The following is an 87,392-nucleotide window of genomic DNA, read 5'->3' on the forward strand; positions in this document are numbered from 1 at the left end:
GGCGTATTAAAATGACGGAATCCCGGCGTTGCCGGGGTTTGTTATTTGGATATGTCTTCCAAATTGTGGGTAAATTAAACGGCTCTGTCTACCCAAAGTGGTGTTGAGATAATAATTAATAATCCTAGATGGCAGGTTCCGTCTAGGATTTAATGTTATGGTGTAAGAATGGTATGGGTGTTAGTGTTGTGTGCTTGGATGAAAATCATATCCAACCCGTACTCGGCAACCTCTTTGTGCTCAAACTTAATGCAGTAGTTACCCTTGTCCCAAGACCATCCAGACTTTAATCTTTCCACCCAGCAAGCCTGAGTCTTGGACCCGGAGTCAGGATTACCAAGGTTGCGATATACCTCGCTACGAGTCAACCCAATATGAATGGGACCTGTATTGATTACGTAACCACTAAATAGAATACATACACTTTCTATAGCGATTAGTCGTCTCATATAACTCCTTGGTGATTGAAATATAGCAAGGCTCGTATAAACTACCGATGATATTAGCTGCGAGTTATACCGCATTTGAGGTACATCTATGGAATATACGTCAGAATTTCATCAGTTCTTGGATAAGTTGGCAGCGGAAACAGGTCATCATAACCTGATCGAAGCCATCCGTGAAGGATATAAAGTAACACATCCGTTATGTGAAGGTAAAGTTACCGATTGGGCGAAGAAAAGTATTGCATCAGCTGCATTAGCGGGATCCTTAGCAACATCATCTGTTGCTGCACCTATAGATGATGACCAATCTCAGTTGGATAACAGCGATAATTCAGCATTTGTATGCGAACAAGACTTTGAGAAAATTGATGATTTGAATGATGAACTATCTTACTGGAATAAAAAATATGAAAAAGCCCAACATGATTTAGTGTACTGGTTAGAAATGGCAAAACTTGCGCACGAATATACCTACAAGGGATGTGGTGATTATTGCCATTCCGAGTTTAAAGCAGCTCAGAAAAAATTTTATGAAGCTAAAGACCGCAGGGATGCATGTGCATTGGAAATTGAACGACTTGAACGAAAAAAAGCAAGAGTGAAGCAGCGCTCAAAATGCCCATATATCTACATAAAAAACTAAGAAACCATAGGTAGGGAATAGCTGGGTGATCCATATAAGACCACTTGGAATCATCATAGACCGTTTCAGCATTGTGCTTGCACCATACACTTTCATTGAAACCCTTATCACCCTCCGCATAATTGCGGAGGGTATTTTATACTAGGTAATTGTGTCAATACTTGGCAGATACCCCGTTGAAGATACACATAAAGTTCTAATTGGCTGCTCAGCAATTTACTGATTTGGGCCAGAGTTTTTCTATAATTATAAACTGTAGTTACATGAACCGTGGTATTAGTATGATTGATTATCTTGATTCACAGACCGTAGATGAATTCAATGCAGTGATGGAGGCCGGCTTTATCCCGCCTTGGGTTAAAGAAAAGATTCAGCACATGACAGAAGAAGAAATTGAAAAGGTTGCCAAGTATACTGAGCCACGAATGCAGTATAGCAACATGACGCCGAAGGAGCTGCGTGATTCGATCAGAAAGTTCCCGGGACGCTATGCCAATATGATTGCCGGCGCACTGTCGTTCAGCGCCCAGAGAGCTGCTCAGAACAATGTGGCGTTCAACCCTGCCGCCGAGACGACGCCACAGCATACTATCCGAGAAGGTTATTATCGAGCGGTCTTTACTTACATCAAGAAGTACATGTCTAGCAAGAAGTTCACCGTTTGCGATGAACATGGTAATGCCATGACTAATCTCAACGGCGATACAATTACCCAGAATCTGGACTATGACGCCGCCCGAGCCGTACGCACATGTATGGATGACGACCATAGCCGTGTCAATGAGCTTGGCCGTACTGCATACAAGAAAATATATACACTGGCGCCTAATTTTGTAAATTTCGCATCTATCGACAGTAATCCTGTTGTTAGACAGTTGCGACATGATACCCCTGTGTTCAATGACCTGATCACTAAGTGGTATGCGGGATTCTATAGTAAGGATGTTAAGCTCAAGCAGGCGGGTGACATGGCTGAACTGCAGCTTTTCTACGATACATATGGAAACCGTGGCGAAAACATGAAGAAGTTTAGGTCGGACCTCCTAATGAAGCAGCGTGAGGGTAATATCACCAGTGCTATCAACAATCGAAACGTTCGCCCGAACCCTTATACGGCCGGCGACGAAAAGATTCCGGACGCTGAACATAAGCAATGGAATGATCCGTTCCGTGAACCTGAAGAGGATGCCCCGATCGTATTTGATTACGAAATGGAAGATGATATCAAGAAACGCCTGCTTGATGAACTGGAATCCAAGTATGACCTCAATAATATGACTGATGGTCAGCGTAAGAAATTCTTTGAACAGTTGCGTGATGTTGATGCGAAGGCGAAGCGGATGGCTGCCGAATCATATGCGGATTCCAATGCACGATATATGGAATCCGAGGCAAACAGGACGCATGTTAATGATATCGCAGCAGATGCTTCCATCGGAGAAATTTTTGACCGTCGTTATGGCCTGTACCTGCCGCATGTAACCCCGCTATCAAGGGATATGATGTACAAGAAGCTGTATGACGAATATGTTAATGCCCCGGGTGTTGATGCAGCTGCGGCACCACGTCCGCTTGAACAGTACAGATCATATCTGGGCCGTACCTTCCGGAAGAATGGTGAATCTTGGCATGATTTTGCGCAGCGTCTGCGCTTTGATGTCGAGGCGGCATTCCCACCAAAGTATGTTGAAGGTGGCCTGCATAAGAAGGCCAAGTGGTTTAATACGTTGTTCGCTGAAGGGGATATAATCAAGAAATGCAATATTGACCCGACTGCGCAGGATGTATTCGGCGACTGGTGCATTGTCCATAATGACCTGTTCGGGGAGAAGTGTTCACCTGAACCACATCCAGATCACGTCTCCGGATTCAATTTCCAGAACTACGCAACGATCCAGAAAATGGAACGTGAGCGTGACGCCGGATATCAAGCTGATGCGGAAATATATAAAAAATACATACCGACCAACATTTACGCTTAACGGAAAGCCCACGGCTTCAGCCGTGGGATGATGAAAACAGTTGCCAACTGGGAAAAGTTTTTGTAGATTGTTATAAACTTATTTATGATAAGAGTTCTTGGCAGTCCTCCTATCAAGGTTAGATTTTAGAATGTCCTCGGAACGCTGACTGCCAATTTTAAGTGTTTCGGGGACATTTGCTTATCTATGGTTGAATTGAAGACATACAAGTACAAGTTGTATAATAGGGATGCATTGAAGTATCTCGACGACATACTTGTTATTGCAGGTCGGATATACAACCACTGTATAGCTTTGCATCGTAGGTACTACAGCCTCTACCATAAGATGTTGAACAAGTATCAGTTGCAGAAGCACTTAACCAAGTTGAAACGACAGTATCCAGAGTGGAATGAGGTTCCTTCGCAAGCCGTACAAGATATAACGGATAGAATAGACCGAGCATATAGGTTGTTCTTCTCCAATCTAAAAGCTGGGAAGAAGACTAATCCACCGCATTTCCAGAAAACTGCGAAGTATAGGTCGTTCACGACCAAGCAAGCTGGATATAAGTTTCATGATTTTAATCGTGTTAAGATAGGCAAAAAAGATTTTCCCTATTGGAATAGTAGGGATTTAAATGGCAAGGTCAAGACCTTGACCGTCAAACGCAAGAGCAACGGATTCTACATATACATTGTCGTAGAGCAAGAAGTAGCATACGAAGAGTGGACTAAATCGGGTGAAATCGTTGGTTTCGACTTCAGTCTGCATGACTTCTTGGTTTCCTCTAACGGTGATGATTGCAGTATGCCTAAAATTTTGCGGAAGAACCTCAATTCTTTAAGGAACTTATCGGAGAAATACCGTAGGTCTAAAGGTAAACGAGGTTCGCTGCGTACATTGCAGAAGCTACATGAGAAGGTGGCTAATCAGCGTTCGGATATGCACTGGAAGCTGGCACGGCAGATGTGTCGGGACTACGATGTGATGGTATTCGAAACGCTAGACCTAGCTAACTTATCCAAGAAGTACAAGAAGTCCATGTACGACTTTGGATTCAACACCTTCTTGAATATCCTTGAATATGTAGCACATAAGACTGGTAAGACGGTTATGTATGCAGACAAGTGGTATCCATCCAGTCAGCTATGCTCCGAATGTGGATTTCAACACCACGACTTGAAGGATGTATCCATACGACATTGGATATGTCCTAGCTGTGGTGCGGAGCACGACCGAGATAGGAACGCCGCAATTAACTTATGTAAGGTAGGGGCATCTACCTTTGGGACATGTTGCTCGCAGTAGCAACTCCCAGAATCCCACGACTTTAGTCGTGGGAGTATGTCAACGGAAAGAGTTATGCATTTGATTGTGTATTTACAGTTGGCATTGAGGTTGCCACTGGGAATGCGGCAGTGATTGTTAACGACATGTATGCAGGCAATCCGGCTGAATTGGACGCAGCCCTTAACATGATGAGGAGTAGGCTTTAATGTTTGATCGTGCTCGTTTTGATGCTGATTACCTGAATGGGCGTACTGAATACGATATTGAATACAACGGCGTCGTATACAGCAGCGCAACATTCGCTGGCTATCATCCAAACAAATCCATCGAAGGTTTCTATAATTATGATGGATCGCTGATCTGTACTTTGAAGGATAACGTGCGTGTAATCGGATATGAGCGTCGAGAAATCAAGGTGCATCATGTCTATAAGCATTTTAAAAACAAATTCTACTATGTAGTGGATGTGGCAACCCATTCAGAAACAAAAGAGCAGTATGTCGTATATCGTCGTATGTATGGCGATGGATCGCTGTGGATCAGACCGTTGGATATGTTCCTGTCAGAGGTCGATCACGATAAATATCCGGACGTTACACAGAAATATCGTTTTGAGGAAGTGGACTCAATCCCTGATCCCCAATAAGTCCGTATACACGCCAGTAAATTGCTTTCATTATCGGCATCCGTGACGAATATTTCGCCACGGTGTTTTTCATATGGCTGCGATAGTATTGTTCTAGCGAGCCATTTGGATAAAAATATTCATAAAAACCTAAGTAGTATTGACAATTTGGATTTAAAGAGTTATATTTGGTGAAGTAAAAATGCCTAACCATACTTATTCAAGGAGATAACCATGGCATATTTGAATAAAGTCCTGCTGATTGGTCGCCTTGGCCGTGACCCCGAAATCACTTTCGTTGGTGACACTAACAAGAAGATGGCCCGTTTCAGTATCGCATGTTCGTGTAAGCGTAGGAATGATCGTGGCGAGACCGTCGAACATACTGATTGGAATACGATCGTATGCTGGGGGAATATCCCGACAATCCTCGAACGTATCAAGCTCGGCAAGGGTGACATGGTGTATGTCGAAGGCAGTGTCGGGTCACGTCGATGGGTGGACAATGACGGTAACCCGCACAATATCACGGAAATCACCGCATCTACTGTACAGCTTCTTTCCAGTCGTAACGGCAAGAATGACGCTAATGGCGAATCTGACGGCGCACCTGCCAATGATGGCCTGATGACTCCTGCTGAAGTTGATGACCTTCCGTTCTAGGGGGACGCATGATTACAGTGTGCATAATTGCCATGGTATATGTAGCCGGTATGCTGCTATATATCTTGCTTAACCGGCATAGGATTGGCCGAATAGAACAACGTGAAGGCAGTGAGTTTTCCGACGGTTATCATGTCCGTGTTAATTTGCTTGGGTTGATCTGTGAATCGTTCTTGTGGCCACTGTTATTGATTGAATTTGTAATCGAATATGTGTACGATCATGCAAATATCATTGTTGATGACACCGAATTACTAGACGTTTCAAAACCAGAACCGGCCAAGAAGATTGAAGTAACGGTGGGCAAAATCGGCGAGACTATCTATATAGGCGATAGTGATACCAACACAAATAAGTGACAAATAGGCGGTCGCAAGCTCACACCCTTTAGGGTGTGGGTAAGACCCGCCGAAAATATTTCAAAAAAAAAACTCTTACCAAGCATGAGATTATAAATTATATTTGTATTGTTAAGCAATGAAAATGCTTTTTAGAGAACCGAAGTCAGTCCCAACTGAAATAATGATTGGATGAACTGCTTCAATATGAGATGAGTAATTGCTTGATAGACAAAAACTTATGTGGTCTGGCTGGAACCCGTAATCTAGCTGTGTGGTTGGAACAACCCACCGCTGAGGTAACTGCCGCTATGCAAGGCTGGCTATATGCTTGTTTCGCACAAGCAGTTCCGTTGAAGCGAAGACAAGAAGCTCACAGCCTTTAGGCGGTGGGTAGTTCACTACTGGAGAAAAGTTGGCTATGACTAAGATCACTGACATAGAAACACCTGAATTACGACAGGCGTGTGCAAAAGGTTTAGCGTATATCGCAACAATGGGCCGTGCAAATACGGATATTGCAAATCTGGTAGGCAGATGCAACATGCTGTTCCATGATACAAGTAAGGTTTTTGTGCTAGGTATATGCAAAGACAAGGACTTGATGAATAAGTTCGATAAATTCTATACTAGGACAGCGAAAATCAGAACTGCGAATATTGGCGAAAGACTCAAGGGATTTAAGATTCTAGCGGAATATGCTAAAATCATGGTTGAATTTTCTAAATGGATTGAATCCCATGAATTCACTGAAGGTGAAATGGAGGCCATCCAGAAGAAAGTCGAAGATTTAGCAAAGAATGAAAATTGCTTGTAGACTATCCAAGCATGCCTAAATTGCCGGGTCTAAACTAAAAGAAGCTGTATCACTACAGCTTCTTTTTTATTTGCCAATCAAGGACAGTTTGGTGGCGTTCTGATCGAAATGATATATGTCTTGGTCGGACATATCTACGTGGAATTCCGATACAGTCTTAATACTGTTCAGAATTAGACTTATTTCTGTAGTGACCGCATTTAGAATAGCTTCGGTGCATCGTATTTCGTAATATGGTATTGAATTGGCTGACAGCATAGTTCTGATGCGGCCGTCGATCTCGATAGCCTCTTCATGGGTTTGGTTCCTGCCGGACGTCTCATAGGACGGCGGTCGCTGAATAAATAGGTTTAGCGAATAAGGCTCATATTTCTTGCCTTCCTTGATGCATAGTTGCTGCAGTAGGGTGTCATCTGTATAGATTGATCCCAATGCAAGTGGCGAATCGGTGATAACTACGTCTACCTTGCCGCATACACGGAAAATACGGTATGCCTGTTTTCCGGTGATATAGATCTGGCAGCGTAATTTTTCCATGGCACCTTCCCATGTAGCATCCTTTGCGTATTCGGTGACATATTCCGCATTTACCCCTATCATCTTCAGCTTTGCGAATAGATACGATGCTGCAGTGCTTTTACCTGCCCCGGGCCCTGCATATAGATTAACGATGAGTGTCTTTTTCATTGCTGTTTCCTGTAGTTATACCATAGTCGGTGTTCTTGGCTTGTGACAAACCCGTGCATCATGCAAATATGCACTGCGGGTTCTGGGTCTTTCCTCATGATCTGAAATATAGTATATCAGAACCGGATATCCAAACCGGCCCCCAGTTCGCCTGTGATGTCTCCGTCATATTTTATACCGGCACGGGCATATATTGGTCCTGCTATAAAATATTTTGCCCCAGCCATGGCTCCGCTTTGGAATCCGCCGGTTCCATAGCCGATATGGCCATCTGCGTATACACCCCACTTGGACTGGTTGTCCTTCTTGACCACCTTGTCTTCATTGACGAATACACTGTCCGTTGTATGTGATACTTGAACAATGGTGTCGTGCACAATTCGTTCGACGTACTGTACGTCAGTCTCGACCTTTCTCGCCTGCAGGTCAAGTATTGAATCCCTTAGGGTAGAAATGGTTTTCTCGTATGTGGAATAGGCTTCGGTATTTTCGACGTAGATTTCCTTGATGGAATCCTTGTATACAGTCCTGATCAGCTGTTTGCTTGTCTTAGTGGCTGAAATGGCATATTCCTTTAGCGAATCTCGCTGTGAGGTCGCCACCTGTGCCTGCAGTGTCAGGTCTGATATTTTTTGCTCGTACATTGTTTCACGTTCGCTGTAGTATGTCGCCAGTGAATCTGATGCACGGGACAGTTCCAGTTTCTGATTTGATATTTCCTTCTCGGTGTATTTGAGTGCGCCGACAATGGTACAAACTACGATAGTTAATGCTATAGTAATGACTGTAAAGAATTTTAGGTTATCCTGCATGCAAGCCTCCGGGATCGCAATAAGTTTATGCGATGAACTAATTTAAGCATGTACAAGGAGTATGTATGTACGATTTTGGGGTTAAGATTCTCAGCTTTGTTTACAATTAAGTTTGGGCTGGATACAGGCTGTTGACAGTATCGAATATAGTTGCTATATTTATGCAACTAAGGAGATACTATGCCTAGAGAAATTCCGTTTGTTCCATTTCAGTCCGATCAGGAAATATTGGACTTTGTACATGCGTTGACCGGGGACCGTAAGGCGGATACTGCTGTCGGTAAGGCCCGTGGGTTGAGTGATTTTCAGATATCCGTACTGCGGCAAGTATTTGGGAAATCAGGCCCGGCTAACACGAAATTCGTATCTGATGATGTTCGTGAGCAGATTATCGAACAGTATAAGGCTGGTGTTAATGTCCAAGAGATATCCAAGAATTTCGATGTATCGGTTTCCCGGATATATGATTTTCTGGCAAAAGCCAAGTGTGACAGGAACCGGCGTGATTTCTGGACCCCGATCAAGGAACGTGGCCTGATGCAGATGAGGGACAAGAAACATATGATGTGGAAAGACATCGCAAGGTTCTTTGGAAAGACGATCAACTGTGTCGAACGTAAATATAAGTACATGAAGATGGTCGAGGCCAGAACGGCGGAACTCGCCAATGTTAAGTCACAATCTACGTTTGAAACTGAAAATTCTGTTGAAATGGAAAAGACCGACGATTAGTCGGTCTTTTTGTTTATCCACGGCGGCGTCGACGTGGCGATGATTGTTTTCCATCGGAGTTGGAATCGTATGGCCATTCGGTTGGCACTTTCCATGTGAGTATGATTACATTGTCATACGGGTTAGGTTTTACCGAGTATCCTAGCATGAGCAGTTTTGTTTCTAGGATCTTCCATGGAATGCCGTTCGGGATTGGGATGGCGCATTGGTTTGCACCACCGAAAGCGGCCATCTGTATCATGCCGTTAGCCACATGTTCAAACCACTCAAGCGTGTGGTCCTTCCATGATTCAACTGTCATTTTTGCAGCTGCCTCTGCGGTAAATGGCTGCGGTACAGGCTCAAACCACTCATGTGCGTGGTCCTTCCATGCACCAGCTGCCAATTTTGCAGCGTCATCTGCGGGCAATGGCTGTTGTGCAGGTGTTTTATCCGTATTTATTTCGGCCATAATTGAACCTCTTAGGTTGATGTGTTGTTTAGGTAATCGCATATATCGTCATATGACGGTATTACGCCATGAAGTACACGCTCGTATGTCCAGTTGAGCGTCTTGGATACTGCTGCGCCGAATTCAGGACCGGGCTTGATGGATGATGCCATGACAGCTCGTGTTATGGTTGTACGTGGCACCATATCCTGTACTTTGCAGTATGTTTCGACCATATCGGCAAATGGGATGTCTTTTTCCATAATGCTATGATATACGGCCCTGAGACGGGTTATATTCGGGTTACTTGCCATCTCTACACGAGTTATCAGGTCCATGTCGCCGGACTTGATCTTTTCAATGCTGGATGCAATCCATTTAGTTGTCCGTATCATGTCTACCGTACAACGGAAGTCGTGCATTGCCTTGTCAATGCATTCCGAATCGATAAATAGAAGTGCCATTGCCGTAATGTCGTCGTAGTGCAGTTCCGGGAACATTCCGGCGTGATCTGCAATCGCACGGTTTCGTATACGGATAAGAGTAGAACGTGATATCATGGCGCATTGCGATACATGCAGGTGAGCGTCGCATGAATGGAATAGTGAAACGAAATCGGCAAAAGCGGTTGCACCATATTTTGCACATTTCTGGAATTCGGCATATATTCGGTCAATGGAGATTTTTTCAAGCATTGACACATTCTTGATGATGCTGTCTTTGGTATCGTCATCAATGCCCATGGTAAATCGTGCGGCGAAGCGCATTGCACGAATTATGCGGAGGCCATCTTCAGAGAACCGGTCATCCGGGTTGCCTACAGTACGGATATATCCGACCATAAGGTCATGGATGCCGTCGTGGTAGTCGATGATGTTACCATCCCGGTCTATTCCCATTGCATTGATTGTAAAGTCTCGACGATCAGTATCTTCCTTGAATGAATTGGTGAGACTGATATGGTCTGGATGGCGGCCATCGGTATATCCTTGTTCGGTACGGAATTGTGTTACCTCGAACCAGTCGTTCTTATGCTGAACTAAAATCGTCCCATGGGCTTCTCCGTTATTGCTTTCGCAGCGGAAAGCCTTCTGCAGTTCGCTGATCGGCATGTTTGTAGCTATGTCGATGTCGTGTATTTTGGATGGCTTATTCAATAAAGCTTCAAGAATCAAGTCTCGTACTGAACCACCTACAATATACGCCTCATATGGCACACCTTCCGAATTCGTATGGCTTGTGATAAGTCGCATCAGCTCGATTCCGGACCGTAATGTTTTGCCCTTGTACATGGACAGGTCGATACGCATGGCATCGTAATTGAACGCCTTTTTGATCATTAGTCGTTTCCTTTCCAGTAGCCTTCCTCGGATTCTTCCCAGCAGCCGTTCCAGTATGGATTGTCGTTGCTGGAGCATGCCAGCAAGGACGTAGTGAAATCGAATTCGATTACCTTCATGGAAGGTGGTGTATATGGTTTCTTTTGTTGTGTACTCATGTTATATCCTTGAACAATGGTCGTCTGACCTTTGAACCGTACATCAAGAAGTAGCCGATGTATCGGGTAAGTCGGCAGAACATGTGTGGGTCACGTCTGCGGGCGCTTTTCCTGATGCAGTGAATTGTTCGGTTATGGTAATGCATTGTCTTGTTAAGCTCATGGATGCATTCACCGATATCTTCAGGGTGTTTCTTGTGTTTACGGTTCAACTCCATGATATTAGAGTTTATTTTGGTTAATGCTCTATGATACGAATGAAGAGTAAAGACCATGAGGTTATGCTGATTGACCATGGTTTCTACTATACGGAGCAATGCTTCACGGTCTCGGTACAGGCTGCGTTCGTCTGTCGGCTGTCTTGTAGTATTGGTCATTTGAAAATGATCTCCGTAATGTTGTGGTAGGTGATATGGATACCGGCTGCATCAATCGTATGTACGATCAAATGCTTGTTTTTGCCAATCTGGATATCTGCTATGCGGACGTCTTTTTGAAGGGTCGCTGCGTTGGTGAACGTGTCATCGACAAGAAAGATGCTTTCATAATCGTTGCAGTCAGGATCATCTGACTGGTTGAACCGGATTGCAATGATTTGACCCATTGTTTTGACGATATTTGCCGCCTGCATGACGACTGACATCTTGATCAGACCTCTGAACGGCATGATGCGGTCAATAAGCTTGTCGTTGGTCAACGGGTGTTGCCTCGAAATTTTCACAATGTTGCTTGATACGAACTTAACGTCGATACTGCTGTAATTATGCTGCATAGAATTCCTCTGATGCCAATATAATAAAATGGCAGGGTTACGTCAATACCCTGCCTGTGCATAATATTAAAACTCTGACCCGTTTACGCTTAACGGAAAGCCCACGGCTGAAGCCGTTGGATGATGAAAACAGTTGCCAACTGGGAAAAGTTTTTGTAGATTGTTATAAACTTATTTATGATAAGAGTTCTTGGCAGTCCTCCTATCAAGGTTAGATTTTAGAATGTCCTCGGAACGCTGACTGCCAATTTTAAGTGTTTCGGGGACATTTGCTTATCTATGGTTGAATTGAAGACGTACAAGTACAAGCTGTATGATCGGGATGCGTTAAAGTATCTCGACGGCATACTTGTTATTGCTGGTCGGATATACAACCACTGTATAGCTTTGCACCGTAGGTACTACGGCATATACAATAAGATGCTGAACAAGTATCAGTTGCAGAAGCACTTAACCAAATTGAAACGACAGTATCCAGAGTGGAATGAGGTTCCTTCGCAAGCCATACAAGATATAACGGATAGAATAGACCGAGCATATCGGCTGTTCTTCTCGAACTTGAAATCTGGGAAGAAGACTAATCCTCCTCACTTTCAGAAGACAGATAAATACCGTTCATTCACGACGAAGCAAGCTGGATATAAGTTCCATGGTTTAAATCGTGTTAAGATAGGCAAGAAAGACTTCCCCTACTGGAATAGTAGAAATTTCGATGGCAATGTCAAAACATTGACCGTCAAACGCAAGAGTAACGGCTTCTATATATACATTGTCGTAGAGCAAGAATGTACACAGACAGAGTGGACTAAATCGGGTGAAATCGTTGGTTTCGACTTCAGTCTGCATGACTTCTTGGTTTCCTCTAACGGTGATGATTGCAGTATGCCTAAAATTTTGCGGAAGAACCTCAATTCTTTAAGGAACTTATCGGAGAAATACCGTAGGTCTAAAGGTAAACGAGGTTCGCTGCGTACATTGCAGAAGCTACATGAGAAGGTGGCTAATCAGCGTTTGGACATGCACTGGAAGCTGGCACGGCAAATGTGCCGTGACTACGATGTGATGGTGTTCGAGACGCTAGACTTAGCTAATATGTCCAAGAAATACAAGAAATCGATGTATGACTTCGGGTTCAACACTTTCTTGAACATACTGGAGTATGTGGCACACAAGACTGGCAAGACCGTTATGTATGCGGACAAGTGGTATCCATCTAGTCAGCTATGCTCCAAATGTGGATTTCAAAACCACGAATTGAAGGATGTATCTATACGACATTGGATATGTCCTAGCTGTGGTGCAGAACATGATAGGGATAGGAACGCCGCAATTAACTTATGTAAGGTAGGGGCATCTACCTTTGGGACATGTTGCTCGCAGTAGCAACTCCCAGAATCCCACAACTTTAGTCGTGGGAGTATGTCAACTAGAATATGCTGAAAACTTTCCATTGAAAAATGTCCTTTGGATGGTACAGCTTAAATATAACATATCCCAGAATGCATGTCAATACTTTTATAATAGCATCTTTTTTGCGTATTTATTGATTACATCCGATACATAGCGTACAAAAAATACCTCTGACCTGTTTGGAATTTTATAGGGGGTTGTGGCGTGCGGAATCTCGTATGTGCTATATTTTAATGGATTTAAGTTAATGTCGTCGATTGTCGCTAAATCTTCCACACCACTATGTATGCAGATTCCGATCAGGCGGGTTATCATGCCGGTTGTTGGCCCAGAAATATATTCATCATGATATTGTCTATATTTTTTGATAATTTTCTTTGCGGTTTGCAAATCGCAGCTAAACAGAATGCCTGTAACTAGTTGGCTATACTCAAATTGGCACTGGCTAAGTAGATCTACTAAGAACCCATATTCGACAAAATCCGTTCCTCTTGTTAATACGATGAAGATGTCATTCGTTTCATTAACACGGGGATTGCCGATTCGCATGGTTAGCGCAGGAAATTGTTCCTGCGGGTGGCTGATTCGTATTCCATAGGTACCGCCGTGTTCATCTGAGTATGAGACCAATGAGATTAAATTTAATGTGGCGATGTAATCCACTAAAGCTGTCAGAGTTGTCTTGAAATCGGTCATATAAGAAGGCTCTTAGCATACATGGATGCCATTTTTAGAATGTCATTACAATACATATCATACACATTGTATGAATTGCCGCCGCATGTTGCTGGGTTGATGTATGCTAATGGATTGCATGCAATTTCGTCTGCACTGTCAGGAATTCCAAGTTTATGCAACGGTGTACCATCAGCAGCATCCCGGCAGTTTGATATCATCCGGTTGATCATGTCATGTATGCTGAATGTGCTAACATATTCCTTGAATTTTGCAAAGCAGTCGTCCTCTTCTTGCTCGGGTATTACATTGTATGTTTGCTTGAGTAAGATAGATAATGGGCGGTCCATTTTATAGTTTAAAAAGTCTATTCCATATCGTGAAGATGCTGACGAAGTTATGCTTACACCGCATGGAAAACGGGTTTCCCATATTGGATCCATATTGTCGTCCGACCGACGGCCGTATATATCTATATTGTTGAATGGAAATTGTAGAACTTTCTGTATTACTATGTCACCAAACTTGAACAGCTTGCCCCCGGCGTTCAGCGACAAGAAATATGTCGACATCGATGGAAATGCTTTCACATCGACTACGAGAATGTCATTGTGTTGTAGTTTGTCAATGAAGGCATGGATCGCTTGATCAGTGACCTTGTCATGCGGATTTTGATTGGTTCCAAGTTCAGTCATCGTGATAGTAGCCCCGTCGCATACTGTTTTGCAATCAGGAACAGCGTATGCTCGTAACGGTCCTTGGTCAATTCCATGATTGTAGTGATAGATGGCTGCCCGTCGGCCATGGCGTACTTTACCGGATTGGTCACGATGTCGTCAAATGACTCGATTCGTGAAAAACAGCCGGTCTGTTTGCACATCTGGATACCATTTGTAAAGAATTTTTTCAGGGTGAATGCTTTCATGTACCGCCTGATAAGCTCGAACTCCTCGGCTGTGTTGACTATCTGGAACATATTGTCGACAAAGAAACAATTGTTGGTACGCATTGAGTATAGATAATCGATTCCTAGAACACCCGAGATTGTATGCTTATTGCAAGACACGTACATCCTGTCGATCGCCTGATCGAATAACGGGACCGAATCCGGGTTACAGAGGTTATCTGCCGTTGCGCCTATTTTACATTCGACCAATATGCGTAAAAATGGATCTTCATCGCCTTTGTTTGGGTTCGGCCAAATGTCGATTGCGAGTTTCTTGCTGTATTTTCCATGAGTTAGATCGTGACCGATCTTAGGATATAGTCCGGTAGCCTCTATAGCCCGCATCAAGTTGGCTATAGGTGACGTTGTGTCTGAATTTAAAAAATTGAATGGTCTAACCATGGCACGTAATATACTATTTTGATTAAACCATGTCAAGAGTCTGGTTTATAAACTACTTGCATGACGAATATAATCATAAGTAATTGTTGCGCAGGTGCCGACATATACAACTTTGCCCATAAGGAATTTGACAACCCGTTCATGTGGTGCCGGATTTCAGGAAAGAATATGCTTGCATTGATAAGCAGATGGGGTGATATAGATTGGGAACGGGTCATACCTACGGCTAATTTCGATGGGCTCCATACTGGATTGAACGTTGACGGTATTGACATAGATTATCCGCACTATAAATATGATGTGCTGCCAACATATAAATCTGGCGTAGACGTGCGTTCTAAGGATATTTTGAACTATACCATGGACAAGTACCGTGCTAGGGTTAAACGAATGCTCAGCGGGCCTGTAAACCCGGTTTTTGTAGTAATTACTTATCCAGAAAACCATATGGGCCTAGATGACATAGTGACGATGCGGAATATGTGCGCCGATCGGCATTACCGGTCTTTCATAGTCACATGCGATGCGGTGGATAGCTTAGGTTGTGTCACCGTGTACAGGGACCCGGCCGTAAATACCGTACCTAAGAAGAATCCGGGCTATTTTCTGCGTAAGCATAATATTTATGCCGCCGCAAGTAAACTTATCACGGGAGACGTACTGTGATTGACCTGAAAGACATATCCGTTGTAACGTGTAACTATAACACGCCTGAGTTTACCCGCAGGATGGCCGAATCGTTGTTCTATCATCTGAACCAGCGCATCACAATGATTATCATGGATAATGGGAAAGACCATCCGTTGAATTTTTCCGATTATCATACCTATAATGTGTACAACAATACTTGTCACAGCATCATCCCGGACCACCGTCAGGGAAGCCATGACCATTGTCATGCGGTGGATTACGCCATAAAAAACTTGGTGTCGACTAAGTGGGTGGTCATCAGTGACAACGACGTGGTTTACAAGCCTACTGTAAAGGGGTTTCTGGAAAATCTAGATGAGAGTGTGGATTGCTATGGCGAGATTGGATGGGACCATACCCCGCCTGACCGGATTTTTCCGTATTTTTGCGTGATTAACCGTGACAAGTTCATTGCCGATAATATGGACTATTATGATCCGGACAGACTGCTTAAATATCATATGGACGGGATGTATATACAGCAAGAATATAATTTTATGGATACTGGATATTCGTTCTACGAGGACGCCAAGGCTAAAAACTGGTTGATTAGGGAAATCAAGATGGACGACTATATCATGCATCTAGGCCAAGCGTCTTTGTACAGAAAGCATTTTCGTGACTGGGTGGAAGCAACCCGGCACCTGTATAACGAGGAGACATGATGAAACAATATCAAGGAGAGAAGGCCATTATCAGCCTAACTAGCTGGAAGGCCAGAATAAAAACCGTCGGGCTGACTATTTATAGTCTTTTGAAGAATTGTCCGGGGTTTCATATCGTATTATGTCTAAGCGAGGAGGAATTTCCGGCGAAGGAAGCTGAGTTGCCTGATGATATCAATTTATTGGCTAATTGCAACAAGATTGAAATTCTTTGGGTCCGCAAGAATTATAAGGCGTTTAAAAAAATCTTGTTTACGATGGATAAATATCGTGATGTGCCGATCATAAGTGCTGATGATGATTGCTTGTATATATGCAATTATGCTGACGATTTATATGCGCATTATGTGAACGATCCAAAATGTATTTACACGATTAACGCACACCGAACAACCGGGTTTCAGCATGGTCCGGCAACAATATACCCACCATATGCATTCATTCATTTAGGGTTAGAATTATTGCAATATGATGATATCGTTAACACAAATCATGACGATGTTTATTATGGGTGTTTGGCATATTTTAACAGCATTAAAATTATTTGTATACATGATACGGTACCCTATGTGTTTCATGATACAATCATTCCTTTAAGCAAACAAAATCGTTGCGCTTCAATCAATTATTCAATAAGGAAAATGTATGAGATTTTACAACGACATTTCACTGATAACCGCTAATTTTAATAACCCAGATTTAACACGATTTATGATTAAATCATTCCTAAATAAGGGGGTGGGGAATATACCAATTACGATTATTGATAATAGCAATGCGGGTGCGTTTAATTTGATGCCGGTTGAACGTGACTGTGAAATTAGCGTTGTAAATAACAATAATTACAAATTAACAAAAAATTGGGGCGTTGGTGAATTATCTAAGAACCATGCGCATTCGTTAGATTATGCGATTAAGCATGCATCATCTAAATGGGTGATAATTTGTGATAACGATATTTTGTTTAAACCTGCTATTATTGATCTCTTGAATGAAATCAAAGATTCTCAATATGCTGTCATTGGTGAAATTGGGCATGATTCGGTACCACCAAGCCGCTTATTTCCATATTTATGCATTATTAACAAATCGCTTATTGATAAGTATCGAATTAACTTTTTTGATCCTAAAAGGTGCATGATTAAATTCACTGACCCGCAAACAGGAATGTTATCCAATCATTATGATACTGGGTATTCGTTTTTGGAAGATGTGCTTGCGAACCATCTACCTATTAAAAAAATTAATCTTGATACATATTGCACGCATTTTTTGCATGCTAGTCAAAATGCTAAAGGAGTTAATAAAGAAGATCGTATTCTCCAATGGATTGTTTCTAACAAACACTTAATTGTTTGAGGTTGATTATATGATTCCGGCACCATATTACATTACTTTTCCATGTGCAAAAAATGCTACTCGACAGCCACTGCCAATGAACTTTTTAAATAAGTTTTTTAAAAACCGTCTAGATATTGGCCTAGCAGAAAATATGTTTTATGATGGATATGAGCTAAATCAGCATCATATCAAAACTAAAGTGTATTGGGATGTAATTATACCTCAAATATTTGATTTTGTTGACATGCATTTTTCCCCGGATGAGTATAAATTGATTCCTTATTATGACGAATCGGGACAGTTTGATTTATCATACCATAACCCAATTAGCTCAGGTAAGTTTACATGGTATGATATTGATTTTAAACGTCATACTGGTGATTTTAGCACATTACGTGATATTGCTAATAAAAAATCGATTACTCGGTATCATTCACTTTCAAGTGCATCGCATTCATGCGCATATATTGTTAACCATAATTTTAAATATGATTTAAATGTCTTATTACTTTGTGATAGCATGTTTATCCCAATTATACCAATATTGGCAAATTGCTGCCATCGTCTAACCGTGTGCGATAATCGCCGTCATACTAGGTGGTTTTGCAAAACGCCACCGTTAACGTATGACCGGTTTATCGTATCTCGAATATTATGTGATTTCACACCTCGTGATATTGCATATCGATTTTTATAGGTGCAATAATTCGCCAAACATATAATCAATGGAATCGTTTGTAAATGAAAAATATGCAGCGCATGGGATAAATGTTAACTCGCCAAAATATAACTGTCCGTTGATTTCATAAAAATCAACTCTAACGAATTTAAATGGTTTCGACAATATTTTAGCATATTCAACCATTAAGTCAAATGTTTGCGGGCATGTATCATGAATTCTGTAGTTTGCACGGGTAGTGGAACAATCGATATTGACGCATGGTTTCCAATTCATGTCATAATAATTCATATATTTGTTTGTTCCATTACGATCTCCGATTACTTGGCAATATACTGGAACACCATTAAAACAACCAAATTTATAATCTATTAAATCTTGGTGGCGATTATCCGACATTAGCGGTTCCACCAAAATTTTTCTAGGAATGGGTAAATAATGCATTTCATACCCATACCATGTCCAATCTTTTTTTAGCCATGCAGTCAGTAACTTACCTGCATTAGATTGTATATGCCCATTTCGCATAAATATATTAGTATGCGACCCATGATTTGTTTTTATGACACAATTTGATGGCAACTTATTAATCGATTTCATGAGTTGATCGACGTTGTCAAATGTGCGAAGTGTTGGGATTGTGATATCGGTGTGCAGAATACGTGTTACATATTCCTTTGCAGTTATTTTATCAGTACAATAGGTTTTTAAAAATGTTGAGTCATAAATCTTCAAATATTCAAGTTTTTCCGAAAAACGTTTAGGCGTTTCAAGATTGATACGGCGATGCATGACGGATTCATGCTTTTTTTGTATGATCGGTGCTAAACTTGCACAATATGATTTAAAATCCATATTTAAACTCCTGTCCATAAATATGTTTTAATTGGGGGAAATGCGATATTACTGCATAAAGCCAATTATCTCGCTTTTCATATCCGTTGGCATCCTTTTGGTGTGTCCATGATACCAATCCGCTAGTTTTTCCATTTTTCGGGTCTAAATCAGTACCCCAATCAAGCCCCATGAAATATACTGGGATATGATTCAATACAATCCATGGCTGGACCCAACACTCATCGGAAATTGGCGATAATTGATCACGGCACGCCAATATTTTTTCGTTGAGCAGCTGTTTTGGGTATGCGCTGACTGGAATCATGCTTTGCCCGCACCACCGTACTTTGTTGACATGGGGGCCCGGTCCTAATTTTGATTCAATGTATTTTATATGTCTTCCACTGTAAGCGTGGATTGAATAATTATTATAACATATAATTGCATTAGGGTGCTGTTTGTGAATTGCCATTACCCGTTCAATTAAATGATTGTCATACATCACATCGTCATCGATTAAAAACACGCAATCGTCTTTATTTGCAATTTTAAAAATTTCATGCCGCTTATGAACATAGGTATTTTTGCTTAGCCAATGCAGCTGTACTTTTTTCTGGGAGCATAGCAGTTGTAGGTCGGCTGGAAGGTCTTTTTCCAAATTCGCAAATTCTTGCATTGATAGCCACAAATGAATTTCATCAGGTGGTAATGTTTGCTTGTATAATAAAAGCCATATTGCGAACCCAATATTGCCTATTCTCTTTGGGTAACTAGTCATAGTTACAATTATTTTTTGCATATCGTCTCCTATGATCAAAACAACGTTTTGTAAAATTTTTGTTTACTCTGTCCTGCATTTAATGGGCATTTTACATCGTGAAAAATAAACGGAGGGGTTTTCTTATTTCCGCAGCCGAACGTTAATTTTGATTTTGCTATTACTTTACTGGCTATAGTGTCGTCTTGCGATTCTGCGATTATAGCGTCATTTATATATGGTAACAATGAATCGATATAATGCGACTTGTTGTTTGGTGCATATAGCGTACACGGGCCTTGCGGAATCAATTCATTCCGTACAGTATATCGAATGATATCTTTGTGCGTAGATTTGTATAGCTGATACAATTCTTCTGCATAGTTGTTCTTGTAGATGCAGTCGTCATCGGCACTAATTACCGGAACGTCTGGGTATTTCAGCATGGTAAATAAATATTTTTTGAATGCCTTGTAATTCTTCTTCACCCACAGGATCTCGATCTTGTCGAATCTGGAAAGCAGTTGCAGATCTTCTGGCAGTTCGTCTATCATTCTAGGAAATTCGTTGGAGCTGAGGCACAGGACTATATGGAATCCCGGGCAGATCGTAAGAAGGTTGTAAATGGTCAGCCCGACCGTCTTGATCCTCGCCTTCCAGCTAGTCAGACTTATGATGGCCTTCTCTCCTTGGTATTGCTTCATGTGGTCTCCCTGTTTGCATAATAGTTTATAACCGCCTTGACATATAATTGTCAAAATTGTATATTGGTACCATGCGGTACAATGTAATATGCGTAGATCTTTTGTATGATTGTAAGGTGGTCAAGGTAACGACTGTCGCCACAGGGCTTGATTATGACGGCATGTGTGATGTCGTTGCGTCTGAATATGCTGCACACAGCGAAACAAGAACAGTCCGCACGCCGGATAACCGCAGGTGGAAGGGCAAGTATGAATTTGCGAAAAAGTGGATCAGGAAGCATGAATCCCTATTTGGACGTCGTTGGTTTAATTATGAACCTGTTACATATGCGTATTATGACAAAAACCTGCATAAGATATCCACTAAAGTGATGGTTGAAGGAGTAAAAGAATGCCTGTAGACGAATACGATTTTATTGATGAAATCAAACCACTTGCTGATGCAAAACAACCTACAGATTCTGCACGGGTGTCTGATCTTGATTCGCTTATTTATTTCATGCAGGCTAAATACCCTGCACTGTTGACTGACCCAATACCGTCGGAAATCCTTAATGCCAAATGCATCATGAGTTTGAACCGGATGCAAGAATGCATGCGATACCTGAAGGAGTTGCAATGTTTGCGAAAGAATGACGCAAAACCTAAGTATGTTGACGGAAAATGGTACAAGTGCACGACGCCAGATGGTGTCATGCGTGTGCTAAAATGCACAGTGAATAAAGAAAACGGCCGGGTCGAATTTATTGGAAATACGGCGACACTGATGTATGGATATTATGGGTTTGACGAATCTGATTTTGTAAAGATCGAGGAATACAGCGGAGAAGTCGCTACAACACGCCCGATGACAAACCGTGAATTGGCTGATTGGCTTAATTGCGGGTTCGGCCAATATAAGATTGGGGTTGGCGGATCAATCAGATCCGAGTGGGTGTATTGCGACGGCGATGACGATGAACCGGTATCTGTGCAGAATGTGAAGATCCGCAGTAAAGGGGAAGCCGAATGGCGTGAACCTCGTGTACTGGTGTCAAAGGAATAGTTGCGCATGAAAGAATTTACTGGCGAAAAATTGACTAGAGCCGCCAAGGCGGTGTCTGCGTTGAAAAATACGCTTTATGATATCAATGAATACCGGAAATTTATTAACGGAAAGACGTTGGTCAAGTTTATCGTAGACGACGCCAATTACAAGTTGGTTTACGAAGGATCCGTTGACAATGCCAAATACACCATGACGGTTGTCGAGGACAAAGGTTACCGTGTACAGACGTATATTGCTGAATTTGAGGATGGCCGTCGGATAGAGTGTCCATCGGACAAGCGCTGTATTGACATTGACTATGAATGGTTTGAGCTGAGCAACTCGCCATATGAAGATGTTCTCTTGTGGATCAATTCTGTTACCAAGGATTTTAAGGGAGTTCCCGTACGCATTGCTGACTGGAAACAGCATAATCAGGACACTTACGATGAATTCACTCGGTACTGCAGGAAATACGATACATTCAATACAGAGTTGTTTGACCCGGAAAAGTGCACCGTAAAATTTTACCGGTTTACCCCTACCATTATGCACTTTACGCATCATTCCTATGACGACATAACATTCAACATACGTGCCGGGCTTCAAGACGGTAGAGTTCCGTTCATGCTTATTAGGCCATACTATATCCCGGATAGTGGTGATGACCAATTTTTTGACAAAATCATCATGAACGGTGAAAAACTGACCGAGATTCGCAATAAATTCGGAAAGAAAGTCTCTTCCATCCAAGAAGCCGACGACTTTGTAGAAGGGGTGCGTAAACGTGTAGAGGCATACCTCGATAGTATGGCTGAGAAGCATAATATTAAGTGGCGTGGTATCGAGATTACTGAGTCTGGTCCGGTCGGCGAACCGACGAATAAGCCTGAATATGAACGCAAGGCGCTTAACGTTGTCCTTGACTATATCGCCGATGCGACGTTCGATTTCCGAAAGATATTTACCGAGGATGAACGTACAAAGGTGAACTTGGGGTCAATTAACTATGGCGCCGAGTACTCAAAGACCATTACTGTCATGAAGAAAAAGGGTAAGAAGCTTATTCCGCATACAGTGTCCCTGTCTATGGTCGCCACTACTGGTTTCCGTAACCTTGAACAAGTCGTGATGTACAATGAACGACCGGATGCATATGACACCAATGTTCAAATCACGTTCCCGTTCATGTACCGTACAATCAACGGCAAATACATGACATTTGATAGTGCACTGGAAAATTCCGATGGCGGGCCGGTTGATATACACTGGCGACCTACAACGTTTTGGTATAAATCGCTTGAGTCAAATTATGACGTTGAGTTCCCTAGAGACATTGAACTCGAAACACAGATGTTGCGTCTTGCATTTTCCGACAATAAGGCTGAATTTGAAAAATTCAAAACGGAGCACTATGACTATTTTCATCGGGCAGAACTGCATTTTACCAAGATTTTCAAGGGTATTTCTGAACAGTACGAAAAGTATCTGAAATACGCCGGGTTGGTATAGGAGCATACTATGGCAAATCAGGAAAAAACTACTAAGGTGTCGTACTATGCCGAAATACCGGCGGAAAAGTCAACCACCGGAAAGGTCATGGGATTTGTGTACAGCCGTACATCACGACGGGGCATTCCGTCCGATTATCGCTGGGAGGAAAATAGTGCGACCTATACGGATTCGCTTGATGACCTTATGTACGTTCTGCACAATGTACTCGCACTTGAAATCGATAGGGGCTTTAACGTAAACGTCGAAAGCGTGGAAATCCATAAGGTGACCAAGGAAATAGTCACTGCGACGACGGATGAATTGATGGGGAAACACCCGGATATGGATGCGATTACCGACATCGGCGAGTCGAAATACGGATGGAATGATCAGCCTATATACGAACGATGTCCTGAATGCGGCGAGGATGGCTGGACTGGTGACGTGTGCCCTAATTGTGGGCATAATCTATAGTTGACTGATGTATGTTTACCGGATATTTTGATAGAATACATGATTATGAGGCCGCCGGATGCACCGTATTGGCTATTTGCGGTAAGGTGCCTGACGAGTATAGGGGTCCGCAGTACAAGAAGCTGGCCCCGAAGCTCGGCTTCTTCAATGAATGGAAATACGGGGCACATAAAGGCGACAACGCATTTTATGTCGAACGGTTCGGATCAGAGGTCCTCGACAATTTGGTATTCGAAGATGTGGTTAACGACCTAAAGCAAATCTCCGGCGACTTGTCGAAACTGGTGCTCCTGTGCTATGAAGCGCCCGGAAAGTTCTGCCATCGTCATCTAGTATCGGCGTGGTTCACTGAGCGTGGGTTGCCTTGTACCGAATTTTCTGATCAGGACATGTCCGAGAATCTGATTGAGTGGTAGTCTATGAATCAATATCTAATCGTATATTCGTATGACGGTACGGACGGATATGGCGAACCGGCTAGACTATACCGAGGCGTGGTCGTTGGCGCCACATGTAAATATGCTGCATTGATCACGTTCTATGGCTCGTTCATCATGAGCGATAAAATCGTAGAATCCGTTCGACGCATTTCAACTGAGGAACAGTATGAAACCTAATTTGTCAAATACTGCAAAGATTGCACTAGCCGATTATCTGCTGGATAGGCTAGACAAGCATGTATCCTATGTGGATGACGATGGCAAGCATTACTATCACATGGACCTTGAAAATCTTGAAGAATCATGCGAGGCATGTGGTACCATTGCTGAGGCGTTGACTGCCGCATTTGATGCAGAAAATAGCGAGGTGAAATTCTATTATGATTAGCTATGGCGATGTAATTAACAAGATCAACGCAAAAATATCATCCAGTCTTCCTATGGATAGCATCGTATATTACGGTGTAGTCGTGATGAAAACCTGCGTTGGTAATTGGTCATACAAGTATACTGCGCAGATAGCGTATGACGGTTATGTAATCGTTCTCATATTCGATTCCGCTAATTGCGTAGATGTATATGTGATGAAACATCGTAAGTATGAAGATATCACTAAACCGAGCATGGATGATGTCGTCATCGAACAAGGTACAATAGGCGATGAAGACTTGTTTAACAAGTACGCCGAAAAGACCAGTGAATATCTTCCGGATAATAGAGGCATTGGCCGGGATGCGTATAATGCACTGTTTACCAAATATGGTAGGATGAAATGAAAACATTAAACGTAGTTGTAAGTGGCAGAAAACATGTGGTCACCGAAGAAATCGCACAAGCCATGGTCGATCTAATCGACCGTATTGATTATGCATATGGTCAATGCGGCTCAGATAACCCATATGGTGATATGAAAAATGGCGGTCTGGCATATCCGGTTGCCGATAAAGTCGTTTACATCAAGCGTTTGCTTAATGACGCTAATGTCAGGTCGTTGTAATTAATTGTATCTGTGGCTAATTGACCACGGAACTATATAAAGGAATTTGCTAAAATTGAGTTAATCTGGCATCGTATACAATGGCATAAGAATATGGAACATATAAACTTATCTTGTCTAAGCAAGGATCCATATATGTATAATGACGCTTTTGTTGGGATGCTAAATCAATTGGAATCGGTGGACCCGGTAATTATTGGGGCCATCCGTGAAGCATATGCTATCTGTGAAGGTTCTCACCGTGATAGAACAACCGGCCATAATCTGTTTGGCAAGTCTAGAAATACGCAGAAAGCGTTCGATCGGAATCATCATGACCTGTCAAATTCTTCATTTGACACCGATTCTATGGTTCTTCGAAGTGGTAACCGAGGCTCTGGTATTTATGGAAAAGTTGGCGATAAGAATACAACCTATGAATTACTGAAGCATAGTTCACCTCGGGCAGCTCGATATCTACGTGATCGTGGATTGCTGCCAGATAACGTCGGTGTTCATGAGTATCTGGAATACTTATATCAGAACAAATATGGTACCCCTGAGTATAAAGAATTTGTCGCAGCGCTTGACCATTGCCGAAACGAACGCATTGATCGCCCGTCAACGGGTCGTGCCCGAACAACGAGTGCATATAATAGGAGCAGGACCAACAAGGCCGTTTTCGATATGGAGACCGATGATTTAGATGGTGTCACTGCATATGCGGCAAATCACTCGCACCTCTTTGCTGACAAGCCTAATCATGAAGTGGAGGACCTAGTTATGGATGACATGCCTGTTCATGAAGTGGATGATGCTAATCATGAAGTGGTTGATGATGCTAATAATGAAGTTGAGATGGGGTACCTAGTCATGGATGATCCGCATATTGTTGATGATTCGGATCTCCATAAAGACGAAAACATACAGTTTAACACTATTGTAGACGATATTCCGTATGAAGCTATCGTTTCTGACGCCGACGATCTGGCTGATGCGTTAGATACGCTGCATCAGTTATTTGTCGCATATGGCCGTCCAACAAATACATTTGAACATAAGTTGGCTTATAAGCGTACAGTAGATGCGTGGGGTGACGAGGCATTACGTCGCTGGGAATCGGCATATGGCCGAGCACCCCGACAAGATTGATCCCATAAATAACCATTATGAATTCGGTGAATCCCCGCCAGTCTTTTATGGCGGGGATTTTGTTGCTTGACAGTGCGGTAGGTATTATGTATATTATTCACATGAAATTCGAAGAATTTGTTGAAGTTTGCCGCAGGTATTTTCCGGAATGCACAATCGAGACCGAGACTAATTATTTTCATACGTTTAAATATGCCCATATATTTGGCATTACAGGGAAAAAGCTGCCGCTGGAGTATTGCTATGATTTGCAAACGCTCACTATCTGGTTGAACCCTCCTTACGACGGAAAATATTACGCCGAACACACATCTGATATCGATGTCATGGTTTCGTGGATGACCAAATACAGATCGTATTTTGCCCCTGCCGTGAGCGAGGATTGCATGACAGTCAAGCAGCTTTGCGATATATTGAACACGGTTGTGAATGACGGTCATGGCGACGCATTTGTAATTGCCCGGAACGGTGATGAAACACCGTCCAAATCAATTACAGGTGGCAAGTATAAGGCTGGCAATATGCTTGCTGGCAATGCTGTCCCGAATTATTTCATTCTGGACATCGATAAATAACCATTTTTTGAAGAGGTCAATATGATCAAATATGTAGTGTTATCAGTCATTATCTTTGCTCTTACTGTTATGTGCACGTATGATGTTCTTGACCCTGTATGTGGGTTGGTTGGGGGTGCATTGTGTCTTGGGTGGATCGGAGCCTTAGTTTCCATTGATGAAGAAAAACAACATGACAAATCTAAGTCGGCATCGACCGACACTAGTAGTAAGCGAAAAACACTTTAGCTTTATTTTAGGAGTCGTGAAAGAATGCAGCTGAAAGTTTGTAAGTGCGATTGCCATGAAGATACCATCATGTACTGCATGGATCCGCTGTGTAATTGTTGCCCATTCAAGATGCGCCATTATATGCATCATGGCGTTATAGACAATCGTTACGATTCTGTGTTGAAAGAGTATGCCACAATGGTGGCTAAGGAAGCAGTCCGTCGATACCGGGAACGCAATAAGTACCTAGAAGTTGAGTTTGAAACGGATGAAAACGAACAAGGGCCGGTCAATGATTTCCATTCAGGTCCGTCATCGCACAGTCAATTCGGATTTGAACGATTCAATTCGGATGCGTAAAATAGGTTTGCTTTTAATATACTTTCAAGTATTCAATTTTCGGGTCATCCAGCGATATGGATGATCCGATTTGCATTTCAGCCTCATTACCGTACTTTGCTTGCATATAGGCCGTTTTGGGATACAGTATTGTACCTTCCTTGGCTATACCGGACAGGACTATATGCGCACCATCATGCCATACTGGATCTGGGGTAAACACACCATTCTTATATGCAATTTTAGCGAACGATGCAGCCACGTTTGGGTCCAGTGAATACGAGTTGTATTCTTTTCCTAAATTACCCAATACACGTATTAGGCCAGCATTGTCTAGATGTTCAAACTGGTTCCATACCGCTCTGGTAAATTTCAGTCCTCGGTATACACGGGACCCGGTATTCATATCAAGCCACTTATATATACGGTCTACGGTCATCTTGAAAAACGGGTCATCATCAATAATGTTCTGAATATCTTGATCGGACCACATATCAGCCTCCATGCCGTTCCTGTAGTCCATGTCAGGGGTCTTCTTCTGCAGATCACAGAAGCATGCCAAAACACCGAAAGCGATTGCATAGTAGCTGTTCCCGTAAGCATTGTTGAACCGTCGGGACCTGATATCGGACTTGATCTCATGTATGTCGGCCAGCGAGCCGGTTGTGCCCATGTCGTCGAAACACAATAAGTCCTGTATGTATTCATTATATTCCATACAACCAGTTTATACCCAGCTGAACGTGGCCTGTGCCGTTTTCAACGGGCTGCGGACGCATCGGATCGGGTTCATTGTAGTTCCCCTAAGACCAAACACATAGTTGAAATCATTCAGGTAGTTTCCAAATGCATCATGAATTATACAACGTTCATTACCTTCGGTCAGCATGGTAAAAACAGATGCCTTGTCTGGTAATGTAAAGAAAATGCCATTCATCATTGAAACCAGAACCGTTTTGTGCTTGTCTTCGTCGTACAAGGCGAAGTATTTTGCCAATTCTTCTATATCGTCTCTAGTAGGAAACCGCCACCCAAATGGTTTCAGTTCGTCTAACGGTCCGCCGTAGGTGACATTGTATTTCATCGTTTGGCGGGATACCAGCGTTGCCTTGTACACATCTCTATATGTCTGTGTGTCGCTATCTACTGATTCTGGGATAAAGCTAAGGTCGTCTATCATCCATTCATCGCCATTCGGAAGGATGATCGTGCTGTATGAGTGACGGTCCCTCCAGTCAGTGAATCCGCTGAAATGCAGATTGAATGGTTCTCCCATTACTAACGAATTGGCATACGCCTTGATAATCCCCTGTGGAAACTCCGTGTACAACAGTGGATTCAATTCAATATCCTCTTTGGATATTTTATCAGCCCGTACGGCGTTGATTCGATCGATGATGCGATCCAATAAATGCGTGTGGCATGCGGTACCTAATATGTCTTCAGCAAATGTGTTCATATAGCTAATATAGCATTTGATCTGGGTTTTGTAAACGATGGGTTGACAATAGCATCGGCATTTTTTAAAATTGTATGGCAAATACACAAATATCCGTAACGGCGAGGTCATGTATGCCCGAAAACGATATCCAATGGCAACTTGAGGTTTTAAAGTTTGAGTACGACCAGAAGGAAGCCGATATAAAGGCCAAGTATTCAACCAAAGTTAAATGTCATGGGCATGGTGAATATTATAGCGATTATGACATAGCTAGTGCATTAAATCATCAGGAATATGAAGAAAAACGACGAGAATTGCTTGGCCTCCCAAAAGAAGACGCATATCGACCCGTGCATATCCCGCTAATTCGCCGGGCGTTTCCTGAGTTTTTGACAAAGAATAACCGACCGCAAGATGCCATCCCTTTAGGGTGGCATATAGGTCGGCAATGTATGTAAAGAAAATATTACAATCTGTATGATGTAGAAATAATTATATTTTTGAGTAGAAAACATATAAACAATAGTTGAAGTCAAGAAATTAAGTCTTATGGAACCGATAAGAAGTGAAGATACAAAGGCCAAGATACGGGCAAGTATGTCCGCAACGAAGGCAAAACGGAAGACACAGGTCTGCCGTGTATTTGAACTCAAGGTATCCGTAAGGCACAATCCAAAGGAAGTGTTCCAGAAACTAGCCAATTGCTTTAAGGAAGCAAAGTGGGTAATCAACGATATGCTGTCCAAGTCCAAGGACAGTAGTATGTTTGATTACAAGTATACCGAGCATAAGGAAGTGACACACTTTGATAAGGACAGGAATGAGGTTGTATCAACCATTACCTTGCCATCCGTGTTGCACAGGGCGACTGTCGCCCAAAAGCTGACTGATATATGCAATCTTGCCAAGGCAAGGCAGTCTGGTAGAAAGATAGGTGCATTGAAGTATAAGAGACAGGTTAATTGTATCCCTATCATAACAGGCTTCACGAAGATTATAGATGGATGTAGGATAACCATCCCCGGATTTCGTAAGTTGCGAGTTCATGGGATTAACCAATTACATCAATTTGAAGAGTTTGAGATAGCGGATGCCAAGCTAATCCGTAAGGCATCTGGCTACTATGTTAAGATTAGCGTAATGCTGCCGAAGTCATCAAGGAACCCTACCAACCGAGAGGTCGGTCTTGATTTCGGTATAAAGGATTCCATAACGACATCGTTCGGTGACAAGTACAACTGCAATGTGCAAGAATCGGAGTACCTGAAGTTCCTGAGCAAAAAGCTGAATAGGAACAAGAAGCAGAAGGACTCCAAGCGTAGGTGGAGATGTAAGTGTCAGCTGGCTAGGGAATATGAACACTTGGCTAATGTTAGAACAGACATCGCCAACAAGATATACCATAGGCTAGTAACTGACTATGATGTTATATACTTTCAAGACGAGCAGATTAAGAACTGGCATAAGGGATGGTTTGGTAAACAAGTCCAGTCCTCTTGCCTTGGTTCACTGAAACAACGACTTGTTGCTCTTGAAGCAAGTGGGCGCAGTTTCAAAATATCAAAATGGGAACCAACTACCAAGCTGTGCCCTAACTGTGGGTGTATCAATCCGATTGGTTTGGGCACACGAACATATAAGTGTGATTGTGGGTATATCTTGGATAGGGATACCCACTCTGCCCGTGTAGTCTTGATGATTGGCTCATCCAAAAGAGCCGAGTGCTTGGAACAAGCCTCCGCTGAGGTAGCTACCTCTATGCATATTAGCACCGCTAGTAGCGCACAAGTTGCTCCGTCGAAGCGAAAAACAGAAGCTCTCACCCTTTAGGGTGGGGGTAGTTCACTGATCAAGAATTAACTAGGGCTATGGCCGTTGCCGGGTTTGTTAAAAGTGATGCATGTTTGGCGGAATGGTTTTTGCCGAATAAGCCGGCATTCCGATTATATAAGTCTCGTGCCGGTGATAAGGTTGAAGGCGTATTTTGTATGAATGTGGATGGTTCCTGTATTGAAGTGCTCACTTTTTGTTTTGACAATATTTCGACACTGGGTGAATCTGAGTTTTGTACCAAGCTTGTTGGGTTGACAGAATATGCCCGAAAACAAGTCGACTCCATTGCCGACCGAATTGCAAAAACGACAGCCAACATAAAAAAATTTGCCAAGCGGCATGGCATCAATACTTGTGATGAGTTGCCGTTTTAACCGCATCAACAATTTTCAAGGAATAAAATGACTGCCCAGAACCAATTTGTGAACATCAACATAGCCGACATTAAAAATGATGCCGAACTATGGGAACTCGTGCGAAAAGCTAGACATGAAATGTTTTCCATCAAGCATAAGCTGGAGTATTATAGCGGCATATGCAACTATGGATATAACTACACAAGTGACTTGTCTTCCGAAGATTTTGCTGCCCGTCAATACACCAAGTACAAGGAAATCTATGATGCGCTTGAAAAATTCACGAATGACGCCGTTGACACCTTGAAGCAACACAACTATAACCCACGAGCCAAGAAGCCATGAAACTTAATGATGGTGGTCCTGATCGGCTTTGTATGGACGATAACTCAAGAAATGTGAGGTAACTATGTCGACTAATAATTCTTCAAGTAGTGGAATACCAGTAACTGAAGTGATTGGAATTGTGATCGCCGTGATATTGTCATGGGGGATCAATCACAGCATTGGCTGGGCCATTCTGCATGGAATCCTTAGTTGGATCTATGTAATTTATTACGTGTTCGTATATACATTATAAAGGCTATGTCCCACGAAGTGTGGGTGAACTAAACATTGGCTAGGTGTTGATTCACCTAGCTAATGTGTGTTTTTATACAGTTTGTACTTGACGGCTGATACGTAAATATGTATATTTGGACGGTAAATTAGAGGTTTTATATGATTGAAATTCAGGGCAAGTACAATACTGCAAAGGTTTTCTGTGATATACCGGAATCCGCCGCATATGCTCAGATTTTGAATATGATGTGCCAGTGCTGGTCTGCCGATATGCAGGTAAGAATCATGCCGGACGTACATGCTGGTAAGGGTTGTACCGTGGGTACTACGATGACCATCAAGGATAAGATTGTCCCTAATCTGGTCGGTGTGGATGTAGGATGTGGCATGCTTGTTGCCAAGATCAAGGACCCGTTCATCGAATTCGGGAAGCTAGACAAGGTTATCCGTGAGAAAATCCCGTCCGGCAAGAACCATCGCAAGGATAAGCATCCGCTTGCACGCCAGTTCTCCCTAGATGACCTGATTGCTGATGTCAAGCCGGATGAACTGTTGTCCATCGGGTCGCTCGGCGGTGGAAACCATTTCATCGAGGTTGACCGTGATGACGATGGGTTTTTCTATGTCGTGATCCATTCCGGATCCCGTCACCTCGGCGTTGCTGTATGTGATTACTGGCAGCGCAAGGCTATTGAGGAGTGCAAGACTCGTACAGATGAGCGTGGTGCAATCATCGCTAAGCTGAAGTCCGAAGGCAGGGAAACCGAAATCGAACATGCGTTGCAGAATATTGAACATTTTTCAACGCCACCGGCATTGGCTTATCTGCAGGGTGAATCGTTTGATGGCTACTTGCACGACATGGCTATTGCACAGGAATTTGCCGTCCTGAACCGTGAGGCTATGATGAATGAAATAGTGAAGAATATGGGATTCCATGTAATCGATAAGTTCTGCACTATTCATAACTACATTGATCTGGACCGCATGATCTTGCGAAAGGGGTCGGTGTCTGCACAGGCTGGCGAGCGACTTATCATTCCGATGAATATGCGTGATGGCGCCCTAATCTGCGTTGGTAAGGGTAATCCGGACTGGAATTACTCTGCACCGCACGGAGCTGGCCGCATCATGTCTAGGTCAGTAGCTAAGGATACCGTTTCCATGGAAGAATACAAGAAGTCCATGGAAGGAATTTACACTACCTGCGTGAACGCCGGGACAAAGGATGAATCGCCTATGGCCTATAAGCCTATGCAGGAAATTATTGATAATATTGGCGATACCGTAGATATTGAAAAGATCATTAAGCCAGTGTACAATTTCAAGGCGGCATATTGATGAATACGATTGCGTCTATACGTCGTGACTGCTCGGTGAAGGGGTGGGATGGATATTCTGCCGACCCTATATCCGAGCAGGTTCTTGAAAATGCCGAGAAAATACAGGATGCGCTGCCATCAGGATTCGAATTGTTTGCAACTGGGCGGAATTCGGTTCAGTTTGAGCAAAATAAAACGATTTCAAGGGCATTTACTAATGTGATGACGGAAAAGTACATCGAGATTGAGGTGTTCTCTGATAAAGTTGTTGCATTACAGTCGGAAAAGAGCGATACACCTGATGGACTATATGTTCGTCGGGAAACCAGTGAAAGCATTACATTTAACGATCTTGATAAGTGTATCAAGTATCTTCCTGTATTGTTAATGTATTATTAAAATGTAAACCAAAGGGCAACGGCGATGGCGTTGAAATTCAGTGATCTGAAAGTTGGCGATACTGTATACGTGGATAATCCAGAAAGGTAGACATATGGATATCAAAGATGCCAAGAAAAAAGCCATAGATATGGTGTATGTAAAATTGAACACCGCATATTGTTACAATTGCCGTTTCCATAGTGAAATGAATGAAGATGAACAGAAAAATGAATATGGTTGTACTATGTGCGATGTATGTCATCGTAAAGAACAAAACTGGTCTATAAGCAAGGCGACTTGTGAACAAATTGTTAATGACTTGTTGAAAACTTTGGAGATTGAAGATGTGTGAATGCTGTGAACATCATAAGCCTATTCTTGAAAATGAAAATTCCGTACTTTTCATTTGTGATGGTCGTTTGATTCTTCAAGATAAGACCAAACCTAGTTTGGCTAGTGGCGAAATTAAACAATTGGTTGCTACAATTTGCTATGAATCCAAATGGATTAAGGTTAAATCTTGTCCAGTATGCGGTAAGGAGTTGAAGTAATGGGCATTTTTACGGATGAAGCATATTTTACACATGAGGAGTATTATGGCGTATTCTAGTTTTGACATTTACATGAAGCAGTATGAAAGCGTTGAAGCACAAAAAACTCTACTGCCCGGGCTTCCCATTTGCGTGCGTCTTGACGGGCGTGCATTTCATACGGTTACGAAGAAGTGCTTGAAGCCGTTTGATCCTCAGTTGCGTGAAGTCATGAACCGTGTGGTCGAGGACCTGATTGAAGAATGTGACGCAGTTCTCGGCTATACGCAATCAGATGAAATAACTCTTGTGCTGAAACCAATGAACAAGCTGGACGATTATTATTTTAAGGCTCGTATCCAGAAGTTGTGCAGCATGCTGGCGTCCGTTGCAAGTGTATCGTTTAATACCTTGGTCCGAAGCGATGAATTCAAAGATAACTTGGGTATGCGAATTACGAAGCAGGCATATTTTGACTGTCGTGTCTGGAATGTCCCGAATATGGCGTTTGCAGCTATGGTGTTTAGCTGGCGTCAGGCCGATTCGATCAAGAATAGTATCAGCATGGTTGCACAGTCGCATTTTTCCCATTCAGAATTGCTGTCAAAGAATAGTGATGAAAAGATTGACATGCTGGCGAATATTGGGGTATCATATCATTCGTATCCCGCCGAATATCGGCAGGGGGTGTTTGTTAAGCGAGTATTGGTAACTCGTAAATACACCGTAGACGAGCTTGAACAGTTGCCTGAAAAGCATGCCGCTAGACAGTGCCCTGACTTGATGGTAACTAGGTCTGAGTATCGAAGATTCGCTGGCGAAGAACTTAGGTCTATACAAAATCAGGCTGAATATTTGTTTGATGGTGCTGATCCGGTGTTTAGAGAATTGGATTATCGAGGCAAATATCAAGATAGCCAGACGCCAACACCATAGATGGCGCCGGTCAGCATAAATGTTCATGTAAAGCCGTAAAATAATACTTTTTATTTTGCGGCTAATATTGACAACAACTGTAAAAAGTGTTATATTTGGCTAAACACCTTAAATGGAGAATACATGAACATACAATCACTTAGCCGCTATGTTATGCATGGGCTCAAATTTACCCACACGCTCGGTCTTGATGGAAATCACGGTATCGGGAAAACGTCGTTCGTCAAATATACTATGCGTGATTTGATTGCAAAGAAGCATGGTCTCCCTATCGATCGTGTTCATGTGATTACCCGTTGTGTATCCATTATGGACCCTGCCGACTTGATTGGTAACTTTATTGAGTTCAATGGCCGTACATACAACTGTCCGCCGAACTGGATCCCTACAGCAAAGTGCTATGATGACATGATGGAAGAGCTCTTTGAGTCCAATGGCAGAAAGTACACTAGACTGACTAATTATGATGATATCTACATCCTGTTTCTCGACGAACGTAAGCGAGGCAACCCTATGGTTCAGGATGGTATCATGGAATTGTTGTTGGAACATACCCTGTTTGGTGCCCCGTTGCATGAAAAGACTTATGTAGTGTGCGCCGACAACGATAATATCGAAATTTATCACGGTACGAAGACTGATCCTGCTCAGGAAAGCCGTATCAAGTCAACCAAATTTTCCCCGACCAATTCGGAATTCCTCGCAGATTGGAATCGACGTGTAGAAGAGGGGACGATGCACAGTATTGTCCCGGAATTCCTTGATGCGCATAAAGAATGTATCTCGCTGCCGACTAATACGATCCGTGACATGTATATTGCCGGAAAGAAGCCGCCTTGCCCACGAGACTGGACTACGCTTGGTGAAGCGTTGAAAGATTTTGCATTGGAAGGCGATGATATCGTTAATGGTTCAGCGTCTTATTTGACTGACGTTGCCGCCATGCACGTTGGCCAGACATATGCCACCAAGTTTGCTGCATATTGTCTCAAGGAACGCCAATTCAAGGTGACTCCAGAGGACATCGTTGAAACATTTGAAGATGTCAGGGATAGTGTAGAAAAGGCTTTTGCCAAGGATCCGACATCTGCTGTTGGCGTTGTACGTGCATTAGTCCCATATATTACCGACATTACGCTTGACGATGAACAGGCACATAATGTGGCCGCATTCCTGCAGGTATGCCCGGGTGAAGCGGTTTCAGCCCTGTATTCCGAATGGAACAAGCTTAACAAGCATCAGTTTGCTGAATGGCAGAATACACCGTTGCGTTATAATGTATTTAACCGTGCGATTATGAATAATGTAGCCAAGGAACCGGGCAAGCAGTCTGCATATGAGAAGTGGTGCACGGCATTCTGCAAGCGTTATGATCTTAATGTAGATGACCTTAGCCGTGACGATATCAGAGTGCAGTAATGACTGATGAAGAATTCGAAAAAAGCTTTGACGGCACTATATGTCGCCTGATGATCAACTGTCCGTTGGTCTTCAATATGCTTGTCGGCATGGAAAAGATTGAAGACCCGCATATTGAAACGATGGGTGTATCTGTACGCAACGGCGCAGTGTCACTGCGATATAACAGGTCGTTTGTCGAACCGCTGGACGAGCGTGAGCGTAATTTCTGCCTCATGCATGAAATGATGCATGTCATGTTGCACCACTGTACGCATCGAAGGTCGGAAAACAAGGCCTATGCGTACATAGACAACGTTGCCATGGATTTGGCAATTAACTGCATGATACCAAATGACCAGTTTACCAATATGCCTGTGTTTAAGGAATCAAAGTTCGGTAAACGTGCTGGTGACCCGGCCGGTCTTCTCCCTAGCCAGTTTGACTTTCCTGAAAAACTGTCATATGAACAGTACAAGGATTTGCTTATCCGCAAATATGACCTGAATGACCCAAGCCAAGTTTCATTTATGGGTGATGACAGTGGCGGTAGTTCTGGCAATGGTACTGGCGATGGTAGCGGAAATGGTAATTCTAGTGGTTCTGGCGAAAATGGGGATGATATCGACGAAAACTGTGCATTAGGACAGATCACTAAAGGCCGTATTTCTGCTGATCATGGCGAAGAATATGACGAGGACCCGGTCCTCGATGATATCATAGCAGATATGATAGAAGAAGCTACCCGAAACAATACATGGGGTAACATCGGCTATGACGCAATCGAAATTGTCAAGGCTGCACAAGCTAGAACATTGAATTGGGGAAATCTCCTAAGGCTTTATGCGGGCGACTTTATTTCGCCGGACAAAACACCTACTAGGCGCCGCTGGAACAAACACTACGGAAAACCGTTCTTGGGGACCGTGACGAAATTCACTGAGCCGGTTGCGGTATACGTGGATACGTCTGGCAGTGTTGACATCGATTCACTTTCGAGGTTTGTATCGGAAATCGAACGCATTGCATATTACACTGGTGTATATTTGTGGAGTTTCGACACCACAGTTAAGGAACCTGACTCGAAGGTTGTTTTTACTCGTGGAGCTATCGGAGAGATTAAGTTCATTGGTCGTGGCGGAACCGATTTCGAAGACTGTTTTAATCATGCTCGTAAATATGGTTACAGTCAGCTTGTCATCATGACAGATGGGTTTGCATGTGATGTCGATCCTAAATCGGCTGACGGGATGGATGTGGTATGGGTTATTACCAAGAATGGCAATCCGATTGGGAAACCCGGACGTGTTGTGGAGATGACATAATATGTCAACCGATATTGATCTTTGTATTGGCGAAATTGCAGGGTTGAAGGATAGATCTATAATAATCCCATACGGCGATATTAGCTTAAATCCGTTGAAATATGCTGGATGCGAGGTGCCGATTGTTGCCGACTACGCCAATTCATTGATCAATGGCACGGAGTTTCCAGAGAAAGGGTCGTTTGTTGATCCACGGAATAATGTTACGTACAGGACTGTACGGTACGAAAATATGGAAATAATGGTAGACACGCTGTATTTCCCGATTGATTACGATTCGTTCTCCGTCAATAATGGGATATGCGACGTAATGTATTATTCCCGTATTACAGATACGCTTGCGCCGGAGGGATGGCATGTAATGCGTTATTCTGAACTTACTTGGATATCCAATTATTTTGGTGGCCCGCTTTGCGCCGGGAAATATATGAAAGTAGGTAAATATGACCTCGGGCTGTCGTTTGTCCCGTTTGGAAGTCTTGAAGTTGAATCTGGCCAAATCAATGATCTTCAACGGAATGCATACTGCTTGCTCGAAAACAATAGTACCGTATTATGGCTAACCAAGTTTGATAACAATGTTCGTACTGGGTCAGTAAATGGTCCAAGCCCAGTACTGGCATTTCCAGTCAGATGCGTCCGTGATTAAGACTATTCAAACATGCTTTTAAAAAATGCCTGCATGAATTCCTTCATCGCATCGTAAGTGAACGTTAGGCCTTCTTGCTCATTAAGGCAGATTACCTTCTTATGCAATGCTGCATCCAGCATTGCTTTTTTACTAGTCCCATCACCAAGTACGATATATGTGGCATTGTTGTGCAGGTCATATGAATAAAATTTTCCGGTACCAAGCTGAATGTGTCTAAACATCCAGTGTGTGACGTTTTTGGGTTGCCTGAATCTAGAATCCATTAGGGCGCACCAAAGTTCATCAGGGTATTTTAGCCATGTGTCAATCCACGTTTTCTTATTGTATGCAATGGGAAAATGGAAGTCGGCATATCCCGTGTTCTTGTGATGAATGCGGTTGGCAATACGCTGGTTATTCTGCTGAGTAGTGTCGAACAGCCCGCCTTTAAGCCAGTTGTGCTTCGGTATCGCAAAATCAACCGGAAGGTTGTCCACAAAGAAATCGGTTTCCTTGGTTGGCTGCACGACATAAAAATCATCATTGAACAGGATGAAGTTTGACGCTAGACCCGGTATCATATGGAAGAACATTTCGATCACATTCGAATTAAATGTTGGTAGGAATGGTTTGGGTATATAGTCTTCATGATATACGATACGGACTTTTTCACTGATCGTATCCATCCATGGTTCTTTTTGCGTCGGCGAAGCAAGTACGATTATGATATTGCGGACCCATGGACAGAACTTTATCATGCCCATGATCGTATATTTAAAAACGCCGAAGTCCCTGTATCGGCATTCGGCAGCAACACCGGCATCAATGCGGTGCCAGTGTTCGTACTGTTTTTTCCAAGCGGCGTCATTGGGATTTACCCATGGCACCACTATATCGATTGGAGAGTTCATTATGTATCCTTGGTTAACTCGCCTTTAGCTCTAAGTATTTTCGCCGGTTTTGGTGGTTACAGTATGAGAGTGATCCTTATTTGTAATACTTGCCGACGTATGGAAGTACCATATAATAAATTTCTTCTTCGGTAAGATTGTGATTCTTTACGAATGCATCAAATTCATCCTGAACCGCCTTTGATGGGCCGTATAGCTGCGTCTCATTGTATGTGTTAAATCCGTCTGAAGTAAATGATGGTGTATCAGACGCTTGTTCACAGATCGTATAGGCAGTTTTTACGGCTTCGCATAACTGTTGCGTGCCAGTGTTTTTAGCGATTTGATCCAGAGTATTAAAAAACATTTGTTGTTTGTTCATTTTATCGCCCATAGTTTTAAAATAGTTTATATCATGGTATTGACAAATTGACGGGTTAAAGCTATTTTAACGTCATGGTTACATATTATAATTTTACTCATGTCGATCGACGGTGGTGTATTGCTGTTGAATCAATGACGAGTACATTTGTCGTGTTCAGAAAGCGGCTGTTCGGACTTATCAAAAACCCTGTTGCACGATTTCAGACGATTGCGACGGCTGAATTATTTGTTATATTCATGAATGATCCGCTGTTTGCGTTTAGATCGCAGGGTTGCACTGACGGTTCTAAAAAATATCTGAAGACAATACTGAACGTAATCGCAACTGATATGTATGATTTACTATGAGGTTTCTATGAAAGGATGTAGAGAATCTAAACCCGGTGTAATTTTCTTCGATGACACAATGACGATGGACCGCATTGAGTACAAATACAAGTATCGAACTACTGTATGGAAGGAAGATGTGCGTAAACTTGCTGCCGCATATGAGGCCCGTATCAGCGCACTCGAATCGGCACTCGCTGCGAAGGAATCGGGTGTGGTTGGCAGTAAATAATATTTTTCAATTAAATGAAATGGGGCTTAGTATGTCTAAAGAAGTTAATCTCATTGTCCTTGCAAAAGAATCCTCTATGGAAGATGCGTGTATACAAACGCACTTTAATGTTCATTGTGACTTGTTATTTGATAAGTGTATGTGTCAAGTTGCTTGCTTTGAAGATGAATCCCAAATTAGACACGTTCAGAAGTTTGGCGAAGCCAATGGCTATGTTGTCTTTGACGATTCTTTTAAAAAGTATAGGTTGAAATTAACCTTGGAAGAATACGAGGAATAAGTGGATACATGGTACAGAAAGCATGGAAAACTAACTCAACTACCCCAAGTCGTTAAAAATTTTAAATTTTTGTTGACAAATCCGGTCAAAAAACGTATTTTTACTAACGACGCAGGCGTAACAGCCTAACATTCACTAAAACAAAGGACTAAAGATGTCTATTATCGCTTCTATTTTCAAGAAAATCCTTGGACTCTTCAAGTGGGGTGCCATCAAGGTTGACTCTGGTATCGACAAACTCTATGACGCTCAGAAACGTCTTGAAGTTGTCAAATACGAAACGCTCGCTGCTCTCGATAAGCAGGAAGCTAACGCAAAGAAGATCCATGCAAGTAAGCTGGCGCTCGAAGATGAATTGAGCCAAGCCGAAAAGAACCTTACCCGATTCCAGACTCAGGTGTCTTGCCTGAAGAATCAGCTGATCGAAAAGGGTGTCGACTGGACCACCAATGACGACCTGCTTGATGCCGGCCGCAACGCACAGGAACAGGCAAACTTTGTTGCTACCCTGAAGGAACAGAAGGCTGCAATGGAAGAAATGTGCAAACGTGTTGACAAGATGCTGTCCAAGCTCAAGTCGAACCGTCGCCTCATCGAAACCAAGGCAACTATTCTTTCTTCCAAGATCAATTTCTACAAGAACCTTCAGGCTATCGATGAAAATGGCAATATCGATATCGATCATGTATTTGGCGACATCGACACCGCTGTCAAGAACATGGAATATGATAGCAAGGCTTCCGCACACGTCAACGCTATCGTGAATGGCCAGAGCTCTGCTGAAGTCATGGCTTCCAATGCCGATGTTCTCAGTTACATCGACGGTTTGAAGTAATCCTGAACGAGTTGTGTTATGGAGACGAATCCCGGGGATGCCCCCGGGATTTTGTTTTGGAGAATGTATGTCGACATTTTGCTTGATTGTTGCTGGTATACTTACGCTAGACATGCTGCTTAGCCGTCTATTTAGACGTATAAAGCGTCTTACCCCGTATTTACTAGTGTGCGCCGTTGCCATAATCGTTATATCCATATCGAATAACGTGCATATCCCGCATGTAAAAATTCCGTCGGTCATTGAAACCGTACGGCATATCCCGTTAATCCCTACTAGCCAGATGGACGTTCAGTATAACGTCAAGCCGGGCGTTAACCTAAAAACGTTGAATAATAAGTTGCGTGCATCTATTCCTAAGATTGTCAGTGCGTATCAGGCCGAACTAGGCGCAACTTATATACCGACTATTACAAGCGGCGATGACTATGACCGGCACAAGCCGAATTCGGCTCATTATCGTGGCCGGGCATTGGACTTTAGGCTGAATGACATTCATGCCGCCCGGCGCCGACATGCAATTTATAATCGGGTCAAAAAATATTTAGGCAATGATTTCATTGTTATTCACGAAAGCCCCGGCTTGGTGAATGAACACTTACATGTTCAGTTAAAATGACTTGCCGATCATAACCATATTTTGTATATTTGTTGCCATGCAAGTTAGTCTGAAATATAGTATAGGCGATAAAGTCATTTTTTCCCAGCGTGAATATACGATTGACGCTTGGAAAATTGATGTAAAAAGTACAGGGATTGAAATCAAGTATTTATTCCATGCGTACTTAGATCCGGTTGTATCATATCATCAGGAAATATCGGAAAAATATTTGACCGAATCGGCAAGTGAACCGCACCCCTGTACGGTTGATCTTGATTTCACAGATTCTAACGGTATTGAAATAGGGTTAGGCGATTTTGTGTTTTGCAATATGGTGTCGCATCGATTAAACGGTGAAAAATATATTGCGTGGAATGATCTTACTTTTGCGTATTATGGTACAGTATTATCGTTTTGTTTCGAATTTAATAACGGTTGGGATTATATAATGCGTAGTGCATGGGTAAGCCGTGTCGGACCGTCGGTCGGGCCAAATGGGTCTCCGTACCGGGACGGGCGCCGGGAAGACCGTGTCGGTAAAGAAATACTGGTATCGATGATAAAGTCACCTATTACCGATAATCTCGCTCAAATGTATGTAGATAGTTTTGTCGGCAGTAATGATGACCGTATCAGGTTCATTAACAACAGCGACAGTTACTGGGATGCAAAACTGATTTTACGAACAGCTGGTGTATATGATGAGGTTGTTGAGAGGCTAAGTAAGATTGCTGCACAGGCTAGTAATAAAAAAACTAAAACCTCCCGCAAAAAAGTTGACAAAACTGCCAACAAAATCGAAAAATTGAAGGCGCTTGTCGATGAATTGGCTAAGCGTTCCGGTGTAACGATAAATTACAGGACTATGAAAATTATCGAATAATAACGTCAACTACCAGCACAATAAGTTTGCACCTGATCGGTCGAAAGAACAACTAATTGATCCAGAAAATAATTTTTTCTAAAATATGTCTTGACAGCGGTGCAGCAAGTTTTTATATTCACACATGCGGGAAACTCCCGTCTAATTTCATATCACAAAAGGTTAACAATATGAACAAGAAAAAAGGTTTGACTAGTGACGAAGTCTTGGTAAGCAAGGCTAACCATGGTCAAAATATCATTCCCGACTCCGAACCGACAACCTTCTGGGCCGAATTTAAGGAATCCTTTGGCGATCCGATGATCCGAATCCTGCTGGCGATTGCAGGCTTGATGATCGGTCTCTGGGGAGCGTCCAAGGTCTTCCCGCAGGCTGGTATTGAACAGGGTATCTATGAACCGATCGGCACCCTTGTTGCCGTATTCTTGGTTGCAACAATTTCAGCAAAGACGGCCGTGTCTTCCGATGGTAAGTATCGAGACCTGAAGAGCCGTACCAAGAAGGATACCGCAAAGGTTTGGCGTGACGGCGAATACATCGAATTGCCGTTCGAAGAAATTGTAGTAGGTGATGTAGTTCACCTGCAATCCGGCGATAAAATCCCTGCCGACGGCGTCCTTGTTGAAGGTTCACTCCGTGTTGACAACTCTGCACTCAATGGCGAAGCTGATGAATGCAAGAAGGAAGGTGATCCGAATGCCAAGTTGCCTGAACAGATGTCCGGTGACATGTTCGTTGACAAGTCTTCTCTGTTCCGTGGAGCGATTGTGTATGACGGCGATGGCGAAATGGTCATCCAGCGTGTCGGCCTTCAGACTATGATGGGCAAGATGGCAGAAGAAATGGCTGGTGATGAAGTTGACTCGCCGTTGAAGGTGAAGCTGGCTAAGCTTGCTGGACAAATTTCAATCTTCGGATATGTGTCCGCTGCTTTGATCGTTGTGCTTTACTTTGCTATGGGCGTGGTGAACGCTGGTGGCTTTGGTGAGTTCTTCGATCTTGGATGGCAGCATGTACTGAATACTTTCATCAATGCTGCTGATCTGGCTATCCTGATCGTTGTCTGCGCAGTACCTGAAGGTCTTCCTCTGATGATTTCTCTGGTTCTTATGCAGAACACATCCAAAATGCTTGACCACAATGTGCTCGTACGTAAGGCACAGGGTATCGAGACCGCAGGTTCTCTGAATATCCTGTACTCCGACAAGACTGGTACAATTACTAAGGGTAACCTTGAAGTAGTAGAACTGTTTAGCGGTGACGGTAAATCTACCGGAATGAGCAATGATCTCGGCGCTTGCCTTGCAAACAACACTCAGGCATCGTTTGATCGCATGGGTAAGGTTCTTGGTGGTAATGCAACCGAACAGGCTCTGATGAAGTTCTTGAATGCAGATCGTTTCCACGAATTTGCTGCCCAGACCGTAAAGTTCCAAGGTTTCAACTCTGCCAATAAGTTCTCTCAGGTTCAGCTTGCTAACGGCCGTACCTATTACAAGGGTGCGCCTGAAAAGTTGATTTCCAAGTGTTCTCGCTTTGTCGACATCAATGGTGTAATCCATGATATTGACGCTACGGCACTTAACGACAAGATTACCGAAATGGCTAAGAAGGCTATGCGAATGCTTGCTTTCGCCTATGCGGAAAAAGATCTCGTCGAAGACTCCATCCATGACGATCTCGTACTGATTGCAGTAGCTGCAATCCGTGATGATGTTCGTCCAGAAGCCCGTGATGCAATCGCTGCAGTAAACCGTGCAGGAATTCAGGTTGTGATGATCACCGGCGACCGAATCGAAACCGCTCGTGCAATCGCAGTTGACGCAGGCCTCGTAACCAGCGAAAACGACATTGTACTTACCTCTTCCGACCTTAACGCAATGAGCGACGATGACGTTAAGGCAATTATCCCAAAGATCCGTGTTATCGCACGAGCTCTTCCTACCGACAAGTCCCGTATGGTCCGCTTGTCACAGGAACTGGGCCTTGTGTGCGGTATGACTGGTGACGGTGTGAATGATTCCCCGGCCTTGAAGCGTGCAGACGTTGGCTTTGCCATGGGTAGCGGTACTGAAGCTGCCAAGGAAGCTGGCGATCTGGTTATCCTTGATGACAATTTCCGTTCTATCAAGAACGCTGTTCTGTTCGGCCGTACGATTTTCCACAACATCATCAAGTTTGTCAAGTTCCAGCTGACCATTAACGTGGCTGCAGTTGGTGTAACACTGCTCGCACCGGTATTCGGTGTCGAAGCTCCATTGACTGTCGTTCACCTCCTGTTTGTGAACCTCGTGATGGATGGCCTTGGATCTATGATGCTTGGTTCCGAACCCGCATTGGATTCCTATATGACTGAAAAGCCCCGTAACCGTGACGATTCTATCATTGACAAGTCCATGATTGGTTCTGTGATTGTTCCGGCTGTGTGGATTATTGCACTCGGATTTGTATTCCTGAAGCTCCCGATTTTCACTGGTCTCTTTGAAAGTACAACGCAGATGAATACCGCATTCTTTGCATTCTTTATCTGGGCTGCCTTGTGGAATGGGTTCAATGTCCGTTCCGACAAGTTCAAGATTTTCTCCGGTCTTAGGGAAAATCCGGGATTCCTGAAGGTTCTCTTTACCATCGCAATTGTGCAGGCTCTGATCATCAATATCGGCTCGTTTGACAACTCTGTTTGCCAGACAATCTCAAAGATGTTCAGTTGTGTGCCGTTCGGTGGAATTGAATGGCTGATTATCGCTGCATTGTCATTCACAATCATCCCTATTGCATCCATTGCAAAGCTTTTTAATAAGTAACAGGGATAACTAGGTGCCGGGACGGCCGGCACCTTTTTTCTTACAAAGGTAACGTATGATTAATTTGCAAAAGAATCAGGTTATCGATCTCGCCAAGAGCGATGACTCGAATAAGCTTGAAGACATCACTGTCGGAATGGGTTGGCTGATTGCATCGCAGTCAAAGAACGCCACATCTACCATTACCAAATCTAGACCTGCGCCGGGCTTCATGAATAAGCTCCGTGGTTGGTTCGGGCTTGAACAGACCATGGAAACTTACACAGAAACCGTTACGGTTGAAAAAAGCCAGTTTGAATACGATCTGGATGCGTCCTGTGTCGAACTCAAGGAAAATGGTACGCTGTTTGGATCCTGCATGGAATACAGCACTGTTTACTTTGGCCGTAAGAATGGTACCGGAATTACGCATGGTGGCGACTGTCTGGTCGGTGGGGATGGCGATTCTGATGATGAAACCATCAAGATCAACCTGAATGTTGTCAATGCGCCACGCATTGTCGTATTCATGAACATTTACAAGGCGTCTTCCCGTAGACAGTCGTTTGCCAATCTCGACAAGGCTTACATCCGCATCTACAATACAAAGAATGGCAAGGAAATTTGTCGTTACAACATTGCAGATGATCTGGACCAGACCGCTACTGCCTTGGTGCTTGGCGAATTGTACAAGTCCGGCTCTGAATGGAAATTCAAGGCTATTGGTCAGTGCATGAAGGCTGACTATGTGTCTGACGCCGTGTCCTACATTGTCAAGTCCAATAAAAAATGGAAATAATTCATTTTAGGTCTTGACAGATCTTCCTAAAAAAACCTATATTGGGTAATGCCATAAGGCGAACTCTCACTTTTAACAGGACTATAACTATGTCTATTAGTTTGGAAAAAGGCGTGAATCACGTCATCGAAAAGACCACCCAGACCGCAAATGTTGGACTTGGATGGGACGTTAACAGCAAGGCTGGCAATGGCAATGATTTTGATCTTGATGCAGCCGTGTTTGCCCTGAACGAAAACGACAAGCTGGACAAGGAATCCAACTTTGTGTATTTCAACAACAAGCATCCGGGCATTGGTATTGACCATAGTGGCGATAACCTGACTGGTGAAGGTGATGGCGATGATGAAGTCATTACCGTGGATTTCTCCAAGGTTCCCGCAACCGTTAAGAAGATTGCCGTTGTTGTCAGCATCTATAAGGGCGCTGAACGTCACCAGAATTTTGGTCAGGTGAAGAATGCGTTTGTTCGTTTGGTTGACACCACAAATGGCGCCAATACTGAACAGCTCCGTTTTGACCTCACTGAAGATTACTCCGGCGACACCGCCATTCACATGGCCGACCTGTATCGTCATAACGATGGCTGGAAAATGAAGGCTATCGGCGAAGGCATTAAGGGTGACCTGTCCACATTCCTTCAGCAGTACAAGTAATCATGGGTACAATCAATCTTAAAAAAGGCGGCAAGATCGAACTTAGCAAGGGCTTGACTCATGCTATGGTCGGTCTTGGCTGGACCGCCAATTCGTTCGATGGTGCTGACTTTGACTTGGATGCATCCGTCTTCCTGTTGAATGACAAGGATAAGATGCAGTCAGATGAAGACCTCGTGTTTTACAACAACCCGGAACATAGCAGCGGTGCCGTAAGGCATGGTGGCGATGATCGTGTTGGTGGCGATGGTTCTTCCGATGACGAACAAATCTTTATCGATTTCGATAAGATCCCGAGTTACGTAAGCAAGCTTGAAATCGTGGTTACCATTTATGAATGGAAGACCCGTAAGCAGAACTTTGGTCAGGTTGAACGTGCGTATCTTCGTCTGGTATCGACAAACGGCGAAAATGTCGTTGATGGCAACGAAGAATTGCGCTTTGACTTGAGTGAAGACTATTCTACTAATACTAGCATCCTTATGGCAACGCTGTATCGTCAGGGCCGTATCTGGAAATTCACGTCCAGAGGTGTTGGCTACAACGAAGGTCTCGGTGCGTTCATCAAACGCTACGGGAATTCTTACCAGAATGGTGACTAGAATCTAGTAGTTCTTGGGTGGCGACCCTCTAAGGGTCGCCTTTTCTTTGAGGTATTTATGAAATCCGCTAAAACTATGATCATTTCAAAGCTTATTGTGGTGGTATTTGTGCTGGCCCTTATCCCGGCAGGATACGGACTGTATCTACTGAATACCATGACGATTACCGACGGGAAGTGCATATCCGAATTTACTGTCGACAAGTTTGACAAAACTCACGGTGTGCGACACGAATCAAATGCAGTAATCCTGCATGACACATCCAAGACAACGATCATTAAGAACATGACTTGTGCTGAATACAAGAACCCGGCCTATCCGTTTAGTCATGATCACCCGTACTGGGCTGTATATTCCGCACTGGTTGTAATTGGCGAAGTCGGCATTCTGATTGCATACCTATGTGCATCGTTGTGCGGATGGGTTGACCGTAAGATTACTAAATGGAAGGATAAGCGTCATGCGTGATGACGGCGAATATGATATGACCCGAGACGAATTCATTGTCATGATAAATGGCCGTGGTATGCAGGTGGTCCATTCAGATGACGCTGACGTAGACGACATTCGGGTTATAGGAAACGGCTACATTGCCGGGAAAGTGTACAAAACGTATGCAGTAAATGAAGATGGTGAGATCATCGCAAAGTTCAAGTGAGGAAATATGGTTGCTCATGTAACGGTTAAAAGTGTTGACGAGGTTGATGAATTCTTGAATAAGAATAACATTCCTCTGGATAAAGTTAAAATCACCCACTATTCGACGAGAATGGGTGGCAAATATGCAATCTTCTACAATACCGAAGACGTCAAGTAACATGCGTATACTACTTGCCATACCATCCAAGGATCAGGTCCAGTATCTTGACAATATGATCAGTGCTCTGGAGGCGCAAAGCGTGCTTCCTGACGCTGTTTTATATTTGATGGACCGTCCTTCAGGCAGAGATCGCATAACGGCCTCTAGGAGGCTTTCTGGGCACCCATTTATCAAGCTGATGTGCAATACCACTTATCCGGCCTACATAGGCCGTCCACAGTGCGTTCTGGGCGAAGATCAGTTCCTTACCGGATACATTCGGGAATTGGCTATCGGATACATGCTGGAAAATGGGTTTGACGCAATTGTGTTCCTTGATGGGGACTGCATTCCCGAAAAGGATTTTGTGTCGGCTCATAAGTCGGTGCTTAGCTCAGAGTGTCCGGTCACTACCGTGGGTAAGCGAAAAGAGGATAAACATGGTGGCCTAGACCAACGTGAAAAACCAAATTCAGCGATCAAGCTATTTTTTGATGACCCTACAGAAGTTTCACAGGAAGTGTTTTTCGTTGATTCTGGTGTCGTCTGGACATGCAATTTCGGATTTAACTTGGGTGCCATAAAGTCTTTGATGGCGACAAATGAACTTTTGTATAACCGTAAGGAAGTATTTCCGTCAGATTTTCTCGGGACATGGGGTGGTGAAGACGGTTTTATTGGACTATTGTGCTTTTATACAGGAATCCCTGTCATTGCATTGCCGAATGGCGATAATGGTATACGGCATATCGAGCACGAGCGTCCGGGCAAAAAATATAATCACGTTCAATTCATTGAATACCTAGAAGACCATCGGTATAACCTTATAAAGTTGCTTGACCTGTATGGAAAGAACGTAAGGAAATTGCCGTATGTCGATCGTGGCAAAATGGTTACTGACGCCGGGATTGTCCATGATATTTAGTCGGTGTGGATATATGACCTAGACGTTTTCGGAAGATGAAGTTGCGTTAATTGAAATAGTTAAATATTTCCCCGTATGAAAAAGACCACGTCTTACGACGTGGCCTTTTTGTTAGGAGTCATCGTTATTACTTTTTGCGCATAAGCTTGGTCATTAGCGATGAAGGAGCCTTGGTGTCCGTATTCTGAGAGGCCGGGATAGTCTTTGTGTCGGCGAATCGACCGAACAGACGGGTTCCTGCAGTACCTGTAGTCGGACGCTGGAGCTTCAAACCATTGGTTGCAGCATTCTTTTCGTTCATATCAGAAACCATGCCTTCACGCTTACGTGCCATCTGTCCAATGTAGTCGATATTGTCTTCATAGGAATCTGCACGTTCACGCATATTGCCTTCACTATCGGCTTCAAGCAATTTGTTCATGAACTTAATGATCGGATATGTTTCTGTGTCAATAAAGACACGGGCAATCAGATCACTGGTGCGGTCGATAAATGCGGCGTCTTGCTTATTGATCATGACAGCATCCGGTTCATTAGCCTCAAACAGGCCACTGCCAGACATGTTGATAGATTCAAAATCATCTTCCATGTCGGCATCGTATGCATCGTTTACCATAGGTGCTTCGTCGCCTTCGGGTTCTTCAGTCTTGGTTCCCGGTACAAACGAATTTTCCTCATCAAGTTCAGATTGGGCCAATTTTTTGAGCGTATCATTAGCACTAAGAATTGCTGATGTCTTCATGGTAATCTTGGTTCTGAATGCAGCGGAGTCGTCCGTTTCGGTAATATCTTTCTTCACCTGTTCAGCCGGTGTGCGGCGTAGATAATCGGTGATTGCCTTGGCCATAGCTGCACGGATTTCGAAATCGATCATGGCATCTTTGGCTTCGGTTTCATCAGTCATTCCGGCAACCTTCTTGTCAAGAGCTTCCTTGCTTGCCGGATTTACCTTCAGAACGTCTTCGATGGAATACAGGTTGTTATCGCCATTCAGGTCCAGTTTGATATTGTACGGGAGGAAATGTTCACCACTAGATGTTGCAGTGACGATACCAAAGTTTTCGCCAGCAGTACTACGGGCATTTTTGAAAGCGGTATAGCGTCTCTGGTTCGGGGCGATATTCAATCCGTGCAAGCTGAGCTGTTCCGGGTTGATCAGCTTGTTAATATAGCGTGAACGTCCCGGGGCCTTTTTATCGAGGTTAATGAGATTTTCTACAGCTTCGGAATACTTAACACCCTGCACATAGCTGCTGTTGTCTGCAGCGAAATCCTGTGCTGCTCGAACAGTAGCAGTAATCAGCAGTGCCAAGTGGGTTGATGTTTCCGGGGTGATATTCTTACCGATTACACCGTTGTAGGAAATACGTACGATGTTCTTGGCACGTTCAGGATGAGCTTCCGTCTTCTTCTTGGGACCAACCGTCGTTACGGTGAAGTCATTGGAATGACCCTTTGTCACGAAGTTCTGGATGGCAAAAGTGTGAACGGTATCACGCATGAAATCAGCAACGGTGGATGCCATGTTTGAACTCGGCAATTCCACATATGCATAAAGATTGTTATCTGGATCAAGTTCCGGATCATATACATTCTGCAAACGGTCAGTTACATTGGCGGATCCCATCTTATCTGCACCAGCATCTTCACTGATCTTGAACTTTGGATTCATGTGGATACGGACACAATTCTTCTGGGATGTCAGGCCGGCAACCAAAGCATTGATGATTTCATTGAGCTGGCTTGCCTGCTGTTCAGTCATTCCTTCACTATCGTTCAATGTGAAGGTGATGATTCCGGTTGGAACAGTGGTATCGCCGTCCTGTGTAGTCACCTCGTTAATAAGGAACTTGGATGAAGACAGGATTGATGTATCTTCATATGTAGCATTTTCGTCAATAAATGCTTCCAAGCCAAGGCCGGGGTGGTTTTCAATGGCCTTCTTCAATCGTGCCAAGCATACTGTCTTGAGCTTCTGGATCGTGGTTTCCATCAAGCCGACGTCAATGCCGCTTGCATTAACAGTTGCACGGGCGTAGTTACATGGCACCTGCAGAACGATCGATGCGTCAGACTTAATAGCTGCGTCCCATTCATTCTGGAATGCTTCGCCATCACGCAGGCGACTTGCCTTGGCGGTTGCTGTATTATATTCGGTTACTCGGCTATCACGAGCAATATCATCCTGAATCACGGATTCGTCATTTTCACGGAATTGGAATACTCCAGACTTTTCGCCGTCGGTGTTTGCAGCGACAATATTAACCTGTCGAGAACCGAGATCGGTCTGGGCTTTGATGATGTTCTTCTCGTTTGTATTCACCCAGTCAGTCAATTCATCGATGAAGTTGTTGATTGTATTCTTCATGTCGTTGAGCGCAGTGGTAAACCACGTATCAAACTGAGTCATGCTTTTTGACAGGGCATCCAGTGCGTTATTGTACGCAGCTTCGATTCGACGATAATTGTCGGTGTATACAGAAACCTCGGCCCATGCTTCGGATTTTTGTGCCTGAAGCTTAGTTGTATCAGCGCCAGTCTTTGCAGCCTGTTCAAGTTCTTTATTCAGTGCCTCGGCAATTTGCATCTTTTCAGCACGAGCATGAGCTGCATTGTCCAAAGCGTCCTTTGATTGGCTAATATTGTTCAAGATTTCCGAACTTTCATTGTCATCGCTAGACACACCGGTCAGCTTATAAATGGTATTTATGTCAAAACGATGTGCATTTTTAAGGATAGGATCCATGTTGAAATTATCAACAATATCTACGAATTCGTTCAGTACATCACCCAAAATGGCAGTATTGATTTTGGATGCAGCAAGATACAGTGCTTGAATTACAGTCGGGTCGTCCGTTGCATTTTTAGAAGATACTTTGAAACCTTCATCTAAATGAGCTTGGTTTGCATTTACAAAGAAATTAACATTGTCGTTGCTACTATGCAACATCAAATTTGTTGCCATAGGTGCATATTGCTTCAACTGCAAGTAACCGTTTAAAACCGGTTCACACAATTCCAACAAATCATTGACAAGTGAAACGGTTTCCTGTGGGATAGACGATGTATCGCCGGAAAGTTCAAAAGTCTTAACTGATGGCTTTACGGGCGACGGTGCTTGACCATCGGCTGCTTCGAAAATTGTATTGTACATGGCTGCAACGGCTTCAAGATAGGTCTTGTTGGCTGGAGTTTCCAGTCGTTTCAGCGCTGTGATGAATTGTGAATTCATAATGACTCCTAATCATTAAAATATTTGCTTTAAGTTTATACGTCAAAATTATATTTTACTCCCTAAAACGTATAAACTGTAAATGAATATTACGAGGGACTGATTCATGAATTCTATCATCAAAGACTCGCAGATGTTTTTGGCCTATAAGATTGCGTTGCAGAATAGTTTCAATAATGTCAAGGTGTCTACACAGCATAAAAATGCTAACAATATCGTGTACGGCGACATTAACCTGAATGGCGACGTCAATTCTGGCGGAAAGCTGGTTATTGTGCGTGCAAACGACAATACCGACGCAGTCCCCAAAATTGTGTTTGACGACGGCACACCCAGTATCGATCTTGCGCTCAGTCCATCGAACAAGCGTATGCTTAGCGATCAGACAATAGAAGCTCTGTCAGAGAAATATAATCCAGTTAGCATTCCGGGAACACTGACTATCGGTGCTATAGCTAAAAAGATTGTTGACGCAACTACAGCTATCCTATCAATTGATGCGAGCATGCGTTCTTTAGGTGACGATGATCTTGAGGAAGATGGTGACGCTGAAAGCGGCGACCATGAATTGATTCCGGAGAATTACTGGAATATCTATGGATGTGTCCCGCCTGATGCAAAGAATACAACATTTTATGTAACCAACCGTGAAACCGGCGAACAGATTGATTTAAGTCATTTCGGAAAGCATACGCCGGGCTATGAATGGCTGACCGAGACTGTTGACGCTACTACTGAAGCTAATTTCGATATCAGTGCGGCGTACCAGACCGAACATTCGCATAATGTCGAGTTCGTAAAATTGTATCGTTGTGTAATGACGAGCAACAATGAACTGCATATATATCGTTACATTACCAGAACAAGAAGTTATTTGCCGGACGGAACCATGGTTTATGACCCGCAAAAGCTTGCCAGTTCGGGGGACGTTGTCGTGAAGCATCTTACGTCATTAAGTGCAGCGTCATTATTCCAAGAATTGTTTGGTAAGTCTGAGTTTGATAAAAATGGCGATTATGTCGAAACAAAGGGTGTTCTGTCTAATATCATGCACAATGCCGTTGACACGCCATACGCCGCCCCTAGCTACACCAATGATACACATGTCATAATGATCCATGATGTAAACCCCAAGGAGCTTCCTCGACAGTTGCGCCATAATAAATATGAAAGTATCGAAACGCAAGTAAATAATTTGGTGGCATCGATGTATTCAGGCGCAAAGGTGACGTTCGAGGTATCCGACCGTGTTATGCTTGGCAAGGCGCAGGCCATGATACAGAATCCAGATAATCCTAAGGCACGCATGACCATGGGTAATACTACATTAAACATGTATTGCAATGGTACATTGATTGCCAAGCTTGGAATGTATGCCAATAAGCAGTTGTCTACGGATGATTACCTGATCATCACAGACAAATCTACCGCCTGCGCAGCGTCAGTGATTCGTTCTATTAGTTATAGTAATGGTGTGTCGTTTTCCATCCCGCATTTTAACATGTCCTACAAGAATGCGATTGGATTACTTGCATCGACTGCAGTATGCTATATGGCTTATTATGACCTGAAACGTTATTTCCAGAAAGCCAACAAGCATGAATTCGCTTACGTTGAACCTAAATTTGATTCTACTGTGTATCAATGTGCGGTCACACTAACAATAAAATCCAATTTCAGCTCCGCCACTCCGCTGAACTTCCGTGCGTTGGCAGAATCTGGTAATGGCCTTAGCATAGTCAGAGTATCGGACACCGGATCTCATATAAATGACTTTGACCCGGTTAGTACAAAACAATACAATGATGATGACTCGGCTATAGCACGAAACATCATTGACATCATTGATGACCCGCAGGATGATAATGACAAAATATTCTCTAACATGATTCACAAACGCTGCAATGAATATGAACGTTTTACAACGGGCGAGCATCGTGAAATCGACAGGAAGGGTAATCGTGAATCTGGTGATACTACTACTGATATTGCCATTGATGAAAAGATGTCGCACTTTGAACTCGGTCAGGAAACTGAACTGCTTGCATTACTAAAGACTGTGGTAAATGCGTTCGCAAACACCTTTAATAAGTTTGAAAAGGTCATTGTACCGGGCGAAATCCTCACAACCAGACGCTGGGAAGATGAAGATGTCACTACTGGGCAAGACAGTCACTGGAAATATGCCGGTTATTCTGTCAAACTGAATAATGGTAGTGGCGGTGATTTGATTGCATGCTATGATCACAATGGGGAACCTAAGGTATATTGCCAGTTTGGTGGACACCGAGACAATGTGGTTACATTGGGCGAAAAGGATCAGGCCGGAAATTTTGTACTAGATCCGACATTCGTTGAGTGGTATATGCGTGCGCAACATATCCACAATTTTAAGCATCGTATTGCCAACACCGAACCTGAATATAACATGGATGACTACGAAAATTCATGGTTCAATACGCTACACGGTTCCCGTGAATCTGAACAGTCGACCGATGATGAGCATCTAGATTCATCCAGTATACCGGGACTTGATTAGTCTTGACAAATATGCCTCTGTGTTCTATATTTAGACCCAGAGGTATTTTTATGTCTAAAGCTAGTGAAATGTATTCTATTGCGGTTGCAGCACGTTCGAAGTCAAGTGCGCAAGCCAAGTATGAAAATATGCTTGAACGTCTTCAGGAAGGCGCCAAAGCAGGTCGTACCGAAGCCAATATCCCAATCATGAAGAAAATCATGTTTGAAACCATGGCGTCACAACTCAAAGCAAATGGTGCTGAATTGCCGGATACCTATGCGGATGATGAATATGACGCACAGTACAAGATTCTTGATATGTTTAGGGCCGACGGGTTTGATGTGAATGTCGAAAAGAAGACCAATCTGATCCTGCTTGGCAATGAAAACAATGATTCTGACCCCTACACTGAAGCGAATGCCACCGTGTCGTGGGATGGAAAGACAGAATAACGGCAGTTTACCTCTGCAAATGAAAACGGCGAGTTCCATCTGGGACTCGCCGATTTTAATTGTACCGAGCTTGGTTAGAAGGTATAATTCTTTATGACGCTGTTTCCAGCACCCTTGACACCATTATAAGCCTGTTTTAGATAGCCCTTAATACCGCCGCCTTCTTTCTTATCTTGATCTTTATCCTTGTCATCGTCGCCGCCCATAGTGAAGTCATCTTCTCCCGGATCGTCGCCGTCCTGACCATTCTGGCCATTCTGGCCAAAGCCAAGTTCTTTTTGACGGTATCGGATTGCATTATTCATATCTTTAAGAACGAATCGTTCAATCTGATGTTCAGTATTTTCATCAAGCTTGCCATCATAGGGCTTTGTGACGGCCTCCTTGTATTTTTCAACAAGTTCATTGAGTTGTTCTTCATTGACGTCGCCGTTACTTTCGTCAATGCAGTCCTCAGCTTCATTGCGGGCAACTGCACTGTAGTTTCGCTTATAATCGTTGATCATTGAGCGCAGCATGTCATTTTGATCCATGTCCTTAGCGGGTTCTTTGGCCGGTTCGGGTTCTTTGGTATCCTTACCCGGTTCAGATGCTTCAGGTGGATTAGTGGCTGTATTCAGCTTATATTCATCCGCATGCTTCTGGAGGTCCTGCTTTAGCTGTTCGGCATATTCAGGCTTTTTAAATTTATTGTCCTTGGCATAGCCCTCGATTACCGGGAAGAACTTATTTTTCAGCACGTCGTTTTTTGCTGTGTTTGCTTCCTCGTCGGTCTTATATTCTTTTTTACCCAAGTATTCAAGATGCTTATCCAGTCCGGCAATCCATTGGTCACGAAGCTTCTCGTAATCTTCGTCCACATCGTGTTCAGGTGGTTCCGGAGTATCGTCCGCATCTGGCTTCGTATCATCGCCGGACCCATCGCTGGACTCATCAGGGACATCCTCATTCTTGGCATCGCCCATGTCATATTTATCAGCATATTCTTCAAGTTTTTTCTTGATGTCGTCACCCTGTTCCTCGGTGAGTTTGCTGCGTTTGTTCTGTACATTTTTATCGACTGCAGCCTTTTGCTTGTCTACAGCTTCCTGTTTCTTCTGGGCAATCTCCTGCTCAGTCATGTCAGGGTTGGACTGGCGTTCGTCCTTGATTGCAGCAAGATCCTTATCCAATTCGCTGATATAATTGGCACCAATGCGATCAGCATACTGATTCTGCTTATCCTGTTCCTTCTGGCGTTCCATTTCTTCACGTTCTGCAGCAGTCGGGACAGTTTCATCTGGATTGTTCTGAAGAGTATTTTTTGTATAATCCAGCATGCCATTAAGAACTTTCTGAAATACACTGCGGGCCGAATCGATATTTTTCGATGTAATATGTGTGGCTTCTTCAAGTTCTGTTTTTTTTAGTTTTTGCTTGGCATTATAAGCAAGATACTTTACGTTCAGGGTGATTTTATTGTCATCGATCGAAATCGCTTTTTTAGCCGATGAGTCCATCACGATATAGTAATCTTCCCCGCCGATATTTACAGTGATTTCGTGTGCATCCGCATTCTGTCCAAAAATCTGGCGGAATAATGCGCCACGATTTCCAGACTGCGTATTGGTTGTATCAAATGCAGCTTCAATGGCCGACATTATCGCCTGATTTGTTTCAGTATTCTTCTTTTTACTTGTCTGTGTGTCGGCCTCAAACATCGCATTGTACATATGCTGGTTGGGGTTCGACTCATTTTTTGACTCGAATATCATATCGAACTTGTCGAGCAGATCATAGGACATATCAATAATCATAAAATCACCTTCATTGAGTACCTATAGTTTATAACAAAAGCCCCGTAATCGGGGCTCATTGTTAACAGGTTTCTTCTACCATCGCAAGCGCATGTTTGATTCTTCTTCTACGATAGCAAACGCATGCTTGATCGCATCGTCCATGTCCATGTATGAATATGTACCCAAACGTCCGACGAACTTTACACTTTTACGCATTATCTCGGATGAATTGTGCAGTTCGACATATCTTCGATACAGCTCATTATTCGCACTGTTGTTGATCGGGTAATATGGCTCTGCCCCGGGTTTCCATGGTGCCGGGTATTCCGTACTCACGATTGTCGTTGGTGTCTTTACCGATGGGTTGAACCATTTATGCTCGATTGTGCGTGTATATTTCTGAGAATGTGTAGTATAGTTGAATACTGCATTGCCTTGCTTGTTTTCAGTCTTGTATTCTCGGTCGGTAAATTTTACAGTTCGATAGTCCAAATGACCATATTCATAATCATAAAATTCATCGATGCATCCTGAATAAAAAGTCCTGTGCCGCACTGTTGTCATGCATTTAGCTTGTTCGCCGCCTACGCCGGTTTCCACCCTGATGAGTGGGTGGGTAAGCATATTCTGGATAATAGCAGTATATCCGTCGTCAGGGATCACCTGATAGGTGTCATTAAAATAATTGTTATCGTAGGACATGCGTAGAGGCAGACGCTTGATAATATCCGGCGGAAGATCGGTGCATTTGCACCCCCATTGCTTTTCAGTATAGTCACGTATCAGCAAAGAATATATTGTACGGCCGACCATTGATATTGCCTGCTCTTCCAGATTGCGTGGGTTCTTTACATGGGCGATCTTGCGTTCGGCATTTAAAATGCGTGTGGCGTCCGCCGGCGTCACGCAGTTAGGGAATATCTGTGCGAACGTATTCATGTTGAACGGCATATTGACGGCCTTTGGTAGGCCATCTTCTCCCTTAGTGATAGCGATCGGGCTGTTGATAAACGGATGGAACTTGCCGAAGGATGTGATAAAGTTGTATACCTCCTCGTCGCTGGTATGGAATATGTGGGCGCCGTATTTATGCACATGTATACCGTTAACCTGTTCAGTATAGCAATTCCCGGCGACATGCTGCCTACGGTCACAGACGAGGACGCTGTATCCTTGGTTGGCAAGAAGGTTGGCGATTGTGGCACATGTAATGCCTGCGCCGACACAAAGGTAATCAACTGTTAAAGGTTCTGTTATCATATTAAACTCCTACAGAAAATATAGTTATAAACACTTGTAGATACAAGGAGGTATAGTATGACACCCGAAAAAATTGCAGACCGTGAATATTCATTTGCCCTGAAGCTGATCGACTCTGCTGCGACCCAGTTTACTGCAGGCGAAAAAATAAATATAGGTGGCGATGTTTTCATCACTCCACTAACAGCACCGCATGATTCGTATTATTACAAGGCAAAAACCAAAAAGACTCAGATCTGCCTGCACTTTACTGCAGGGGTTCTTCCGGGTGACATTTCGGCGTTGAGTAAACCGAATAACCATGTGTCAGTACCATTTGTCGTTGCTCGTGACGGCAATATCTATCAGCTGTTCGACCCCGATTACTGGTCATACCACTTGGGCTCGGCAGCTATCGGCGGAAACGGAGTTATGTCCAAAATGTCGATCGGCATAGAAATTTCTAATTACGGTCCTATGAAACTGCAGGGGGACAAGTTCATCGACGCATACGGAAGCACATATACGTCTGACCCGTCGTTCATCGAGAATGTGTCGTACAGAGGATATGACTATTATGCTAAGATGACTGACTGCCAGATCGACTCGGTATGCTATCTGATCAAGTATCTATGCGATAAATTTGACATCCCCGACATATTTAAGGAAGATATCGGCAATGTATTCGGTTCTCCGTCTGATGCAAAGTTGTTTACCGGAATCATGTGCCACAGCGACGTTCGTGCTGACAAGTTTGATTGGCCGCCTGAGATTGCTTTGCAGGTAAAGAACCGTTATGACGAATTGTTCCACAAAGTGATTTCGGTTGAATGTCCGCCCGAACCCGAACCCGAACCTGAACCGGAATTACCGGTCGCCGCCGATCACGGTGCAGACGATAAGCCACTATCTGAATTGCATGAATTTACAGTTGGAGAGAATGCAGCCGGCGATCCAGTTGTTGTTGACAAAACTGCGGAGTCTGAACCCAGCGCAGTCAAAAAATCTGTGCTTCAGAAGATCCTTGATATACTTTTGGGGTTGTTTAAATCACGTCAGAAATAATGGAATGATAATCAAAACAGGCTCACGTATTGACGACGTGAGCTTTTTTTGTTATATTGGTGGTGAGGATTAATGATGACTAATGATTACGCTTAACGGAAAGCCCACGGCTTTAGCCGTGGGATGATGAAACAGGTTGCCAACTAGGAAAAGTTTTTGCAGATTGTTATAAACTTATTTATGATAAGAGTTCTTGGCAGTCCTCCTATCAAGGTTAGATTTTAGAATGTCCTCGGAACGCTGACTGCCAATTTTAAGTGTTTCGGGGACATTTTGCTTATCTATGGTTGAATTGAAGACATACAAGTACAAGCTGTATAATCGAGATGCGTTGAAGTATCTCGACGGAATACTTGTTATTGCTGGTCGGATATACAACCACTGTATAGCTTTGCATCGTAGGTACTACGGCATCTACCATAAGATGCTGAACAAGTATCAGTTGCAGAAGCACTTAACCAAATTGAAACGACAGTATCCAGAGTGGAATGAGGTTCCTTCGCAAGCCGTACAAGATATAACGGATAGAATAGACCGAGCATATAGGTTGTTCTTCTCCAATCTAAAGGCTGGGAAGAAGACTAATCCACCGCACTTCCAGAAGACGGCTAAATATCATTCGTTCACGACGAAGCAAGCTGGATATAAGTTCCATGGTTTAAATCGTGTTAAGATAGGCAAGAAAGACTTCCCCTACTGGAACAGCAGGGATTTCGAAGGCAATGTCAAGACCTTGACCGTCAAACGCAAGAGCAACGGATTCTACATATACGTCGTCGTAGAGCAAGAATGTACACAGACAGAGTGGATTAAATCGGGTGAAATCGTTGGTTTTGATTTCAGTCTGCATAACTTTCTCGTAAGTTCTAACGGCGATGATTGCAGTATGCCAAAGCTACTGCGGAAGAACCTCAATTCTTTAAGGAACTTATCGGAGAAATACCGTAGGTCTAAAGGAAAACGAGGTTCGCTGCGTACATTGCAGAAGCTATATGAGAAGGTGGCTAATCAGCGTTTGGACATGCACTGGAAGCTGGCACGGCAAATGTGCCGTGACTACGATGTGATGGTGTTCGAGACGCTAGACTTAGCTAATATGTCCAAGAAATACAAGAAATCGATGTATGACTTCGGGTTCAACACTTTCTTGGTCATAATTGAGTATGTGGCACATAAGACTGGAAAGACAGTTATGTATGCCGATAAATACTTTCCATCGTCACAGCTATGTAGTGAATGTGGCTATCAGAACCATCTATTGAAGGATGTGTCTATCCGTGAATGGACTTGCCCAGTATGCGGATGTCATCACGATAGAGACCTGAATGCCGCTCGAAACTTATGTAAGGTAGGGGCATCTACCTTTGGGACATGTTGCTCGTATGTAGCAGCTCCCTGAATCCCACGACTTTAGTCGTGGGAGTATGTCAAAAGCTCAGGTCTAATGAACAATGGTTGTCCAAGGGTGAACCGTGGCACGGAACGTGCGTGAAAAGCTGGATGACAGACAGTTCATTGTGTAGTAGTTTAAAATATGGTCTGATCCGGGACGGATCATGCCATGCAAACCAACCTTTGATCACAGGATGTAAATATGATTAAAAATAAATTTGAATACATTGTCACGCTGGTTATTTTGACCATCATATGTTTGTTTTTCAAGAATAACAACGACGACGAATAGGGAATTACTATGAAAGTAGCGAAATGGATTCAGTACACCATGGACCTTGTTGACGATCCACGTACAGATACCAACGACGTATGGGATGCGGTCGTCCACGATATCATTAAGCACCAATATTGCTTCGATGCCCAGTATCATCAATATGGCAGTAACGGGGTCCCCGTCATTGAATTTGACGACGGAACTCAGCTGCCGAGTTTGTATACTCAGCGTGTGTGTGGGGCAGATTGATGGCTGAAGCATGGAATAAGATGACCAACCAAAACTATTCCTATATGGATTTTTATTGGGGTCTCCCCGCCGGCGTTGGCGCTAAATTCCCCACTAATAAACTATAGTTATACCAATCAGTTAATTATGAGGTGAACCGATGCCAACTGCCAAGGAAACAAAACGGCAACGAGCTGAACGCATAAAGGCGTCATGCAACGGCGCCACCCTACATACCCGGGTTGTTCAGTCGAATAAAAAATATTCACGAAAAATCAAGCACGTCAACAAGTCCATCGCCGAAGCGATGGATTTTTCAGTTGAACAGGTATCCAAAATGCACATCGCTATGTCTAGCTATATAGAATGCGTCATTTCTGGATATCTTCGATCCATAGGAAACTCTGTCGTTGCGTAAATACACATTACGTGCGTCGTCCGATAAGATTGCCAAGTGATTTGTTAATGGTGCATTGAACATGACGAACATTGTTTTGGTCAGTTGTTTACTAGGATCCTTGTCGTCGATCCAGAAATGCCGCTTGCGTGGCAAAAGCTGGATATCCGGGTACGGGAACTCGAACTTGGTCCACACCTCTTTTACCTCGACCTCGACATTGGCAATATGCTTTCCGTTATGATTAAATACTTGAAAGTCTTCGATATACGGATCAGACGGTTCAACTAATTTAGGCCAAGTCCCATCTTTTAGTCTGAATTTTTCGCATTGGTAGAATAAACGTATAAATGCCTGCTTAGCTGCTGCGTCAGTACGGTTAAATGCTGCCGAATCAAACATATCACCTCCATTTGGAAAAGTTTAATAATACAAAGATTTTGATTTCATTCCAAATTTTGCTATATATCATCCCATGAGCTACTGTATTTATCCATTGACAACGCTTAACGTTACCCCGCACATTGTGGTGCCATGTAACGCCGGCGAAATGATCCACGAAGAACGTGCTAAATGCCTCCAAAAGCCTAATCAGGTGAGTTGGGGTAATTTTAATTGGGATTTGTATCGACGCAAGATTGCCAACGATGATTACTCTGGATGCGTCAAGTGCGATAAGTTTAATCATCAGGACTTGTTTTTCTATGATGATGCTCGCCTGAAGGCTGAATATCCTGAATTTGCTGATGATGTAATAGCGTATAGAAATGGCGACTATTCTAAATTAGATGTCCCGCCGATCTTAATTGTGTCTTTCGACCCCAGTTGCAACTTGACATGTCCGATTTGCCGTTCTAGTAAGATCGATATTGGCCACGAAAATATTCTGGACGTTAATGCAATGGTCGAGACAATGAATACCGTTCAGGCGTATATTCCGCACGCAAAGCGGGTCATTGTATCAGGCGACGGCGAAGCATGCCATTCACCATGGTATAGGCGCATATTGCAGTATTTTGATGGACCGGCTAAAATCACATTGATGTCTAATTGCACGTTGATGAATGATGCTTTCTGGAATTCATTGCCGCAGCATGTGATGAATGCAATAGACTCCATCCACATTTCTTTCAACGGAACTACAAAGGATGTTTACGAGAAGACAATGCGAGGAGCCAAATTTGAAACATTCCTAGAAAATATGGAGCTGATCGACGTGCTGAAGGCTAAATATGGGTTTACCACGAAGGCGGTTTACACAATTTCGCAGGATAATCTTGGGGACTACAGCAATGTCCCTAAATTTGCGCATGACAAACACTTTGACAAATTACACATTGGTATTGCGCATAACATATCCAGAGTAGTCGATAATAATATCATATCCGGCGAGCGGATCATCTATAGTCATGTGTTATACGATAACCTAAATAATAAATTAAAAATGCTGCATGATGAATTTAATGCGAGGTAATATGACTGCACTAAACAAGAAGAATAAGGCAGATGGGCATAGACTAACACATCGTACCCGGAGAAATTGCTGGGGAACCCAGACAAATGAGCATTGTAAGCGTGGAGCATATTATGACCAAGGCATGCGTCAACGCTTGAAGCATGAAAGTAATGCTGCCATTGATGTAATGAATGATGTCACTTTTGATGAAAGACAGGAGTTGTCATTAAAAATGGAAGACGATTATATACTGGATGTATTTGATACTTCTGATTATGACAAGATGAGTATTTAACGGTCGCCAGCAGCAACCGCTATACATACGTTCTAGTCCTTCCAATTTTTAGTTTGAAGATCAGTATATCCGTCAATATCATCCCAATAGATACGCATTTTGTACTCAAGACCTTGATTTTCAAGTTTACCAAGCTTTTTCATCAAGACTGATAAATCATCACGTTCAAATTCAACAATGATTTTACCCCAGTCCGCAGTGTACTTAAATCCAAGTTCAAGAATACCATCCCAAAGGATTCCACCCGGTAGATATATGTGAGCTTTAATCATATGTTCTAGGCCTTCTTAGTAGAATGTATGTTAAATTTAAGTCCAGCGGTGTTTGTCTTTAGACCTATACTAATGTCAAGCAAGTCTTCATAAAAATCAGCAGTCATAATGGCTTTTTCAATATATGCCTTTTCAAGATCAGTAAAAACTGTATCTGTTCCAAGCTTTTCAATAATAGTTTTAATGTGTTGATTCATAAGTTCTAGTCCTCGTCTTGCATTTCATTAGCGATTTCTACATCAGCATTAGCTAAACGGATTTGTTGTTCTAACCTGTGCATTTCATAATTAAGATCGTTAAAAATTTTTTTACGATAATTAATAGTGAATTGTTTAAACGCTTTAAAATCAGCAAAATATCGTTCAGAATAAACAGAATCATTTTTTAGTCCACAACCTATCCAGTCATCATCATTATCATAAAAATCTAAAAATGGATCATGTTTTTCTATAGATCCAATAGTTTTCTTAATAGGCTTATACCATTCTTTAGGATTTCTTATATAAAGTGTATCGCCGACTTTCAAGTCTTTAAATTTCATAGCTTTAAATTTCATAGTTTTAGTTCGCATCTTGCAATTGTTACACTATTTTGCATTAAATGTACAATAATCTCTAAATGCTGAAATGGAATCCTCAATAGCATTGTTCAATTTCTTTGTATTAACGACCAAACAATAATTTGTCCAATCATTCTTACAGGCAATTTCTGGATTGTATTTTTCTCTTGCTATCTTAGCATTCTTGATTGCTTCATCATATCTTTTGGCTGTCCATTCGTCAAAAGGTGGCAGTACAAAAGCATAAATTAGAGATACCACAACCAACAATACAAAGGTAATAATGGATGTTTTCATATTATTGCCGCTTGTAGTTATTGAAGCCATAAAAATAATTGACAACGAAAGAATTAATAAAACAAAAGATACAATAGTGTACATGATCATAAGTTCTACTCCTTGTCTACCATAAGTCCAGCCGTTGCTAAATCATCCACTGCACTGCCAAGCGCTTTAGCAACTGTTTGCATTTCATTTTGAAGATGTTTAATATTCTTCATATGGTAATTTTCCCAGTATTTCTTGAACGTATCAAAATCAGCAAATATACCACTTCCGAAACCTTGCGAACGTTTTGCTATGGCCTCGCCGATAAGCTCGCCGTCAGCCGTATAGAACCGTAGCCATATTCCATCTGGCACAATGTTGCCAATAGTTTTCTTAATGGGCTTCTCCCACTGCTTTGGATTTTTTACAAAGATAGTGTCGCCCACTTTCAAGTCTTTAAATATCATAGTATTATTTTCTCGCAAACATTGTTTTGGTACAAATATACATTATTAAAACTAGGAAAATTATCTTCCTAAATCTTATGATTCATTTTCAGCAAGCCAAGTTTCGTCATCTTCATATACTCTATTAAATACTACTTTACTTGAAAAATTTCTAGATAAGCCAAAAGGTACGTGTTCAATAATTATCCTATCGCCATCTTCTTTGTAAATGTGTTTACTAGATTCTTTAGCGTCTTTAAGTGTTTTAAAAAATCCAAATGTAATAGTTTTATCTTCCAATGCACCATAATGAATGCTTTTTAATTGAAAAACTCCATCAAGTTTCATAAGTTCTAGTCCCATTGTGCCGTATGTCGGAATTTATTATCGTATTTTGTCATTATTTAAATGTTCTTTTTGATAATTTCGGCCAAATCTTGTACAATCTTTTCTACGTCATAATACTGACCTAATCCATATCCAAGCATATCAACAGTGCCCTGATAACGAGGTTGTAATTTGCCATTGCTAATAATCATATCCTGATAATATCGAATACGAATTTTACGTACATCATCATTTACAAGATATACGGTAGAATGCGAATCAGCTTCCTCCAAAGACCAATCGCTTGAAAGAGTTTCCATATAGTCGTTGATATCAGTGAAAAATGACATAAGTCCCAATCCGTTAAAAAATATCCTACTGTACTAAATCCACCCGGCCCTAATCATATCATCAGCAGGCTTTATTTCTTAGATTCTCCGTCAAATATATCCGTTGCAGTTAAAGCTACGAGGCCAAGTAATGTCTCAATAATTATTAATGGGATCGAACACTCCATAATCCACATAGCTTCACTAGCCATTAAGCCAAACAATGCGAAATATACCCAAGCTTTACTTGAAATATCCATACATTTCCTCATATTCATATTGGTAAATATAGTAAACTTGTTTGTCAGGGTCAATCATATCAGGGACTTTCACGTTTAGACAAATATTGATATTTTTGCATGTGGTATTGACAAACTGAGCGTGTTATAGTATATTTGATGTCATGATGCAATATTCTGATGAAGATATCAAACGTGCTATTGAGGCCAACAAGGACGACCTTCTCGCCAAGCTGCTTGAAGAAAACCAGCGGATTGTCGATGAAAATACACATCTGCGTAAAGAACTGTGTGACACCAGACGGCATTCTGACTATGAGCCGATCAATGTATTGTCCATGGACGAGCCGAGTGGGTTTGATGGCAAACCAACGGAAATGTATGTATGGAACGTCCCCGATTACCCGCACGTCAAAACGGTAGTTGCGTTATACAACAATAAATGGGTTGCTGTAGACCCGGATATGACTGCATCCGTGTGGAATCATGCTGCATATCTTCCGTTAAAACGTTGTACTACTGAATCTGATTGTACGCCCGATCCCGAGAAACAGGTACTAACCACGAATGCGATCGCATTGAAAATTCTTGATGTGTTACGGGATATTATTGATGGCGATGTCGATTACTGGTTCCATCCGGAGAGCCCAGACCAGTTTCAAGAAGAACTTGATACTGTAAAACTAGGCGCCGTACAATCACGAGATTCCATTGGGCTTGATTCATTGGATTTGATAGATTTCAGGATACATTTGGAAGACGCATTTGGTATAGACTGGTCCGATGATGCATTGGATAAGTTCATCGCAGAAAAAACTACTGTGTCGGACATTTCAAACGCATGCGTATCAGATGTTGTTAAATTTTTGGCATCAACATTGCAATAATCAGGAGGTCAAACCATGCCTACACCTTATTTGAACATTAAGACGTTCGTCCATAAAATCGATGAATACAATACCATTGACGGCGACAAGGAAATCAATAGTTTCTTTGCTCATGTGTATGTAAAATCGATTGAGCGTCAGGTATACAATGACATGCTCATTACCACGGTGATGTATCGGGAATCCAGCAACTATTAGTATGATCCAACCAATCATATTTAGTGTTAATGATTTGCGCCAACTTGTCGTAGAACTCCTTGGTGATCGGTTTCAGGCATATGTTTACCATATCGAGACACCCGCAGAAGAGTCGGATGAACCTCGTGTCGAATCGCCATATATGGAAAATACGATAGTCGCCAAATTTAAAAACGGATATACGTTTACAATTCAGGTTGATCTACGGTCAGAACCGGTCTTGATGTCAAAATCAACATTCAAGTATACCGTGCTCATTCGTCTACTTGGCGATCCACGCCAAGACATATACGATCTGGGGTGGATGTCTGCAAGCACGGAAATGGCATGCCACTTGAAACGGTTGGGTGCATCTTTTCAACGCATTTCTGAATGTTCTGTGACCGCCACCGGTGCAGAGGAAATGGTACTCGGGTGGGGTAAAATCGTATCGTACATAACAAAGTGGACGCAAGATGTAATTGATGAGCTTGATACCACGCCGGACCCGATGGAATTGCTGAAGCTGACATTAAATTCCATTGTCGAAAAGGCTAAGTACGCTCGGTCTACACAAATGCAGAACCTGACACGCCGCCAAAATGCTACCGGGAAAATTTCGGAAATTCAATCTTTATACAATGGATATTCAGCTATTTATGATGCAATAGGTTCTGCATTTCATTTTGGAAAGTCAGACTACACGGTTGCAGATGTGCTCTACGCTATTGAATTTGATCCTATGCAATATATTGATTTTAAAATAAATTCCACATATTATGTGCTGGCTAATATGTCCATAGTGGTTATGACCACCGTGGCTAAACTTGCTGATATTGTATCAGCGCAAATCCGGGAATTTGCATCAAACCGAATATATGGGTAACTTAATGGAGGTTTGCTATGGTTGAAACAGACGCTGTTGGTGATTGGGTTATCGCCATTGAAAGTGAGACGTTTGGGGATATCTTTTTTGTCAATAACGACGGGTCGTTGCAATTATCGTTATCGTCATCAACCCGCATATGGGATACCGAACAGGAAGCGAAGGATTATGCAGTAGCACATTTTTCCGATCGAATTTGGTCTGTAATTCCGACAAAAATGCAGTGCGAGATCTATAATTCATATTGACGCCTGATTGTTTTTTTACTATGTTTCGTAACATGGGTGAATTGCAAGAGTTACCAGCGGATGCCCGTCAAACTGTGATGTCATTGCTTGAACAGGGCAATACTGCGTCGACTGACGCCGTTGATGAGTGCAATCGGCAAATAGTTGGTGCAGGGTTTATTTTGCATTTTGCACAATCTAAACTGGCGTGCTCTACGATAGACTATTGGTTGGATATGTCAATTAGAGACACCGGCATAATCGACCATGATACAATTATAGTGATGGAAATGGTCCTTTGTCGTTATGTGTCTAGGAACATCGCAGAATCTTTGGTCGATAAATGGGCCAGCAGGAGAAAATATGGATATAGATGACATAGAGGAAATTGCTGCCATAGGTGGTGGTATATTAGTTGTTCTGTTGCTCGTGATAATACTTGTTGACGACTTGTCCCAGAAGCCTACAATGATTACATGGGGAACCAATGAGTCGTGCATTGGCACCTTACATAAATATGACCACCCGGTGATCAAATGTACCGATGGCCGTGTAATTACTAATCCAACAAACGTGGAGTTAAAATGAATAATGAATTCTTACTAAAGTATGACCGCACAATTGCGTTTAAGCCGCATCGCATCAATTTCATCGAGGGCTACCCGAATGAGGGTAAAACCAATGTCCTTTTGGATGAAGTTATCGAATTCCTTGGTGTAAGCAAGTTGACAAAGTGTTTCTTCATTTCTTGCGAAATGACGGCGCATAATGTATTCAAGCGTCACCCCGAATTGGCTAGTCTGAATAATAATTTTATCTGCTCGTTCATGTCCAGCTTTAGCTACGATGATGTTAAAGCGGTTGTCTCACAATATGTGTCAGATGGTCTGACCCATTCGGTGATTTTGTGTTTTGACGGATATGCAAAATCCGCTGAATTTTTCAATACCATGAATGATCTGCTCATGGCTTTTGATAACATGACAATCATTGCCACCATACAGCGTCCGGCAAATGGTGATAGTTTGATTGATGGCCCGTGTCAGGTCCCCTATACATTCGGAACATTGCTGAAACTGGGTGAGCGTGACTCCGCTAAGGTTACGCCAGTGAAATCTTCTGGCGGCATCAGCAATTCCACTGAAACAATAGTGAATGCTGTATTTGATCAGATCAAACGTGCTAGTGAAGGAAGCCCGGCTGTAGAACCTGCTGCAATTGGGTCTCCTGCCGAACGTATTCGTAAAATTGACTCGGAAATTGCCAGACTTGTCGCTGAACGTAACACATATCGTGTAAACGCCGCTGACTATTTGGCATCCCTTGTCGGCAAGTTCGTCAAGTTTGCAGACTCGGATTCGACATTCTATGTAAACAATTTCACCAAGAACAAGGCAATCGAAGGCGCATTTGTGGTCGACTGCACGGAAGTCAAACCGGGAGAACAACACATATATGCAATCTCAGACGCAACTGCATTGACTATTTCCGAGGTTAAACTGTAATGGATAAGCGTGTATGTCCTCTTCAAGGTGAACCGGGCCTTATCAGAGCTGCTATTGCAAATTTTATCGACGAAAACGCCGATTATGGTTCGTATATCATTACCTTCCTGATCCTTGCTGCAGTCATGTGTTTTTGCATAGGTTCATGCTCGGCAATTGAAATCTATGAGACGCACACTCATTATTCATTCTGTATGCAACACCCAACCGCTGCGGCATGCACGACTTTCCCAGATTTTGGGCCGAAGCATTAGAAATAATAAAAATGCAAACCCACTTGACACTGAGTGGGTTTTTTGCTATATTGATTGACATGGAACATATTAAAGAAATAGCGCAAGTCATCCACCATCCTGCCGTCGATGCATGGGATGAAACGGTATATACCCATAAGTTTGTTGCTGACGATGGCCGGGTATTCAATAGCAAAACCGACTGTATTAATCACGAAGCTGCCGTACGGCGTAAACAGGAACAGATCGAAGTAGAAACCATTCTCCGTGAAAAACTGATTTGCCAATACACTGTCTCGATATTAGAGCAAAATCTTGACATATATAGGCTGACGGCTGACGAGTTGAAGAAAATATGCAATTATCACAACCGAGTTGGCCGTACTGTAGCGTCATTTACTGAATACGACCCGGATAACACCTATGTGATGTATAAGTCTGTTGAGGATGACGGCTATATCGATTTCATCGAATTTCATTCGTATGCCACGTTCAAGCAAACAATCACGAATGCATTCAACACCGTTGATTCGCTATTGGCCGCATCAGCTAAATAGAGGTATTACCATGACTGATATTCAAATTTTTTCGACTGACTCGGAAGAAGTCGTAGCGAACAAGAAGCATATAGCGAAGGTTATCGAATTGATGACGTTCTTTGCCGATGTGATCAAAGAACGTGCCTATGTGCATGACCAGTCAAAACTTGTGTCCCCTGAAAAGGAAGGGTTTGATAAGGCCGGGAGTACGTCACGATTGACTTACGGTACTGACGAATATGCAAAGAGTCTGGAAGCGTTAAAGCAGACTCTGGACCACCATTACGCTTTGAATGCCCATCATCCGCAACATTACCCTAATGGCGTCAATGACATGAACCTGTTCGATGTGGTTGAAATGCTGCTTGATTGGCGTGCATCTACAATGCGTTATGCAAACGGCAATATTTATGAATCGCTCGAAATCAACAAGGAACGATTTGGGATTTCTGACCAGCTGATTGCGATCATGCGCAATACCATGAAGGTGTTTGACATGTCGGAAGCTTTGACGGATGCACATGAATGGACTCCGGCCAGTATCTTCCCGAGCAAGCCCGGGCATTATATCGGTAAATCCATATATGACGATTCAATTATTGAGTTCTGCCTTGACCAATCACAAATTGATTCAATGTCATACCCTGTAGGTGTAATATCTCACTGGAAAGAACATTAAGTCGACTAGGTGACAAATGACACGCCGTGAAGTTGAAGACATGCTCAGCTTAGTTATAAACGGGCTGCCCCGATTCGGTACAACACTGGAACCTGAATTCGCTATTCATTGGCGAACTCAGGAAATCTTACTGTGTGGCCAAATCTGCTGGAAATACCATGTATTTGATGCCGAGGGGAATGAAACAGTCTGCGCATTTGACATGTCGGTTAATGATTACGACCATTTGAATAACTGTGATTCTATGGTTATTGTCTGGACTGATCCAGCAAGGACAGACACGCTGGACATTGGCTTACGTGATTCAGATAAGCTGAATATCGATATAATCAAGAATTGGCTACTAGCCGCAAAGAACATTGTCTTGTACGCTGCAGACAGGAATCTTGCCAATAAATACTGGGAAGACTATGCCAAGATGCATGAGTGGAATATGATTGCATTAAAGCATACTCGGTCGCTGTTCAAAAAGCTGATGGAATATGAAAGTGCCGCAATGGAGCCTGACATGAATATTCTGTCTGAATGCGAGCGTGATATAATCGTAGCTATGCATAATTTTAAACAAGAGTATTCAGACCATTTTGGAGTGAAATAATTGTTATGGATGAACAGATGAAACATATTCAGGACGACCTGAACCAGTTCTACAAGGATAATTTGATTACCTACACGGTAGACGGGATCGGTAATGAGGTATGGTCTTACGAAGGCATTACTATCGCCAGTCATGATGATTTCTTCGCTGACGACCCTACCAGCGTATTCTGCCATTGGTTTGTAGACAAGCGTAATCCGTATCTGCATATCGCCCCGGTAAAGAAACATGGCAAATTCTATTTTCTCCCACATAATAATTTCGGATCATGCCCGTGGGCCGATTTCAAAAATTATTATTCGGAGCCTGATCGGTTTAAACAAGCCCTGCTATCGGCAATTACGCTGCTTAAACCCCGTATCCAGATTCTCAAGGGGAAGATCACCATGGTCAAGAAAACCCGGTGGTCGAAGTTCACAACAGAACAATGCATGCAGCTCATAGAAAGCAGCATGCTTACTAGGGTATTTAGGAATATCCATGATTCATACTATATCAAACTGCTGAATGGCAAAGTATGTCCATGCCTCAGGCTTTCCGAAACGCATTACTGTATCCAAGATGGCGAAACTGTATACATAATCAAATATGGCGTCAGCCACTGCAATAAAGAGTATTACGCATGGAAAGACCATTTGACATACTCCCACGACTAAAGTCGTGGGATTCTCCCCGTGGCACCTAGATGGTGCCGCATAGGGGAAAGGTGGATGCCCCCACCTTGCACAAGTTTCGTGCCGCATTCGTATCCCTGTCGTGTTCAGCTCCGCAACATGGACAAGTCCAATGCCTGATACCGACATCCTTCAGCAACGGATTCTGGTATCCGCACTCGGAACATAGTTGTGATGACGGATAGTATTTATCCGCATACATCACTGTCTTTCCAGTCTGTCTAGATACATATTCCAATATCGATAAGAATGCAGAGAAACCAAAGTCGTTTATAGATTTCTTGTATTTCCTTTCCATCTTGGCTAGGTCAAGCGTCTCGAATACCATAACGTCATAGTCACGACAAAGTTGCCTAGCCAGTTTCCAATGCATATCAGACCGCTGATTGACTATTTTCTCGTGCAGTTTCTGCAAAGTTCGTAGCGAGCCACGCTTGCCTTTTGACTTGCTGAACCGCCTAGATAGTTTCTTCAACTTACCTAGATTGGACTTGAGTAGCTTAGGCATACTGCAATCATCGCTGTTAGATGCAACAAGGAAGTTGTGCAGACTGAAATCAAAGCCAACGATTTCACCCGATTTTGCCCATTCGGTCTGTTCTTCTTCCTTTTCTATAACTACGTAGATGTAGTATCCGCTACTTTTCCGCTTGACGGTCAAGGTCTTTACCTTACCGTCTATGTCCCTACTATTCCAATAGGGAAAATCCTTCTTACCTATCCTGATTCTGTTTCCATCATGAAACTTATATCCAGACTGCTTCGTAGTGAACGAATGGTACTTGGAACTCTTCTGGAAATGAGGGGGATTCGTCTTCCTCTTGGCCTTCAGATTACTGAAGAACAGACTATATGCACGGTCTATCCTGTCGGTTATGTCTTGAATAGCCTGTGACGGAACCTCGTTCCATTCTTGATTCTGGCGTTTCACCTTCGTTAAGTGCTTCTGCAACTGATACTTGTTCAGCATCTTGCCGTACATAGCATAGTATCTACGATGCAAGGCAATACAGTGGTTGTAGATATGACCCGAAATTATAAGTATATGGTCGAGATACTTCAGTGTATCACGATTGTATAGCTTGTTCTTGTATGTCTTTACTACTACCATGGATAAGCAAAATGCCCCGATGACACTTGTTGTGGTATTTAGCATCATCGGAGCATCAAATGTTCATTTAGATTGGCTAAGAATACCACTAATTAACCACTCTATACTATATGTTTATAATATTTTATTTTTGTTTTATGTTTCCATCTTGCATTCATATCAACAATATACTATATTTATACCAAGGTGGCAATCATCCCACGGTTAAACCCGTGGGCTTTCGGTTCAACGTAAATAGGATTAACACATGATGACACCGTTCATGAAAGCGCAAGTGCATTCGCTATTCCAGCTCAGCCATGACCGTGATGAAGCCAAAAAGCAAGTCAAAGTCATCACTCACGGCAAGCCATTCCATTTCATCTGCAAGACGTGTTCATGTGAATATGAGGCGCCGGCATTGATCTGTACACATAAGATTCTCGGCGGCGTTCGTAAACATTGGTGGAGTAGTGAACGCACTCCACGTAAATCCGAATATCTCTATGAATGTCCGGAATGTCACACCACAAATGCGGCGACGTGAACCATGTTAACACAAGCGCAAATAGACTCGACGATCAACGCTATCATAAATGTCCTCGAAAAATTCGATGTCCCGTATAAGACACTGGACAATACCGACGGATCACGAAACGGCGTAAGGTGGAGTAATGTGTTCTATGTCTACCCGGTTAATGATGACAATGTGGAGAATGCCGGAAATTATTCCAAGTTTCGATTCTTCTGCCCTTCAGGACCGGTTAATTTTGATGAATCTGAAATAAAAACAATTGTGCATGATATGGAAACAATATTTAGTGAGGCAAAACATGACTTGGCTTGATATTGAAGGAACCCTTATTGATGATCTTGAAAACCGAAACTGGCTCGACCTGTCAAACATAGTTGTGTGTGGCTATAAGTTTGGACTTTTCACTTGGGGATGGTACGACCATTCCGAAGTCGATATGGATTTAGTCCACTTGATCGAGCAGAAACTCCAGTCGCCATTCTTTTCGCACGATTGCACTGAAATTATCACCAAAAAAGACTGTATGAATTTCATGCACGAGAAAGGATTGTGGACTTGGAAGGATTGGGACCCCAACTGCAAGTATGATGTGGATGCGGAACTGGATTTCAATTCCAAATTTACTAAGGTATCCGTATTCATCGAAATGTTTAAGGATCAGCATGAAAGCTGGCTGTTCGACGATTCCATTACCGAAAGTCAAAAAATACAGTTTTTAAAGTCAGACAACACTATCGTCCTGATGAATCCCCATGAAGATGAACAATAATGTAATTGTGGTGGCCGGTGAATAATTCAGTCAACCGGTGTTGACAATACTGAAACAGTTTGCTATATTACCTCGTATGGAACAGTTAAAAAACTATATTCGGTTTTCCCCACATATGGCGGATTATACGATATCTTATATCAGATCTATGGCAGACCAATATGGTTGGCGCTTTTCCAAGAATGATGACGGTATCATCGTGTCGTTCGACAATACTAATGTCACGGCGCCATCGTTGATGATGTATTTAAGGTGCATACCGGGCGCTCTTTCGCATGTGACAGACATGGTAATCACCGGGTTTAAGCTCCCATAGGAGATATGTGCAATGGACGTGAATGAGTTTTTTAAGCAAAAAAATCGAGACGAACAATTAGCAGACATCGATGCAGCAAAAGCCTTGACACGAGAAATGCGCCATGAAGTAGACAAGTACACAAAACTTGCTACGCTCGCATTTGCTGATGAAGTAGAACTTGTTAAACGCTACATCTATAGTCATCGTATTACGTTCTATTTGAACGATGCAATGAAATGGCGCCGTATTATGGATGACGGGGTCCCGGCACAGTTAACTAAAGAACAGAACGAATACCGAGAAGCATTTGACAGGGTGGTTGAATTTGTTTCAGAATTTGCTACTGGCAATAAAGAATGTGTGCTTGAAATTCCTGAAATTAGTCAACAGGGTTACGAATGTTCTGGATGGAATATCAAGTTTAGCTTCATCGACAAGATGTTCGAATTTACATTGCCTAATATCGACAAGCTCGATACCGATAACTATTACTACTCACATGAGGGTAAGTTTTGGATCGGTGTGTACGTAAATTCGTATTGCGTCGAACAAGTTGCATCGTCATACAGCATTGATGACTTGCAAAAAGAATTCATGAATCTGTTTCACCTGTAAGGGATTTCTATTATGATTAAACTGATGGTTTGTGGAAGCCGTGGAATTACTGACCCCAGACTCGTATTCCGTATTATCGACGAATATGTCGAGACACTGGGCGACGATGTCACCATTATCGAGGGCGAGGCGAAGGGTGTAGACCAGCTTGCCAGAAAATGGGCGGAAGAACATGGCAAGGCGATCATGTCATTCCCCGCTGAATGGGACCTGTATGGCAAGTCTGCCGGTTTCAAACGTAACTGTGATATGGTTGCCGCATGCGACCACTGCTTGATTATGTGGGATGGCCAGTCCAAGGGTACAAAACATGATATAGATCTTTGTACCAAATCTGGAAAACCCCATAAAATTGTTATCGTGGAGTAATTTATGCCGCTTATTACCGAGCATACAATTTATAAATTTGAAAACAATTCGTTTCCGTCGAAAGATGCTGCCGTAGAGTATGTAAAGCAGTATAAAGATCGTCTTATCATGAGACGTGACCGCCTTGTCGATCAAATCCATGAGTTTAAGGATTATAAGCTGCCCGAAACGGTGCAACAGCTCGATGCTTGCATGACGACACCCGACAAAGATTTTCTTCAGTTCTTTGTTAATGGCTTTTCCATCAAATCAAACATTAGCCAGATCGAGTCGGTGTCATTCAAGTATGTAGAACCATACGTGTCAATTAATGACGGTGCTGCTTACGTCCCCGTTAACAAGAAAACTATGAAAGAATTGCGGTCACTTGTTCGATCTACCATTGCACTACAGCTCGAACAACTCATCACAGAATATAAAGGAATTCGTCATGCACTAAATAAGTGCGGTGATATGATCAAACGCATCAATGAAGACGAGGACATCAAATGAAGTATGCTGGCAAAGAAATCCATGAACTTGAGTATGATAAGTGGGACGGAAAAGCCCGTACCATGATCTGCTGGTCTAGTGACGACTCCCCTATTGTACATGAGGTCGTCGTGGGCGTTTATAAAGTATTCTGGTATACAATATCTGGCCGGCGATACCATCACTGTGCCGAATTGCCTTATGAAAAACATGCACTGTACAAGTGTTCTTATACCGTGTGCGACAAACAGTACACAGACGACCTGTGCCATTTGGATCATCTTTCGGATGGCGAGCCCATATTCCGCTCGTTGGACCATGGTGATGTATTTATTGATTCACGGCTTACATCGGTACAACTGGTTGATAACAGCAAGCCCATCACAAGGCAGATGACGCACAGAGATCTAGCAAACTGGTGCAGAAATGGTGGTGAAATTCTTATCGGCGACACTACGGTTTATAGCTGCTGGACATATGACCTTCGTGATGCTAATGTCCCGTATATCGCAAAAAACATCAAGATCAGGAAGGTTGGTGAGGATACTTGGCATGAACCAGAAATCACACTGAAGCCGGAAGATACTTGGTTTGACTATGATCGTGAATCATATGAACACAATAATCCCCAGTGTATTCAAAGTGAATTGCAATACGGAAAGAAGTATAAATGCTATCGCACTAATGGAACGTGTGTGTCATTATTTTACCATGGTATACCATCTGACGGAAAATATCCAGTATTCAGTGAACATCTAAATCTGGTTGTAAGCGTATTCAGTGAACATCTAAATCTGGTTGTAAGCGATGACTGGTACAAAGTATCGGAATTTTGCATGTTTGAGTTGGATGAATAATTATATTCCTTAACGAGCAGCGTGGTTAATTATGCGTAAATTTCTAATCGGCAACAGTTTTGGCGGTGCACAGATTACTAGGCCCGCATGGGACTACCTTGTATCAACAATAACTGATGATGTTCGAACCGACATGTATCACATAATCTGGCAGAATGCAGCTGCGGCAAACCCAAATATGCATGAAGACCAGACGGCTGATAATACAGAGTCGATTCGTTTCCCGGCATATCTCAAAGAATTGTCTGAATTCAGGCAAATCATACTCAACCTCATCGAACGGCTACACTATGACTATGCCCGTTTCGATGAACTTAATGACCAGCACACATTGAGGATCGTCGAAATCCCCGATGATGGCAGGTCATATACAATCTACGAGGATGAATACGGCTCCGAGTATGTCACGCAAATCCACAAGAATTACTTTGCGCAGCCTGACTGGCTTATGCGTGCAAAGTACAATATCAAGACGATGTGCAAAGATCTCGGACCTTCCGTACGTGGCGTGTTCAATAACACGGACACAAAAGTCTCGATCGCACTTGATGGTGCATATGGCATGGCCAAGTGCTTTAATGAAGACGGCGACAAGCCGGTGTTCTTCTTCCTGAAACGTAATGAATATTACACCGCATCAGATGAACACCAGAAAGAAGGCTACGATATCATCTTTGAGGATAGCACGGCAAACTGTCTTGGCTTTATCCCTGAGTACTTTGATGCTACCGTCATGAAGTCGTTTGTAAACCTGTACAACCTCCTGCAGGAGGATGAATGACGGTTACAGAATTGATCGACGCACTATACTGCTATAACGGTGACACCGAAATTACTATTCTGGAAACAAACGGGAACGTCACGCAGTGGCGCCCGCTGGAACAGCGTGATTTCGAAACCATTCAGGCAGGCGACAAGCGTGTCATGCGCCTGCACCCTAACATTGCATACCAAATAGAGGTAAATCCATGCCAAACAATGTAACACCGGGCGCAAATCTGATTCATGCGTATTGCAATAGTCCAGAGCATGATGCCCATAAGCCGATGTGCTTCTATACATCATCACCATGTTATGATATCGGAGGCCTCCCGGGTGACCACCGACAGGCCGTGTCTACATGGCAACTTGATTGCGTGTATCAAGCTATGGCAGACCATGCCATGAGTCATGGGTGGATGATCTCCGAACAAATTATGACTTTGCGCAACTCATGCGGGCGGGCCTATAGTGAAAAACGATGGTTCATCAGCTACCCACTGAGATAATAGGCTATCCCCAACAAAGTGTGCGCACTAAAAATAAGAATGACTTTTATAAAGGAGCACCAATATGGCGACCGCAGCAGAAAATGCAAGAAAAGTTCTTAATTCAATCAAGGCGAAATTCAATCTGGATAAGTTGCCACGAGGAACATTTATCGAAAGTTTTGGCGATGACCTCGCCTACATCCGATACAACGGTTGTATTACAGGCCGTTACTGCGCAGGGGAACTGACAGACGAGGAAGTCGAGGAACGAGCACAGAAAATAATAGACAACCGTGGTGGACCTAAGATGAACAGCTCAGAGGATTTCCTTGCTCCAGAAGACATTCCACCCTGCATGAGGAGCGTGTAATAAGATAGAAAGTTGGCTAGGTGATGATTCACCTAGCCATTCCATTTATACCCCAATCATATAAATTGCATATGTAACAATATCTAGAGGTAGTTATGCCCGGTCAATTGATGCATATGAGTTATGTAATGTGGATGGAACAACAGATGGCGAAGGGTAATATCCCTTCTGGGCCAGAACCGGTTCCGCCAGAACCAGTTCCACCAATCGTTCTTCCCCCGCAAACTATCCGATTCCGTTTCGAGAATGCAGACTATGATCCAACCGTTATAGAGAATGGCGGGGTTTGGACTAAAGTTGCTGATAGTTCTTATAATGACTGGGACTGGTATTGCGAAGATACTGACTGGAGTGGTAAATTTAATAATAATAATAGTGGATACACATTTACCGAGGATATAAAAGTCAGTATCCTTATCACCGGTGATATGGCAAATATTACATCTGCTGCAGGAATGTTCAATGATTGTACAGGCTTAACAAACATGCCTGAAAATTCATTCCCAAGCTTGACAGTGTGTACTGCTATGTTCCAAGACTGTACAAATTTGGCAAGCATTCCTAATAATGCATTCCCGAATCTGACAAATGGTATTGCTATGTTTAATGGCTGTACAAGTTTAGCAAGCATACCTGAGAATGCATTTCCGAAATTGATTGATGGTAGCTGGATGTTCCAAAACTGTACAAATTTGGCAAGCATTCCTAAGAACGCATTCCAAAACTTGGTTAAGTGTAATGGTATGTTCAATGGTTGTGCAAGTTTGACAAGCATAGATGCGAATGCATTCCAAAATTTGTCTAGGGCACCAGATATAATGTTCAAAAACTGTACAAGCTTAACAAGCATAGCTGATGGTGCATTTACAAGTCTAACAGAGTGTGTGGCTATGTTCCGAGACTGTACAAGTTTGGCAAGCTTACCTAATAATGCATTTCCGAATCTGACTAAGTGTACTGCTATGTTCTATAGATGTACCGCCCTAACAAGTATACCTGAAAATTCATTCCAGAAATTGGTTGATGGATCCAATATGTTCCAAGGCTGTACAAGTTTGACACGCATACCCGAAAATTCATTCCCAAGCTTGACAGTGTGTACTGCTATGTTCCAAGGCTGTACAAGCTTGACAAGCATAGATGCGAATGCATTCCAAAATTTGACTATAGGATCGAATTCGATGTTCAATAACTGTACAAAATTAACCAGCATAGCTGGTAATGCATTCCCGAACCTAACCGATGGGTTCTTTATGTTCCAAAACAGTACAAGCTTGACAAGCATAGATGCGAATGCATTCCCAAACCTAGTTAGTGGAGACTTTATGTTCTCTGGTTGTACAGGCCTAACAAGCATCCCAGAAAATGCATTCCCGAACCTAACCAATGGGTACTGTATGTTCTCTGGCTGTACAAGCTTAACAAGCATAGCTGATGGCGCATTTACAAGTCTAACAGAGTGTATGGCTATGTTCCAAGACTGTACAAGTTTGACAAGCTTACCTAATAATGCATTTCCGAATCTGACTACGTGTACTGCTATGTTCTATAGGTGTACCGCCCTAACAAGTATACCTGAAAATTCATTCCAGAATCTGACTACGTGTTCTGCTATGTTCAATGGTTGTACAAGCTTGGCAAACATACCTGAAAACGCATTATCTAACTTAACCAACGGTACTGCGCTGTTTTATAACTGTACTAGCTTGACTAGCATCCCCGAGAACTTGTGTCCGAATTTGACTAATTCTGCCAGTATGTTCAATGGCTGCACTAATGTTCAAAGTGGTGCATTAAATCTATACAAAAACTTGCTGGCAGGCGGAAAGGTAACAGCCCATACTGATACCTTCAAAAATTGCGGTAAAGATACTGAAACTGGCCTAGAAGAACTCCAGCAGATCCCACAGTCATGGGGTGGCTTGGCAGAAGGCTAATCAAATACATAATCTTGATTATTTTTAAGCCGTATGTTGACAATATACGGCTTTTTTGCTATATTTATACTTACATCACGACCCCGCCGGAAAACAAAGCCTGCCTAGACGCCGACCCGGTCGACATTGATCATAGAATAGGCAGCAAGGAATATCATGAAAAAGCATCCCGTCGTTACTAACGGCAAATTCTTCCATAATACCCTCCGTTCCGTAGGGTACAATACGTACACTGCAATCGCCGACATCATCGACAATTCGGTCGAACCTGAAGTCGGCTCGACAATGGTAAGCGTCATCCCGGAATACACCGGAACCGGCCAGAACGCCAAGATCACTGCGATCCGTATCGTTGACAATGGTTCCGGCATGTCCTTGGAGACCCTTGACGAAGCCATGGCGCTCGGTAGCGAGACCGGAAAGACCGGAAAGCATAATCTCGGTATGTACGGCACCGGCCTGAAGACAGCGGCATTCTCCATGGGCCAGACACTTGAAGTGTATTCTAAGCTTAGCGGCTCCGACTACATCAGCTATGCAAAGATGTCGCTCGCCGAAGCTATCGCCAACGGATCCGACATCGAGGTAGAGATCGGCTCTTACAAGACATCCGAAATCGCAATAATTGCCAACGATATCGGCGGCCATGGGACTATCGTCCGTATTTCGGACCTCGACCGAATGAAGACCTTCAACTACGGCACATTCGTAGGCACCGCAACAAAGCGTCTCAGCATCATTTTCAGCAAGTTCTTCAACCCGGACCCGCATTGCCCGCCGGTGGATTCCCAGAATGCAAATTTCGTACGCATGTACGTCGGCAACCAGCGTGTGCCGTATGTCGATGTGGCAAAGTGCAGCAGGTTCGCAGAACACTGGAAGGATCCCGATAACGACAACACCATGATTATTGACGGCCACAGGATCAAATACAACGTCTGGTTCTCCCCGACAGTATTTGCAGACGACGAGGCCAAGACTGACGACGCTATCCATGACAAATACATCGGAAGGCAAATGTCCAATCAGGGCTTCTATGTATTCCGCCAGAACCGTCTGATCGGCCAAGGCCTTACATTCGGCCTCTGGGCACGCCACCCGTCCGTAAACGGCCTCCATATCGAGATCTTCGTTGACGGTGACACGGACTACCTCTTTGGTACCGGCTTTACCAAGACTGCGTCCGACACCACCGATATCAAGGAGGAGGTCCTCTCCACGTTCCGCTACAGGTTCATGCATTTCGTGAAGCAGGCTCAGGACCGAAACAGCAAGTCCAGCAAGCTTTCCGTCGAGGAGACCCTCAAGAAGGCCGCCATGTACAACGCAATCGTGGACGACCTGAACAGCAAGCCTACACTCCGTGTCCCCGGCATCAAGGCGACAAACTCCGGCAACGGCACTGCCAAGGAACATGAACACCGTGGACCGCAGGCAAACCCGAACCCGATCAAAAAGCGAAATGCCCAGTGGATCACCGAGATCGTCGAGGCTCACATCGGCGAATACGGGAAGATGTATGAATGCGAATTCGGCGAAAACGGGAGCATCGTGAAGATCAACGTGGACCATGCATTCTATACCGAGTTCTACAACAAGCTCGACGTACAGATGCAGGCGACCATGGGGAAGATCCTCGCATGCAACCTTAACGCATTGATCCGATCCGGCTACTTTGCCGATGACGACATTTCCGAGGCTATCGAATCGTTCTTCGCAGCCCAGTCCACCGCAATCAGGACTGCGTTGTCGTAAGTTAACACCAGTAGATTAAAAACGGCTCCTATGGATTATCCCATAGGAGCTGTTTTTATAGTTTCCGATGTGCAATCAGTACTTGTCTGTTATGACCGGGTCGCACGGCAGACGTGGACTGATGTCCTTTACGCTGTCATACCACTGGGACAGTCTGGACAGTTCCTTTTCGAAGATCTCGCCGAGCCGTTTACGCTCCTCGGCAAGTATTTCTCCCATACGTACGGCATCGATTGTACTCACCCCGAACATTTTGCTCAGGTCTACAGGAATCTTGCAGAAGTATGGGGTCAAATCCACGGCATCCGACTTAATCGTGAGCTCGATGTATCCCTCCACTTCCTCTTCGACGAATATGATCCGGCTGCCGTCGAGCTCGGCAAGCAGTATACGCTTGATAATGGACCTTCTTGCGAGTTCCTCGAACTTGTCCAGACGGCCGGTCAATTCCCGGTAACATGCCGACGCAATGTCGGTTATCGGAGTGATATCGGTACATTTCACATAGCTGTCAAGTGAGCCGCTGTTGTACATCGGGCTGTGGTCGTTGAACGACACGAAACGTGGCATCCGGCCGGGTGACAGGTAGACATAGCTGGGGACGGCTTTCTTCACGGGGACACTTACATGCCCGTTACGGTACACCGACACGTCATTCCCCGTGGCCGCCGGATATACAGCGCTGACGTACCGGTTGCCGGCGTCGTCGTACATGTGGGTCATTACGGCCCCGGCACCGTCGAACAGGTCGCCAAGGCTATCGATGAAACCGCTTACCTTGGACCGGTTGGACTGGCGCAATGCGAACTCGTAGTTGGTCTTCGCTGCCTCGTAGTTGATCTTTGCCTCGGCAAGCTCTTGCTCGGCCTCCTGCAATGCCATCTTGGCCTCTTCAAGTGTCGTCATTTCGCCTCCCCTGTGTCACAGATGTCCCTGTAGTCCGGGATCCACGTCTCGGCCGTCAGGTCTACGTTAGTGAACCCCACAACATACCATTCGCCGGTACCACGCCTGCACTCCATGACATACCCGGAGCCATCCATGTGTATATTGGCAGATAACATGCCATCCTTGCACAGCTCGTAGCCGGGGGTGACATGGCTCTTCAGATAGTCCAGACAGGCCTCCTTGGTATGGAACGTCACATGGCGCCTCGGTACGCCGTCACAGCAGCCCGGGACATGGGACCTGAACCAGTACTTGGCCGCACGTACACGCTCGTCGATGCATTTATGGCAGGCCGGACACCCGTCCAGCAGGTCCATAGGGACGGGCGGGTCAATACGCTCTACGCCGCATACGCAGCATACGTCCTTCCTACTTGCCATCGTCCACCTCCTTGACGACCTGCACGTTGAAACCGTGCTCGCCTTCGCCGGACAGCTTGGCTATCTGGGCGTTGGCGTACTCGTTTGCCTCCCCACAGGTTGCGAAGCGCTTCCTGTAGTGGTGCTCGTATTCGCTGGACTCTATTATAACCTTGTACATTTCACTGTCTCCATATCGTATGTCACTTGAACAGGGCGACCACCTCGATGACCGCCATCAGTATACCGAATGCGTATTTCAGCACCTTCCACCACGTCACCCTGACCGCTCCCGGAACGGCCGCCCCGGATGCCACGGACATGTCATCCGGCTTGATGTCGTGCATGGCCTCATGCACCACCTGCATGTGGACCACCGGTCCCGGTTCAGGATCCAGTCCGTCAAGGTCCCTGTACATTATTACAGGGGTGCCTGAACTCCCACGGTCGCCGTCAAGGTCCTCGTACCGTATCACAGGCGCATCGGAATACCACGGGTCGAACGACACACCGCACAGGCCATTACCGGATATCTCCCTGTCCGTCATGTCATCCCCGCTTACCGAACGGAGTCCCGTCCATGTACACGAAACGGCGGAACGCCACGTCAAACTTGTACGTCATCCCGTCGACGGACACCCCGTCGCTGCAATGGCCGGTTATCATCCCGGTGTAACCCTTCTGACTGTCCACCACCCTGAGGAATATGCCACCAAGGACCGGGTCACGCTCGATCCGGCCGCTTATGTCGCTCAGCATCTCGTCGGCATCCCCGTATGGACTGTATCTGGGGTCAATCGCCGGCTGTATCCTGTACTCGGTATCGACCCATGACCAGCTGGGTTCCGGCGCCGGAAGCCATTCACCCCCGGCCTTTACACGGTATTCGATCTTGAGACCCTTGGTATGGGCCCGCATAATGTCGATCATCTCTTCGGTAGTCATTATCGCCTCCGTATATCTGCCCCAAATATACAATCATACGCCGGGGTTTGCAAGACTGGCATGCCAAATATCCCCCAATACCCCCCATACCCCCCAAAATTTTTTTCGGGAACGCTTCGCACCCTGATCAGGAAAAACGGGGGTGGGGGTCAACGGCGGCATATTTTTTACAGATACCCCCAGACCCCCCCCTAGTAGTAAACACCGGGAAAATCGCATGGGGGCCGTTCCGGAAAATCGGAAATTTTGTACCCATGTTTTTTATTTGATTTTTGGAGGGGGTGTCCCGGGGACAGGGGGACCGGGTGGACTGGTTGGACGAGGTGGGACCGGGTGGACTGGTTGGACATGGGGGACAAGGAGGACGGGGTGGGACAAGGAGGCCACGTTAGCTGGAGGGGGTGTCCGGGGGTGTCCCCCTTGTGAAACATTACCTGATCCGTGAAACATTCCGGGGTGGGGAACAAGTGTAACCCCGAAGCAAAGAACAGTGCACACCTGTGCAGTACGGCGGTTTAGCCTAGGCTAAGTTAGCCCCGGCTAACCCGGTGTAACAGCCCGGGCTTCTATCACCGGTGTACCCCCCTTACGGCGGTTCACATCCCAACGTCTTGACAACGCTCCGGAGTTTCCGTATATTCTCGGTGTAAGCAACGGTTGCTTACAAAGGTTGAGTGGATGACCTATGACAACTATCCACGCTTTTCAAAGGAGTCTACTATGACTAAGGTAAATCCCATCAAGAAGAACGCTATCCACGCTGCTGATTACACCGCTGCAATCAACACCGAATTCCATGTTGCACCGGCCTACTGGCCGCAGCTCTTCAGCAAGCAGACCAAGACCGTTGACCCGGGTACCGGCGAACTCAAGGTTGCTCTTGAAGACGGCCCTAAGGTCGGTCGCTTCCTCGACCTCATCGAGGCCAAGGTGGACGGTGTCTCCCACACTGCCGCTCTTGACCACGAACGCTTGGTTGTGACTGTCACTGTGGACGGCGTGAATTTCACCAACAACGGCGATCTTCAGGAACTGCTCAGCGACTTGGCTAAGTACAGCTTCAAGACGGTCTGCCGCCTTATCGTGTACGGCGTCTTGGAAATTAACGCCAAGAACTACGCAAAGATGTTGACCGACTACTAGTCGGTTTTGTTAAACCTTAACCTAAGGGGGACGGCCTTGCCGTTCCCCTTTTTTTGTTTTATGCCCACCGGCCGGCCGCCGGCGGGCCTTTTTTTGCGTTTATACGGGCCAAAAACGGCCTTTTATTTTACGGCCGTACATTTATTTAAATATGGCCTTAAAACGGCCGTTTTAGGCCGTTTTTATCCGTTTTTTGTTTTATCCCGCCCATGTACCGACGGGGTATTTTTTCACCTAATATAAACCGTATCCCAATGTGTTGACAAAGCTCCGGAATTTCTTTATATTCTTGGTGTAAGCGATAGTGCTTACAAAGGTTAAGTGAAAGACCTAAAATATTTCACAAAAACGCCCAAAAAAGTAGGTAATACTATGGCTCGTTTAAATATGGAAATTGCTCGTCTTTTTGACCGTCCGTTGTCCGAATTCGGTGGATTTGTCCGTTCAACTTTGTGCTATCATAAGGTTGCTCCCGCCACTACTAAGCGTGACTCTGCTTATCTCAAGGAAAATATGAGTGGTTATTGCGTCAAGTCTCACAAGTCTTGGCTCGCAGAACACCCCGACGCAGTTGTCCGTAAGTTGGATGACGTCATCAGTCCGAAAGCTGAACTCCACCACACTTATGCCGAAACTGTGGCTCTCGGTTGTAACTGGGATTACTACGCAATGCAGCGTAAGGTCGCTGAGTCGCAAGGCTTGGTAATGACCGACGCCGACTTTGAAAAGCAAGACCCGTCCGGCCGCAAGTCCCTGTTCGGTCGCTTGATTTACATCAAGGCTGAATATTTCGACTTGTTCAATGACATGACTCCCGAAGAGGCGAAAGAAGTTTTGTATCTTAACTACCGAAAGTTGAGCTACAAAAATCCGGAAGACGCACCTAAGGGAGAAAGATTTAAGTCCCATTGGTACAAGCTTGAAAATAATGTTTGGGAAGACTTGCCCACGTCTGTGTTGGCTGAGTTCAAGGCTCCGAAAAGTTCTTTCACTGTAAAAAATTGTGACGGGGAAACTATCACGAACATTGACGGCTTGCCGATTGAGCTTGCTCAGAATATTCGTGCTCCGAAACTTTCTAACCTTGACGGTTGGTACTACAAGGAAAAGAACATTTTGGATGACCTTATTCTTCCTTAAAAAATAACCTTAACCTATGGGGGACGGCTCTGCCGTTCCCCTTTTTTGTTTTATGCCCACCGGCCGGCCGCCGGCGGGCCTTTTTTGCGTTTATACCGGCCATAAACCGGCCAAAAACGGCCTTTTTATTTTTGCCCGTACATTT

114 protein-coding genes are annotated in these 87,392 nt (G+C 43.5%); 80 read left to right on the plus strand and 34 right to left on the minus strand.

Annotated features, from left to right (window positions below):
• Nucleotides 1-537 precede the first annotated feature (537 nt).
• The 7 genes from MJZ25_08710 to MJZ25_08740 all read left to right on the plus strand — a co-directional run bounded on the left by MJZ25_08710 (nucleotide 538) and on the right by MJZ25_08740 (nucleotide 6,786).
• Nucleotides 538-1,089 (plus strand): hypothetical protein, encoded by a 552-nt coding sequence (locus MJZ25_08710; protein MCQ2124246.1) that lies wholly within the window; start codon nucleotides 538-540, stop codon nucleotides 1,087-1,089.
• A 263-nt stretch (nucleotides 1,090-1,352) separates the two neighbouring features.
• Nucleotides 1,353-3,071, plus strand: coding sequence for a hypothetical protein (locus MJZ25_08715; GenBank protein MCQ2124247.1), 1,719 nt, complete (start codon nucleotides 1,353-1,355; stop codon nucleotides 3,069-3,071).
• Nucleotides 3,072-3,257: 186 nt separating this feature from the next.
• A complete protein-coding gene (locus MJZ25_08720) occupies nucleotides 3,258-4,361 on the plus strand; it encodes a transposase (protein MCQ2124248.1) in 1,104 nt (367 codons plus the stop codon).
• Nucleotides 4,362-4,548: 187 nt separating this feature from the next.
• Entirely contained in the window at nucleotides 4,549-4,989 is a 441-nt protein-coding gene (locus MJZ25_08725) for a DUF1653 domain-containing protein (protein MCQ2124249.1), read from the plus strand.
• Between the two features lie 213 nt (nucleotides 4,990-5,202).
• Nucleotides 5,203-5,631, plus strand: a complete 429-nt coding sequence (locus MJZ25_08730) for a single-stranded DNA-binding protein (protein MCQ2124250.1) — start codon at nucleotides 5,203-5,205, stop codon at nucleotides 5,629-5,631.
• 8 nt (nucleotides 5,632-5,639) lie between these two features.
• On the plus strand, nucleotides 5,640-5,990 hold the full coding sequence (locus tag MJZ25_08735) for a hypothetical protein (GenBank protein MCQ2124251.1): 351 nt from the start codon (nucleotides 5,640-5,642) through the stop codon (nucleotides 5,988-5,990).
• 400 nt (nucleotides 5,991-6,390) lie between these two features.
• Complete coding sequence (locus tag MJZ25_08740; GenBank protein MCQ2124252.1) at nucleotides 6,391-6,786, plus strand: hypothetical protein; 396 nt, start codon at nucleotides 6,391-6,393, stop codon at nucleotides 6,784-6,786.
• Nucleotides 6,787-6,852: 66 nt separating this feature from the next.
• Here the strand turns inward: MJZ25_08740 and MJZ25_08745 are convergent, their stop codons facing one another.
• Nucleotides 6,853-7,473: an ATP-binding protein gene (locus MJZ25_08745; GenBank protein ID MCQ2124253.1), complete on the minus strand. Its 621-nt coding sequence runs from the start codon at nucleotides 7,471-7,473 to the stop codon at nucleotides 6,853-6,855.
• A 116-nt stretch (nucleotides 7,474-7,589) separates the two neighbouring features.
• Nucleotides 7,590-8,285: a hypothetical protein gene (locus MJZ25_08750; GenBank protein ID MCQ2124254.1), complete on the minus strand. Its 696-nt coding sequence runs from the start codon at nucleotides 8,283-8,285 to the stop codon at nucleotides 7,590-7,592.
• 180 nt (nucleotides 8,286-8,465) lie between these two features.
• Here MJZ25_08750 and MJZ25_08755 point away from each other — a divergent pair, with 180 nt between their 5' ends.
• On the plus strand, nucleotides 8,466-9,017 hold the full coding sequence (locus MJZ25_08755; protein ID MCQ2124255.1) for a helix-turn-helix domain containing protein: 552 nt from the start codon (nucleotides 8,466-8,468) through the stop codon (nucleotides 9,015-9,017).
• A 13-nt stretch (nucleotides 9,018-9,030) separates the two neighbouring features.
• Here MJZ25_08755 and MJZ25_08760 read toward each other — a convergent pair whose 3' ends face one another.
• The 4 genes from MJZ25_08760 to MJZ25_08775 all read right to left on the minus strand — a co-directional run bounded on the left by MJZ25_08760 (nucleotide 9,031) and on the right by MJZ25_08775 (nucleotide 11,717).
• The gene (locus MJZ25_08760; GenBank protein ID MCQ2124256.1) at nucleotides 9,031-9,468 is read right to left on the minus strand and encodes a hypothetical protein; all 438 of its coding nucleotides are present in this window, start codon (nucleotides 9,466-9,468) and stop codon (nucleotides 9,031-9,033) included.
• A gap of 11 nt (nucleotides 9,469-9,479) precedes the next feature.
• The gene (locus MJZ25_08765; protein MCQ2124257.1) at nucleotides 9,480-10,787 is read right to left on the minus strand and encodes a hypothetical protein; all 1,308 of its coding nucleotides are present in this window, start codon (nucleotides 10,785-10,787) and stop codon (nucleotides 9,480-9,482) included.
• Nucleotides 10,787-10,945 carry a hypothetical protein gene (locus MJZ25_08770; protein MCQ2124258.1) on the minus strand — a complete coding sequence of 53 codons (159 nt, stop codon included), beginning with the start codon at nucleotides 10,943-10,945 and terminating at the stop codon, nucleotides 10,787-10,789. The genes MJZ25_08765 and MJZ25_08770 overlap by 1 nt, the downstream gene beginning before the upstream one ends.
• 373 nt (nucleotides 10,946-11,318) lie before the next feature.
• Nucleotides 11,319-11,717 (minus strand): hypothetical protein, encoded by a 399-nt coding sequence (locus MJZ25_08775; GenBank protein MCQ2124259.1) that lies wholly within the window; start codon nucleotides 11,715-11,717, stop codon nucleotides 11,319-11,321.
• A 279-nt stretch (nucleotides 11,718-11,996) separates the two neighbouring features.
• Here MJZ25_08775 and MJZ25_08780 point away from each other — a divergent pair, with 279 nt between their 5' ends.
• Nucleotides 11,997-13,100 (plus strand): transposase, encoded by a 1,104-nt coding sequence (locus MJZ25_08780; protein MCQ2124260.1) that lies wholly within the window; start codon nucleotides 11,997-11,999, stop codon nucleotides 13,098-13,100.
• A 132-nt stretch (nucleotides 13,101-13,232) separates the two neighbouring features.
• Here MJZ25_08780 and MJZ25_08785 read toward each other — a convergent pair whose 3' ends face one another.
• The 3 genes from MJZ25_08785 to MJZ25_08795 are packed head-to-tail and all read right to left on the minus strand — an operon-like array spanning nucleotide 13,233 to nucleotide 14,727.
• Nucleotides 13,233-13,823: a hypothetical protein gene (locus MJZ25_08785; GenBank protein MCQ2124261.1), complete on the minus strand. Its 591-nt coding sequence runs from the start codon at nucleotides 13,821-13,823 to the stop codon at nucleotides 13,233-13,235.
• On the minus strand, nucleotides 13,820-14,497 hold the full coding sequence (locus tag MJZ25_08790; protein MCQ2124262.1) for a hypothetical protein: 678 nt from the start codon (nucleotides 14,495-14,497) through the stop codon (nucleotides 13,820-13,822). The genes MJZ25_08785 and MJZ25_08790 overlap by 4 nt, the downstream gene beginning before the upstream one ends.
• On the minus strand, nucleotides 14,494-14,727 hold the full coding sequence (locus tag MJZ25_08795) for a hypothetical protein (protein ID MCQ2124263.1): 234 nt from the start codon (nucleotides 14,725-14,727) through the stop codon (nucleotides 14,494-14,496). Before MJZ25_08795 ends, MJZ25_08790 begins: the two co-directional genes overlap by 4 nt.
• A gap of 483 nt (nucleotides 14,728-15,210) precedes the next feature.
• Between MJZ25_08795 and MJZ25_08800 the strand changes: the two genes are divergently transcribed.
• From MJZ25_08800 to MJZ25_08820, 5 genes are read left to right on the plus strand one after another with little or no spacing between them, the layout of a single operon-like run.
• Nucleotides 15,211-15,816 carry a hypothetical protein gene (locus MJZ25_08800; protein ID MCQ2124264.1) on the plus strand — a complete coding sequence of 202 codons (606 nt, stop codon included), beginning with the start codon at nucleotides 15,211-15,213 and terminating at the stop codon, nucleotides 15,814-15,816.
• The gene (locus MJZ25_08805; GenBank protein ID MCQ2124265.1) at nucleotides 15,813-16,505 is read left to right on the plus strand and encodes a hypothetical protein; all 693 of its coding nucleotides are present in this window, start codon (nucleotides 15,813-15,815) and stop codon (nucleotides 16,503-16,505) included. The genes MJZ25_08800 and MJZ25_08805 overlap by 4 nt, the downstream gene beginning before the upstream one ends.
• Nucleotides 16,502-17,188 carry a hypothetical protein gene (locus tag MJZ25_08810; GenBank protein ID MCQ2124266.1) on the plus strand — a complete coding sequence of 229 codons (687 nt, stop codon included), beginning with the start codon at nucleotides 16,502-16,504 and terminating at the stop codon, nucleotides 17,186-17,188. The genes MJZ25_08805 and MJZ25_08810 overlap by 4 nt, the downstream gene beginning before the upstream one ends.
• Nucleotides 17,151-17,864 (plus strand): glycosyltransferase, encoded by a 714-nt coding sequence (locus MJZ25_08815; GenBank protein ID MCQ2124267.1) that lies wholly within the window; start codon nucleotides 17,151-17,153, stop codon nucleotides 17,862-17,864. Before MJZ25_08810 ends, MJZ25_08815 begins: the two co-directional genes overlap by 38 nt.
• A gap of 10 nt (nucleotides 17,865-17,874) precedes the next feature.
• Complete coding sequence (locus MJZ25_08820) at nucleotides 17,875-18,543, plus strand: hypothetical protein (GenBank protein MCQ2124268.1); 669 nt, start codon at nucleotides 17,875-17,877, stop codon at nucleotides 18,541-18,543.
• Here the strand turns inward: MJZ25_08820 and MJZ25_08825 are convergent.
• The 3 genes from MJZ25_08825 to MJZ25_08835 are packed head-to-tail and all read right to left on the minus strand — an operon-like array spanning nucleotide 18,538 to nucleotide 20,673.
• Nucleotides 18,538-19,380, minus strand: a complete 843-nt coding sequence (locus tag MJZ25_08825) for a hypothetical protein (protein MCQ2124269.1) — start codon at nucleotides 19,378-19,380, stop codon at nucleotides 18,538-18,540. The two genes, MJZ25_08820 and MJZ25_08825, sit on opposite strands and share 6 nt — an antisense overlap.
• Nucleotides 19,370-20,161 (minus strand): hypothetical protein, encoded by a 792-nt coding sequence (locus tag MJZ25_08830; GenBank protein MCQ2124270.1) that lies wholly within the window; start codon nucleotides 20,159-20,161, stop codon nucleotides 19,370-19,372. The genes MJZ25_08825 and MJZ25_08830 overlap by 11 nt, the downstream gene beginning before the upstream one ends.
• A 14-nt stretch (nucleotides 20,162-20,175) precedes the next feature.
• Entirely contained in the window at nucleotides 20,176-20,673 is a 498-nt protein-coding gene (locus MJZ25_08835) for a hypothetical protein (protein ID MCQ2124271.1), read from the minus strand.
• Between the two features lie 221 nt (nucleotides 20,674-20,894).
• Between MJZ25_08835 and MJZ25_08840 the strand changes: the two genes are divergently transcribed.
• The 12 genes from MJZ25_08840 to MJZ25_08895 all read left to right on the plus strand — a co-directional run bounded on the left by MJZ25_08840 (nucleotide 20,895) and on the right by MJZ25_08895 (nucleotide 27,531).
• Nucleotides 20,895-21,224, plus strand: coding sequence for a hypothetical protein (locus MJZ25_08840; GenBank protein MCQ2124272.1), 330 nt, complete (start codon nucleotides 20,895-20,897; stop codon nucleotides 21,222-21,224).
• Nucleotides 21,215-21,868: a hypothetical protein gene (locus MJZ25_08845; protein MCQ2124273.1), complete on the plus strand. Its 654-nt coding sequence runs from the start codon at nucleotides 21,215-21,217 to the stop codon at nucleotides 21,866-21,868. The genes MJZ25_08840 and MJZ25_08845 overlap by 10 nt, the downstream gene beginning before the upstream one ends.
• A gap of 6 nt (nucleotides 21,869-21,874) precedes the next feature.
• Nucleotides 21,875-23,362, plus strand: a complete 1,488-nt coding sequence (locus MJZ25_08850) for a hypothetical protein (protein MCQ2124274.1) — start codon at nucleotides 21,875-21,877, stop codon at nucleotides 23,360-23,362.
• Between the two features lie 9 nt (nucleotides 23,363-23,371).
• The gene (locus tag MJZ25_08855; protein MCQ2124275.1) at nucleotides 23,372-23,818 is read left to right on the plus strand and encodes a hypothetical protein; all 447 of its coding nucleotides are present in this window, start codon (nucleotides 23,372-23,374) and stop codon (nucleotides 23,816-23,818) included.
• Nucleotides 23,819-23,829: 11 nt separating this feature from the next.
• Entirely contained in the window at nucleotides 23,830-24,234 is a 405-nt protein-coding gene (locus MJZ25_08860) for a hypothetical protein (GenBank protein ID MCQ2124276.1), read from the plus strand.
• 3 nt (nucleotides 24,235-24,237) lie between these two features.
• Complete coding sequence (locus tag MJZ25_08865; protein ID MCQ2124277.1) at nucleotides 24,238-24,435, plus strand: hypothetical protein; 198 nt, start codon at nucleotides 24,238-24,240, stop codon at nucleotides 24,433-24,435.
• A complete protein-coding gene (locus tag MJZ25_08870) occupies nucleotides 24,425-24,646 on the plus strand; it encodes a hypothetical protein (GenBank protein MCQ2124278.1) in 222 nt (73 codons plus the stop codon). Before MJZ25_08865 ends, MJZ25_08870 begins: the two co-directional genes overlap by 11 nt.
• Nucleotides 24,647-24,842: 196 nt before the next feature.
• Nucleotides 24,843-25,034 (plus strand): hypothetical protein, encoded by a 192-nt coding sequence (locus MJZ25_08875; protein MCQ2124279.1) that lies wholly within the window; start codon nucleotides 24,843-24,845, stop codon nucleotides 25,032-25,034.
• The gene (locus MJZ25_08880) at nucleotides 25,031-25,255 is read left to right on the plus strand and encodes a hypothetical protein (GenBank protein MCQ2124280.1); all 225 of its coding nucleotides are present in this window, start codon (nucleotides 25,031-25,033) and stop codon (nucleotides 25,253-25,255) included. Before MJZ25_08875 ends, MJZ25_08880 begins: the two co-directional genes overlap by 4 nt.
• 135 nt (nucleotides 25,256-25,390) lie before the next feature.
• A complete protein-coding gene (locus tag MJZ25_08885) occupies nucleotides 25,391-26,386 on the plus strand; it encodes a hypothetical protein (GenBank protein ID MCQ2124281.1) in 996 nt (331 codons plus the stop codon).
• Between the two features lie 17 nt (nucleotides 26,387-26,403).
• Nucleotides 26,404-26,961, plus strand: a complete 558-nt coding sequence (locus MJZ25_08890; GenBank protein MCQ2124282.1) for a hypothetical protein — start codon at nucleotides 26,404-26,406, stop codon at nucleotides 26,959-26,961.
• 252 nt (nucleotides 26,962-27,213) lie between these two features.
• Complete coding sequence (locus tag MJZ25_08895) at nucleotides 27,214-27,531, plus strand: hypothetical protein (protein ID MCQ2124283.1); 318 nt, start codon at nucleotides 27,214-27,216, stop codon at nucleotides 27,529-27,531.
• Nucleotides 27,532-27,544: 13 nt separating this feature from the next.
• On the opposite strand, the gene MJZ25_08900 is transcribed toward MJZ25_08895, so the two are convergent.
• Both MJZ25_08900 and MJZ25_08905 read right to left on the minus strand, forming a co-directional pair.
• Entirely contained in the window at nucleotides 27,545-28,228 is a 684-nt protein-coding gene (locus MJZ25_08900) for a hypothetical protein (protein MCQ2124284.1), read from the minus strand.
• A 9-nt stretch (nucleotides 28,229-28,237) separates the two neighbouring features.
• A complete protein-coding gene (locus MJZ25_08905) occupies nucleotides 28,238-28,969 on the minus strand; it encodes a hypothetical protein (GenBank protein ID MCQ2124285.1) in 732 nt (243 codons plus the stop codon).
• Between the two features lie 113 nt (nucleotides 28,970-29,082).
• On the opposite strand from MJZ25_08905, the gene MJZ25_08910 reads away from it, so the two are divergent.
• The 11 genes from MJZ25_08910 to MJZ25_08960 all read left to right on the plus strand — a co-directional run bounded on the left by MJZ25_08910 (nucleotide 29,083) and on the right by MJZ25_08960 (nucleotide 38,242).
• Nucleotides 29,083-29,409: a hypothetical protein gene (locus tag MJZ25_08910; GenBank protein MCQ2124286.1), complete on the plus strand. Its 327-nt coding sequence runs from the start codon at nucleotides 29,083-29,085 to the stop codon at nucleotides 29,407-29,409.
• A 91-nt stretch (nucleotides 29,410-29,500) separates the two neighbouring features.
• The gene (locus MJZ25_08915; GenBank protein ID MCQ2124287.1) at nucleotides 29,501-30,781 is read left to right on the plus strand and encodes a transposase; all 1,281 of its coding nucleotides are present in this window, start codon (nucleotides 29,501-29,503) and stop codon (nucleotides 30,779-30,781) included.
• A 38-nt stretch (nucleotides 30,782-30,819) separates the two neighbouring features.
• A complete protein-coding gene (locus tag MJZ25_08920; GenBank protein MCQ2124288.1) occupies nucleotides 30,820-31,158 on the plus strand; it encodes a hypothetical protein in 339 nt (112 codons plus the stop codon).
• A gap of 27 nt (nucleotides 31,159-31,185) precedes the next feature.
• Complete coding sequence (locus MJZ25_08925; GenBank protein ID MCQ2124289.1) at nucleotides 31,186-31,485, plus strand: hypothetical protein; 300 nt, start codon at nucleotides 31,186-31,188, stop codon at nucleotides 31,483-31,485.
• A 375-nt stretch (nucleotides 31,486-31,860) separates the two neighbouring features.
• The gene (locus MJZ25_08930) at nucleotides 31,861-33,042 is read left to right on the plus strand and encodes an RtcB family protein (GenBank protein ID MCQ2124290.1); all 1,182 of its coding nucleotides are present in this window, start codon (nucleotides 31,861-31,863) and stop codon (nucleotides 33,040-33,042) included.
• Nucleotides 33,042-33,422, plus strand: coding sequence for a hypothetical protein (locus tag MJZ25_08935; GenBank protein ID MCQ2124291.1), 381 nt, complete (start codon nucleotides 33,042-33,044; stop codon nucleotides 33,420-33,422). The genes MJZ25_08930 and MJZ25_08935 overlap by 1 nt, the downstream gene beginning before the upstream one ends.
• Nucleotides 33,423-33,516: 94 nt before the next feature.
• Nucleotides 33,517-33,756: a hypothetical protein gene (locus MJZ25_08940; GenBank protein ID MCQ2124292.1), complete on the plus strand. Its 240-nt coding sequence runs from the start codon at nucleotides 33,517-33,519 to the stop codon at nucleotides 33,754-33,756.
• Between the two features lie 271 nt (nucleotides 33,757-34,027).
• On the plus strand, nucleotides 34,028-34,870 hold the full coding sequence (locus MJZ25_08945; GenBank protein MCQ2124293.1) for a tRNA(His) guanylyltransferase Thg1 family protein: 843 nt from the start codon (nucleotides 34,028-34,030) through the stop codon (nucleotides 34,868-34,870).
• 123 nt (nucleotides 34,871-34,993) lie between these two features.
• Nucleotides 34,994-36,289: a hypothetical protein gene (locus MJZ25_08950; protein MCQ2124294.1), complete on the plus strand. Its 1,296-nt coding sequence runs from the start codon at nucleotides 34,994-34,996 to the stop codon at nucleotides 36,287-36,289.
• A complete protein-coding gene (locus MJZ25_08955) occupies nucleotides 36,289-37,593 on the plus strand; it encodes a VWA-like domain-containing protein (GenBank protein MCQ2124295.1) in 1,305 nt (434 codons plus the stop codon). The genes MJZ25_08950 and MJZ25_08955 overlap by 1 nt, the downstream gene beginning before the upstream one ends.
• A gap of 1 nt (nucleotide 37,594) precedes the next feature.
• Nucleotides 37,595-38,242, plus strand: a complete 648-nt coding sequence (locus tag MJZ25_08960; protein MCQ2124296.1) for a hypothetical protein — start codon at nucleotides 37,595-37,597, stop codon at nucleotides 38,240-38,242.
• A 2-nt stretch (nucleotides 38,243-38,244) separates the two neighbouring features.
• Here the strand turns inward: MJZ25_08960 and MJZ25_08965 are convergent, their stop codons facing one another.
• Both MJZ25_08965 and MJZ25_08970 read right to left on the minus strand, forming a co-directional pair.
• A complete protein-coding gene (locus MJZ25_08965; GenBank protein ID MCQ2124297.1) occupies nucleotides 38,245-39,135 on the minus strand; it encodes a Stealth CR1 domain-containing protein in 891 nt (296 codons plus the stop codon).
• A gap of 76 nt (nucleotides 39,136-39,211) precedes the next feature.
• Complete coding sequence (locus MJZ25_08970; protein MCQ2124298.1) at nucleotides 39,212-39,508, minus strand: hypothetical protein; 297 nt, start codon at nucleotides 39,506-39,508, stop codon at nucleotides 39,212-39,214.
• 345 nt (nucleotides 39,509-39,853) lie between these two features.
• Between MJZ25_08970 and MJZ25_08975 the strand changes: the two genes are divergently transcribed.
• The 13 genes from MJZ25_08975 (at nucleotide 39,854) to MJZ25_09035 (ending at nucleotide 49,220) form a co-directional block, all read left to right on the plus strand.
• Nucleotides 39,854-40,057: a hypothetical protein gene (locus MJZ25_08975; protein MCQ2124299.1), complete on the plus strand. Its 204-nt coding sequence runs from the start codon at nucleotides 39,854-39,856 to the stop codon at nucleotides 40,055-40,057.
• A gap of 31 nt (nucleotides 40,058-40,088) precedes the next feature.
• Nucleotides 40,089-40,337 (plus strand): hypothetical protein, encoded by a 249-nt coding sequence (locus MJZ25_08980; GenBank protein MCQ2124300.1) that lies wholly within the window; start codon nucleotides 40,089-40,091, stop codon nucleotides 40,335-40,337.
• A gap of 154 nt (nucleotides 40,338-40,491) precedes the next feature.
• Complete coding sequence (locus MJZ25_08985) at nucleotides 40,492-41,172, plus strand: hypothetical protein (GenBank protein ID MCQ2124301.1); 681 nt, start codon at nucleotides 40,492-40,494, stop codon at nucleotides 41,170-41,172.
• Nucleotides 41,173-41,284: 112 nt separating this feature from the next.
• Nucleotides 41,285-41,791 (plus strand): hypothetical protein, encoded by a 507-nt coding sequence (locus MJZ25_08990; GenBank protein MCQ2124302.1) that lies wholly within the window; start codon nucleotides 41,285-41,287, stop codon nucleotides 41,789-41,791.
• A gap of 37 nt (nucleotides 41,792-41,828) precedes the next feature.
• Nucleotides 41,829-42,656, plus strand: a complete 828-nt coding sequence (locus tag MJZ25_08995) for a hypothetical protein (protein MCQ2124303.1) — start codon at nucleotides 41,829-41,831, stop codon at nucleotides 42,654-42,656.
• 170 nt (nucleotides 42,657-42,826) lie between these two features.
• On the plus strand, nucleotides 42,827-45,460 hold the full coding sequence (locus MJZ25_09000) for a calcium-translocating P-type ATPase, PMCA-type (GenBank protein MCQ2124304.1): 2,634 nt from the start codon (nucleotides 42,827-42,829) through the stop codon (nucleotides 45,458-45,460).
• Between the two features lie 55 nt (nucleotides 45,461-45,515).
• Nucleotides 45,516-46,238, plus strand: coding sequence for a TerD family protein (locus tag MJZ25_09005; protein MCQ2124305.1), 723 nt, complete (start codon nucleotides 45,516-45,518; stop codon nucleotides 46,236-46,238).
• An 89-nt stretch (nucleotides 46,239-46,327) separates the two neighbouring features.
• A complete protein-coding gene (locus tag MJZ25_09010) occupies nucleotides 46,328-46,894 on the plus strand; it encodes a TerD family protein (GenBank protein MCQ2124306.1) in 567 nt (188 codons plus the stop codon).
• Between the two features lie 2 nt (nucleotides 46,895-46,896).
• Nucleotides 46,897-47,496: a TerD family protein gene (locus MJZ25_09015; GenBank protein ID MCQ2124307.1), complete on the plus strand. Its 600-nt coding sequence runs from the start codon at nucleotides 46,897-46,899 to the stop codon at nucleotides 47,494-47,496.
• Between the two features lie 57 nt (nucleotides 47,497-47,553).
• A complete protein-coding gene (locus MJZ25_09020) occupies nucleotides 47,554-47,964 on the plus strand; it encodes a hypothetical protein (GenBank protein MCQ2124308.1) in 411 nt (136 codons plus the stop codon).
• Complete coding sequence (locus tag MJZ25_09025) at nucleotides 47,957-48,154, plus strand: hypothetical protein (GenBank protein ID MCQ2124309.1); 198 nt, start codon at nucleotides 47,957-47,959, stop codon at nucleotides 48,152-48,154. Before MJZ25_09020 ends, MJZ25_09025 begins: the two co-directional genes overlap by 8 nt.
• A gap of 6 nt (nucleotides 48,155-48,160) precedes the next feature.
• Nucleotides 48,161-48,313: a hypothetical protein gene (locus MJZ25_09030; protein MCQ2124310.1), complete on the plus strand. Its 153-nt coding sequence runs from the start codon at nucleotides 48,161-48,163 to the stop codon at nucleotides 48,311-48,313.
• Between the two features lie 55 nt (nucleotides 48,314-48,368).
• The gene (locus MJZ25_09035) at nucleotides 48,369-49,220 is read left to right on the plus strand and encodes a hypothetical protein (GenBank protein ID MCQ2124311.1); all 852 of its coding nucleotides are present in this window, start codon (nucleotides 48,369-48,371) and stop codon (nucleotides 49,218-49,220) included.
• Between the two features lie 127 nt (nucleotides 49,221-49,347).
• Here the strand turns inward: MJZ25_09035 and MJZ25_09040 are convergent, their stop codons facing one another.
• Nucleotides 49,348-52,452: a hypothetical protein gene (locus MJZ25_09040; protein ID MCQ2124312.1), complete on the minus strand. Its 3,105-nt coding sequence runs from the start codon at nucleotides 52,450-52,452 to the stop codon at nucleotides 49,348-49,350.
• A 106-nt stretch (nucleotides 52,453-52,558) separates the two neighbouring features.
• On the opposite strand from MJZ25_09040, the gene MJZ25_09045 reads away from it, so the two are divergent.
• Both MJZ25_09045 and MJZ25_09050 read left to right on the plus strand, forming a co-directional pair.
• Nucleotides 52,559-54,991: a hypothetical protein gene (locus MJZ25_09045; GenBank protein MCQ2124313.1), complete on the plus strand. Its 2,433-nt coding sequence runs from the start codon at nucleotides 52,559-52,561 to the stop codon at nucleotides 54,989-54,991.
• A gap of 50 nt (nucleotides 54,992-55,041) precedes the next feature.
• The gene (locus tag MJZ25_09050; GenBank protein ID MCQ2124314.1) at nucleotides 55,042-55,425 is read left to right on the plus strand and encodes a hypothetical protein; all 384 of its coding nucleotides are present in this window, start codon (nucleotides 55,042-55,044) and stop codon (nucleotides 55,423-55,425) included.
• A gap of 74 nt (nucleotides 55,426-55,499) precedes the next feature.
• Here the strand turns inward: MJZ25_09050 and MJZ25_09055 are convergent, their stop codons facing one another.
• Nucleotides 55,500-57,221: a hypothetical protein gene (locus MJZ25_09055; GenBank protein ID MCQ2124315.1), complete on the minus strand. Its 1,722-nt coding sequence runs from the start codon at nucleotides 57,219-57,221 to the stop codon at nucleotides 55,500-55,502.
• 75 nt (nucleotides 57,222-57,296) lie between these two features.
• Complete coding sequence (glf, locus tag MJZ25_09060) at nucleotides 57,297-58,463, minus strand: UDP-galactopyranose mutase (protein MCQ2124316.1); 1,167 nt, start codon at nucleotides 58,461-58,463, stop codon at nucleotides 57,297-57,299.
• A 57-nt stretch (nucleotides 58,464-58,520) separates the two neighbouring features.
• Between glf and MJZ25_09065 the strand changes: the two genes are divergently transcribed.
• Entirely contained in the window at nucleotides 58,521-59,507 is a 987-nt protein-coding gene (locus tag MJZ25_09065) for an N-acetylmuramoyl-L-alanine amidase (protein MCQ2124317.1), read from the plus strand.
• Nucleotides 59,508-59,790: 283 nt separating this feature from the next.
• Nucleotides 59,791-60,906 (plus strand): transposase, encoded by a 1,116-nt coding sequence (locus MJZ25_09070; GenBank protein ID MCQ2124318.1) that lies wholly within the window; start codon nucleotides 59,791-59,793, stop codon nucleotides 60,904-60,906.
• An 814-nt stretch (nucleotides 60,907-61,720) separates the two neighbouring features.
• Here the strand turns inward: MJZ25_09070 and MJZ25_09075 are convergent.
• The gene (locus MJZ25_09075) at nucleotides 61,721-62,203 is read right to left on the minus strand and encodes a hypothetical protein (protein MCQ2124319.1); all 483 of its coding nucleotides are present in this window, start codon (nucleotides 62,201-62,203) and stop codon (nucleotides 61,721-61,723) included.
• Between the two features lie 73 nt (nucleotides 62,204-62,276).
• Here MJZ25_09075 and MJZ25_09080 point away from each other — a divergent pair, with 73 nt between their 5' ends.
• Together MJZ25_09080 and MJZ25_09085 are read left to right on the plus strand one after the other, a co-directional pair.
• Nucleotides 62,277-63,275: a radical SAM protein gene (locus tag MJZ25_09080; GenBank protein MCQ2124320.1), complete on the plus strand. Its 999-nt coding sequence runs from the start codon at nucleotides 62,277-62,279 to the stop codon at nucleotides 63,273-63,275.
• A 1-nt stretch (nucleotide 63,276) separates the two neighbouring features.
• Nucleotides 63,277-63,552 (plus strand): hypothetical protein, encoded by a 276-nt coding sequence (locus MJZ25_09085; GenBank protein MCQ2124321.1) that lies wholly within the window; start codon nucleotides 63,277-63,279, stop codon nucleotides 63,550-63,552.
• 32 nt (nucleotides 63,553-63,584) lie between these two features.
• Here MJZ25_09085 and MJZ25_09090 read toward each other — a convergent pair whose 3' ends face one another.
• The 8 genes from MJZ25_09090 to MJZ25_09125 form a co-directional block, all read right to left on the minus strand.
• Nucleotides 63,585-63,824, minus strand: a complete 240-nt coding sequence (locus MJZ25_09090) for a hypothetical protein (GenBank protein ID MCQ2124322.1) — start codon at nucleotides 63,822-63,824, stop codon at nucleotides 63,585-63,587.
• 5 nt (nucleotides 63,825-63,829) lie between these two features.
• Nucleotides 63,830-64,021, minus strand: a complete 192-nt coding sequence (locus MJZ25_09095) for a hypothetical protein (protein ID MCQ2124323.1) — start codon at nucleotides 64,019-64,021, stop codon at nucleotides 63,830-63,832.
• Between the two features lie 5 nt (nucleotides 64,022-64,026).
• Nucleotides 64,027-64,365, minus strand: a complete 339-nt coding sequence (locus MJZ25_09100) for a hypothetical protein (GenBank protein ID MCQ2124324.1) — start codon at nucleotides 64,363-64,365, stop codon at nucleotides 64,027-64,029.
• 45 nt (nucleotides 64,366-64,410) lie between these two features.
• A complete protein-coding gene (locus MJZ25_09105) occupies nucleotides 64,411-64,770 on the minus strand; it encodes a hypothetical protein (GenBank protein ID MCQ2124325.1) in 360 nt (119 codons plus the stop codon).
• A gap of 5 nt (nucleotides 64,771-64,775) precedes the next feature.
• Entirely contained in the window at nucleotides 64,776-65,117 is a 342-nt protein-coding gene (locus MJZ25_09110) for a hypothetical protein (GenBank protein ID MCQ2124326.1), read from the minus strand.
• A 75-nt stretch (nucleotides 65,118-65,192) separates the two neighbouring features.
• A complete protein-coding gene (locus tag MJZ25_09115; GenBank protein MCQ2124327.1) occupies nucleotides 65,193-65,459 on the minus strand; it encodes a hypothetical protein in 267 nt (88 codons plus the stop codon).
• A gap of 41 nt (nucleotides 65,460-65,500) precedes the next feature.
• On the minus strand, nucleotides 65,501-65,743 hold the full coding sequence (locus tag MJZ25_09120) for a hypothetical protein (GenBank protein MCQ2124328.1): 243 nt from the start codon (nucleotides 65,741-65,743) through the stop codon (nucleotides 65,501-65,503).
• A gap of 101 nt (nucleotides 65,744-65,844) precedes the next feature.
• Nucleotides 65,845-66,012: a hypothetical protein gene (locus MJZ25_09125; protein MCQ2124329.1), complete on the minus strand. Its 168-nt coding sequence runs from the start codon at nucleotides 66,010-66,012 to the stop codon at nucleotides 65,845-65,847.
• 143 nt (nucleotides 66,013-66,155) lie between these two features.
• Between MJZ25_09125 and MJZ25_09130 the strand changes: the two genes are divergently transcribed.
• The 11 genes from MJZ25_09130 to MJZ25_09180 all read left to right on the plus strand — a co-directional run bounded on the left by MJZ25_09130 (nucleotide 66,156) and on the right by MJZ25_09180 (nucleotide 72,378).
• Entirely contained in the window at nucleotides 66,156-66,878 is a 723-nt protein-coding gene (locus MJZ25_09130; GenBank protein ID MCQ2124330.1) for an acyl carrier protein, read from the plus strand.
• Between the two features lie 15 nt (nucleotides 66,879-66,893).
• Nucleotides 66,894-67,076 carry a hypothetical protein gene (locus tag MJZ25_09135; protein MCQ2124331.1) on the plus strand — a complete coding sequence of 61 codons (183 nt, stop codon included), beginning with the start codon at nucleotides 66,894-66,896 and terminating at the stop codon, nucleotides 67,074-67,076.
• 1 nt (nucleotide 67,077) lies between these two features.
• Nucleotides 67,078-67,941 carry a hypothetical protein gene (locus MJZ25_09140; GenBank protein MCQ2124332.1) on the plus strand — a complete coding sequence of 288 codons (864 nt, stop codon included), beginning with the start codon at nucleotides 67,078-67,080 and terminating at the stop codon, nucleotides 67,939-67,941.
• 17 nt (nucleotides 67,942-67,958) lie between these two features.
• On the plus strand, nucleotides 67,959-68,189 hold the full coding sequence (locus tag MJZ25_09145; protein ID MCQ2124333.1) for a hypothetical protein: 231 nt from the start codon (nucleotides 67,959-67,961) through the stop codon (nucleotides 68,187-68,189).
• A gap of 20 nt (nucleotides 68,190-68,209) precedes the next feature.
• Nucleotides 68,210-68,545, plus strand: coding sequence for a hypothetical protein (locus MJZ25_09150; GenBank protein MCQ2124334.1), 336 nt, complete (start codon nucleotides 68,210-68,212; stop codon nucleotides 68,543-68,545).
• Nucleotides 68,532-68,756 carry a hypothetical protein gene (locus tag MJZ25_09155; protein ID MCQ2124335.1) on the plus strand — a complete coding sequence of 75 codons (225 nt, stop codon included), beginning with the start codon at nucleotides 68,532-68,534 and terminating at the stop codon, nucleotides 68,754-68,756. The genes MJZ25_09150 and MJZ25_09155 overlap by 14 nt, the downstream gene beginning before the upstream one ends.
• The gene (locus tag MJZ25_09160; GenBank protein ID MCQ2124336.1) at nucleotides 68,753-69,673 is read left to right on the plus strand and encodes a hypothetical protein; all 921 of its coding nucleotides are present in this window, start codon (nucleotides 68,753-68,755) and stop codon (nucleotides 69,671-69,673) included. The genes MJZ25_09155 and MJZ25_09160 overlap by 4 nt, the downstream gene beginning before the upstream one ends.
• Before the next feature lie 313 nt (nucleotides 69,674-69,986).
• Nucleotides 69,987-70,463: a hypothetical protein gene (locus MJZ25_09165; protein ID MCQ2124337.1), complete on the plus strand. Its 477-nt coding sequence runs from the start codon at nucleotides 69,987-69,989 to the stop codon at nucleotides 70,461-70,463.
• Between the two features lie 10 nt (nucleotides 70,464-70,473).
• The gene (locus MJZ25_09170) at nucleotides 70,474-71,124 is read left to right on the plus strand and encodes a DUF5662 family protein (GenBank protein ID MCQ2124338.1); all 651 of its coding nucleotides are present in this window, start codon (nucleotides 70,474-70,476) and stop codon (nucleotides 71,122-71,124) included.
• Between the two features lie 16 nt (nucleotides 71,125-71,140).
• Nucleotides 71,141-71,722: a hypothetical protein gene (locus tag MJZ25_09175; GenBank protein MCQ2124339.1), complete on the plus strand. Its 582-nt coding sequence runs from the start codon at nucleotides 71,141-71,143 to the stop codon at nucleotides 71,720-71,722.
• Between the two features lie 5 nt (nucleotides 71,723-71,727).
• Nucleotides 71,728-72,378: a hypothetical protein gene (locus MJZ25_09180; protein MCQ2124340.1), complete on the plus strand. Its 651-nt coding sequence runs from the start codon at nucleotides 71,728-71,730 to the stop codon at nucleotides 72,376-72,378.
• A gap of 25 nt (nucleotides 72,379-72,403) precedes the next feature.
• Here the strand turns inward: MJZ25_09180 and MJZ25_09185 are convergent, their stop codons facing one another.
• Nucleotides 72,404-73,507, minus strand: a complete 1,104-nt coding sequence (locus MJZ25_09185; protein MCQ2124341.1) for a transposase — start codon at nucleotides 73,505-73,507, stop codon at nucleotides 72,404-72,406.
• A 247-nt stretch (nucleotides 73,508-73,754) separates the two neighbouring features.
• Here MJZ25_09185 and MJZ25_09190 point away from each other — a divergent pair, with 247 nt between their 5' ends.
• The 11 genes from MJZ25_09190 (at nucleotide 73,755) to MJZ25_09240 (ending at nucleotide 82,712) form a co-directional block, all read left to right on the plus strand.
• Nucleotides 73,755-74,033 (plus strand): hypothetical protein, encoded by a 279-nt coding sequence (locus MJZ25_09190; protein ID MCQ2124342.1) that lies wholly within the window; start codon nucleotides 73,755-73,757, stop codon nucleotides 74,031-74,033.
• Nucleotides 74,034-74,319: 286 nt separating this feature from the next.
• Nucleotides 74,320-74,790 (plus strand): hypothetical protein, encoded by a 471-nt coding sequence (locus MJZ25_09195; protein MCQ2124343.1) that lies wholly within the window; start codon nucleotides 74,320-74,322, stop codon nucleotides 74,788-74,790.
• 328 nt (nucleotides 74,791-75,118) lie between these two features.
• Nucleotides 75,119-75,703, plus strand: coding sequence for a hypothetical protein (locus tag MJZ25_09200; protein MCQ2124344.1), 585 nt, complete (start codon nucleotides 75,119-75,121; stop codon nucleotides 75,701-75,703).
• Nucleotides 75,704-75,727: 24 nt separating this feature from the next.
• Nucleotides 75,728-76,072, plus strand: a complete 345-nt coding sequence (locus MJZ25_09205) for a DUF2493 domain-containing protein (protein ID MCQ2124345.1) — start codon at nucleotides 75,728-75,730, stop codon at nucleotides 76,070-76,072.
• Between the two features lie 3 nt (nucleotides 76,073-76,075).
• Nucleotides 76,076-76,564, plus strand: coding sequence for a hypothetical protein (locus MJZ25_09210; GenBank protein ID MCQ2124346.1), 489 nt, complete (start codon nucleotides 76,076-76,078; stop codon nucleotides 76,562-76,564).
• Nucleotides 76,565-76,935: 371 nt separating this feature from the next.
• Complete coding sequence (locus tag MJZ25_09215; protein ID MCQ2124347.1) at nucleotides 76,936-77,400, plus strand: hypothetical protein; 465 nt, start codon at nucleotides 76,936-76,938, stop codon at nucleotides 77,398-77,400.
• Nucleotides 77,401-77,431: 31 nt separating this feature from the next.
• Nucleotides 77,432-78,181 (plus strand): hypothetical protein, encoded by a 750-nt coding sequence (locus tag MJZ25_09220; protein ID MCQ2124348.1) that lies wholly within the window; start codon nucleotides 77,432-77,434, stop codon nucleotides 78,179-78,181.
• Nucleotides 78,178-78,384 carry a hypothetical protein gene (locus MJZ25_09225; GenBank protein ID MCQ2124349.1) on the plus strand — a complete coding sequence of 69 codons (207 nt, stop codon included), beginning with the start codon at nucleotides 78,178-78,180 and terminating at the stop codon, nucleotides 78,382-78,384. Before MJZ25_09220 ends, MJZ25_09225 begins: the two co-directional genes overlap by 4 nt.
• 348 nt (nucleotides 78,385-78,732) lie before the next feature.
• Entirely contained in the window at nucleotides 78,733-79,020 is a 288-nt protein-coding gene (locus tag MJZ25_09230; protein MCQ2124350.1) for a hypothetical protein, read from the plus strand.
• A gap of 95 nt (nucleotides 79,021-79,115) precedes the next feature.
• Complete coding sequence (locus MJZ25_09235) at nucleotides 79,116-80,957, plus strand: leucine-rich repeat domain-containing protein (protein MCQ2124351.1); 1,842 nt, start codon at nucleotides 79,116-79,118, stop codon at nucleotides 80,955-80,957.
• Between the two features lie 156 nt (nucleotides 80,958-81,113).
• On the plus strand, nucleotides 81,114-82,712 hold the full coding sequence (locus tag MJZ25_09240; GenBank protein ID MCQ2124352.1) for an ATP-binding protein: 1,599 nt from the start codon (nucleotides 81,114-81,116) through the stop codon (nucleotides 82,710-82,712).
• Nucleotides 82,713-82,787: 75 nt separating this feature from the next.
• Here the strand turns inward: MJZ25_09240 and MJZ25_09245 are convergent, their stop codons facing one another.
• The 5 genes from MJZ25_09245 to MJZ25_09265 are packed head-to-tail and all read right to left on the minus strand — an operon-like array spanning nucleotide 82,788 to nucleotide 84,964.
• Nucleotides 82,788-83,618 carry a hypothetical protein gene (locus MJZ25_09245; GenBank protein MCQ2124353.1) on the minus strand — a complete coding sequence of 277 codons (831 nt, stop codon included), beginning with the start codon at nucleotides 83,616-83,618 and terminating at the stop codon, nucleotides 82,788-82,790.
• Nucleotides 83,615-84,040 (minus strand): hypothetical protein, encoded by a 426-nt coding sequence (locus MJZ25_09250; GenBank protein MCQ2124354.1) that lies wholly within the window; start codon nucleotides 84,038-84,040, stop codon nucleotides 83,615-83,617. The genes MJZ25_09245 and MJZ25_09250 overlap by 4 nt, the downstream gene beginning before the upstream one ends.
• Nucleotides 84,030-84,200, minus strand: a complete 171-nt coding sequence (locus tag MJZ25_09255; protein MCQ2124355.1) for a hypothetical protein — start codon at nucleotides 84,198-84,200, stop codon at nucleotides 84,030-84,032. The genes MJZ25_09250 and MJZ25_09255 overlap by 11 nt, the downstream gene beginning before the upstream one ends.
• A gap of 22 nt (nucleotides 84,201-84,222) precedes the next feature.
• Nucleotides 84,223-84,567: a hypothetical protein gene (locus MJZ25_09260; GenBank protein MCQ2124356.1), complete on the minus strand. Its 345-nt coding sequence runs from the start codon at nucleotides 84,565-84,567 to the stop codon at nucleotides 84,223-84,225.
• 1 nt (nucleotide 84,568) lies between these two features.
• Entirely contained in the window at nucleotides 84,569-84,964 is a 396-nt protein-coding gene (locus MJZ25_09265; GenBank protein ID MCQ2124357.1) for a hypothetical protein, read from the minus strand.
• Between the two features lie 720 nt (nucleotides 84,965-85,684).
• Here MJZ25_09265 and MJZ25_09270 point away from each other — a divergent pair.
• A complete protein-coding gene (locus MJZ25_09270) occupies nucleotides 85,685-86,107 on the plus strand; it encodes a hypothetical protein (GenBank protein ID MCQ2124358.1) in 423 nt (140 codons plus the stop codon).
• Between the two features lie 372 nt (nucleotides 86,108-86,479).
• Complete coding sequence (locus MJZ25_09275; protein ID MCQ2124359.1) at nucleotides 86,480-87,247, plus strand: hypothetical protein; 768 nt, start codon at nucleotides 86,480-86,482, stop codon at nucleotides 87,245-87,247.
• Nucleotides 87,248-87,392 lie beyond the last annotated feature (145 nt).

It is taken from the genome of Fibrobacter sp. (assembly GCA_024399065.1).
GTDB lineage: Bacteria > Fibrobacterota > Fibrobacteria > Fibrobacterales > Fibrobacteraceae > Fibrobacter.

What these genes read in the sequence shown, in the direction of transcription:
- MJZ25_09010 (MCQ2124306.1), top strand. Translation starts at nt 46,328, where the DNA reads ATGTCTATTAGTTTGGAAAAAGGCGTGAATCACGTCATCGAAAAGACC.
- MJZ25_09090 (MCQ2124322.1), bottom strand. Translation starts at nt 63,824, where the DNA reads ATGATTAAAGCTCACATATATCTACCGGGTGGAATCCTTTGGGATGGT.
- MJZ25_09235 (MCQ2124351.1), top strand. Translation starts at nt 79,116, where the DNA reads ATGCCCGGTCAATTGATGCATATGAGTTATGTAATGTGGATGGAACAA.
- MJZ25_08965 (MCQ2124297.1), bottom strand. Translation starts at nt 39,135, where the DNA reads ATGAACTCTCCAATCGATATAGTGGTGCCATGGGTAAATCCCAATGAC.
- MJZ25_08885 (MCQ2124281.1), top strand. Translation starts at nt 25,391, where the DNA reads ATGTATAATGACGCTTTTGTTGGGATGCTAAATCAATTGGAATCGGTG.
- MJZ25_08920 (MCQ2124288.1), top strand. Translation starts at nt 30,820, where the DNA reads ATGGCCGTTGCCGGGTTTGTTAAAAGTGATGCATGTTTGGCGGAATGG.
- MJZ25_09015 (MCQ2124307.1), top strand. Translation starts at nt 46,897, where the DNA reads ATGGGTACAATCAATCTTAAAAAAGGCGGCAAGATCGAACTTAGCAAG.
- MJZ25_08910 (MCQ2124286.1), top strand. Translation starts at nt 29,083, where the DNA reads ATGCCCGAAAACGATATCCAATGGCAACTTGAGGTTTTAAAGTTTGAG.
- MJZ25_09275 (MCQ2124359.1), top strand. Translation starts at nt 86,480, where the DNA reads ATGGCTCGTTTAAATATGGAAATTGCTCGTCTTTTTGACCGTCCGTTG.
- MJZ25_08960 (MCQ2124296.1), top strand. Translation starts at nt 37,595, where the DNA reads ATGTCAACCGATATTGATCTTTGTATTGGCGAAATTGCAGGGTTGAAG.
- MJZ25_08770 (MCQ2124258.1), bottom strand. Translation starts at nt 10,945, where the DNA reads ATGAGTACACAACAAAAGAAACCATATACACCACCTTCCATGAAGGTA.
- MJZ25_08760 (MCQ2124256.1), bottom strand. Translation starts at nt 9,468, where the DNA reads ATGGCCGAAATAAATACGGATAAAACACCTGCACAACAGCCATTGCCC.
- MJZ25_08980 (MCQ2124300.1), top strand. Translation starts at nt 40,089, where the DNA reads ATGTCTAAAGAAGTTAATCTCATTGTCCTTGCAAAAGAATCCTCTATG.
- MJZ25_09120 (MCQ2124328.1), bottom strand. Translation starts at nt 65,743, where the DNA reads ATGGAAACTCTTTCAAGCGATTGGTCTTTGGAGGAAGCTGATTCGCAT.
- MJZ25_09270 (MCQ2124358.1), top strand. Translation starts at nt 85,685, where the DNA reads ATGACTAAGGTAAATCCCATCAAGAAGAACGCTATCCACGCTGCTGAT.
- MJZ25_09145 (MCQ2124333.1), top strand. Translation starts at nt 67,959, where the DNA reads ATGGTTGAAACAGACGCTGTTGGTGATTGGGTTATCGCCATTGAAAGT.
- MJZ25_09180 (MCQ2124340.1), top strand. Translation starts at nt 71,728, where the DNA reads ATGGATGAACAGATGAAACATATTCAGGACGACCTGAACCAGTTCTAC.
- MJZ25_09025 (MCQ2124309.1), top strand. Translation starts at nt 47,957, where the DNA reads ATGCGTGATGACGGCGAATATGATATGACCCGAGACGAATTCATTGTC.
- MJZ25_09260 (MCQ2124356.1), bottom strand. Translation starts at nt 84,567, where the DNA reads ATGACGGACAGGGAGATATCCGGTAATGGCCTGTGCGGTGTGTCGTTC.
- MJZ25_08855 (MCQ2124275.1), top strand. Translation starts at nt 23,372, where the DNA reads ATGGCAAATCAGGAAAAAACTACTAAGGTGTCGTACTATGCCGAAATA.
- MJZ25_09160 (MCQ2124336.1), top strand. Translation starts at nt 68,753, where the DNA reads ATGAATAATGAATTCTTACTAAAGTATGACCGCACAATTGCGTTTAAG.
- MJZ25_09150 (MCQ2124334.1), top strand. Translation starts at nt 68,210, where the DNA reads ATGTTTCGTAACATGGGTGAATTGCAAGAGTTACCAGCGGATGCCCGT.
- MJZ25_08830 (MCQ2124270.1), bottom strand. Translation starts at nt 20,161, where the DNA reads ATGCAAAAAATAATTGTAACTATGACTAGTTACCCAAAGAGAATAGGC.
- MJZ25_09210 (MCQ2124346.1), top strand. Translation starts at nt 76,076, where the DNA reads ATGCCGCTTATTACCGAGCATACAATTTATAAATTTGAAAACAATTCG.
- MJZ25_08835 (MCQ2124271.1), bottom strand. Translation starts at nt 20,673, where the DNA reads ATGATAGACGAACTGCCAGAAGATCTGCAACTGCTTTCCAGATTCGAC.
- MJZ25_08940 (MCQ2124292.1), top strand. Translation starts at nt 33,517, where the DNA reads ATGGATATCAAAGATGCCAAGAAAAAAGCCATAGATATGGTGTATGTA.
- MJZ25_09020 (MCQ2124308.1), top strand. Translation starts at nt 47,554, where the DNA reads ATGAAATCCGCTAAAACTATGATCATTTCAAAGCTTATTGTGGTGGTA.
- MJZ25_09165 (MCQ2124337.1), top strand. Translation starts at nt 69,987, where the DNA reads ATGGAACATATTAAAGAAATAGCGCAAGTCATCCACCATCCTGCCGTC.
- MJZ25_09185 (MCQ2124341.1), bottom strand. Translation starts at nt 73,507, where the DNA reads ATGGTAGTAGTAAAGACATACAAGAACAAGCTATACAATCGTGATACA.
- MJZ25_09170 (MCQ2124338.1), top strand. Translation starts at nt 70,474, where the DNA reads ATGACTGATATTCAAATTTTTTCGACTGACTCGGAAGAAGTCGTAGCG.
- MJZ25_09190 (MCQ2124342.1), top strand. Translation starts at nt 73,755, where the DNA reads ATGATGACACCGTTCATGAAAGCGCAAGTGCATTCGCTATTCCAGCTC.
- MJZ25_09220 (MCQ2124348.1), top strand. Translation starts at nt 77,432, where the DNA reads ATGCGTAAATTTCTAATCGGCAACAGTTTTGGCGGTGCACAGATTACT.
- MJZ25_08730 (MCQ2124250.1), top strand. Translation starts at nt 5,203, where the DNA reads ATGGCATATTTGAATAAAGTCCTGCTGATTGGTCGCCTTGGCCGTGAC.
- MJZ25_08955 (MCQ2124295.1), top strand. Translation starts at nt 36,289, where the DNA reads ATGACTGATGAAGAATTCGAAAAAAGCTTTGACGGCACTATATGTCGC.
- MJZ25_08915 (MCQ2124287.1), top strand. Translation starts at nt 29,501, where the DNA reads ATGGAACCGATAAGAAGTGAAGATACAAAGGCCAAGATACGGGCAAGT.
- MJZ25_09070 (MCQ2124318.1), top strand. Translation starts at nt 59,791, where the DNA reads ATGGTTGAATTGAAGACATACAAGTACAAGCTGTATAATCGAGATGCG.
- MJZ25_09110 (MCQ2124326.1), bottom strand. Translation starts at nt 65,117, where the DNA reads ATGATATTTAAAGACTTGAAAGTGGGCGACACTATCTTTGTAAAAAAT.
- MJZ25_08850 (MCQ2124274.1), top strand. Translation starts at nt 21,875, where the DNA reads ATGAAAGAATTTACTGGCGAAAAATTGACTAGAGCCGCCAAGGCGGTG.
- MJZ25_09085 (MCQ2124321.1), top strand. Translation starts at nt 63,277, where the DNA reads ATGACTGCACTAAACAAGAAGAATAAGGCAGATGGGCATAGACTAACA.
- MJZ25_08810 (MCQ2124266.1), top strand. Translation starts at nt 16,502, where the DNA reads ATGATGAAACAATATCAAGGAGAGAAGGCCATTATCAGCCTAACTAGC.
- MJZ25_09035 (MCQ2124311.1), top strand. Translation starts at nt 48,369, where the DNA reads ATGATCAGTGCTCTGGAGGCGCAAAGCGTGCTTCCTGACGCTGTTTTA.
- MJZ25_08990 (MCQ2124302.1), top strand. Translation starts at nt 41,285, where the DNA reads ATGCTGCTTAGCCGTCTATTTAGACGTATAAAGCGTCTTACCCCGTAT.
- MJZ25_09125 (MCQ2124329.1), bottom strand. Translation starts at nt 66,012, where the DNA reads ATGGATATTTCAAGTAAAGCTTGGGTATATTTCGCATTGTTTGGCTTA.
- MJZ25_09000 (MCQ2124304.1), top strand. Translation starts at nt 42,827, where the DNA reads ATGAACAAGAAAAAAGGTTTGACTAGTGACGAAGTCTTGGTAAGCAAG.
- MJZ25_08780 (MCQ2124260.1), top strand. Translation starts at nt 11,997, where the DNA reads ATGGTTGAATTGAAGACGTACAAGTACAAGCTGTATGATCGGGATGCG.
- MJZ25_08950 (MCQ2124294.1), top strand. Translation starts at nt 34,994, where the DNA reads ATGAACATACAATCACTTAGCCGCTATGTTATGCATGGGCTCAAATTT.
- MJZ25_09005 (MCQ2124305.1), top strand. Translation starts at nt 45,516, where the DNA reads ATGATTAATTTGCAAAAGAATCAGGTTATCGATCTCGCCAAGAGCGAT.
- MJZ25_08985 (MCQ2124301.1), top strand. Translation starts at nt 40,492, where the DNA reads ATGTCTATTATCGCTTCTATTTTCAAGAAAATCCTTGGACTCTTCAAG.
- MJZ25_09115 (MCQ2124327.1), bottom strand. Translation starts at nt 65,459, where the DNA reads ATGGGACTAGAACTTATGAAACTTGATGGAGTTTTTCAATTAAAAAGC.
- MJZ25_08795 (MCQ2124263.1), bottom strand. Translation starts at nt 14,727, where the DNA reads ATGAAAGCATTCACCCTGAAAAAATTCTTTACAAATGGTATCCAGATG.
- MJZ25_08975 (MCQ2124299.1), top strand. Translation starts at nt 39,854, where the DNA reads ATGAAAGGATGTAGAGAATCTAAACCCGGTGTAATTTTCTTCGATGAC.
- MJZ25_08825 (MCQ2124269.1), bottom strand. Translation starts at nt 19,380, where the DNA reads ATGGATTTTAAATCATATTGTGCAAGTTTAGCACCGATCATACAAAAA.
- MJZ25_08725 (MCQ2124249.1), top strand. Translation starts at nt 4,549, where the DNA reads ATGTTTGATCGTGCTCGTTTTGATGCTGATTACCTGAATGGGCGTACT.
- MJZ25_08925 (MCQ2124289.1), top strand. Translation starts at nt 31,186, where the DNA reads ATGACTGCCCAGAACCAATTTGTGAACATCAACATAGCCGACATTAAA.
- MJZ25_08735 (MCQ2124251.1), top strand. Translation starts at nt 5,640, where the DNA reads ATGATTACAGTGTGCATAATTGCCATGGTATATGTAGCCGGTATGCTG.
- MJZ25_09140 (MCQ2124332.1), top strand. Translation starts at nt 67,078, where the DNA reads ATGATCCAACCAATCATATTTAGTGTTAATGATTTGCGCCAACTTGTC.
- MJZ25_08995 (MCQ2124303.1), top strand. Translation starts at nt 41,829, where the DNA reads ATGCAAGTTAGTCTGAAATATAGTATAGGCGATAAAGTCATTTTTTCC.
- MJZ25_09240 (MCQ2124352.1), top strand. Translation starts at nt 81,114, where the DNA reads ATGAAAAAGCATCCCGTCGTTACTAACGGCAAATTCTTCCATAATACC.
- MJZ25_08800 (MCQ2124264.1), top strand. Translation starts at nt 15,211, where the DNA reads ATGACGAATATAATCATAAGTAATTGTTGCGCAGGTGCCGACATATAC.
- MJZ25_08860 (MCQ2124276.1), top strand. Translation starts at nt 23,830, where the DNA reads ATGTTTACCGGATATTTTGATAGAATACATGATTATGAGGCCGCCGGA.
- MJZ25_08715 (MCQ2124247.1), top strand. Translation starts at nt 1,353, where the DNA reads ATGAACCGTGGTATTAGTATGATTGATTATCTTGATTCACAGACCGTA.
- MJZ25_09215 (MCQ2124347.1), top strand. Translation starts at nt 76,936, where the DNA reads ATGACGCACAGAGATCTAGCAAACTGGTGCAGAAATGGTGGTGAAATT.
- MJZ25_09155 (MCQ2124335.1), top strand. Translation starts at nt 68,532, where the DNA reads ATGGATATAGATGACATAGAGGAAATTGCTGCCATAGGTGGTGGTATA.
- MJZ25_08775 (MCQ2124259.1), bottom strand. Translation starts at nt 11,717, where the DNA reads ATGCAGCATAATTACAGCAGTATCGACGTTAAGTTCGTATCAAGCAAC.
- MJZ25_09250 (MCQ2124354.1), bottom strand. Translation starts at nt 84,040, where the DNA reads ATGGCAAGTAGGAAGGACGTATGCTGCGTATGCGGCGTAGAGCGTATT.
- MJZ25_08765 (MCQ2124257.1), bottom strand. Translation starts at nt 10,787, where the DNA reads ATGATCAAAAAGGCGTTCAATTACGATGCCATGCGTATCGACCTGTCC.
- MJZ25_08865 (MCQ2124277.1), top strand. Translation starts at nt 24,238, where the DNA reads ATGAATCAATATCTAATCGTATATTCGTATGACGGTACGGACGGATAT.
- MJZ25_09255 (MCQ2124355.1), bottom strand. Translation starts at nt 84,200, where the DNA reads ATGTACAAGGTTATAATAGAGTCCAGCGAATACGAGCACCACTACAGG.
- MJZ25_08900 (MCQ2124284.1), bottom strand. Translation starts at nt 28,228, where the DNA reads ATGGAATATAATGAATACATACAGGACTTATTGTGTTTCGACGACATG.
- MJZ25_09100 (MCQ2124324.1), bottom strand. Translation starts at nt 64,365, where the DNA reads ATGAAATTTAAAGACTTGAAAGTCGGCGATACACTTTATATAAGAAAT.
- MJZ25_09095 (MCQ2124323.1), bottom strand. Translation starts at nt 64,021, where the DNA reads ATGAATCAACACATTAAAACTATTATTGAAAAGCTTGGAACAGATACA.
- MJZ25_09230 (MCQ2124350.1), top strand. Translation starts at nt 78,733, where the DNA reads ATGGCGACCGCAGCAGAAAATGCAAGAAAAGTTCTTAATTCAATCAAG.
- MJZ25_08785 (MCQ2124261.1), bottom strand. Translation starts at nt 13,823, where the DNA reads ATGACCGATTTCAAGACAACTCTGACAGCTTTAGTGGATTACATCGCC.
- MJZ25_09050 (MCQ2124314.1), top strand. Translation starts at nt 55,042, where the DNA reads ATGTCTAAAGCTAGTGAAATGTATTCTATTGCGGTTGCAGCACGTTCG.
- MJZ25_09105 (MCQ2124325.1), bottom strand. Translation starts at nt 64,770, where the DNA reads ATGATCATGTACACTATTGTATCTTTTGTTTTATTAATTCTTTCGTTG.
- MJZ25_09265 (MCQ2124357.1), bottom strand. Translation starts at nt 84,964, where the DNA reads ATGACTACCGAAGAGATGATCGACATTATGCGGGCCCATACCAAGGGT.
- MJZ25_08895 (MCQ2124283.1), top strand. Translation starts at nt 27,214, where the DNA reads ATGCAGCTGAAAGTTTGTAAGTGCGATTGCCATGAAGATACCATCATG.
- MJZ25_09175 (MCQ2124339.1), top strand. Translation starts at nt 71,141, where the DNA reads ATGACACGCCGTGAAGTTGAAGACATGCTCAGCTTAGTTATAAACGGG.
- MJZ25_09040 (MCQ2124312.1), bottom strand. Translation starts at nt 52,452, where the DNA reads ATGAATTCACAATTCATCACAGCGCTGAAACGACTGGAAACTCCAGCC.
- MJZ25_08820 (MCQ2124268.1), top strand. Translation starts at nt 17,875, where the DNA reads ATGATTCCGGCACCATATTACATTACTTTTCCATGTGCAAAAAATGCT.
- glf (MCQ2124316.1), bottom strand. Translation starts at nt 58,463, where the DNA reads ATGATAACAGAACCTTTAACAGTTGATTACCTTTGTGTCGGCGCAGGC.
- MJZ25_08945 (MCQ2124293.1), top strand. Translation starts at nt 34,028, where the DNA reads ATGAAGCAGTATGAAAGCGTTGAAGCACAAAAAACTCTACTGCCCGGG.
- MJZ25_09200 (MCQ2124344.1), top strand. Translation starts at nt 75,119, where the DNA reads ATGGACGTGAATGAGTTTTTTAAGCAAAAAAATCGAGACGAACAATTA.
- MJZ25_08875 (MCQ2124279.1), top strand. Translation starts at nt 24,843, where the DNA reads ATGAAACATCGTAAGTATGAAGATATCACTAAACCGAGCATGGATGAT.
- MJZ25_09130 (MCQ2124330.1), top strand. Translation starts at nt 66,156, where the DNA reads ATGATGCAATATTCTGATGAAGATATCAAACGTGCTATTGAGGCCAAC.
- MJZ25_09205 (MCQ2124345.1), top strand. Translation starts at nt 75,728, where the DNA reads ATGGTTTGTGGAAGCCGTGGAATTACTGACCCCAGACTCGTATTCCGT.
- MJZ25_08845 (MCQ2124273.1), top strand. Translation starts at nt 21,215, where the DNA reads ATGCCTGTAGACGAATACGATTTTATTGATGAAATCAAACCACTTGCT.
- MJZ25_09195 (MCQ2124343.1), top strand. Translation starts at nt 74,320, where the DNA reads ATGACTTGGCTTGATATTGAAGGAACCCTTATTGATGATCTTGAAAAC.
- MJZ25_08740 (MCQ2124252.1), top strand. Translation starts at nt 6,391, where the DNA reads ATGACTAAGATCACTGACATAGAAACACCTGAATTACGACAGGCGTGT.
- MJZ25_09075 (MCQ2124319.1), bottom strand. Translation starts at nt 62,203, where the DNA reads ATGTTTGATTCGGCAGCATTTAACCGTACTGACGCAGCAGCTAAGCAG.
- MJZ25_08970 (MCQ2124298.1), bottom strand. Translation starts at nt 39,508, where the DNA reads ATGGGCGATAAAATGAACAAACAACAAATGTTTTTTAATACTCTGGAT.
- MJZ25_08935 (MCQ2124291.1), top strand. Translation starts at nt 33,042, where the DNA reads ATGAATACGATTGCGTCTATACGTCGTGACTGCTCGGTGAAGGGGTGG.
- MJZ25_08790 (MCQ2124262.1), bottom strand. Translation starts at nt 14,497, where the DNA reads ATGACTGAACTTGGAACCAATCAAAATCCGCATGACAAGGTCACTGAT.
- MJZ25_08930 (MCQ2124290.1), top strand. Translation starts at nt 31,861, where the DNA reads ATGATTGAAATTCAGGGCAAGTACAATACTGCAAAGGTTTTCTGTGAT.
- MJZ25_08720 (MCQ2124248.1), top strand. Translation starts at nt 3,258, where the DNA reads ATGGTTGAATTGAAGACATACAAGTACAAGTTGTATAATAGGGATGCA.
- MJZ25_08755 (MCQ2124255.1), top strand. Translation starts at nt 8,466, where the DNA reads ATGCCTAGAGAAATTCCGTTTGTTCCATTTCAGTCCGATCAGGAAATA.
- MJZ25_08905 (MCQ2124285.1), bottom strand. Translation starts at nt 28,969, where the DNA reads ATGAACACATTTGCTGAAGACATATTAGGTACCGCATGCCACACGCAT.
- MJZ25_08815 (MCQ2124267.1), top strand. Translation starts at nt 17,151, where the DNA reads ATGAGATTTTACAACGACATTTCACTGATAACCGCTAATTTTAATAAC.
- MJZ25_08890 (MCQ2124282.1), top strand. Translation starts at nt 26,404, where the DNA reads ATGAATTCGGTGAATCCCCGCCAGTCTTTTATGGCGGGGATTTTGTTG.
- MJZ25_09135 (MCQ2124331.1), top strand. Translation starts at nt 66,894, where the DNA reads ATGCCTACACCTTATTTGAACATTAAGACGTTCGTCCATAAAATCGAT.
- MJZ25_09030 (MCQ2124310.1), top strand. Translation starts at nt 48,161, where the DNA reads ATGGTTGCTCATGTAACGGTTAAAAGTGTTGACGAGGTTGATGAATTC.
- MJZ25_08745 (MCQ2124253.1), bottom strand. Translation starts at nt 7,473, where the DNA reads ATGAAAAAGACACTCATCGTTAATCTATATGCAGGGCCCGGGGCAGGT.
- MJZ25_09065 (MCQ2124317.1), top strand. Translation starts at nt 58,521, where the DNA reads ATGACACCCGAAAAAATTGCAGACCGTGAATATTCATTTGCCCTGAAG.
- MJZ25_08750 (MCQ2124254.1), bottom strand. Translation starts at nt 8,285, where the DNA reads ATGCAGGATAACCTAAAATTCTTTACAGTCATTACTATAGCATTAACT.
- MJZ25_08880 (MCQ2124280.1), top strand. Translation starts at nt 25,031, where the DNA reads ATGAAAACATTAAACGTAGTTGTAAGTGGCAGAAAACATGTGGTCACC.
- MJZ25_08710 (MCQ2124246.1), top strand. Translation starts at nt 538, where the DNA reads ATGGAATATACGTCAGAATTTCATCAGTTCTTGGATAAGTTGGCAGCG.
- MJZ25_08840 (MCQ2124272.1), top strand. Translation starts at nt 20,895, where the DNA reads ATGCGGTACAATGTAATATGCGTAGATCTTTTGTATGATTGTAAGGTG.
- MJZ25_08870 (MCQ2124278.1), top strand. Translation starts at nt 24,425, where the DNA reads ATGAAACCTAATTTGTCAAATACTGCAAAGATTGCACTAGCCGATTAT.
- MJZ25_09055 (MCQ2124315.1), bottom strand. Translation starts at nt 57,221, where the DNA reads ATGATTATTGATATGTCCTATGATCTGCTCGACAAGTTCGATATGATA.
- MJZ25_09225 (MCQ2124349.1), top strand. Translation starts at nt 78,178, where the DNA reads ATGACGGTTACAGAATTGATCGACGCACTATACTGCTATAACGGTGAC.
- MJZ25_09245 (MCQ2124353.1), bottom strand. Translation starts at nt 83,618, where the DNA reads ATGACGACACTTGAAGAGGCCAAGATGGCATTGCAGGAGGCCGAGCAA.
- MJZ25_09080 (MCQ2124320.1), top strand. Translation starts at nt 62,277, where the DNA reads ATGAGCTACTGTATTTATCCATTGACAACGCTTAACGTTACCCCGCAC.
- MJZ25_09045 (MCQ2124313.1), top strand. Translation starts at nt 52,559, where the DNA reads ATGAATTCTATCATCAAAGACTCGCAGATGTTTTTGGCCTATAAGATT.